Source organism: Agrobacterium leguminum, assembly GCF_015704895.1.
Lineage (GTDB): Bacteria > Pseudomonadota > Alphaproteobacteria > Rhizobiales > Rhizobiaceae > Agrobacterium > Agrobacterium leguminum.
Genome location: NZ_JADQWB010000008.1, coordinates 1 through 115,343, shown reverse-complemented (window position 1 = coordinate 115,343; position 115,343 = coordinate 1). Strand labels below are relative to the sequence as shown.

Here is a 115,343-nt window from a genome sequence, read left to right as displayed (position 1 = left end):
CGCAATGTAAGGGCGGTTTTCCCGCTCTGTCAAACCCGGCGGCGATTTAAGCTGTGAGAAGATCGAGGTTGTGGCACGAGAGCGGCTCCGGTGCGGCCTCCGTGGTCAGATAGGTCTGGCCGAGCGTCATGGCCGTGCCGGAATCGGAATCCATCACGATCATATGCACGAAGAGCGTCATGTCGGCGGTGATCTCCTGCGGATTGCCGGCGTGGAACATCTGATGCTCCATCCAGGACGGCGAGAAGCGCGCGCCCAGCGAATAACCGCAGGAGTTCAGCCGGTGGCGGGTCAATCCGCGTTCATCCATCACGCGGGCATGGACGTCGAAAACATCGCCGAAGGTCTTGCCCGGCCGCAGCACTTCCTCGATGGCGGTGAGGTTTTGCAGGCAGGCGCTGTAAAGCTCCTTCTGGCGGAAATCCTGTTCGCCGATCACCACCGTGCGCATCATGGCGGCATGGTAGTGGGCGCTAACGCCGGCCCATTCCAGCGTCAGCTGATCCTTGGCGTCGAGCCTGCGGCGGCCGGCCTTGTAACGGCACAGCAGCGCATCCGCGCCGGAACCGACGATGAATTCATTGGCGGGGTAATCGCCGCCGCCGGCCAGAACCGCTCCCTGCATTGCCGCGAGAATTGCGGCCTCGTCCGCGCCGGGCCTGATGAGCGGCAACGCTGCGTCCAGCGCCGCATCGGCCAATTGGCCCGCCTTGCGCGCATGGGCGATCTCGGCCGGGCTTTTGACGAGCCGCAGTGTGCTGATCAGATAGGAAGCGTCGCTCATCTGGCAAAAGCTGGCGAGCTGATTGTCCAGCAGGCGGGCGACGCGGCCGGTCATGCCGTGGGTGTCGTATTCGACGCCGATCTTTGCACCCAGCAGGTCGAGATCGCTCAGCAGGTTCTTGAGATCGAGCGTCGGGTCGGCATTGGGCCGGTCGACCCAGATCAGGATATTCTCGATGATGGAGGTATTGCGGGCCTGACGCAGATCCGCCGAGCGGGTCAGAAGCGTCATGGAGCCGTCCGATTTGACCACCAGCGTCTGGAAGAAGCAGTAGCCGAACGTGTCATAGCCGGTCAGCCAATACATGCTTTCCTGCGCGAAAAGCAGCAGGGCGTCCAGCTTCTCCTCGGCCATTTTCGCGAGCAGCCGCTCGCGGCGGGCATCGAATTCCGAAAGCTCGAAATGCAGGGCCATGTCAGTCCTCCAGAATTGCGATTGCGGAAATCTGCCGGCCATAATCGGGTTCGGCGCGGTGGGTGGTGCGGCGGTAGGAATAAAAGCGATGTTCGTCGGGATAGGTGCAGAGGCCGAGATTTTCCGCCTTCACACCGGCTTTCGTCAGCCGGTCGATGGTGAATTGCTTGAGGTCGAACAATGCGTGACCTTCCTTCTCCGTCCCGGCGAAATAATCCGCATAGGCCGGATCGATATCGGTGAAACGTGCCACATATTCCGGACCGACCTCATAATTGTTCTGGCTGATCGAAGGGCCGAGCGAGGCGGCGATGCGTTCCCGGCTGGCGCCGAGTGTCGTCATGGTCTCGATGGTGTTTTCGAGCACGCCGAACAGCGCCCCTTTCCAGCCGGCATGGGCCGCACCCACGACGCCGGCTTCCGCATCGGCAAACAGGATCGGGCCGCAATCGGCGCTCAACACGCCAAGCACGAAACCCGGTGTCGCGGTTACCATGGCGTCGGCCTGCGGGCGGCTGCCGTCATAGGTTTCATCGACCACGAGCACATCGGGGGAATGGATCTGGTGTACGGTGGCGAGGCGCTCCGCCGACAGGCCGAACCATTGCGTCACGCGCCGACGGTTTTCCTGCACCCGTTCCGGTTCGTCATGCGAGCCGAGGCCGACATTGAGGCCCTGATAAAGCCCTTCCGACACCCCGCCCTGCCGGGTGAAAAAACCGTGACGGATACGGTTTTTGCTATAGTCGGCGAGCAGGGGACTCTGGATGGGGAGCGGCAGCGTTGCGTTCTGCATGGTGCGGGAGTTCCTTGGAGAATATCGCTGTTGGCCAGTGAGGTACGGTTAAGCGAGATGTTTCCGGTTGCCGCGGCGTTGCGCGGCGTGTGTGATGCAGTGTGCCTGCTTCGTGTGTCGCGGCGATGTTGGCCCAGAGGTGATTGCGCTGTCAATCCACCGCGCGAAACGGCAGGAGATGAAGCGCGGGACTTGAAACGGCGATGACCTTGAAAAGTTCCCCCATCTTGCCGGCGCCTTCGCCGGCGAGGCGGTTGACCGCTTCGGCGATTTCCAGCGTCTGGTCCGGCGTAGCTTTGGCGGCAAGTGCGGCCGCGCGTTCCTTGAGACCGAGGCCATAGAGAAAGTCGCCCTGTCTCAGAGTGCCGTTGACGTGTACGCCGGTTGCTTCGGCTGTTTTCACGAGGCTCTCGAAATCGACATGGCTGGTGAGATCGGCTTCGCCGGGATGCGCAAGCGCCGGGTCGAAGGCATGGTTGCGCATGGCCTGCAACGTATCGCCATACCCGGCGACCAGATGGCCGTAATCGATGGCGAGCGCCGTGCCGCCATGGACGGAGAGGCGCTGGCAGATCGCGGTCATCACGGCTTCGCGGGCAGGCGAAATTTCGAATATGGCGCCAATCGGCTGCCGTTCCGGCTGCGGCGGCAGCAAAGCCGGGTCTATGCCGGCAAGCCCGGTCGAGAACACAAGTTCGTCATTGGCGTCGAGGCTGACGACCCTTTCGCGGAAACCCTGCGGCGTCTTTATGAATTGCCGGATCGGAATGGCGTCGAAAAGCTCGTTGGCGACGAGGAGCAGGAAACCTTCCGGCACATCGTCGAAACTGTCATGCCAGGTCAGCCTGTCCGCATGTGCGGCCAGCGTTTCCTTCTGGATGGCGGAAAGGCGGGGGCTGGTTTCCACCAGATGCACCTGCATCGTCTCGTAAAGCGGCGGTGCGATGCGGCGGATGACGCGCAGCATGTCCGACATCATGGTGCCGCGGCCGGGGCCGATTTCCACCAGTTGCGTTTCCATGGGAGCGCCGTGCCTCTGCCAGGCGTGGACCACGAAAACGCCGAGCATTTCGCCGAAAAGCTGGCTGACTTCAGGCGCGGTGATGAAATCGCCCGAACGGCCGAAGGGCTCGCGGCTCCTGTAATAACCGTGCTCCGGATCGGCGAGGCAAAGCGAGAAGAAGTCGGTAACGCTAAGCGGGCCGTTGAGCCGGATAAGTGATTTGATGCGTTGCGCGAGCGGTGTCGTCATGGCGGGTCATACCGTTCAGGCGCTTTTTGCCGCGCTGCGCGCCCGCAGAACCGCCCAGAGGCCGAGAGCGAACATCGGCGTGGAGAGCACCATGCCCATGGTCAGCCAGTTGCCGGCGAGATAACCGATCTGCGCGTCCGGCTCGCGGAAGAATTCCACGAAGATGCGTGACAGCGCGTAACCGCAGACGAAGATGCCGGTGACGACGCCGGGCGTCTTCAGCGCCCTGAAGGCATAGATGGCGATTGCCAGAATGATGACGAGCACGAGGCCTTCGAGGCCGGCTTCATAAAGCTGGCTCGGGTGTCGCGCGAAGGGGCCGCCGGTCGGGAAGACGACCGCCCATGGCACGTCGGCGATGCGCCCCCACAATTCGCCATTGATGAAATTGGCGATGCGTCCGAACAGCAGGCCGATGGGTGCCACGGCCGCGACGACGTCGAACATGCTCCAGACAGGAATGCCGTTCTTGCGGGCGAAGAGGATCATGGCGACGGTGGTGCCGATCAGGCCGCCATGGAACGACATGCCGCCATTCCATATCTCGATCGCCCTGATGGGATTGGCGGCGACGGCGGCGAGATCGTAAAACAGGATGTAGCCGATGCGCCCGCCGAGCACGATGCCGCCGGCTGCCCAGAGGATGAAATCGTCAAGATGCTGTGCCGAGATCGGCGACGTCTCGTTCGGCCACAGGCGATCCGTGCGGGCGAGGCGGCGGGCGTAAAACCAGCCGAGCATGATGCCCGCGACATAGGCGATGCCGTACCAGTGGATCGAGAGCGGGCCGAGGGACAGCGCCACCGGATCGATATTGGGGAAGGGCATGATGGCGATTTGGGTGGGAGCGGCTAACAATCCGTATATTCCGTCATCGTTGCGGGGTGGACAACGGAACGAGCCATTGCCTGAAGGGGCCGGGCGATGATGCTCACCGGTCTCCCTGACGCCAAGGAAAATGGCGATTGCGATGGCGGCGGTCAAGGTGATTCTTCAAGCTCCGGTTCAAGATACCGTAGGCCATGCAAGCTCTTGCGATTTTTCGATTTCGCTTGCAAGGCGGCGATGGAGTGCCTACCTGAAGGCTAGCAACAGCGGGCAAGACGATGCCCCTGAACCGACGAAGGATGAGCGCCATGAGCACGACAGGCACCAACCGTTTTCTGGATGAATTCGCCAAGCTGATGACCGATGCGGCCGGCGCGGCGCAGGGTGTACGCAAGGAAGCCGAAGCCGCCTTTCATGCGCAGGCGGATCGTTGGCTGAACAGTCTGGACGTCGTCCGGCGCGAGGAATTCGATGCCGTTCGCGAAATGGCCATCCAGGCGCGTGATGAAAACGACGCGCTGCGCGCCCGCATCGAGGCTCTGGAAGCGAAGCTTTCCGCCGCCAAAGACTGATTTTTCAACGCTTTTTCCGATGGGTCCCGGATCGCTTGCGATTCCGGGACTTTTTGTTTTCGGCCCATTCCGCCCGAAATGACTCCCGGTTGTTAAAAACGTCCCTCCGGCGCGAATTTTTTGGGGCCTGTGGACACTTCCAAAAAACGCAATCGGCAGAGTCGCTTATGTATCTCGCCTGAGGTGATGGGGGAGGAGATATCCACTGTTCAAAAAGCAAAAATGGCGGGGAAGGGGTGGCAGCAGGACTCGGCCATTATACACTGATTTTAAATGATGATTCGAAAAGACCTGGTAAGCTCCAGACAGGGTGAATGCGTAATTCTGGTGGTGTCGGGCAATCGTCTCAAATGTTTATCCCGGTTTGTATGTGCGTTTTGTGCCCGGCGTTCAAAACAGGACATTCCTACCGGCTGAGAAGGTGCCGCATGAGTCTGATAGAATTTGAAATTGAGCGTCAGTCCAATCCCGTGGACATGATCGAGATCGTCGCCGCCTCGAACGACTGGTCGTTCGAACGTTCAGGCGAAGATGAGATCGCCATGACTGTCGCCGGTCACTGGGCCGACTATCACGTCTCCTTTTCATGGATGGAAGAGTTCGAGGCGCTGCATCTTGCCTGCGCCTTCGACATCAAGGTGCCGGACCAGCGCGTCAACGAAGTCATTCGTTTGCTCTCTCAGGTCAACGGTCAGGTGCTGATGGGGCATTTCGATCTGTGGCGGCAGGAGGATGTGGTGATTTTCCGCCAGTCCCTGCTTCTGGCGGGCGGTGCCGAACCGAACAACCAGCAGGTGGAAGTGCTGCTTTCCAGCGCTCTGGAGGCCTGCGAACAATATTATCAGGCATTCCAGTTCGTCGTCTGGTCGGGGCTGGATGCGAAAAGTGCAATCGAAGCGGTCATGTTCGAGACCGTCGGAGAAGCGTAAGATGGTATATAAGGCTTCCGGGCCGCTCGTCCTGGTGGGCGCCGGCAATATGGGCGGCGCTCTGCTTTCAGGCTGGCTGAAAAAGGGTGTGGCGGGATCGCAGGTCATCGTCATCGATCCGCGCCCTTCCGACGCCATGCGGACGACGATTGCGGAAGCCGGAGCCGCTCATAGCGAAAGCGTGCCCGAGGGCGTCAAGGCCGGTATTCTTTTCGTGGCGGTGAAGCCGCAGATGATGGAAGCCGTGCTGCCCTCACTGAAACCCCTGCTGGGCCCGCATACGGTCGTCGTTTCGATTGCGGCGGGCACCACCATCGGCACGTTCGTTTCGCATTTCGGCAAGGTTGCCGCCGTGCGGGCCATGCCCAACACACCGGCCATGGTTGGGCGAGGTGTCACGGGGGCCTATGCCAACGAGCTGGTGACGCCGGAGCTTAAAACGGTGGTGGACGGGCTGCTGAAAGTCAGCGGCCCGGTCGAATGGGTGGATGCCGAAAGCGATATCGACGCGGTGACCGCGGTTTCGGGAAGCGGCCCGGCCTATGTCTTCTATCTGGTGGAATGCATGGCCGAAGCCGGCCGCAAGGCCGGTCTGCCGGCGGATGTGGCCATGCGTCTGGCGCGCGAGACTGTGGCCGGCGCCGGCGAGCTGCTGCATCAGTCCTCCGACGAGGCGGCGCGCCTGCGCCAGAATGTTACCTCGCCGGGCGGCACCACGGCTGCGGCGCTCTCCGTGCTGATGGCCGAAGATGGCATGCAGCCCCTGTTCGACAGGGCGGTCGCTGCCGCGAAAACGCGCGCCGAAGAGCTGGCGGGCTGAAAGGGCGGGCCATGAGCGGTGAAATTTCCTATGCCGATTTCGAGAAGGTCGATATCCGCGTCGGCACCATCATCGAAGCCGAGCCTTTTCCCGAGGCGCGCAAGCCTGCCTTCAAGGTGAAAATCGATTTCGGGCCGGAGATCGGCGTCAAGAAATCCTCGGCGCAGATCACGGTGCATTATACGCTGGAAAGCCTTGTCGGCCGGCAGGTTCTGGGCGTGGTGAATTTTCCGCCGCGCCAGATCGGCCCTTTCCGGTCCGAGGTCCTGACGCTCGGTTTTGCCGATGCCAATGGCGATATCGTGCTTGCCGGCGTCGAGCGGCCGGTGCCGAACGGCGAGAAAATGTGCTGATGGAATACGACGGCTCAGTGCCGGAGTGACGGAAACGGCAAGTCCGTGTCACACTTTTGGCTCCGGTGCTCTAGAGCATTTCCAGGAAAAGTGGAGCCCGGTTTTCCGTCCGGAAATGCGCCGAAACAAGGAGTTAGAGTGTTTTCGCGATTCGAAGAAAAGCGAAAAAACTCTAAGCCGGAATTTTGACGATTACCCGCAATCCACCCATCGGGCTTTCATCGAGCGTCACATCGCCGCCGTGGCTGCGGGCGATATCGCGGACGATGGAAAGGCCAAGGCCGGTGCCCGAAGCATTGAGGTTGCGCGCCTCGTCCAGCCGGAAGAACGGCTTGAACACATCCTCGCGTGAGTTCTCCGGAATGCCCGGCCCGTCATCGTCAAATGTCATGATGATGGAACGCGGCGCCTTGCGGATATCGATGTGGAGATTGCCGGCGTAGCGCCGTGCATTTTCGGCCAGATTGGCGACGAGCCGGGACAGCGCATTCGGCCGCGCGATGATCCGCTCGATATTATAAAGCTCGTAGCTGAATTTCTTGCCGTGCAACTCGAAATCATGGCCGATTTTTTCGAGAAGCGCTGGAAGCTCCAGCGTGCCGACATCCTCTTCGACATCGGTACGGGCAAAGGTCAGATAGGCCTCCAGCATCGACTGCATGTCCTCGACATCCTTGTCGAGCCCCTCGAGGTCGGGATTGTCGCCCGCGAGCGCCAGTTGCAGCTTGAAACGGGTGAGGATCGTGCGCAGGTCGTGGCTGACGCCGTTCAGCATGGCGGTACGCTGTTCCATCTGCCGCTCGATACGCTCGCGCATCAGGATGAAGGCGAGGCCGGCGCGCCGCACCTCGTCCGCACCGCGCGGGGAATAGCCGCTGATCTTCTGGCCCTTGCCGAAGTTTTCCGCCGCCTTGGCGAGCGCTTCGATGGGTTTGATCTGCCCGCGCAGGAAGAGGATGGAGATGGCGATCAGCACCAGCGATGCCCCGACCATCCAGACAAGGAAGATATGGGTGTTGGAAGCATAGGCCGAACTGCGGCGGGTGAAGACCCGCAGGGTCTTGTCTTCGAGTTGGATGCGGATTTCCACCAGTGAGCCGTTGCCATAGGTATCGATCCAGAACGGCCTGCCGATCTGTTGTGTCAGCTGATCCGCGAGAATCCTGTCGAGGATCGAAAACAGCGGCTCCGGTCTCGGGGCTGGCAGGTCTGTCTTCGGTTCGATATAGACGCTGAGATCCAGCTTGTCGCGGGCGATGCGGATGACGCGCTGATAGTCGTCTTCCTCCGGGTCCGTCTGCAGCAGCTCGATGATCGCGGCGATATCGCGCGTTACGGCGGCGGAGAGGCGTTCCGTCACGAGCTGCCAGTGGCGTTCCATGAAGACCGCCGCGACCACGGCCTGAAGCAGGATCATCGGCAGGATGATGATGAGCAGCGAACGGGTGTAGAGGCCGGTTGGCAGCCAGTGGCGCAGCCATCTGCCCGACATGCGCCAGGCCTTGGCCGCGCCGCTGTTTCTGACCGTGCTGAGAAAATCGAGGCTCGCCATGGCCGTGCGTTCGCCCTTCGTTGGGTGCTCGTCAGTCCACGCTCAGGCGGTAACCGATGCCGCGCACCGTTTGCAGATAGACAGGATTGGCAGGGTCGTCCTCGATCTTGCGGCGAAGACGGTTGATCTGCACGTCGATGGTTCTTTCGCCCACTTCCGATTCCGCTTCCACCAGCTCGTGGCGGGGAATGGTATCGCCGGCGCGCAGCGCAAAAAGCAGCATGATCTCCTGCTCGCGATCCGTCAGGCGGATCGTTTCGGGACCGCGCCGCAATTCCTTTTTGGGGATGGAGAAGCTGTAGGGGCCGAACATGATCTGTTCGATCTTGGGCGTATCGGGCGAGGTATTGCGCCGCAGGATATTGTTGATGCGCAGGACGAGCTCGCGCGGGTCGAAGGGTTTGGCGAGATAATCGTCCGCACCCGCTTCCAGTCCGGCGATGCGCGAATCCGCTTCCGAGCGGGCGGTCAGAAGGATGACCGGCACGGATTTGTCCTCGTTCAGCGAGCGGGTCAGCGAAAGCCCGTTTTCGCCCGGCATCATCACGTCGAGGATGAGCAGATCGAAACGGATGCCCACCATTTTACGCCGGGCTTCGGCGGCATCGGCCGCCACGGAGATGCGATAGCCCTTGTCGCCCAGAAAGCGCTGCAGGAGATCGCGGATGCGGGCATCGTCGTCGACGATCAGGAGATGGGCCGCATCGTCATCCGCCGGTGGACGTTTTGTCGGTGCTGTCGCCATCGTCACTCGTCCTCCACGGTGGTGGTCGTCGTCGGGCTGCGCATCTGCGCCAGGAATTTGCGCACGCAGGCGCGGGCGTCCGGCCCGAGGCCTTCCAGCGCGCGATCGATGCGGCGCGATTGCGGCTCGCTCAGCGCCAGCGCCAGTTCGCGGCCCGTCAGCGTGGGGTAAAGTCTGCGCTGGCGGCGGTCTTCCGGGCCTGCCATCTGGCGGATGTAACCGTCGTCGATCAATTGCTTCAGTACACGGGCAAGGCTCTGTTTGGTGATCTGCAGCGTATCGAGCAGATCCGCCACCGTCATGCCCGGCTGCCGGCTGACGAAATAAACCACCCGGTGATGCGCTCGTCCGTATTCCAGTTTCGACAGAATGACATCGGGATCGGAGACGAAATCGCGATAGGCGAAGAACAGCGCCTCGATCGTGTCGAAGTCGATCTTGCCGTCGTCAACCTTCGGGAGTGCCGGTGTCTGCCTGGCGGCTGCGGTTTTGAGCGATTGCGGTGGCACTGCGGTTCCTTCATATTCTGCGGCTGTCTGATCATAGGCTGACAGGCGTCGACGCGCCAATATTCTGTAAACATAGCCGAAAATGCGTCCGCTCGGGAGAATGCCGCGATCATTTTCTGTTGCGGTGGATAATATGGCGCGGGTGCGGGTGCAACTGGAATCCTGAGTGGCCTTTACCGGAAATAGAAAAGAGCGCGGAAACTCCGCGCTCTTCATCCGTCTCTTGATGTCCGCCGTGCGTTTACTGATAGACGTAAACGATCCGTCGCGTCGAAGGTTCGACCAGAACCGGCACGTCGTTCACCTGGACATAACGATATTGATAGTCCGGAATTTCAACGAGACGCGTATCCGACGGCAGCACACTACCGACGGCTATTTCGCCATCATAGGTGACGGTGTCTGCGGGATGTTCGTCAATATAGGTCATCACCGATTGCGGCGGATCGACTTCGCCGACGCGGCCGAGGTTCGGATCGCCGGGATTGGGTTCTGCCTGCACGCTTGAGGTCGTTTCATAGGTCACGACCGGCACGCTGAGTTCCGAGCGGCGCTGTTCGAGAATGACCGGCGAGCCCTCATACATGACATTCAGATAATCGGCATGGGCCCAGCCGCGCAGGCCGTTGACTTCGATCCGGCACCAGCTGCTGCCTTCCATGCAGCCATCCAGAACCGCATTGCTGCCGCGGGTGGCCAGTCCCACTTCGGGATAGTCTTCACCGGGGCCTGAGCGAACGGAAATATCCGATGCGGTGGTGGCGACCATGGCGGCGTTCGCGAAACCGGCCATCAAGGCGAAGGCGCCGCCAGCCATGAGCATTTTAAGCGTCTTGTCCATGTGTCTCACTCCTTTCAAGACTGGAGCTAGAACGTCGCAACCATCGGGGCGTTCCACATTTTTTGCCGGCAATTCCCGCCATCCGCCGAAGATTTATTGCTATCTAACTGTTTCCAATTCGATTTTTAGACTGCTTCAGTCGCCGGAAGTCGGCGTCTTTTCCGCCGCCATTGTGCCGCCACCGGTCGCGGGCTATAGGAGGCAGGAGCTTTCAGACAGGAGACGCAGGATATGGGAAAATTGCAGGCGGGCATTATTCCGGTCACGCCATTCGAGCAGAATTGCACCATCCTGTTCGATCAGGATACCAAGGAGGGCGTCGTCGTCGATCCCGGTGGGGATGTGGACGTTATTCTCCAGGTCGTGTCTGAAAATGGCATCGCGCTGAAGGAAATCTGGCTGACGCATGGGCATCTCGATCATGCCGGCGGTGCCGATGAACTGCGTGAAAAACTGTCGCTGCCGGTCATCGGGCCGCATGAGGACGACCGTCCTCTGCTCGAAAGAGTTGAGGCGCAGGCCGAAAAATACGGCATTAGCGGTCTTCGGAACGTTGCGCCCGACAAATGGCTGAAGGACGGCGACAGGGTATCCTTCGGGGATCATGTCTTCGAAGTCTATCATTGCCCGGGACATGCGCCCGGCCACGTCATATATTACAACCGCGATCAGAACTTCGCCCATGTCGGCGACGTGCTGTTTTCGGGATCGGTGGGGCGCACGGACCTGCCGGGCGGAAACCACGAGCAATTGATGGCGTCCATTCGCGACAAGCTTTTGCCGCTGGGTGACGATGTCGGTTTCATCTGCGGCCATGGCCCGGGTGGACGGCTGGGCGAGGAACGGCTCACCAACCTCTATCTCAAGGGGCTCTAAGTGCCGGCCCATTAGAGTTTTCCGCTTTTCCTGGAAATGCTCTAAGGCCTGCGGGACCGCACAAAAAAACCCGGCATTCCTGCCGGGCTTCAACTAGAAAAGAAAGCCGTTTTAGGGTCAGCCAGCAATCTGCAGATTGACTGCCTTCGGCCCCTTGCCGCGACGATCCGGTTCCGTGTCGAAGCTCACTTTCTGATTTTCTGAAAGTCCGGACAGGCCAGAAGCCTGTACGGCAGAGATGTGAACAAAGATATCAGCGCCACCATTGTCTGGCTTGATGAAGCCGAAGCCTTTGTCTGTATTGAAGAATTTTACGGTGCCAGTTTCGGCCATGCATCAGGTCCTTTTCGCTCTGCCCGCGTTCAGCTACAGGCAGCATTACAGTTTTGCCCCGCGTGGGCGTTGGCAGGCAGTTTTTGACTATTGAGAAAATGGACCTTCGCAGCGGGAAGTAATGGCGTTCTCATCCAACGTTTTTCGTCCCACCGCCCGAGGTTTATAGCGTCCCCAGTGCGCAAAATTATAGGCCTTCCCATGCTCGCAAATTGCCCGAACCGCGGTAGAGTGATGCGTTTATCGAAAATTGGCAAGCAAAAGTTTTCACGGGCTTTTTGTCAGATAAAAAACCTGCGGTAGAATAACATCGCGCAATCGCATATTTTTTCCGCAGAAGCGACAGTTGATGAAATAATTGCCGTTTGCCGCAGGGATTTCACGGCAAAATTTGAATGCCCTATCTGGATTTATGGCTGAACGAGAAAAATAAGTTCTTTTTGCGTCAGGCCGCTCCAGCCATGGATTTTTGCCGTTTACGCGTCAATTCCGGCACCAGTTCCACGATCAGGATCGCGATGAATATGATCAGGCAGCCGATATAGCCGGCGCTTGAAATGGTTTCCTTCAGGAACACCGAAGCCAGCAAAGCGCCGAAAAGCGCTTCTGAAGACAGGAATATCGCGGCCTGCGGGGCGGTGGTGTAACGCTGGCCGATGACCTGCAGCACGAAGGCGAGGCCGGAGGAGACGAGGCCGACATAGAGGATTTCCGCCAGCGACGCCTCGATGGAGGCCATGCTGATCGGTTCGAACACGACACCGATCATGCAACTAAGAAGGGAGCAAACAGCGAACTGGGTGCAGGAAAGCGCCAGCGGCCTTCCGCTTTCGGAGACGAAGCGTCCGGCCAGCGTGATCTGGATCGCCCAGAAGAAGGCGCAGATGATGCTGAGAATATCGCCCGTGGTCAGCGCCTCGAATGCGCCGCCGGAGAGCAGGAATATGCCGCCCAGCATCATGAGCGCGCATGGCCAGACGATCCAGTGGGGATGACGCCGGTAAAGCACGACGGCGATCACGGGTACGAAGATGACGTAAAGCCCGGTCAGGAAGCTGGAATTGGTGACGGTCGTGGTCAGGAGCCCGACCTGCTGGGTGGTGGCGCCGCCGAACAGGGCCAGACCCACGAGGATGAAGCTGCCGATTTCGCGCCGGCGCGGCGGCGATTTCAGCGATCGTGTTTCCATGAGTGCGAAGGGCAGCACGGCGATGGCGGCGATGGCGAAACGGAGGCCGACGAACCAGAACGGGCCGATAGAGGCCATGGCGGAGGATTGCGCGACGAAGCCGCCTCCCCAGATTGCTGCGGCGAGCAGAAGCAGCATATTGGCCTGAATACGCGTCATTGTTGGCACCAGCACGGCAGGGCCGGAAGATCATTCAGTCGCGGCCGTGGCAATTCGGGGATTTTTGAAATATCGATCCGCGATGCGGATGACTGTTTCCGGGTGCTTTAGCAGCAACCTGCCGATGCCGCAAGTCGAGGGAAGGGCCGCTTATTTGTAGCGGCGGGCCTCGTCCTTCAGGCTGCGCCGGGTGAGCATCAGGCCGCCAATGCCGAGGCCGATGAAGGCCGCGGCCGAAAGGACGATGAGCAGGATGTGGGGACCCGCTTTCGTCGTCGCCGCCACCTGCGGAATGGCGGATGTATGCAGCGTATCGACCGCCTGGGCAGCCGCATTGGCCGAGGTTGCGATGCCGGCGGCCATGGTGACGATGACGAGAAAAGCCGCAACGGCCATCCAGAGGGAAAACAGCGTTCTCTGCGCCCTTAACCTTTCAACGGAAGTCCGATCGTTGGTAAACATGGCTGTCGCCTCTTGTCCCTGTTCTTAAAGGATAAAAGAGGCTTCGAAATGGACGGCTTGGAGACCGAATTCTGGCGTTCCGCGGCATTTATTGCGGCAATATTGTGGCAAAGCCGGTTAGGAGAGCCGTTTGGCCGGATTTGGCGTCAGAGGCCGCGTTTTCCGAAGGTCCGGGTCTGGCGAAGCGGGTGCGGATCGGCGGGGCGTTCTTCCCGGAAAAATGCCGGTGGCGCAGGGCCTCTTTCCGCCCTTGACGGGGCGAAATATTCACTGCCGAGTTCCGGGAAACGTGTGTCGAAACTGGTCGGGGCGAGTTCTGGCTTTGCCAGCACATAACCCTGCATCAACAGGACGCCGAGTTCCTCGCACAGATCGACCTGCCATGCGGCTTCCAGTCCTTCGAAGACCGGCTCTATGCCATCGGCGCGAAACTGGCTGACGATGACGCGCAGAAGGGCAGCACCCGCCGAATTCTGCATGAAATCGCGCACCCAGCCGGCTTCGAATTTCACATAGTCCGGCTTGATGAGCTTCACCCGGTCGATGTCGGAATCGCCGGCGCCATAGTCATCGAGCGCCACGCGAAAGCCGATATCATGCATGTGGTAGGCGAAGTCAGCGACCATCTGCGTGTCGGAGGCTTTTTTCTCGGAGATTTCGCAGACGATGCGATCCGCCGTCATGCCGGCCTCGTGGGCAGCAAGACGCATGCGCTCCACTTCCTGGCGCATCTTGGCCGGGGTCTGGAACAGGCCCGGATGGAAGTTGACGAAGATGCGGGCGCGGGACCGGTTGAGCCTGCCGGTGTTGAGAATGTGGATCGTGCGCAGGATGCTGTCGATATTTTCGATATCTTCCGGCGCGACCAGCGAGAAGAATTCGCCCGGCGTCACCGGCTCGCCATTGCGATGAGGACGCACCAGACCCTCGAAGGAATCGATGTCGAGAATACCGCTCGCCGTGCGGCGGAAAATGGGCTGCAGGGCCGATTTCAGGTTGAAGGTGCTATAGGCCGTGGACCATGTGCCATCGACCTCGCGGACAAGACTGGAAAAGATGCTTTTGAGCGCCATTTTTCAACCAGCTATAGAGACACGACCTCTAGGCTCGCGAATGTAGCGTATCAAGCGTTACTTCCGGGTTAAGGAAGGTTTAAATTCTGCGATGCAGCACATAAGCCGGCTTTTGACCTTGAAAGAAGGCCTGTATTTCGACATAGAAAATGCCGCAGATGACAAGTTTTCCAACCTCTGCTGATGTCAACCCCAATAGGACCGATTAAAAATGGCCTTCCTTGCCGACATTCTCTCCCGCGTAAAGCCATCCGCCACCATCGCCGTTACCCAGAAAGCCCGTGAGCTGAAAGCGAAGGGCCGCGATGTGATCAGCCTTGGCGCCGGCGAGCCGGATTTCGATACGCCCGAAAATATCAAGGAAGCGGCCATCGACGCCATCAAGCGCGGCGAAACGAAATACACGCCGGTTTCGGGTATTCCGGAACTGCGTAAGGCGATTGCCGACAAGTTCAAGCGTGAAAACGGGCTGGACTACAAGCCGGAGCAAACGATTGTCGGCACGGGCGGCAAGCAGATCCTCTTCAACGCCTTCATGGCCACACTGAACCCGGGCGATGAAGTCGTCATTCCGGCGCCCTACTGGGTCAGCTATCCGGAAATGGTGGCGATCTGCGGCGGTACGCCGGTTTTCGTCGACGCCACGCTGGAAGACAATTTCAAGCTGAAGCCGGAAGCGCTGGAAAAGGCGATCACGCCGAAGACCAAGTGGTTCGTGTTCAACTCGCCGTCCAACCCGTCGGGCGCCGCGTATTCGCATGACGAGCTGAAGGCGCTGACCGATGTGCTGGTCAAGCATCCGCATGTCTGGGTGCTGACGGACGACATGTATGAGCACCTGACCTATGGCGATTTCAAATTCGTCACGCCGGTCGAAGTCGAGCCTTCGCTCTATGACCGCACGCTGACGATGAACGGCGTCTCCAAGGCCTATGCCATGACCGGCTGGCGTATCGGTTACGCTGCTGGCCCGCTGCCGCTGATCAAGGCCATGGACATGATCCAGGGCCAGCAGACCTCGGGCGCAAGCTCGATTGCGCAATGGGCCGCTGTCGAAGCCTTGAACGGCACGCAGGATTTCATTCCGGCCAACAAGAAAATCTTCGAAGGCCGTCGCGATCTCGTCGTTTCCATGCTCAACCAGGCCAAGGGCATCAGCTGCCCGGCTCCGGAAGGCGCATTCTACGTTTATCCTTCCTGCGCCGGCCTGATCGGCAAGACCGCGCCGTCGGGCAAGGTCATCGAGACGGATACGGATTTCGTTTCCGAGCTTCTGGAAGCCGAAGGCGTCGCCGTCGTGCAGGGATCGGCTTTCGGCCTCGGCCCGAACTTCCGCATTTCCTACGCCACGTCGGAAGCGCTGCTGGAAGAGGCCTGCAAGCGCATCCAGCGCTTCTGCGCCGATTGCCGCTGATCGGTTGCGATCTCAAATGAAGAAGCCCGGCAGCGATGCCGGGCTTTTTTCGTTTTGGTCAAAGCCCCTGAAACAGCAGCATGATGAAGGTGGCGAAGAGAATGAAATGCGTCATTCCTTCAATCGCGTTGGTTTCGCCGTCATTGAGATTGATGGCGGCGGCGATGAGGGTGATGAAGACCATGACGGTCTGAACCGGCGTCATCGCCATGATGAAAGGCTGGCCGGTATAGAGCGCGATACCCTCCATGACGGGCACGGTGAGGATGACCGTCGACAGCGATGCGCCCATGGCGATATTGACCACGGCCTGCATGCGATTGCGCAGGGCGGAGCGGAGCGCGGTGAGGATTTCCGGCGATGCCGAGATGGTCGCCACCACCACCGCCATCAGCGCCGGCGGCGCGCTGGTGCCCTCGAGACTTTCGCTTAAGAAGGCCGACATGAATTCAGCCAGCACACCGATCAGCACCACGCCAGCGATGATGAGGCCGATGGAGAGCGGTACGCTGCCTTCGTCCTCCTCTTTCGCATGGCCGTCCGATGCCTGGCCGGCCGGATGCGCCTTGCGGGGATAGGCATAGCTGAAGAAATAGCTGTGCGGGCCGACCTGCATTTTGAGGAACAGGGCATAAAGCGCGATCATCGCGACGATGGTGAAGGCGGAGTAGACATGCCAGCTTTCATTGGGGATGAATTCCGGCACGATCATCGAAATACCCATGGCGGTGAGGATCATCACGCCATAGGTCTTGCCGGAATCGTCATTATAGGGCTGCTCGCCGTGGCGAAGACCGCCGAGCAACGCCGCGAGACCGAGAATGCCGTTGATGTCGATCATCACGGCGGAATAGATCGTATCCCGCACCAGAGTGGGCGAACTGGATTCGCTCATGATGATGGCGAGGATCAGCACTTCCACCGCGACGGCCGACAGCGTCAGGATCATGGTGCCGTAAGGGTCGCCGACCTTGGTGGCGAGGATTTCGGCGTGATGGGCAACCCGCATCGAGACGAGGACGATGAGCCCGATCAGCGCGACTGCGGCGATAAGCGCCGCCGTTTTTCCGGCTTCGAATATTGCATGTTCGGCCAGATAGGCGGTGATTGCCGCCGGTATCGCCAGCAGCAGCATGCGCTCCTGTTTCAGAATAGAACCCGCCATCGATTTCCCTTCCCCCTGATCGGCTCAGGCTGTGACGTATCGTCCCCCAGATCAAGCAGGATTTGCGCTTGAATGCTTTTGGTAGGATAGTGGTGTTGCAGGACATGCTGCTCATGCCGCGGTGTCCCATCGGGTGCAATGCTTGAAACGCGGTTGTGGTTGCCATGTCGCCTACCGAGACAGGAGGACCATGCATGACCAAAGTGGTATATGAAATTGTCGAACATGACGGAGGCTTCGCTTACCGCATGAACGGCGCTTATTCCGAAACATTCCCTTCTTATGCGGATGCAGTCGAGGCTGCGCGCATCGTTGCCGCCGAACAGCAGGTGGGGGGCGATGACGAGGAAATCAGCTATCAGGATGAGAGCGGCCACTGGCATGAAGAATACAGCCAGGGCGGCGACCGGCCGGAAGCCGAGGTGGTCGACAAGACGACGCAGCAGGCCAGACCGTTTTGATCAGCGATCCGTGGATTTCCAGCAAAGCCGGGATCACTTTGCGTATTCCGCCGGTCTCTTTCAGGCAATTGCGGATGCCGGCCTGCGTGGCATCGATGCGGGATCGGCATTAGCGCCGTTTCGGCGGGGCGCCCGGATCGGTTTCTTTAAGATGACCCTTGAGGCCTTCGACGAGGGCGCTGAACACGGCACGACATCGCGGCGAGGTCTTGAGATTTTCATGCATCGCGACCCAGGTGTGGAGCGGAATGTCGATTTTCGGAAGAACCTGAACGAGCCGGGGGTCCTTGCGCGCCAGGCCGATCTGACAGACGCCGATGCCTGCGCTGGCGCGGATCATGGCAAGCTGGGCGAGATTGCTGTCTGCGCGGATTTCAAAGGAAATTTCCTCAATATCGGGTATGTCCGGATCGAGCGAGCGCATCCGCTGGATGGCCGCCCGGATGAAAGGCGTCTTGCGGTCGAAACCGACCATCCGGTGGTGGTTCAGATCTTCCATGCTCTTCGGGGTGCCGGCTCTTGCCAGATAGTCGCGCGTCGCATGAAATCCCAGACGGAAATTGCCGATATAACGCATGACGATTGCATCCTGCTGCGGTTCGGTCATGCGAATGGCGATATCCGCCTCGCGCCTTAAAAGGTCTTCCAGCGTATCGGAGAGCGAAAGCTCGATTTCAAGCCGCGGGTGAACCTCCTGCATGGCCGTGATGATCGGCGGCAGCATTTCCACGCCGATGATATCAGATGCGCTGATGCGCACCGTGCCTTCGATCTTGCCGACTTCGCCAGAGGCCGCGCGCATCAGGGCGGCGGTCGTCGCCGCGAGATTTTCCGCATAGGGGCGGAGCGCAAGCGCTGCTTCCGTCGGCATCAACCCGTGCGGCGAGCGGATGAACAGCGGAAAGCCGACGGCCTCTTCCAGCGCGCCGATGTGACGTCCCGCCGTCGGCTGGGTGATGCCAAGCTCACGGGCGGCGGCGGACAGCGAACCGTCGCTCAGCACGCTGAGGAAGGTGCGATAGAAATCCCAGCTGATGTCACGGTTTCTCGTCATAAGATTTTGTATAGCTGCTCCACTCATTTCGATAATTTCGTATATCGCGGAACGGGACGATACTCCAGCCCACAACAAGGAGTACGGCAATGATATATGAAAACAACGCAAATACAGCGCGGAATGAACGGCCTCTGGCCCTGATTTTGGGGGTGAATGGCGGTGTCGGCAGTCAGGTCTCCAAAATGCTGCAACAACGGGGATGGCGGGTAAGGGCGATGACGCGCCAGCGGACGTCAACGGGCGCCACGGACGGCGTCGAACGTGTGGCCGGGGACGCCATGAACCGGCAGGATGTGATGGATGCGGCAAAAGGCGTGAGCCTCATCGTCCATGCGGTCAATCCTCCCGGATATCGCAACTGGGAAAGCCAGGTGCTGCCGATGCTCGACAATACCATCGCCGCCGCCGAGGCCTGCGGGGCGAGGATCGTCTTTCCGGGCAGCGTCTATAATTTCGGCCCGGACGCCTTTCCGCTTCTGACGGAAGACAGCCCGCAAAAGCCGTTCACCCGCAAGGGCGCATTGCGTGTGGAGATGGAGCGGCGGCTGAAAATGGCGTCGATGCGCGGCGTGCCGGTGCTGATCGTCCGCGCCGGGGATTTCTTTGGGCCGGACGCGAGAAACAACTGGTTTTCGCAGATGCTGGTGAAGCCCGGAAAGCCGGTCCGGAGTGTCCAGAATCCCGCCGCGCCCTATGCCGGGCATCAATGGGCCTATCTGCCGGATGTCGCCGAGACCATTGGCCGGCTGCTGGACCGCGCAGGCGAGCTTCCGGCTTTCGCCGTCTATCACATGGAAGGTTTCTGGGATTTCGACGGGCTGCAACTGGTTGAAGCCATCGAGCGGGTTGTCGGGCATCCGGTCAAGAGGCGACAGCTATCCTGGTCGGGCATCAAACTGGCCGCTCCCTTTGTTCCCCTGTTCCGCGAAGTGCTGGAAATGCAATATCTCTGGCATATGCCGATCCGGATGAGCAATCGCAGGCTGACGGATTTCCTCGGAACGGAACCCAGAACACCGATCGACATCGCGGTAGCGACGACGCTTGCGAGCCTCGGCTGCCTTGAACAGAGGCCGCAGCCGTCGAGCCTTCCGCATCCGGCCGATGCCGGGGGCAGGGTGTGATGGCCACGGTTGCGAATGGGATGTCGGCCCGGCGTCGCGTGTTTGCCGTGATTTCGGCAAGCGTGCCGGTGCTGATCTTCGCGCAGGTGCTGCTGGCCGGGCTGTCGATCTATTACGATGGATCGCTGCTTTCGCTGCACAAGGGGCTCGGCTTTCTGATCGCCGTTCCGATCCTGTCGCTGGCGGTTCTCGCTTCTCTATATGGCGATCTGCGGCCGACCCTTGCCCGCACGCTGGTCCTGCTTGGTCTTTACTGTCTTCAGGTGGCCCTGATGAGCATCGGCCGGGAAACGGGCAATGGCTTTCTGCAGGCGCTGCATGTGCCCAACGCCTTCGTCATGGGTGCGTTTTCCGATTTTGCCGCGCGGCAGGCGCGAAGCCTGCGCTGAAAGAAAACGCCGCACCGCTTTCGGGCAGTGCGGCGTCTTTGCTTTATCCCTTATCAGGCAAGCGCCGGATAGTCGGTGTAACCTTCGGCTCCGCCGCCATAGAAGGTCGGCTGGTTCGGCTCGTTGAGCGGCGCGTCGTTTTTCAGGCGGCGGACCAGATCCGGATTGGCGATGAAGGCCTTGCCGAAAGCCACTGCGTCGACTTTACCGCTTTCAACCGCCTCGATGGCGCTCTCACGGTCGTAGCCATTATTGGCGATCCACAGACCCTTCCCGCCGGCATTGCGATAAGCGGCCTTGAAGGCGGCATAGTCGAAAGGCTTGTCGCCCTGCTTGAAATCGCGCGGGCCGCCGGTTGCGCCTTCAACGACATGGATGAAGGCGAGATTGCGCTTGCCGAGCTGTTCCGCCACGTAGTTATAAAGCGGCTGCGGATCGGCTTCGAAAATGTCGTTGGCGGGCGTGACGGGCGAGAGGCGGATGCCGGTGCGGCCTGCGCCGATCTCTTCCGCCACCGCATCGACAACTTCGAGCAGGAAGCGGGCGCGGTTTTCGATAGAGCCGCCATAATCATCCGTGCGCTGGTTGGTGCTGGATTTCAGGAACTGCTCGATCAGGTAGCCATTGGCGGCATGGATTTCGACGCCGTCGAAACCGGCCTCCAGTGCTGCGCGGGCGCCGCTGCGGTAATCCTCGAGGATGAGGCCGATATCGTCGATGGTGAGCGCACGGGGCTCGGAGGTTTCGGCAAAAGCGCCGGTGCCGTCATCATTGATGATATAGGTCTTCGACTTGGCCGGAATGGCGGAAGGCGCGACCGGCTGGCCGCCATGCGGCTGCAGCGAGGTGTGGGAAATGCGGCCCACATGCCAGATCTGCGCGACGATCTTGCCACCGGCCGAATGCACGCCATCGGTGACCTGTTTCCAGCCTGCGATCGCTTCCCGCTTGTAGAGGCCGGGAACGTCAGCGTAACCCTGACCCTGCTGGGAAATCGGCGTGCCTTCGGTGACGATCAGCCCGGCCGTGGCGCGCTGCTCGTAATAGGTGGCGTTGAGATTGTTGGGAATGGCGCCCGGCGAACGGTTGCGGGTGAGGGGGGCCATGACGATACGGTTGGCGAGTGCGATATCGCCGGCCTGTGCCGGTTCGAAAAGACTGGTCATGCGACTTCACTTTCTGGTCGGTTGGCGAAATTGCGCGGGGGACGCGCTGTCTTTCTGTCTGGGTGCCGGAATGAAAACCGCCTTGCGGTTTCCGGTCCGACACCCCGAGGCTCAAAGCTTGGGAGGCTCAGAGATTGGCTTGCAGATAATTGCGGAAGGCGTCGATGGTTTCCTCGTTGCGTTCGAAAAACACCCATTGCCCGACCTTTTTCGACCTTATCAGGCCGGCTGCCTGCAACACCGCCAGATGCGACGAGACGGTGGATTGCGACAGGCCGCTGATCTGAAACTGGTTGGCGCATACACCCATGCTGAGGGGATGCTCCTGGCAGAAGTGACTTTCCGGAGACTTCAGCCATTCCAGGAATTTCAGCCTTGCGGGGTGCGAAAGGGCTTTGAGGATTTCCTCCGGGTTCATCGGTGTTTCTTCAATATCTGGCATGTCCGATATTTATATCGGTCATTGTCGATATACAAGTCACGTCTCTGTGAGGATCAAGAGGGCGGGCAGGCATTTCAAAAAAAGAAGGCCGCTGGATATCTCCGCGGCCTGATAAGTTTGAAGGTCAAAACCTCCAGAGGGGAACAGCTGTCGCGTGCCTTGGGCGAGCGTGACAGCTGACTAAAATATGGGTGTGGGAATAATGCAAAACAAGGTTGCATCATGCGATATTTCGCCAATTCGGAGAAAATTCTTGCGGGTAAAAAAAGAGGGCCGCCGGATGGATCCAGGGCCCTTTAAGTGTGAAGGTCAAAAACCTCCAGAGGGGAACAGCTGATGCGGTGGAACTGGGAGGAAAAGCCACCGTGTGCATCAGCTGAGAGCGATATGGTGCTTTTTTGTGCACGAAACAACTCTTTTTTGTGCAGGTCAGGCATGCGCACCACGCAGCCCTCGATATTTCCGGTATATTTTATGTGCAATGCTCCCGGGCGGCGCAGGTGCGCCGCTCGGGTGTTGCGCCATATAAGTTATTGAAATTTAAAGACTATAACCAAACGCCGATTATTTTAACGTCAGAAGTTCCAGTTACGCGCCTTTGCGACGATGAAGTCGCGGAAGGCTTTCAACTTTGCAGCGTTTTTCATCTCATCGGGATAGCAGAAATAGGTATCGAAGGACGGAATATCTGCGGCGAGCGATAGCTGGATAAGGCCCGGATCGCGGCCGACGATATAATCCGGCAAGCAGGCGATGCCGATTCCCAGCAGGCAGGCGCGCTTGATCGAGGTCTGGCTGTTGATCTGCAGATGCGGCGTGCGCGTATTGTCGGAGGACCGCCCAGCATTCTCCAGCCAGTTGACGTCCAGCAGATAGTTGGGCGCCGGTTCGCCGAAGGAAATGATGCGGTGATTGTCGAGATCCTCGATCGACTGCGGCTCACCATGGCGGTTGATATAGGACGGCGCGGCATAGACGTGCATGTGCACCGTGAACAGCTTGCGCTGAATGAGGTCCGACTGCTGCGGCTGGCGCAGGCGGATGGCGCAATCGGCGTGACGCATGTTCACGTCCAGCTCCTCATTGTCGAGGATGAGCTGGATCGACATTTCCGGATAGAGCTGCAGGAATTCCTGCACCTTGTCCGTCAGCCAGCCCTGGCCGAGACCGACGGTGGTCGTCACGCGCAGCTTGCCGCTCGGCTTCTCCGTCGTTTCGGTGAGCTGCATCTTGACGGTTTCGAGCTTCAGCAGCACGTCATGGGCGGTGCGATACAGCAACTCGCCCTGTTCCGTGAGGATGAGGCCGCGAGCGTGGCGATGGAACAGCTTGACGCCGACATCCTGCTCGAGCGCGCTGACCTGACGGCTGATGGCCGACTGGGACAAATGCAGCTTGTCGGCAGCGTGGGTGAAAGACCCCGCTTCGGCAGCCGCATGAAAAATGCGCAGTTTATCCCAGTCCAATGGCATTGCCATGCCTACCCTGCCTTTCGGTTATTCCGCTGCGACAGCAAGCGGTTGATGCGCGGTGAGATAACGTTCCGCTTCCAGCGCGGCCATGCAGCCCATGCCGGCTGCGGTGATCGCCTGACGGTAAATGTCGTCGGTGACGTCGCCAGCCGCGAAGATGCCTTCCACGTCGGTCGCCGTGGAATCGGGGGCGGTCCACATGTAGCCGTTGTCTTTCAGCTTCACCTTGCCCTTGAACAGCTCGACCGCCGGCGCATGGCCGATGGCGACGAAGACGCCGTCGATGGGGAATTCGCTGATCGCACCGGTCTTGGTGTCGCGCAGTTTCACGCCGGAAACGGAAGGCGGCATTGGCGGCTTTGCGGGCGCACCGGTAATTTCGGCGATTTCCGTGTTCCAGAGAATCTTGACGTTTTCCTTGGCGAACAGCCGTTCCTGCAGGATTTTTTCCGAGCGGAAGCTATCGCGGCGGTGAACGACGGTGACCGACTTGGCGATATGGGCGAGGTACAGCGCTTCTTCCACGGCGGAGTTGCCGCCGCCGACCACGATCACATCCTTGTTGCGATAGAAGAAACCGTCGCAGGTGGCGCAGGCGGAAACGCCGAAGCCCTGGAAATGCTGCTCGCTCTCAATGCCGAGCCACTTGGCCTTGGCGCCGGTGGCGATGATCAGCGTATCGGCGGTCCAGACCTGACCGGAATCGGTCTTGACCACGAAAGGCCGTACATTGGTTTCAACTTCGGTGACGAGGTCGCTGACGATTTCCGCGCCCACATGCGTCGCCTGCTTCAGCATCTGGTCCATCAGCCACGGACCCTGGATCGGATCGGCAAAGCCCGGATAGTTCTCGACATCGGTGGTGATCATCAACTGGCCGCCCTGTTCCATGCCGGCGATCAGCACGGGTTTCAGCATTGCGCGGGCCGCGTAGATCGCCGCGGTATAACCGGCGGGACCGGAGCCGATGATCAATACCTTCGTGTGGCGGGCAGACATGGAAGCGTTCCTTTCAATAACGGGGCCTTTCCCTGGCAGCGCCTTTCGGCACCGGGCCTAGGAGCCGCATGACCGCGGACAGGCCTCAACCCCTTCGTTGCCCGGTATTTAAGGTTGTCTAGTGTCTTTATTCAAGGGCAGCCTTGCGTTACCAACAAGGCAGTTGTGGATGTGCGCGCAATTTTGTGACCAGGCGGTGGCATAATGTTGCGAATCCCGCGCCGAATAGTAGAAGGAAGTTCCACAGCTTAACGAGGTACTCCTCCGTGACCAGCGTCGAACTCGATGCCATCGATCTGAAAATCCTGCGCGAATTGCAGCGCGACGGGCGCATGACCAATGTGGAACTGGCCGAAAGGGTCGGTATTTCCGCGCCGCCCTGCCTCCGGCGCGTCCGCAAGCTGGAAGAGGCGGGTGTGATCGAGGGTTATCACGCCATGTTGAACGCGCCGAAGCTCGGTTTCGATCTCGTCGCCTTCTGCATGGTCGGCCTCAAGCGCCAGTCGGACAGCAATCTGAAGGCCTTTGCGGCGGCAACCGCCGGCTGGTCGCTGGTGCGTCAGGCCTGGATGGTATCGGGCGAAAGCGATTTCCTGCTGCACTGCGTGGCGAAGAACCTGACCGAGTTTCAGGATTTCGTCATCGAGGTTCTGACGGCGGACGAAAATGTCGATACGGTGCGCACCATGCTCACCATCCGGCAGGTCAAGCGCGTCGGTCTGGTGGAAATCTGAGCGGCAGGCTTCGTTCCTGCCTTAAGACGCGTTACCCGCGCCGCAAAGCCTCATAGACTTCGCCGAGCCTCGTGGCCTCTTTCTCAAGCGGAAATGTGCTGCGTACATGCGAAAGCCCGGCCTTTGCATGGCTCTCGGCCAGAGCTGGGTCGGCAAGATAGGTCCTTATCGCATCCCTGAGTGATGCATAGTCACCCGCCTCGACGACAGCGCCGGTTTCGCCCTTGACGATCATTTCCTCATAGGCGCCGGCGGTGCTGGTGACGACGGCCGTTTCCGATGCCATGGCCTCGAGCGGCGTCAAGCCGAAACCTTCGTTGCGCGATGGGGCGACATAGAGCGTCAGCCGCCGGTACCACGGCTTGATGTCATCCACCTCACCCTGAAACACGATGCGGTCCGATAGGCCGGCGGCCTTGACATCGGCCTCGAGTGCCTCGGCAAAAGCCTTGTGTTCCGCCGTTACCCGGCCGGAAACAATGGCCGTCCATTGCGGATGGGCGGGCAAAAGCTCGATCATGGCGCGCACGAAGAGATCGGTGCCCTTCTGGTGGCGCACCCGTCCAAAGCAGCCGATGAGATATTGTCCCGGCAGGCCGGTTGCCGCGATTGTGTCTTCCGGGCCGGTTGCCGGATGGAACAGGTCGGTATCGACGCCATGCATGACAACGCGATGGGGTACTTCCAGAAACGAGCCGGAGCGGGTGCTGGTCGCGACCACGGCATCCATCTTCGAAATCAGAAACCGTGTATAGGCGGAATGTCGCCTCTGTGCGGCCGAGGTGAACAGTAGCTTCACCTTCATGCGCAGCACGTCACGCATGAAAAGACCCGGCAACATTTCGAGGTTGCGCCGGGCATGCCAGATGCGCGGGCCGCCCCGCGGGCCGTTTTGCCAGAGCCGCCACAGATCGCGGAAGCGCACATGCGGCAGATGCGGCGGCAAACCCGGTCCAATGACGGCCACCTTCTGTCCCAGCCGGTTCTGCACCGGAATGAGCTGAACGATGGTGGAGGTGACGCCGGAGAGCCTGCGTTTGAAATTCGGCGCAAGCACCTGCACATCTTTCAGACTGACGTGGGACAAGATGGGCTTCCGTCTTTGCGGCTAATTCGGGGGATTGAAGACGTCAAGAAAAGCAATGCGCCCGCATGGGGCGCATTGCATGTGAGGGCATCAGCCCCACTGAACCGCGAGAATCTCGTAGCCCTTGGCGCCGCCAGGCGCGTTGACTTCGATGCTGTCGCCGACTTCCTTGCCGATGAGCGCGCGGGCGATGGGCGAGGAGATGGAGATGCGACCGGCCTTCACATCGGCTTCCTGGTCGCCGACGATCTGATAGGTCTTTTCCTCGTCGCTATCCTCGTCCACCAGCTTGACGGTGGCGCCGAACTTGATCTTCGAGCCCGACATCTTGGAGAGATCGATGACTTCCGCGCGTGCGGTCAGGTCTTCGAGTTCGGTGATGCGGCCTTCATTGTGGCTCTGTGCTTCCTTGGCAGCATGGTACTCGGCGTTTTCCGAAAGGTCGCCATGGGCGCGCGCTTCCGCAATCGCCTCGATGATACGGGGGCGTTCCTCCTGCTGGCGCCAGCGCAGCTCCTCCTGCAGCTTGACGAATCCACCCTGAGTCATCGGTACTTTTTCTACCATTTTTTTATCCTTCGCAGTCCTGTCGCTTTACTTGCAGACACAAAAAGAAACAGGTTCCGGAGGGGAACTCCGGAACCATGCCAAAATCATAACTGAGCCGACTATATCAGAAGACGACAGCGAAATGCCAGCAAATTTGAGGTGCGAATATTTCCTCATGTAATCAATGTCTTACCATATTTCATTGACATTCGTCTATGGAACATATAGTGAACATACTCATGAAGAAGTCGATCAGGCAACGGCTGGCCATTCTCTCCGACGCGGCGAAATACGATGCCTCCTGCGCATCGAGCGGCACGACAAAACGCAACTCCGCAGCATCGGGCGGTCTGGGCTCCACGGAAGGGTCGGGCATCTGCCATGCCTATGCGCCGGACGGGCGCTGCATTTCGCTTTTGAAAATCCTGCTCACCAACTTCTGCATCTATGATTGCGCCTATTGCATCAACCGTTCCTCCAGCAATGTCGAGCGGGCGCGGTTCACGCCGGAAGAGGTGGTTTGGCTGACGCTGGAGTTTTACCGGCGCAACTATATCGAGGGGCTGTTTTTGTCCTCCGGCATCATCCGTTCCTCCGATCATACGATGGAGGAGATGGTGCGCGTGGCGCGGGAGTTGCGGGTTACCCATGGTTTTCGTGGGTATATCCACCTGAAATCCATTCCCGAAGCATCGCCCAGGCTCATCGAGGAGGCAGGGCTCTATGCGGATCGTCTCTCGATCAATATCGAATTGCCGACCGATAGCGGCATTGGCCGTTTCGCGCCGGAAAAGCAGCCCGTCAATATTCGCCGCTCCATGGCCGATATCCGCCTGAAGATCGAGGAGGCCGGGGAGCCGACCGTCCGGACACGCAAGACCAGGCGCTTTGCGCCCGCCGGGCAGAGCACGCAGATGATCGTGGGGGCGGATGGCGCTGACGATAGCACCATTCTCTCCACCAGCGCCCGGCTTTATGGCAGCTACGGTTTGCGGCGCGTCTATTATTCGGCCTTCAGCCCCATTCCTGATTCGTCGAAAAACCTGCCGCTCATCAAGCCGCCGCTGATGCGGGAACACCGGCTTTATCAGGCCGACTGGCTGTACCGCTTTTATGGCTTCGATATCAGCGAGATAACGGCGATCGGGGGCGATGGCATGCTCGATCTCGACATCGACCCGAAACTCGCCTGGGCGCTGAAACATCGCGACCGTTTCCCGGTGGACGTCAATGCGGCGGATCGGGAAATGCTGCTGCGTGTGCCCGGTTTCGGCACCAAGACGGTGGCCTCCGTTCTCTCGTCACGGCGGTTCCGGCGGCTGCGGCTAGAGGACATCGCGCGTTTCGGCGTTTCCCTGAAAAAGGTAAAGGCTTTCATCGTTGCCGAGGGCTGGACGCCGGGCAAGCTGACCGAGCGGCCGGATTTGCGGGCGATGTTTGCGCCGCAGCCCGAACAATTATCGCTGTTGTGATGTACGGTCCGGTGCTGGAAGGGCGGGGCGATTTCGGCGAGTGGCGCGATGCCGCGCGTGCGGCCCTTGCCGCCGATATTCGGCCGGAGACGATTGACTGGCGGTTGCGGGATGACGGGGCAGGGCTGCTGGATTTCGCCGGCGAGCCATTGCCGACGGTCGATGCCGGCAATGGGCAGGTTTCCGTTCCGGCCTCGTTCGTGGCGCTGGCGCAGGCTGTCATCTGCCACGGCGATCCCGGCCGGTTTGCGTTGCTTTACCGGTTGTTGTGGCGGCTGAAGCGGGACCGAGCCCTGTTGCAGTTCAAGTCCGATCCGGATGTTGCAGAGGCCCGCTTGCTCGAGAAATCGGTGCGCCGGGATTGTCACAAGATGACGGCCTTCGTCCGTTTCAAGGAGTTGCCCTTGCCGCAGGGGCAGGGCGGGCGACGGCGGTTCGTGGCCTGGTTCGAGCCGGATCATTTCATCGTCGAGCGAACGGCAGCGTTTTTCCAGCGACGGTTTACCGATATGGACTGGTTGATCACCACACCGAAAGGGTCCGCCCGATGGGATGGAAGCGAGCTGCAAACCTCACGGGAGGCGGCGGCGAAGCCTGATCTGACGGACGAGACGGATGAACTCTGGCGGACCTATTATGCCAATATATTCAATCCGGCGCGCCTCAAGATCAAAGCCATGACGGCGGAGATGCCGAAGAAATACTGGAAGAACCTGCCGGAAGCCGATCTCATTCCCGACCTCATCCTCGGCGCGGAGGCGCGGGTACTGGAGATGGCCGCCAGGGCGGCAAGCCAGCCGCAGCCCTTTCACCATCGCCTGCAGGCTGCGGCCGCTGCACGGGAGATGCCGCAACCCGTGCCGGACGGCACGCTCGCGTCGCTGGCGCGCGAGGCCGGCCGTTGCACCCGCTGCCCCCTGCATTGCAGCGCCACGCAAACGGTTTTCGGTGCGGGGCCGGAGGATGCGGAAATCATGATCGTTGGCGAACAGCCGGGCGATCATGAAGATCTGGCCGGAAAGCCTTTTGTCGGCCCGGCCGGCCAGCTTTTCGACCGGACTCTTGCCGATGTCGGTATCGAGCGTAAAAAGCTCTACATCACCAATGCCGTCAAGCACTTCAAATATGAAACGCGCGGCAAACGGCGCATCCATCAGCGCCCGAATGCGGGCGAAGTGGAGCAATGCCGCTGGTGGCTCAATCAGGAAATCGCGCTTATTCGGCCGAAGCTGATCGTTGCCATGGGCGCAACGGCGCTTTATGCGCTGACCGGCGGCAAGGAAAAGCTCTCGGAGATTCGGAGCCGTCCCCTGCCGATGGAGGAAGGCCGAACGCTTTTTGTCACCGTGCACCCGTCCTATCTCCTACGCCTTGCCGATGGGCAGGTGAAAGAGGCGGAAACGATGCGGTTCAAGAAGGATATTAGTTTTATTAGAATATTCGAATAAATTTCCATTTACGCGCTGGAGATTTATTCAATATTCGAGCCGTAACTTGCAGTAGTATCATTTACTGATTATTTATCTGTTATTTTTATTGAAATTTTATACTTAATATTATAATTAAGTTCTCTGAATTTATTTACCGTATGGACAAATCATGTTGGGTGAACTCGACCTTGCGACAGTCATACTGATGCAAAAGTGTTCTTACATCGTTGGGCTTTTGAGTTTTATCTATCTGAAAATGACCAATCGCGGCTTGCGCGGTCCCGTCCCCCTTGCGGCGGGTTTCGCCTCGATGGCGATTGGCTCCACGCTTGCCGGTTACGGCGAATGGGGAATATTGTCGCCGGCCCTGTGGCGGCTCGGCAGTGTCGTTTTCGGTATTGTGGGTTACGCGCTGATCTGGCTCGGCTTGAAGGCGTTGAGCGATGGGCGTTCCGTCGACCGACGGACCGTATCCATTGTCTGCCTCATTTCCGTACTGGCGATGGTGGTCGCGCAGCAGGTGGCGGACAATAATGCGTATCGCGCGGCGCTCTTCAACGGCTGCGCATCGCTGGCCTATCTCGCCGGGGCATCGGTGCTTTTCGCCAGATGGCGCAGAGAGCCGCTGCTTTCCCGCCTGGCGCTGGGTGGCATCACCGGCGTCTCCGGTCTCATTTCGCTATCGGTGGTGAAAAGCGTGCTTTTCCCCGATTTTGCCACCATCGATCTGGTCAATGCGTTCTTCTTCATCATCATGCTGAACTTCGCCATTGCCCTGTTCGTGATGATGCTCGTGGCCGAGCGGTCAGAACGCAAACTGCTGGTTCTTGCGAATACCGACCCGCTGACGGGCGTTAAGAACCGGCGTTTCTTCTTCCAGACCATGCCTGCGACGCCGGATCCCGCCGATGCGGCCATGTTGCTGGATATCGATCACTTCAAGTCGATCAACGACCGTTTTGGCCACGCCGTTGGCGATAGCGTGCTGCAGGAAGTGGCAAAGCGTATCGGCGGCAGCATCCGCGGCGGGGACGTGCTGGCGCGTTACGGCGGAGAGGAATTCATCATCTACCTGCCGGGCGCCGGCGTTCGCAAGGCCTGCATGATCGGCGAACGCATTCGCGATGCGATTGCAGTAACCGAGGTCGATTGCGGCGGTCTGCGTGTCGGCGTCACCATCAGCATCGGCGTTGCCGCCACTGGCGAGATGCGCTGCGATCTCCAGACGCTTGCGGAAATGGCTGATCGCGCACTTTACCGCGCGAAAATGGAAGGGCGCAATTGCGTTCGGGAGGCGCAGGCGGCATAGGCGGTGCTTCGGGCCGTCGATCTTTCCGCAGGGCCCACCGCATCTTCGTGTCGTGTAGCGTCGTTGTTGCCCTTCGGTCTAAAAGGGCGGCTTGTCTGCTTCATCCGCCGTGGCGCGGCGGGACAGGGCCTCTTCAGAAGAACCTCGATCTGGGCATTGACGCTGCGCAATTCGCCGCTCGCGGTGTGCCGGATCATGTTCAATATTGCGGGTTCGATCCGCAGCGGAAAAGCCACCCGCTCCGGTCCCGGTGGACGTCCAGCCATGGTCAGTCCCTCAAGGCAGTGCTTTGGCGTATTGGGGCCAGGCGTTCCCATCGCCGGGACCCTATGGCGGGGCGCTTCAGCATCTTCATGGAGCGTTTGACCGGAGCTTTGGCAACGGCGCGGCGAATGGCTGCGGGCGATCCGTCATTGAGCAATAGGGACATCATGGGCCTCGTTCGAACCTGATGTTTTGATACCGGCAATGAATTGCAGCAGGATTACGCAATGCAAAACGCCGCGGGCATGGTGACCCGCGGCGTTTTGTTTTCATTCAGCGTTGGAACCTGCGGTTCGCGCAGCTTACTGGAAGTAGCTCTGCAGCGGCTTCACTTCCAGATTGCCGGCCTTCAGTGCCTTGATGGCAAGCGCTGCCGCTTCCGCGCCGGCCATCGTCGTGTAGTAAGGCACCTTCTGCATCAGCGTCGCGCGGCGCAGCGACTTCGAGTCAGAAATCGCCTTGTTGCTGTCGGTGGTGTTGATGACGAGCTGGACCTGACGGTTGCGGATGGCGTCTTCGATATGCGGACGGCCTTCCTGCACCTTGTTGATCTTTTCGGCGTTGATGCCCTTTTCGGCGAGGAAACGCTGGGTGCCGCCGGTGGCCAGTACCTTGAAGCCGCTTTCCACGAGAATGCGGATGGCGGGCAGAACGCCTTCCTTGTCCTCGTCACGCACCGAGACGAAGACCGCGCCGGAGCGGGGCAGATCGACGCCAGCGCCGAGCTGGCTCTTGGCGAAGGCCAGCGCGAAATCGGTATCGAGGCCGATGACTTCGCCGGTCGAGCGCATTTCCGGTCCGAGCAGGATGTCGACGCCGGGGAAGCGGGCGAAGGGGAAGACGGCTTCCTTGACGGCGATGTGCTTCAGGTTGCGCGGATCGGGCTTTTCGCCGTAAGCGGCAATCGCGGGATCGAGCTTCTCGCCGGCCATGACGCGGGCGGCGATCTTGGCGATCGGCGCACCGATGGTCTTCGCCACGAAAGGCACGGTGCGCGAGGCGCGCGGATTGACTTCGAGAACGTAGATCGTGCCGTCCTTGATGGCATATTGCACGTTCATCAGGCCGCCGACATTGAGCGCCTTGGCAAGCGCCGTCGTCTGGCGTTCCAGCTCGTCGACGATCTCTTTCGACAGAGAACGGACCGGCAGCGAGCAGGCCGAGTCGCCCGAATGGATGCCGGCTTCTTCGATGTGCTCCATGATGCCCGAGACGAAGACGCTTTCGCCGTCGCACAGCGCATCGACGTCCACTTCGACGGCGTTGGTCAGGTAGCTGTCGAACAGCAGCGGGTTCTTGCCGAGCAGGGTGTTGATCTGGCCGGTCTTGTCGTTCGGGTAACGCTGCTTGATGTCCTCGGGTACGAGGCCCGGAACCGTGTCGAGCAGATAGGTCTGGAGCTGGCCTTCCGAATGGATAATCTGCATGGCGCGGCCACCCAGAACGTAGGAGGGACGAACGACCAGCGGGAAACCGATTTCGGAAGCGACGAGGCGAGCCTGCTCGACCGAATAGGCGATGCCGTTGTTCGGCTGGGCGAGATCGAGCTTCATCAGCAGCTTCTGGAAGCGGTCGCGGTCTTCTGCAAGGTCGATCATGTCAGGCGCGGTGCCGAGGATCGGGATACCGTTCTTTTCCAGCGCTTCGGCCAGCTTCAGCGGGGTCTGGCCGCCAAACTGCACGATGACGCCGACCAGTTCGCCCTTTTCCTGTTCGGCACGCATGATCTCGATCACGTCTTCGGCCGTCAGCGGCTCGAAATAGAGGCGGTCGGAGGTGTCGTAGTCGGTGGAAACGGTTTCCGGGTTGCAGTTGATCATGATTGCTTCGAAGCCGGCATCCTTCAGCGCGAAGGCGGCATGGCAGCAGCAATAATCGAACTCGATGCCCTGGCCGATGCGGTTCGGACCGCCGCCGAGGATGACGACCTTCTTGCGGTCGGAAACCTGCGCTTCCGAGCGGGCTGCGCCGACGAAGGGAATTTCATAGGTCGAATACATGTAAGCGGTCGGCGACGCGAATTCGGCCGCGCAGGTGTCGATGCGCTTGAAGACCGGGCGAACGTTCAGGCTGTTGCGCAGCTCGGCCACTTCCTTCGGGCGCTTGGACGTCAGGCTGGCGAGGCGGGCGTCGGAGAAGCCCATGGCTTTGAGCATGCGCAGGTTTTCGGCATCCTGCGGCAGGCCGTGCTCGCGGATGCGGGCTTCCATGTCGACGATGGCCTTGAACTGGGCGATGAACCACGGATCGATCTTCGAGTTCTCGTGGACTTCCTCTTCGCTCATGCCCATGCGCAGCGCCTGGGCGACCATGCGCAGGCGGTCCGGCGTCGGCGTGCCGATGGCGGCGCGGATGGCGTTCTTGGAGCCTTCGCCTTCCTCATAGCCGGGGATTTCGATTTCATCGAGACCGGTGAGGCCGGTTTCCATGCCGCGCAGCGCTTTCTGCAGCGATTCCGCGAAGGTGCGGCCGATGGCCATGACTTCGCCGACCGACTTCATGGCGGTGGTGAGGATCGGCGAAGCGCCGGGGAATTTCTCGAAGGCAAAACGCGGGATCTTGGTGACGACGTAGTCGATGGAAGGTTCGAACGAAGCAGGTGTCGCGCCGCCGGTGATGTCGTTCTCAAGCTCATCCAGCGTGTAGCCGATGGCGAGCTTGGCGGCGATCTTGGCGATGGGGAAGCCGGTCGCCTTGGAGGCGAGGGCGGAGGAGCGCGAGACGCGCGGGTTCATTTCGATGACGACGAGGCGGCCGTCCTTCGGGTTGACGGCGAACTGCACGTTCGAGCCGCCGGTTTCGACGCCGATCTCGCGCAGCACCGCAATCGAGGCGTTGCGCATGATCTGGTATTCCTTGTCGGTCAGCGTCAGCGCCGGCGCGACGGTGATGGAATCGCCGGTGTGAACGCCCATCGGATCGATGTTTTCGATGGAGCAGATGATGATGCAATTGTCCGCCTTATCGCGGACGACTTCCATCTCATATTCCTTCCAGCCGAGAACCGATTCTTCGACCAGAACTTCCGTCGTCGGCGAGGCGTCGAGACCACCGGATACGATGTCGAAGAATTCCGAGCGGTTATAGGCAATGCCGCCGCCGGTGCCGCCGAGCGTGAAGGAGGGGCGGATGATGGCCGGCAGGCCGACATGATCGATTGCCTGCGCGGCGATTGCCATGGCATGGGCCATGTAACGCTGCTTGCGGTCGGTTTCGCCGAGGTTCCACTGGTTTTCGAGATCGTCCAGCGCCTTGTCGAGATCGGGGCCGGAAAGCTTGCCCTTCAGCTCGGTGCGCGCTGCCTCGTGCTTCTTGCGGTCGGCATCCTTGATTTCGGTGGCGTTGGCCAGCATGGAGCGCGGAGTTTCAAGGCCGATGCGGGCCATGGCTTCGCGGAAGAGGGCTCGGTCTTCGGCCATGTCGATGGCTTCCGGCTTCGCGCCGATCATTTCCACATTGTAACGGTCGAGAACGCCCATGCGCTTGAGAGAGAGCGCGGTGTTGAGCGCGGTCTGGCCGCCCATGGTCGGCAGAAGGGCATCCGGACGCTCCTTGGCGATGATCTTCGCCACGACTTCCGGCGTAATCGGCTCGACGTAAGTGGCGTCGGCAAGGCCCGGATCGGTCATGATCGTCGCCGGGTTGGAGTTGACCAGAATGACCCGGTAACCCTCTTCCTTCAGCGCCTTGCAGGCCTGTGTGCCGGAATAGTCGAATTCACATGCCTGGCCGATGACGATCGGTCCCGCGCCGATGATGAGGATGGACTTGATATCTTGGCGCTTCGGCATGGCTCTCTCGTTCCGCTTTTCGGTTGCGCAAAACACCGGCCAGGGTGAAGGATCACCGGCCGGGGGGCGCAATTCAAATGTTTTCAGGCTAGAAGCGGCTTATAGGCAAATGTTTTTGAGAACGGAACCCCATAAATTCCGGAATCGACAGAAACTCTTAACCGGCAGGGGCGTGTGCGGTGAAACGGGCCTGGACCGCTGCACTATAGGAGCGGCTGACGGGGATTTCCGTGCCGTCTCTTGTGATGAGATGCAGACGACCGGCCTGTTTGCGCAGCGAGACGGCGTCGGCATCGGCAATCCAGTGCGACCGGTGCACCTGCAAGCCTTCCGTCTGGCCGATTTCTTTCAGCGCATCGGAAAAACGCAGCAGAACGAGCTGATGCCCGCGCGTGGTGACGATTTCAGTATAGTGGTCCTGCACCGACAGTCGCAGCAATTCTCCGCGCTTTTGCGGCGGTAGCCGCTCCAGCAGCGGTACGATGCCCTTTACCTCGCGTCTGGTATCTTCGCCCGTGTCCGTAGCGGCATTGGCCGCTGTTTCGAGCGACTGGCAGGCGGTGAGATAACTTAGCAGGCAGAAGATGGCGCAGAGAGGCAGAGACGACAGGCTGCTTTGCAGAAAGGGGCCGAAACCCATTTCCTTGCCTGAAAAGACCCGGTTCGTGATGGTGAGCAGCAGCCCGATCGGCTGGGCGGCCGTCAGCGAGCCGATCATCATGCGCGTCAGCATATTTTCGATGCTGCCGGCAAGGATGCTGTTGGCGATGATGGAAAAGGATATGGCGAATGTCCAGGCGCTGGCCTGTATGATTGTCCAGTAAAGCAGCCGGTCGGCGAAGCTCATGGTTTCGCTCGTTCCGAAAGGTCCGGTCACGATGAAGATCGCCAGCACGGCGAGAAACGTCAGCCACAGCCTGCGCGATTGCAGGATGGCGTGCATTTCACGAAGCGTGGATTGCAGATATGGGTGATCCACGAAGTTTTCCTGCGGTTGGCGTCAATCCGTTTTTCCTGAGGGCATGTTTTGCCCAAATTGCCGGTGATTTCAACCGAGCCGAAACAGCACCCATGTCATTCCAGCCTTTGTTAGACGCACCGCTTGCCGTGCAGTTCCATGTCGCCACTGTCGTGCCTGCGGCCATTCTCGGCGCCTTCATCTTCCTGCGCCCCAAGGGAACTGCCATCCACCGGCTGTTCGGCAAGATCTGGGTGATGCTGATGGTCACGACGTCCGTTTCGACGTTCTTCATCCATGAATTGAGGATGTTTTACGGTTTCAGCCCGATCCACCTGCTTTCCGCCTTCACGATATATGGCTGTCTGCAATCGATCTATTTCGCGCGCCGCGGCGATATCAGACGCCATATGCGGATCATGCAGAGCGTTTATCTCGGCGGCATCGTGATTGCCGGGGGCTTCACCTTCGTTCCGGGACGCATCATGCATGAGGTTGCTTTTGGTGATGGCAGAGCCGGATTTGTGGCCTTTTCCGCCGGCGCTCTCCTGTTTGTCTTCCTGTTTCTGACCGTGTTGAAACAAAGACGCAGAGCCGCATGAAAGACTCCGTTTACTGCCTCTGCTTCCTTCCGGAACAAGATGTATTATAGTGCCGTTATAAGGCAGCTTGTTAAGGCGATATCCGCCGGGAGAATAGCATGGAATGGAGAGGGCGCCGCCAGTCGGACAATATCGAGGACCGGCGCGGCATGTCGGCGGGATCGGGGCCGTCGGGCAACGATCCTTTTTCCCGTGGCGGAATGCGTGTGCCTATCGGGCGGCGCGGCGGCGGTATCGGTATTGGCGGCATTCTTATCATCCTGCTGATAAGCTGGGTGCTTGGCATCAACCCGCTGACGCTGCTTTCGGGCGGCGATATTTCACTGGATGGCGGCGGTACGACGCAGCAATCCGGCGGTCAGCAGGCGGGCACGCGTCCGCAAGGCCAGTCGTCGGACGAGACGACGGCTTTCGTGCGCACCGTGCTGGCCGAGACGGAAGATACGTGGAGCGGCATTTTCCAGTCGGCCGGTGAGACCTATCAGAAGCCGACGCTGGTTCTGTTCTCCGGTCAGGTGTCTTCCGCCTGCGGTTATGCTTCCGCCGCCAGCGGCCCGTTCTATTGCCCGGGCGACCGCAAGGTCTATCTCGACACCAGCTTCTTCAAGGAACTGGACCAGCGTTTCGGCGCGGCCGGCGATTTCGCGCAGGCTTATGTGATTGCGCATGAGGTGGGCCACCACATCCAGAACCTGACCGGCGTTCTGCCGGAGTTCAACCGCCGCCGCCAGTCGATGAGCCAGGTGGATGCCAACAAGATGTCGGTGCGCGTCGAGCTTCAGGCGGATTGTTATGCCGGCATCTGGGGCAAGTTCACCGAGCAGAAGGGTATTCTCGAAACCGGCGACCTTGAGGAAGCGCTGAACGCCGCTCACCAGATCGGCGACGATACGCTGCAGAAGCAGACCCAGGGCTATGTGGTGCCTGACAGTTTCAACCACGGCACCTCGGCACAGCGCGCGGAATGGTTCAAGCGCGGTTTCCAGAGCGGCCGTGTCGAAGATTGCGATACGTTCTCGGCGAATATCTGAGAACCGGACAGGAGAGGGGGCTTTTCAGCCCCCTTTTCATTTAGCGCATCAAAAGCGCCACGGCATACATGCCGAGGGCGAAAACGGTATGGGCCACAAGGTTGAGAAAGCGGACCTTGTTCGGGTTGGGGGTCTTCGACGCCGCCCAGCCAATGCCGAGCCCCGGCTGCAACAGGAACCAGCCCGCGCCGACCGTTATGATGCCGACGATCCATGGCTCAATGAAGGAGGGATCGGCAAACCACGCGGCCGGAACCACCAGCGCGAGAACGATGCCATAAATAATGCCGACGGCGTAATGTGAAATCCAGCCGAGCGCCAGTTCATGTTCATAGGGTTCAGCCGTGGCGATGCTGTCGTGAAATATCGTACCTTTCGGCACATGCCAGAACCAGCGGCCGACCGGCGCCCAGTTTGGCGCGGACTGGCCGAAGAACCGGTGCAGCACGATTGCCCATATATCCATAAACACGGTGCCGCCAATGCCCATGGCAATGCCGCGCCAAATCAGTTCCAGCATAGATCCCTCCGCATATCATGATCGATCAAGCTCTAGCGGATCACGCCGGTGGCGGGAACCGACTATTGTGGGAGCTGGACAAGAAAAATGGCCGGATCGCTCCGGCCATTTCTGTTTTTGCCATCATGCAGCGCGCCCATACTCCGCCTGCCGCCGGGTGGCCGTGGCGAGCTGGAACTGTGCGAGCAACTCGTTGAGCGCCGCCGCTTCCGAGGCGAGCCCGTGGCTTGCGGCCGTCTGTTCCTCGACCATGGCGGCATTCTGCTGCGTGCCCTGATCGATGGTGTTGATGGCTGTGTTGATTTCCTGAAGGCCAGTCGACTGTTCGCGCGACGACGTCACGATGGCGTCGATGTGGCGATTGATCTCCTGTACTTCGCGGACGATGGTTTCCAGCGCCTTGCCGGCATTGCCGACGAGATCGACGCCGGACTGCACCTGCGATGTCGAGGCGTTGATCAGCGTCTTGATCTCCTTCGCCGCATTGGCAGAGCGCTGGGCAAGCTCGCGCACTTCCTGGGCGACGACGGCAAAACCCTTGCCGGCCTCACCGGCGCGGGCGGCTTCCACACCGGCATTCAGCGCCAGAAGGTTGGTCTGGAAGGCGATCTCGTCGATCACGCCGATGATGTTGCTGATCTCGGACGACGATTTTTCGATGCCTTCCATGGCGCGAACCGCATCTTCGACGATGACGCCGGACTGTTCGGCATTGTTGCGGGCGCGGTCGACCAGACGGCCCACTTCTTCCGCACGGCGGGCGGAATCCTTGACCGTCGTGGTGATTTCCTCAAGCGCCGCCGCGGTCTCTTCCACGGAGGCCGCCTGCTGCTCGGTGCGCCGTGCGAGATCGTCGGCGGACTGGCGGATTTCGCCGGCGCCGGCGTCGATGGCGCGAGCGTTCTGGCCGACGGTGCTGAGCGCTGCGTTCAGCTTGGTGACGGAATTATTGAAATCATCGCGCAGACGGTCGATGCGGGTCACGAAAGGTGTGTCGATGCGGTAGTTGAGGTCGCCATCGGAAAGATGCGCCAGTCCCCGGGCAAGCGAATCGACCGCGAACTGGATGTCGGCGGCGTCCTTTGCCGCCAGTCTTTCGCGCTCGCTGCGCTCCCGTTCGGAAAGCGTGCGGTTTTCTTCGGCATCGCCTTCGAGACGCAGGCGTTCCATGGCGTTCGACCGGAACACGGCGACGGCCGCGGCCATGGAGCCGATCTGGTCGGTGCGCTCCTGACCGGGAATGGCGACCTCGAGATTGCCGGATGCGAGGCCTTCCATGGCCGAGGTCATCTGCGTCACCGGGCGAACGATGAAGCGGGACAGCACGGTGGCCAAAAGACCGATCATGATCGCGGCGGCGAGAATTGTGGCGATGGTCGCCGCCAGGCGGAACTGGCCAATGGCGCCATAGGCAACATCGGAATCAACGACAAAGCCGAGATACCAGTCGACCGAGGGCAGGCCGGCGACCGGAATGAAGCTGGTGATCTTACCCTTGCCGTCGATTTCCGTCTGCGAAATCGCCGAGGAAATGGCCGGCGTATTGACCTTGAACAGATCGGCCAGCGGCTTGTCGACGAATTTCGGATCGGGGTGAATAAGGATCTTGCCGTCCTTGCTGACGAGAAACGCATATCCATCCGTGCCGGCATCCACCGACTTGATCATGTTGACCAGCGAATTGAGCGAGAAGTCACTGCCCGTCACACCGGCCAGCTTGCCATCGATGGAGACGGGAATGGCGGCGGTGATGATGAGCCCTCCGGTCGATGCGTCGTTATAGGGTTCGGTCAGAACCGTCTTGCCGGCCTTGACCGCATCCAGATACCACGGGCGCTTGCGCGGGTCATATCCTTCCGGCAGCGGCGTTTTGGGGAAGGTGGTGAAGCTTCCCGTTTCGGCATTGCCGAAATAGGTCGACATGAACTGCGCGGTCAAAACGTCGTTTTCCAGAAACCGCAGCTTCGCCTCTTCATCCGGAAGCTTGGCAAGCGTCTTTGCCACTGTTTCCGTCAGCATGATGCGGCCGTTCAGCCAGTTGGCGATGCTTTGCGCGGCCTGCTTGCCGGAAGAATCGATGTTTTCCGCCACCGCTTCCGTCGTGACGCGATGCTGAAGGCTGTCGATGTAGAAGGAAAAACCGGCAAAGGCGGCGACGACAAGCGAAGACGCCGCAAAGAGGATGCGTGTCATGAGGTTGGTTTTTTTGGGCAAGCTACACGTCCTTGGAACAGGATGTACCGTTCGGCTCATCTTGTGAAATGGTGGGAAAGACATGCCAGAAAGGCGGGAATATTCTGCATCATGCAGCTTGTGATTTAAAAGAACTACGCGATGTTCTAATGAATAAAGCGGAATGGTAAAATTCAGCTAAATTTATCTTATGTCATGTCGTTTGCGCCGAGGCCGGAGCGGCGCCGTTTGTTTGCGTAAATTTTGATCACTCATCCGCAAAGGTTGCGTGCAGGAAGGGAATATTTTATTCATCACCATGCTGCCGTTGCGCAATTCGCGGGCAACGGCCAAAGTTCAGGTGAATTACAATGTCTTCGTCGGTTGTTGCAGAAACCGTTCCGTCCGGATCGGGGTCGTGGTTTTCGCATTTTCAGGCTACGCTTGCGCTGGGAATTCCGCTCATCGGTGCGCAGCTCGCGCAGCTTGGCATCCATACAACGGATATGGTCATCGTCGGACAGCTTGGCGCTGAAAAGCTGGCGGCCATGGTGCTGGCCGGGCAGTTCTTCTTCGTCGTCTTCATTTTCGGCTCCGGCTTTTCCGTGGCTGTGGTGCCGATGGTGGCGCAGGCCTACGGGCAGGGGGATGCGACGGCGGCCCGTCGCTCGCTGCGCATGGGCATGTGGGTGGCGATCGCCTATTGGCTGCTCGCCCTGCCGATCTTCTTTAATGCCGAGCGCATTCTCATTTCTCTTGGGCAGAACCCCAATGTGGCGGCGTTGACCGGCCACTATCTCGCCATCGCCAAGTTCGGCCTTTTGCCGGCGCTGCTGTTTTATGTCCTGCGCGGGCTCGTCAGCGCCATCGGGCGCGCCGGCATCATTCTTTATGTCACCATCATCATGCTGGTGATGAACGGTGTGCTTGCCTATGCGCTGGTGTTCGGCCATTTCGGATTGCCGGTCATGGGCATGAACGGTGCTGCCGTCGTTGCCGTCATCGTCAATGCCTTCAGCTTCATCTTCATCGTCGCCTATGTGCAGACGCGGGAGGAAACCAGGAAATACGAGCTGTTCGTGCGTTTCTGGCGGCCGGACTGGCATGCGCTCTTCGAAGTGCTGCGCCTCGGCCTGCCGATCAGCATCACCATCCTTGCCGAAGTGACGCTGTTCGCCGCCGCTTCGATCCTGATGGGGCAGATTGGCACCGTGCAGCTTGCGGCGCACGGCATCGCCCTGCAGCTCGCCTCCATCGCTTTCATGATTCCGCTCGGCCTGTCGCAGGCGGCGACCGTGCGGGTGGGCATCGCCCGCGGTCAAGGAGACTTCAAGAACCTCATCCGCGCTTCCATCATGGTCTATGCGATTGCCTGCGGTATTGCCATTTGCGGCGGCATCCTGTTTGCGGCCGTGCCGGAATTTCTGGCGAAATGGTTCCTGGATGCGAAATTGCCCGAGGCGGCGGAAGTGCTTGCCTATGCCAGCAGCCTGGTGGTGATCGCCGGCATCTTCCAGCTTGTCGACGGCATTCAGGCCGTGACGGCGGGCCTGCTGCGCGGATTGAAGGATGCGCGCATTCCGGCGATGCTGGCGCTGATTTCCTATTGGCCGATCGGGCTGGCGCTTGCCTGGACCATGGCCTTTCCGCTCGGCTTTGGCGGGCGCGGCGTCTGGTTCGGTTTCGTGATCGGCCTTTCGACGGCGGCCGTTCTGCTCACCGTCCGCTTCGTCCTTCTGGTGAAGCGTGAAATGCAAACGGCCCGCTGAAAAGCGGGCCGCATAATCTTTCCTGATTTTACGAGGTATCAGCGCTCGGCGAGCGCTGCCTCGCCTTGTCTTTCGCGCAGCAGGTTGACGAAGCGGCGGAAGAGATAGTGGCTGTCCTGCGGGCCGGGCGATGCTTCCGGGTGGTGCTGGACCGAGAAGACCGGCTTGCCGACGATGCGCAGGCCGCAATTGGTGCCATCGAACAGCGAGATATGGGTCTCTTCGACGCCTTCGGGCAGCGACTTGGTGTCGACTGCAAAGCCGTGGTTCATGGAGACGATTTCAACCTTGCCGGTGGTGAAGTCCTTGACCGGGTGGTTGGCGCCGTGGTGGCCCTGGTGCATCTTTTCGGTCTTTGCGCCGACGGCGAGACCGAGCATCTGGTGGCCGAGGCAGATGCCGAAGATCGGCAGCTCGCTCTTGATGAGGTTCTGGATGACCGGCACGGCATATTCGCCCGTGGCGGCCGGGTCTCCCGGACCGTTGGAGAGGAACACGCCATCCGGCTTCAGCGCCAGAATGTCTTCGGCCGACGTCTGGGCCGGAACGACCGTGACCTTGCAATCCAGACCGGCAAAGAGGCGCAGGATGTTGCGCTTGACGCCGAAATCGACGCAGACGACGTGGTATTTGGCATCGGCTTCGCCGAGCGTGCCGTAGCCCTTGTTCCACACCCACGGCGTTTCCGTCCAGGTGGAGGACTGGCCGGAGGTGGCTTCGATGGCGAGATCGAGACCGACGAGGCCGCTCCAGGCCTTGGCTTCCGCCTTCAGCGCTTCGATGTCGAAGACGCCGTTCGGGTCATGGGCGATGACCGCGTTCGGCGCGCCGTTTTCGCGGATCCATGCGGTGAGCGCGCGGGTGTCGATGCCGCAAAGGCCGATGACGCCGCGGGCCTTCAGCCAGGTATCGAGATGCTTGGCGGCGCGGAAGTTCGACGGATCAGTGATATCGGCCTTGAAGATGACGCCGACGGCGCCGCGGCGGGCGGCGGGCGTCAGGTCTTCGATGTCTTCCTCATTGGTGCCGACATTGCCGATATGCGGGAAGGTGAAGGTGACGATCTGGCCGAGATAGGAAGGATCGGTCAGGATTTCCTCGTAACCCGTCAGCGCCGTGTTGAAGCAGACTTCGGCCTGAACCTTGCCGGTTGCGCCGATGCCCGTTCCTTCAATCACCGTGCCATCGGCAAGAACAAGCATTGCGGTCGGTTTGCGGGTAGTCCAGGGCGCTGTCTCGGTCATCTCGTTCCGTTTCTGCCGCTTCGCACCCCGCCTCTTGAAAGGCAGGGGGTAAGGGGCCATTTTTGTCGCAGGCTTCGTGACATAAAGGGGCGCGCGATAAAGCTCGCGTTCCGACCCTTCGTTAAAATCTCGTGCAGGTGCCGGAAAATAACGAAAGCAGCCCAAGCGGTCAACCGCAGGGCCAAGATTTACGTGGAATTAAACCACCGTATTTTCAAGGTCTTATGCATTTGATTTGCTTGAGCGTGTCTGCTCGTTTATGTCGTTTCGCAAAATGAGGTGGAAAGTTTCCGTATCGAGAAGCTGCGGAATGCGCTTTCCCAAGGAGAAGAAAAATGATGCGCGACACGTTCGCAAACGCTTTGAAGGACGCATTGAAGGCTCGTGATGCACGCCGCACCTCGACCGTGCGCCTCATCCAGACCGCCATCAAGGATCGCGATATCGCCAATCGCGGCGTGGGCAAAGACCCCGTCAGCGATGAGGACATCATGCAGATCCTGACCAAGATGGTGAAGCAGCGGGAAGAATCCGCCAATATCTATGAAGGCGCCGGCCGCCCCGAGCTTGCCGCTCAGGAGCGCGAGGAAATCGTCATCATCAAGGAATTCATGCCGGAAGAAATCCCGGCCGAGAAGGTGCGCGAACTCTGCCAGGCCGTCATCACTGAGACCGGCGCGTCCGGCCTGCGAGACATGGGCAAGTGCATGAATGCGCTGAAGGAGCGTTATCCCGGCCAGATCGACTTCGCCAAGGCTTCCGGCGTCGTCAAGGATTTGCTGAAGTAAGTTCGGGCATCCTTAAAAAGTAAAGGCAGGGCAGATGTGGGCTGCCCTGCCTTTTTTCTGTCGACGAAAACGCATTCCGGCGGATCAAAATGCGGTCCTTCACAGGCTTTTTTCGGGGGACGTGCCTGCGGGCGTCGGCAGATTATACGGAGGTCAATTGCTGCCTTCGCTGATGTTTTTACATCGCCGCCGCGGCCGGCTCAAATTACAAAAACATAATTTTTGGTGATGCTGCGGTGCCATAAATTTGCCCGAAGCTGGCGCAATGGCGATGTGATTTCGCCGTCGTGGCCTGTGAATATCGGGTATTCCTGTTCTTTAAGTTTTGTGCTGGCCTCTTTCCGCGCTTATATGAAAGACTGGCCTCGAATAGGTAACCCATGCGCTTTTCCAACTCTTTCCTTGATGAGATACGCGACCGCGTGCACATCTCCGATGTGATCGGCCGACGTGTGTCCTGGGACAAGAAGAAGACCAACACGTCGCGCGGGGATTATTGGGCCTGCTGCCCGTTCCATGGCGAAAAAAGCCCGAGCTTCCATTGCGAGGACCGCAAGGGGCGGTATCATTGTTTCGGTTGCGGCGTTTCGGGCGATCACTTCCGCTTTCTGACCGAGCTTGAGGGCCTGAGTTTTCCGGAGGCCGTGCAGCAGATTGCCGATATGGCTGGCATTTCGATGCCGCAGCCCGATCCGCAGGCGGAAAAGCGCGAGCGCGAGCGCACCTCGCTTCAGGACGTCATGGAAATGGCGACACTGTTCTTTCAGGACCAGTTACAGACCGCACTCGGTGCGCGGGCGCGGGCTTACCTGCGCGATCGCGGGTTGACCGGGCGCACCATCGAGACTTTCCGGCTGGGTTATGCGCCCGATAGCCGCAATGCGCTGAAAGAGCATCTGGCGAGCAAGGGCGTGACGAAGGAACAGATGGAGGCCTGCGGGCTGGTGGTGCATGAGAATGTGCCGGTCTCCTACGACCGCTTCCGAGACCGCATCATGTTTCCGATCCTGTCTTCGCGGGAAAAGGTGATCGCTTTCGGCGGCCGCGCCATGGCCGCGGATGCGGTGGCGAAATATCTGAACTCCAACGAAACAGAGCTCTTTCACAAGGGCAATGTTCTCTACAATTTCGCTCGCGCCCGGCGCGCCTCGCAGGCGGCAGGCGGTTCGGTCATCGCCGTCGAAGGTTATATGGATGTTATCGCGCTCTATCAGGCGGGTGTGGAAAATGCCGTCGCCCCGCTCGGTACGGCGCTGACCGAAAGCCAGCTCGATCTCCTCTGGAAAATGTCGCCACAGCCGGTTCTCTGCTTCGATGGCGATGGCGCGGGCATTCGCGCCGCCAACCGTGCGGCCGATCTCGCTTTGCCGCATATCAAGCCGGATCGTTCCGTCAGCTTTGCGCTTCTGCCCGATGGCAAGGATCCGGACGATCTCGTGCGGCTGGAGGGGCGTGCGCCTTTTGACCGGGTGCTGTCTGAAGCCAAGCCGTTGGCCGCGATGATCTGGAGCCGCGAGACCTCCGGCGTCACTTTCGATACGCCGGAAAAACGCGCGCAGCTTGAAAGCCGGTTGCGGCAGATTGTGGCCGTTATCGGCGACGAGACGGTGCGCCGTTTTTACCAGCAGGATATGCGCGACAGGCTGAACGGGTTTTTCCAGCCACGTTTTCAGCAAAGCGGGGCTCAGAACGGCAATTTCCGCCGCAACGGCGCGCAGCCCGCGGGACGCGGCTTCCAGCGCAATGCGCCGGGGCGGGGCGGGGCGATGGCCGCGCCGGCCAGCAGTATTTCAGACCGGCTGGCGCAATCGGGTCTCGTCAGGGGTTACCAGACCAAGCCTTCGCTCCGGGAAAGCGTTCTTGCCATCACCATCGTCAACCATCCCGAATTGCTGCTCGAGGAATATGACGAGATCGCCGCCATCGACTACGAGAACCGCGATCTGCAGCGCCTGTGGTCGACGGTGCTGACCTATGCGGCGGAAAGTGCGGCGGAGATTTCGCGGGCAGGGCTGATCGAGCGCCTGTCGCAGCAGGGTTTCGAGGTGCTTTTGAAGGCCATGGATCAGCAGGTGCGCAATGCCCGCCTGTGGACGGCGACGGAGCAGGCGGCGATGGAGGATGCGCGCGAGGGTTACGTGCAGGCGCTTTCCCTGCATAAGAGGACGAAATCCCTGCTCTGGCAGAAAAAGGAACTGGAGCGGGAAATCGCCGAGGCGACGGATGACGCACGCGGTACATTGCTGGTGCGGGCGCTGGCCGAAGTGCAGCTTGAAATCGGCCGTATGGAAAATCAGGAGGCGATCATCGATGGTTTCGGGGTCATGTCCGGCCGGGTGAAGGGGCCGGCCGTCGGCCATGGCTGAGGGCGGTCGGCAGAATTGAAAGGTGTTTGGGGTTGCCTTTTGCGGCAGGCGTCCTAAATAGGGGATAGTCTGGTGATAACCCGCAAAATGCGGCTCTTTTTAAGAATTTCCTTGGCTGTCTCGCCCTCAAAGGCTTGACGGGGCGGGAAATAGCGGGAATCACCATTTCAGGAAAAGTAAGGTGGAATGAGCCTTGGCGGATAGAAATTGCATGAGCAAGCATTTCCGGGTGCACTGTCTTTGCATTCTGCCTGAGGCTGCCGTGGTTAATCGGCAATTAAAGATCACTCCGTTAGGTGTCTGACAGTGATTCGCGGCAATGCGCCGGATGCTCAAGGGGCGGACGGCGATGCGGCGGAACAGGTGTTAGCGTCAGGGAAAGCGACGAGATAGATGGCAACCAAAGTCAAAGAAAACGAAGAAGCAGAAAACGAACGCGACGGTGCGACGGACGGCCCGCTTCTCGACCTTTCGGATGACGCGGTCAAGAAAATGATCAAGGCCGCCAAGAAGCGCGGCTATGTGACGATGGACGAGCTGAATTCCGTCCTGCCGTCTGAAGAGGTGACCTCCGAGCAGATCGAGGACACGATGGCGATGTTGTCCGACATGGGCATCAACGTGATCGAGGACGAGGACGCCGAGGAAGCCGCCAGCAGCGACGACGACAGCGATTCCGATAGCGACGATTCCGAAGGTGGGGAACTTGCCCCTTCCAGCGGCACCGCGCTTGCGACCGCCAAGAAGAAAGAACCGACCGACCGTACCGACGACCCGGTGCGCATGTATCTGCGCGAAATGGGTTCCGTGGAGCTTCTGTCGCGCGAAGGCGAAATCGCCATCGCCAAGCGCATCGAGGCCGGCCGCGAAACAATGATTTCCGGCCTTTGCGAAAGCCCGCTGACGTTCCAGGCGCTGATCATCTGGCGCGACGAGCTCAACGAAGGCACGACGCTGCTGCGCGAGATCATCGATCTCGAAACCACCTATTCCGGTCCGGAAGCCAAGGCTGCTCCCCAGTTCCAGAGCCCGGAAAAGATCGAAGCGGACCGCAAGGCCGCCGAAGAGAAGGAAAAGACCCGCAAGCTGCGCGCGCCGACCGGCGACGAGGATGTGACGGATGTTGGCGGCGATGGCCTGCCGCCGGAAGAGGAAGAAGAGGACGACGACGAGTCCAATCTTTCGCTTGCCGCGATGGAAGCCGAACTGCGCCCGCAGGTCATGGAAACGCTCGACACCATTGCTGACACCTACAAGAAGCTGCGCAAGCTTCAGGATCAGCAGGTTGAGGCGCGTCTTGCCTGCACCGGCACCCTGTCTTCCGGTCAGGAACGCCGTTACAAGGAACTGAAGGATCAGTTGATCACGGCCGTCAAGTCGCTGTCGCTGAACCAGAACCGTATCGACAGCCTTGTCGAGCAGCTCTACGACATTTCCAAGCGCCTGATGCAGAATGAAGGCCGGCTGCTGCGCCTTGCCGAATCCTATGGCGTCAAGCGTGACAGCTTCCTTGAGCAGTATCACGGTGCGGAACTCGATCCGAACTGGATGAAGTCGATTGCCAATCTGGCCGCCCGCGGCTGGAAGGAATTCGCCCGCGAGGAAAGCAACACGATCCGGGAAATCCGTCAGGAAATCCAGAACCTCTCCACGGAAACCGGCATTTCCATCGCCGAATTCCGCCGCATCGTTTCGATGGTGCAGAAGGGCGAGCGCGAAGCGCGTATTGCCAAGAAGGAGATGGTCGAGGCCAACCTGCGTCTGGTGATCTCGATTGCGAAGAAATATACCAACCGTGGTCTGCAGTTCCTCGATCTCATTCAGGAAGGCAATATCGGCCTGATGAAGGCGGTCGACAAGTTCGAATACCGTCGCGGTTACAAGTTCTCGACCTATGCGACCTGGTGGATCAGGCAGGCGATCACCCGTTCGATCGCTGACCAGGCCCGCACGATCCGTATTCCGGTTCACATGATCGAAACGATCAACAAGATCGTTCGCACCTCGCGCCAGATGCTGCACGAGATCGGCCGCGAGCCGACCCCGGAAGAACTGGCCGAAAAGTTGGCCATGCCGCTTGAAAAGGTGCGCAAGGTTCTGAAGATCGCCAAGGAGCCGATTTCGCTCGAAACCCCCGTTGGTGACGAAGAAGATTCGCATCTCGGCGACTTCATCGAGGACAAGAACGCGCTGCTGCCTATCGACGCCGCCATTCAGGCGAACCTGCGCGAGACGACAACCCGCGTTCTGGCTTCGCTGACGCCGCGTGAAGAACGCGTTCTGCGTATGCGCTTCGGCATCGGTATGAATACGGACCATACGCTGGAAGAAGTCGGCCAGCAGTTCTCGGTCACGCGCGAACGTATCCGCCAGATCGAGGCGAAGGCGCTGCGTAAGCTGAAGCATCCGAGCCGGTCGCGAAAGCTTCGGAGCTTCCTCGACAGCTAAGCTGTTTGCTTCCTTTAAAATTGAACCCGGTCAGTCCGCACTGGCCGGGTTTTTTGTTTCCCGCACTGGCGAACTCTGCGACAAGCCTTATGTGTGAAAACAGGCATTCCGCTTTTGCTGGATAAGCCCGGGTTCGATTTGGTTCGATGAGATGCAACAGATTTCGGCAGGCAAATGGCGGAGGGGAGGATGGGCTGTGCCCGTCTCCGTGCTGCTGCATCTTGCCGTCGTCGCGCTTTTCTTTTTCGAGCTGCCGGAGCGGATAGCCGAACCGCAGGAGCCGGAGAGCATCAGCGTCGATCTGGTGTCTCCGCCCGAGGAGAAAAAGGCGGAAGAGGCCCCGCCGCCGGGTGAAGAGAAGGCGAAAGAGGAAAAGCCGCAACCCCCACCGCCGCCGCCCGCTCCTCCGGCGGAAGAGGCGAAACCTTTGCCGCCGCCGCAGGCGACGTTGCCGGCCATCGCCATGAGGCCCGAGGAAACGCAGGCGGACCCTGAGGACAAGCCGGGCAAGACGGAGGAAGCAGAAAAGACCGAGCCTTCCGAGGAGCCTGCAAGCCAGCCTGAAAAAACGGCCGAGGAAAAGCCCGCAGCTCCTGCCGCCAACAGCGATCTTCAGGCTTCCGCCGCACAGGGGGAGATCGCGGTTTCACCCGTGAAGGAAGAAGCGCAGCCCGATCAGCCGCCAGTGCCGCAGGCCAAGCCGGCTGAGGAAAAGCCGGCGGAAGTGACGGAAAAGAAGCCCGCGAAACTTCCGGCGGCCAAAAACCTCCTGTCTTCGGCCATGCTGTCGCCGGCGCAGAGACGCCAGATGTTTGGCGATCTGCCACCGCGTCGCCGCGTCGTTCAGCTTTGCAGCACCGAAGCCCTGGCCCAGATTCAGGGCGCGGGATTTGCCGCCAGAGGCATGATCCCCTATTCGGACACGGGCGGCAGGATTTCCGGTAATTCGATCGATGCTTCCGGCGGCGCGTTCAACACGGGCAATGGCTGGCATGACGTCTCGTTCCAGTGCGAAGTCGATCTGGAAAATTACACGGTGACGGAATTCCGGTTTAAAATCGGAAATGAGGTCAGCCCGGAAGACGCGAAAAAGCGGGGCTTTACGAGATTTCAGTGAGGGCGGGTTTTTTCAATCAGGAAGCTTCATTCACATAAGTCTCCTACACCCGCTCCGCATCCCCCACCAGCAGCCCAATGCCCGCCATCAGCGCATCTTCATCATAGGGCTTCCTGATCACCGGCACGGTGCCGAATTCATCCGGCACCATGCTGCCATCCGCATAACCGGTGGCGAAGAGGAAGGGGACGCCGCGGCGGTGGAGTTCCCGAGCGACGGGGATCGATGTATCGGAGCCGAGATTGATGTCGAGAATGGCGACATCCGGCACATAGGTCTTCAGCTTTTCAATGGCCATTGCCGACGAGGTTGCCGTTTCGATTGCCTTGATGCCGTTGTCTTCCAGCATGTTCTCGACATCCATGGCGATCAGCATCTGGTCTTCGACGAGTAATACTTTCAACGGCTCCTCCCGGTTATAGCGTCTGGGCTGCGGCGCGGTTTCATCTTCGGTTTGCGTGTCGGCGACTGCCGTAGCAGAGGAAACGTGACGGGAGGGCAGGAGGATTTCCGCCTCCAACCCATCAGGCAAATAGCGTATCGTGCTGCGTCCGCCGAGATCGTATGGGATGCTGCGGCTGATGAGCGCCGTGCCGAAGCCCGCGCGCGATGGCGTGGGCAGTTTGGTGGGCAGGATTTCGCGCCACTCGATCTCGCAATCGCGGTTCTCGTTGATAGTCCAGCGCACATGCAATTGCCCGCCATTTTGCGAAAGCGCGCCGTATTTGGCGGCGTTCGTCGCCAGCTCATGCAGAACAAGAGCCATGACGGAGAAAGCGCGCGAATCGAGCGTGACCTGCGGGCCGGTCAGTTTCACAACGGTTTCCGGCGAGCGATGCGGCGACAGTTCGGCATCCAGAAGATCGCGAAGCGCGCCGCCGCCTTCACCGCGAATGATCTGGTCATGGGCAAAGGACAATGCCTGAATGCGGCCCTTCAGGGCGGTCACATATTCCTGCAGGGTCTTGCCCTCCTGCGAGGGATTGCCGACCAGCGATTTGATGATGGCCAGAACATTCTTGACGCGGTGGTTGAGCTCCTCGTTCAGCATGCGCTGGCGCACTTCCGCGCGTTCCCTTTCGCCCGCCATCAGCTCGCTGTGATGGAATGCGACCTCGACCAGCGCAATCCTCGCCGCTTCCGCGATCTCCCGGTCGGCTTCCGACCAGGGTTGCGCCTGCAGGCGGACCGTCTCTTTCCAGATCGCAAAGCTCTTGCGCGGGGTAAGGCGGTCGCCCATCGGGCCGGTCTCATAGGATTTTTCCGGATTGCCGGCCCAGTTCAGGTTTTGCACGATCTCCTTGCGGAAAAACAGCAGGTAGTCGTTTTTCACCTGCGACAGCGGGATGGCGAGCATTCCAGCTGCCGTGCCGGCATAGATTTCCGCCTCCGGTATGGCCTGCGACAGCGCATGCGTCGCCCAGACCTTGCCTTCCGACGCCGAGGCGACGAAGCGCGCCAGCCTTGGAATGGCGTCATGCGGCGGCGTTGCGCCATGGCCGTGCCAGTTGTTTCCCACCCACAGGCCGACGCCATCGCAGGGCATCAGATCGGCAAAATCCTGAAAGCTGTCGATCAGCAGTTCTTCGATGTTGGCGTGATGGGCGGCAAGCCGAAGGAAGCGGTCAAGCGCGGCGTGGGCATGGTTGACGGTATCGAGCCTGCGCTTCTGTTTAAGAACCTGCAAATGCATGGAGAAAAACTCTCCGAACATTTCAGCGGCGATCCGGACCGGCATCGTCAGCACGCGCGGGGAATAATGATGGCAGGCGATCAGGCCCCATAGCGCACCGTCGACAATTACCGAAATCGACATGGAAGCCGCAACACCCATGTTGCGAAGATATTCGCAATGGATGGGCGAGACGCTGCGCAGATGCGCAAAGGACATATCGAGAGGTTCGCCCGATGCGTCGAGCGCCGGCAGGACGGAAACCCGGGCGCCGCTCGCATCGGAGATGATGCGCAATGTGTTCTTGAGATAGAGCGCGCGGGCCTGCTGGGGTATGTCGCTGGCGGGGAAATATTGACCGAGAAAGCTTTCCAGCTCCGGCTGCTTCGCTTCCGACACGACCTTGCCGGCGCCGTCTTCCTCGAAACGGTAGATCATCACCCGGTCGTAACCGAGCGTCGCCTTTATCAGCCGCGTCGTTCTGGAGATCAGGCTTTCGACGCTGTCCGCCTCGCGGATACGGTCCACCATCTTGCGCGCGGTGCCCAGCGGCTGCGTTTCGCTGCGGGAGGGCTCGAATTCGATGATGGTGGTGGATTTGTAGCGGTGCAGGGAAATATCGAAGCTGCGGCCATCGCTCATTTCCATGGCGGGCAGCATGGCGGGGCGCGTGGTTCTGCCGGTGACGGTGAGCGCATTGCGAAGATCGTGGACGAGTTTTTTGCCGAGCACCTCCTCGGCGGTCCTGCCATTGATATCGCCTTCGACGCCCAGCAGTTCGCGGCAGTTTTCAGAATGCCGCAGCACCATGCGCATGGCGTTGTCGCAGGCGATGAGACAGCCATGCGGTTGAATATAGCCTGGGATGTGGATGGGTTCGCGGTCGCAATTGGTCAGGTCGACATGATAGTCACTGGGGGCCATGAATAAGTCTTTCGCACCCTGTGCCTGTCTTGTACGGGGAATATTGTGTTCGTCGAGGAACGGGTAAGCTTGAATAATTCATTCTGATAGTGCCAACCCTTCCCCGTTTTTTGCAACTGTGACGCCGGTTTTCCGTTCTGATCTTATAGGCCGTCGTCACGCACTTGTCGTATCCATTACGTCATCGGATACAATTTGACATGCTGAAACGTTGGCAGCGCCGATTTTGTTCCAACCCGTTGAAGGAAAAAATGTGCCGCAGAGAAAAATGATCGTCGCCACCCGCGGGCAGGGTCTTTATGAATTCACATCCGAGGCCAAGGCATTCGTCAGCCATGCCGGCGTGGAAGAAGGCCTGCTGACGATCTTCGTCCGGCACACATCCTGCTCGCTGCTTATCCAGGAAAATGCCGATCCCGATGTACGACACGATCTCACGGTGTTTTTCTCCCGTCTCGTGCCGCCCTCCGACGATCCTTCCATGCGCTGGATCATCCACACGCTCGAAGGCCCCGACGATATGCCCGCCCATATCAAATCGGCGCTCACCACGGTTTCCATCGGCGTGCCGATCAGCGACGGCAGGCTCGTGCTCGGCACCTGGCAGGGCCTTTATCTTTTCGAACACCGCGATGAGCCGCATCGGCGCGAAATCGTGCTGCATATCTCGCCGTGATATCCGGATCCGGATCGAGGCGTTCCGCGTTAACCTCCCTGAACGCCTGCTGAACATTCGGTTCTGCTGATATTCAGGCGGGCGGGTCTAGGGTCTCGTCAATCGCCGGGGGATGTTCCCCTGTCGGCAAAGCAACAAACGGAGTGAGTTCATGTTCAGCACCTTCGCAAAAGCCGGCCTGGCTGCCCTCATCGCCCTCGGTGGAATTTCCTTTACTGCGCCGGCGGCTTCCGCAGGCTCGGATGTTCAGTTCAGAGTTCAGGTTCAGGATGGCTATGGCCATCGCCCCGGCTGGGGTCGCCCGGATCGCCCCGGCCGTGGCTGCTCGCCGTGGCTTGCGGAAGAAAAAGCGAGCCGCATGGGCCTTCGCCGCGCCCGCGTCGTCGATGTATCGCCGCGCCGTGTCGTGGTTGCAGGCTTCGACCGTCGCGGCCGTGACCGCGTCGTCTTCGCCAATGAGCGCGGCTGCCCCGTCATCCGCCGCTAATATGTAATCCGCCGCTAACAGCGGCGACCTTATCGATCTGCCGATATCCCCGTACGGTAGATGGATCAAAAATGCCCCTCGCTTGTCCGGAAAGGCAGGCGAGGGGCATTTTATTTTGGGTTATGTGAATGGCTGAGCGCAAGACGGAGCAGGAGCGGCGCCGAAGCGCCGCCCGCCGTCGATCTTATTGCTCGAGAGCGAAGGTGACGTTGACCACCACGCTGTAGCTGTTCTCGCCAGAAGCGATCGGAACGCTGTCGGCTTCCTTCGCCATCGAAGCGCGCATCATGCCCGCCGGTATCGGCATCGGGCGCTGCGAGTTTTCGCTGATCTGAATGACCCGGCCAAGCTTCACGCCCGCCGCTTCCGTCAGCGTCTTCGCCTTGGCCAGCGCATCGGCAACGGCCAGCTTGCGAGCTTCGGTCACCGTCGCTTCGGGCTTGTCATTGGTGAAGGTGATGTCGCCGCCCTGGTTGATGCCGAGCTTGACGGAGGTATCGAGGATCGTGCCGAGCTTCTTCAGGTCGCGCACGCGAACGGTCAGGCCGTTGGACACCTGGTAACCGGTGATCTCGGGCGCGACATAGACGCCATCCTTGGGTTCATAGTGCTTGTAGAGCGGCTGTACCGAGAAGTTGCTGGTCTGCAGGTCGCGGTCCTCGATGGCGGCCTCTTTCAGCGCCTTCAGAACATCGGCAAGCGCCTTGGAGTTTTCGGTCAGCGCCGCAGCCGCGGTCTCCGCCTGCTTGACGACGCTGAAGGACAGGATCGCCATATCGGGGGCAATGGCCGACTGGCCTTCGCCGGAAACACTGATGGTGGCTTCGCGAGGAGTAGCCTCCTGCGCAGACACCTGGGCGGCGAGCGGCATCATGGCTGCTGCGGTCATTGCGGTGAGTGCGAAAAGGCGGGCCGTTTTTGTCTTCATGGTGTTTCCTCGTTGATTGAGTCCCTTTGAAGGGTATTGCCTTAGATTGTGTAGCTAATACGGCGGCACTGCTTTGCGAAAGCATCATTGGCTTGTCGGGCTCAAAAAATTACGTTAGAGCGTGACCCACCGGATTCGAGCCATTGCGAAACCGGTGTTTCGGACTGGTTTTTCCGAAAAGGGCCTGTAGCTCAATGGTTAGAGCCGGCGGCTCATAACCGCTTGGTTGGGGGTTCGAGTCCCTCCGGGCCCACCATTTTCTTTCAAGATCAATTGCTTGGGATTTTTTGCGGCTTTTCGCGCGCGCGCTTCTGTCACGTCTGATGCGTGATCTGCTATGCCGATGGCAAATTCTGGCTGCGGAATGAATGCATCGGTGTCGATCCGGCGTGCCGATGGGGCAAGCCGGATCGAGAAAGCTTTAATGTCAGTTGCAGACCCGCATACTTTCCGTATGCCAGCCGCCATCATAGGAATTGGGAACGCGGCGGTCTTCGAACCAGCAGCGGGGGCGGGGCGGCGGTGGCGGCTCGTAGTAGCGCGGGCCGTTATTGCTGTTGGCGATGGCGCCGCCGATGAGGCCGCCGATGACGCCTGCGGCGAGGCCGCCGGCAATCGCTGCGCCGTCATTGTGGCGGCGGTGTTCGCGGTAGGGCGGCGGGGGTGGGCCGCCGCGGTCGTAGCCACGGTCATAGCGCGGGCGATAGGGATAGTCCTGCGCGGCAGCAGTGCCATAGGATGCAAAAATGCTGCCGGTGGCGACCAGCGCGGCAATAGTGGAAAGAATTATCTTTTTCATCGGGGCTACTCCATAAGCCTGCTTCGGGAGATAGAGGCTCATTATGCCCGGATCATGGCACGGGACGGGTGAACGGCCTGTGAATATTCCATTTCTGCACAGTTCATATTCTTCTGATTTCAGAATGTAAGAATTTGAGCCGGTTCAGCCTTTCAGTGACGGAAAAGCCCGGCGGATGGCCGGGCTTTTTATCGAAATCGATTGGTCGCGATCAGAACTTCACGCCGAGACCGACCTTTACAGTGTGCTGGTCGACATCGGTGTTGATGCCGAAGATGTCCTTGTCGCTATAGTCGTTGTAGCGATATTCCAGCCTGCCGAACACATTGTCGGTGAAGGCATAGTCCAGACCCGCGCCAACGGTATAACCGTTGAAGGTAGTGCTGTCCTTGCCGGCTCCGGGCGTTTCGATGAAGCCGCGTGTCGCGGTCCAGCCGGCGGTGGCATAGAGCAGGGCATGGTCGAAGGCATAACCGACGCGGCCGCGGACGGAGCCCTGCCAGTCGGTGCCGATTTCGGTGCCCGCATAGTCGTTGTCGTTCCAGTTATAATCGACATCGCCTTCGATGCCGAGGACCAGATTATTGTCGAACTGGTAATTGTAACCCACGAAGGCGCCCAGAATGCCGCCGTCGAAATTATCCGAGGCGACCGGGCCGCCCGCCGAAAAATCGCCATTCGCCCAGCCCGCGCCGCCTTGGATACCAAGATAGGGGCCAGACCAGGTGAAGACGGGCAGGGTTTCCTGCGCGACCGGAGGTGCGGGCGTTTCGTAGACGGCATCCGCGGCCATTGCGGTGCTGGCCGACAGGGCCAGGAGTGACGTTACGATCAGCGTTTTCATCGTTTTTCTCCCTGAGCTGACTGACATCCATAGCATAGATTAGCTGCTTTTAATATGGGTCGGGGTTCGGCGGTTCCAAGAGGCGCTCGTGTCCTCCCGGCTTTACTGGCCGTCTTGCCCCGGATCGCGGCTTTTTATCGCCCCGCCATGCTGTTCTGATGCGGCGAACGTCTTTGGCCGTGTTTGGTTCCCTTCGCCGTTTCGTCAAAAGTCCGGCAGGGCGGCTGGCCGACGTCACGCTTGGTTGTCTTGACAGCGCAGGGCGCGACCATAGAGTTGTGGTAGACTATGGCGGTGCCGATGCTTTTCGCCGCATCGCCGGCGGCATAAGCTGCGGTTGAGACTACACCGTTGCGACTTCCCGGTGAGAGGGCGTTGCGGGCGGAAAGGGCATGGGAGGATGAGATCGCATGAGGCTTTATTTTAGCGGAGGAGGGGCGACGTGATTGTCGGAGCCGTTCTCAGCGCCATTCTTCTTCTCACCCTCATAGCATTTCCGCGGCATCTCAAATCCGTCGTCATCTGCCTGTTGTTGATCTGGACGGCCACCGCCGCCTTTGTGATTTATGACTGGTGGCGCGGCAACCAGCGGCTCGACCATATCGTCGCCAGCGCCGGATTCGATGCGGCCTGCCCGGATGCGGCATTGCCGATCCGCGTCAGCTTTCGCAACGACAATAATGTCGCCGTACAGCGGCTGACCTATACGCTCGAAGGGTTCGAACCGGCCTTCCGTGCCTCCGTTTCCTTCGATCCCTATCAGGTGAGCGAAAGACGGATCGAGGCCGGGGAGACTTTCTCGGCCTGCCGGGCGTTCCGGATGCGCAACAATGAAAGGGTGGAGCCGCAACGGCTGGAATGGCGCGTCACCGTCATTTCCGCGGAATTCGACTGAGCGGTTCGTGTGGCTGTCGGTTATCACGGCATTTTGAAAATTTTCGCGCCGGTGAGCGGCGGCCGGAAAATCCCTGCATCACAGCGGTTTCAGGCGGATGGGTGCATTGCCATCGTCCGTAACGGAACCGGCTGGGGCAGTCGCCGACTTGTTTTCGTCCATTTGCGATGCCATTTCCCCCTCCATTCGATGAATGTCGCGGGTTGATGTTTTGCGTATTGTTCTGAAGTTTCTGAAAATAACCGCCATCGGCCTTGTCGCCCTGCCGGTTCTGGCGGGTGCGCATATGGGCATCGGCCAGCTCACCGGAAATTTTCACGAAGTCATTCCCGGAGAGCTTTATCGTTCGGCCCAGCCGAGCGGCAAGGACATCGCAGCCTATGCCAAGGCTTATGGCATCAAGACGATCATCAACCTGCGCGATGAAAAGCGTGAAGGCTGGTACGATGCCGAAAGTCTAGCGGCCAAGAACAACGGCATCCGGCTTGTCGATTATCCGCTGAGTTCAAGCGAAAAGGTCTCGGTGGAAGATTCGGAAACGCTGGCGGCCGTGCTGCGCAATGCGGAAAAACCTGTTCTCATCCATTGCGAACATGGCGCGAACCGCACCGGGCTCGCCTCCGCCATCTATGTGGCCGCCGTGGCCGGCAAGAGCGAGGCGGCCGCAGAATTTCAGCTTTCGCCCTATTACGGGCATGTGCCGATCCCCGGTATCGGGCGCTATGAAATGTACCAGTCCTGGGACGATTTCGAGGAAACCATCGGGTTTTGAGATGCCGCCAGACATCGTCACCCCGGACTTGATCCGGGGTCCAGTGCGATCAAGTCATTGATCGCAGAGGACTCTTTCACGGCGCAGACGCGCCGTGGCTGGATGCCGGCTCAAGGCCGGCATGACGGACGGTTGCGCAGCGCGCCTCAATAATCCCCGCCGCTTTCCCTGATCACCTTCGTCAGGCTTCCCGTCGCCGGGAAAAGCGGGATGAGGCAGGCCTGAAGCGCGTGGTAGATATCGCCCTTGCCGGGGAACAGCGTGTGGGCGGGAACCAGATCTTCCGTCAATTCCTCGTGCCAGCCGCCATTGTCATGGTCGATGAAATTGTTGGCGATGGTGCTCCAGATGCGGCGATAGCTGTCTTCATAGAAGTTGTCCGCCGGCAGGTTCTCGTTGAGGAAGTGGGCAGCGCCCGCCGCCTCGGACATGGGCCACCACAGCTTTGACCGCTTGTCGGGATTGTCGTTCCAGTCGAGCGTATAAAAGAAGCCGCCCTTTTCCCGGTCCCAGCCGAGCGCCATGGATTGCACGAACAGCGATTTCGCGGCCACCGGCATCCAGTCGTGGCGGCGCTCCCCCAGCACCCATAATTGCAGGATGAGGCGCGCCCATTCCAGCCAGTGGCCGGGGGTGGAGCCGGAGGGGCGGAACATTTCGTTGCCGCGATACTCCTTGTCGAGCGTCCAGTTCTCGTCGAAATGCTCCGGCACGCGGAAATCCAGCTCGCCGGCGCGGCGGCGAATGACGAGATCGGCGATGCGCTCCGCCTTGCTGAGATAACTATTGTCGCCGGTGACCTCATAGGCGGCCATCAGCGCTTCGGTCAGATGCATGTTGGAGTTCTGGCCGCGGTAATTCTCGATAGGCGACCAGTCGCGATGGAATTCCTCGGCGATGGCGCCGTGTTTTTCTTCCCAGAAGCGGGTTTCCAGAACCTCGGTAATATCGGCCAGCATCTTGTCGGCCAGCGGGTGGCCGACGGTCTTGGCGGAAGAGGCAGCCAGAAGCACGAAGGCATGGCCATAACCCTGTTTGGTGGCGTCCACAGGGCCAGCATCGTTCACCTGCCAGAAATAACCGCCATGCTCGCCATCGCGGTGCCTGTTCCAGAGATAGGTCATGCCGTGGTCGACGATATCGCCGCAGCCCGGGCGGCCAAGCAGGTGGCCGATGGAGAAGCAATGTACCATACGGGCGGATGCGTGAATGCCGCGCACGGGGTCGTTTGGCTGCAGCGGCGCGCCCGTGGCATCGAGATCGAAGAAGCCGCCGGCGGGATTGACGGCACGATACTGGAAGAAATCGAAAAGTCCCTCGGCCTGTTTTACCAGCCATTGGCGATGCCAGGGCAGGGTGTTCCAGTTGCGGCTGTTGTGATCGTCCTCGGGCATTCTCGTCCTCCATGCGGTTTGCTGCTTCGGCTTATATCCTTGCCGTATAAACCTGTCATCTGTCAGCGATATTTCGTAACGTGCTGCAACTGCGCAAAGCCATGCCTGTCCCTTGAAGATATATTGACATAAACATATCTTTATGTGACTTGACGGCTTGCGATCTTGCAAATCGAAATGAGGAGTGTGCCCGTGTTTGACGATCTGTTCGGCCCTGAAGGGGCAAAGCGTGACGGCGCGGAAATTTTCAAGGCGTTGCGCGATGCCGCCAGCGAACGCATCCTCATTCTCGACGGCGCCATGGGCACGCAGATCCAGGGGCTGGGTTTTGACGAAGACCATTTTCGTGGCGATCGTTTTATCGGCTGTGCCTGTCATCAGAAGGGCAATAACGACCTTCTGATCCTGACCCAGCCGGACGCTATCGAAGACATCCACTATCGCTACGCCATGGCGGGTGCGGATATTCTCGAAACCAACACGTTTTCGTCCACACGCATCGCGCAGGCCGATTACGAGATGGAAAACGCCGTCTACGACCTCAACCGCGAGGGCGCAGCGATTGTCCGCCGCGCCGCCCAGCGTGCCGAGCGGGAAGATGGCCGCCGCCGTTTCGTGGCCGGCGCCATCGGCCCGACCAACCGCACGGCCTCCATTTCACCTGACGTCAACAATCCCGGTTACCGCGCCGTCAGCTTCGACGATCTGCGCATCGCCTATGGCGAGCAGATTGATGGCCTTATCGACGGCGGTGCAGATATCATTCTGATCGAGACGATCTTCGATACGCTGAACGCCAAGGCGGCGATCTTCGCCTGCGAGGAGCGTTTCGAGGCCAAGGGCATCCGCCTGCCGGTGATGATCTCCGGCACGATTACCGACCTTTCCGGCCGCACGCTTTCCGGCCAGACGCCCTCAGCGTTCTGGAATTCGGTGCGCCATGCCAACCCCTTCACCATCGGCCTGAACTGCGCATTGGGTGCCGACGCCATGCGTCCGCATCTGCAGGAATTGTCTGACGTGGCCGATACCTTCGTCTGCGCCTATCCGAATGCCGGCCTGCCAAACGAATTCGGCCAATATGACGAAACGCCCGAAATGATGGCGCGTCAGGTGGAAGGCTTCGTTCGCGACGGCCTCGTCAACATCGTCGGCGGCTGCTGCGGTTCGACGCCGGAGCACATCCGGGCGATTGCGGAGGCTGTCAAAGGTTACAAGCCGCGCGAAATTCCCGAGCACAAGCCCTTCATGTCGCTTTCGGGCCTCGAGCCTTTCGTGCTGACCAAGGACATTCCTTTCGTCAATGTCGGCGAACGCACCAACGTCACCGGCTCGGCCCGCTTCCGCAAGCTCATCACCGCCGGCGATTACACGGCGGCTCTGGCTGTCGCCCGCGACCAGGTGGAAAACGGTGCGCAGATCATCGACATCAACATGGATGAGGGCCTGATCGATTCCGAAAAGGCGATGGTGGAGTTCCTGAACCTCATCGCCGCCGAGCCGGATATCGCCCGCGTGCCTGTGATGATCGACTCATCCAAGTTCGAGATCATCGAGGCCGGCCTGAAATGCGTTCAGGGCAAGTCGATCGTCAATTCGATTTCGCTGAAGGAAGGCGAGGAGAAGTTTCTCCAGCAGGCGCGGCTCGTCCATAATTACGGTGCGGCAGTCGTGGTCATGGCCTTCGATGAGGTCGGGCAGGCCGATACTTACGAGCGCAAGGTCGAGATTTGCTCGCGTGCCTACAAGCTCTTGACCGAGAAGGCGGGCCTGTCGCCGGAAGACATCATCTTCGACCCCAACGTCTTTGCCGTTGCGACGGGTATCGAGGAACACAATAATTACGGCGTGGATTTCATTCAGGCCACCAGAACCATCCGCGAAACCATGCCGCTGACGCATATTTCCGGCGGTGTTTCCAACCTGTCCTTCTCCTTCCGCGGCAATGAGCCGGTGCGTGAGGCGATGCATGCCGTGTTCCTTTACCACGCCATTCAGGTCGGCATGGATATGGGCATCGTCAATGCCGGGCAGCTTGCGGTTTACGACAATATCGATCCGGAACTGCGTGAGGCCTGCGAGGACGTGGTGCTGAACCGCCGCGACGACGCGACCGAGCGTTTGCTTGAAGTGGCGGAGCGTTTCCGTGGCACGGGTGCAAAGGATACGAAGGTTCAGGACCTTTCCTGGCGCGAACTGCCCGTCGAGAAGCGGCTGGAGCATGCGCTGGTCAACGGCATTACCGACTATATCGAGGCCGATACGGAAGAGGCGCGCCAGAAGGCGGAGCGCCCGTTGCACGTCATCGAAGGGCCGCTGATGGCGGGCATGAATGTGGTCGGCGATCTCTTCGGCTCGGGTAAGATGTTCCTGCCGCAGGTGGTGAAATCCGCCCGCGTGATGAAGCAGGCGGTTGCCGTGCTGCTTCCTTACATGGAAGAGGAAAAGCGCCTGAATGGCGGGGCCGAGCGCAGTGCCGCCGGCAAGGTGCTGATGGCCACCGTGAAGGGCGATGTGCACGATATCGGCAAGAACATTGTCGGTGTCGTTCTCGCCTGCAACAATTACGAGATCATCGATCTCGGCGTCATGGTGCCGACGACGAAAATCCTCGAGACGGCGATTGCCGAAAAGGTGGATGTGATCGGCCTTTCCGGCCTCATTACGCCTTCGCTGGATGAGATGGTGCATGTGGCGGCTGAAATGGAGCGGCAGGGTTTCGACATTCCGCTGCTGATCGGCGGCGCGACGACCAGCCGTGTGCATACGGCGGTGAAAATCCACCCGCGTTACGAGGCGGGACAGGCAATTTATGTGACCGACGCTTCGCGTGCGGTGGGTGTTGTGTCGGCGCTTCTCTCGGCTGAACAGAAGCCCGCTTATATCGACGGCATCCGCAGCGAATATGCCAAGGTGGCGGAGGCGCACGCCCGTAACGAACGCGAAAAGCAGCGTCTGCCGCTGTCCCGCGCCCGCGAGAATGCGCACAAGATCGACTGGTCGAGCTATAGCGCCGTCAAGCCGCAATTCTTCGGCACCAGGGTGTTCGAAACCTATGATCTTGAAGAGCTTTCCCGTTACATCGACTGGACGCCGTTCTTCCAGACCTGGGAATTGAAGGGCCGTTTCCCGGCGATCCTCGATGACGAAAAGCAGGGTGAGGCGGCGCGGCAGCTTTACAGCGATGCGCAGGCGATGCTGAAGAAGATCATCGAGGAAAACTGGTTCCGTCCGCGGGCGGTGATCGGCTTCTGGCCGGCCAACGCCGTGGGCGACGATATCAGGCTGTTTACGGATGAAAGCCGTCAGGAAGAGCTTGCGACCTTCTTTACGCTGCGCCAGCAGCTTTCCAAGCGCGATGGTCGCCCCAATGTGGCGCTGTCCGATTTCGTCGCGCCTGTCGATAGCGGCGTTGCCGATTATGTCGGCGGTTTCGTGGTGACGGCGGGTATCGAGGAAGTGGCGATTGCCGAGCGCTTCGAGCGGGCCAATGACGATTATTCGTCCATCCTCGTCAAGGCGCTGGCCGACCGTTTCGCGGAAGCCTTTGCAGAGCGCATGCATGAGCGGGTGCGCAAGGAATTCTGGGGTTATGCGCCGCAGGAAAACTTCAACGGCGATGAGCTGATTGGCGAGGCCTATGCTGGCATTCGCCCGGCACCCGGCTATCCGGCCCAGCCCGATCATACCGAAAAGAAGACGCTGTTCGCCCTGCTCGACGCCACCAATGCGGCGGGCGTGGAACTGACGGAAAGCTATGCCATGTGGCCGGGCTCCTCCGTCTCCGGCATCTATATCGGCCATCCCGAGAGCTATTATTTCGGTGTCGCCAAGGTGGAGCGCGATCAGGTTCTCGATTATGCGCGCCGTAAGGACATGCCGGTGGAAGAGGTGGAGCGCTGGCTCGGTCCTGTCCTCAACTACGTGCCGACGAACGGCGCGGAGGAAATCGACAGCGCGGCGTGAGGTTTTGGCCGATCAACAGCAACAATATGTCGCAACTAAAAAGCGCGGGTCATTCCCGCGTTTTTTGCATTTTTGTCTGCTTATGACCTTAGAGGATAGACAAGGAGCGCCAGAAATTACTCTGAGGAACGCAAGCCGATTTGGGTGACTCCAGCAATCGCTCTGGATTCGCAACAAGGTCGAAGCGCAGTCGACGCGGAGACCAATTATATACTTTCACACCACCCCTTTGAGTTACGATTAGAAGCCCGTGGAAATACCAGTTGTGGTAATCTCTATATCCCGACAAAGTTGTGTAAAAAGCGAGGCCCCTCAGTTCGGCAAATGATCTTAGCGGCGCATCGTCATTCTCGGTATGCGCTGCAATACAGAAGGCTTGCTGACCGGCGAGATATTGCGCCTGCGCGGCAGCGGCAACCCCGGCGACCAAGGACCAAAGCCCTGCGGCCGCAGCAATGATCAAGAACAGCCAGCCGCATTTAGAGGATGGTTGCGTCGAACTGCGCGCCGTAAACAAAATTGATGCCGGGACTGCAAGGCTTAGCGTGAAACCGTGAAACAAAACCATGTAGGTGCCTCCGCCCGAAAGCGACGCAGCGAAAAGACTGAGCAGCATACCTGCGCTTCCGGCGAGCATCGCCAAAGCGACAGCCAGATACCTATGCATTCTCCACGGGAAAAAAATTAGAAATAGGACGGTAAAAAACGGTATAAAAGGCGCTGCTGTAATAGATGTAGATATTATGAAATAATTTATTTCGCCTTTCTCTAAAAAATAAAGTGAATAAAATAACGTTCTAAATTGATTAAAGCCCAATGCGATCAAAATAGTAAGGAAAATCGCTGTTCGTTGATGATTCAATTTATGCTCTAGATAATATTTAATTCTTTAAAATAAATCATAAGATAATCTTTATATGATTTACACGATCGCAGATAGGTCTTCGCATTTATTTTTTTTAAAGCACAGCTTGCTGGAGTAATTGGCTGGACTGGTTATCGTTGCGCTCAGACTCCGGCATGCATAGTTGATTGTTGTAGCTCGTTGTCCCTCGGCGCGAGGCCGAGGGCGGTATTCATATTCATTGTTTTTATGACCTCAACGCCGCCAGCTCCTCGATACCGACATGGCTCTCGACCTCGCTGCCACGCAGATAGAGATAGAGGCCGATCGCGAAGGCGAGGACGGCGATGAAGACAAGATACCAGGCATGGGCCATGGGGTTGACGGCGAGCGCCGTGGTCACGCCAATCGGCGTCAGCCCGCCGAAGACGGCATAGGAGACGTTATAGGCGAAGGAGAGGCCGGAGAAGCGCACCGAGGCCGGGAAGGCGCGGACCATGACATAGGGCACCGCACCCGCCATGCCGACCGACAGGCCCATGACGCCGTAGAGCAAAAACATGGTTTGAAGCGATGTACCGGCATAGCTGTAGAAGGTGAAGGTGGCGATGCCGAAGAAGATGCTGGCCCCCATGAAGAAGATGCCGGAGCCGATGCGGTCGATCAGCGCGCCGGCGATGATGACGCCGAAGATCAAGAACAGCGTGCCGAAGCTGGTGCCGGCCAGCGCCTGTGTCGGGGTATAACCGTAAAGCTTCTGCAGGAAGGTGGCCGTCATCAGCGTCGTGACGACGATGGCGGCCGAGAGAACCCAGGTCAGCAGGGCGGAAATGATCACGCCACGCATATGGTGCTTTAGCACCAGCCCGAGCGGCAGCTTGTCCGTCAGCGATTTCGACTTCTTCATCTCCATGAAGATCGGCGTTTCTTCCAGCCAGCGGCGCAGATAAACGGCGATGAGGCCGAAAATGCCGCCGAGCAGGAAGGGAATGCGCCAGGCGTAACCGGCCACGTCCTCCGGTGTGAAAAGCGAGTTGATGGCGAAGGCGATCAGCGATCCCAGCATGATGCCGAAGGAAAGGCCCGATGTGAGGAAGCCGCAGGCGAGGCCAACGCGGCGGAAGGGCACATGTTCGGCAACGAAGGTCCATGCGCCCGGCACTTCACCACCGATGGCCGCGCCCTGCAGCATGCGCAGGATGATGAGCAGGATGGGGGCGGCCACGCCGATGGTGGCATAGGTTGGCATCAGCGCCATTCCCAGCGTGGAGAGCGCCATCAGCAGGATGGAGAAGGCGAAAACCCGCTTGCGGCCATAACGGTCGCCATAATGCGCCAGCACGATGCCGCCCAGCGGCCGCACCAGATAACCCGCGGCAAAGATGCCGAAGGTCTGGATCATCACCAGCCAGTCCGGCATTTCCGGCGGGAAGAACAGATGGCCTATGACGGTGGCGAAAAATACGAAAATGATGAAATCGTAAAATTCCAGCGCGCCGCCGAGGGCCGAAAGGCCAAGAGTTCTGTAATCCTGACCGTTGAGGGGCCGGGCTGCCGCCGGTGTGGTGGTGGGAGACATGAGGCTGCTTCTTTTCTAAATTACGTATTACTTATGGGCATGCGGCAAGCGCGGCGCGATTTCAAGCCTTATCGACGCTCAATCGCTCAGGTATTTCGAGGGACGATCAAGAAAGCGGCGCAGGAAACTGATGTTTTCCAGCTCGTCATAAAGGCGCTCGGTAATGCCGTCCGCGTCGAAATGATAAATGGTCGCCTCGGGAATGGCCAAAAGCACCGGCGAATGGGTGGCGATGATCAATTGCCCGCCGCTATCGGCGGCGTCACGGATAAGGGCTGCCAGTTCGAGCTGCTTTTGCGGCGAAAGCGGGCTTTCCGGTTCGTCGAGAAAATAGAGGCCGGCGCCATGCAGCCGCTGTTGCATAATATCGAGAAATCCTTCGCCATGCGAACGCCGGTCGATGACATTGTTCCTGACGATCCTGCGAAACGTATCCGGGGTTTCTTCCGGAAAGTCTTCACCCTTCTTGAGTGCCTTTTCCCGCTCCCAGCGAAAATCGTCCAGCGCATCCTCGTTCTGCCGGCGGATATAACCAAGCACGTCTTCCGCGCGCATGAACATGCGGATTTTCGGATATTTCTTGCGGGCGAAATAGAAGGACTTCGCTACGGTCTCGGCATGCTGAAGGTAAAGATCGCCGGCAACCTGGCCGTGATTGCCGATGGCATAGGCCGTCATTCCCGCTGCCAGCCCTTCCAGCAGCGTCGATTTGCCAGAGCCGTTATTGCCGGCAAAAAAGGTGATTGGCGTCTTGAATTCGAGGCGTTCCAGATGGCGCAGCGCCGGAACGGAGAAGGGATATCCTTTCTCTCCATCCGGGGTTTCCTTCATGGTTACGCTATCGAGAAACAGCATGTCGCGTTCCTTGTATCTGTTCCGTCATGTTCGCCGACGTTGCGCTCTGTCGCATCATCGCGGCGCTATGCTCAAAGCAATTGCGTGTGATTGCGGCTTAACGTGAGGCGCTGTTCGCGCCAATGGTTTGCAGCGTCGGCGGAGATACGTCATGCCGCATCGTTCGAAGTTCATTTTATTATAAATTAGCGCAGTTAATTCTTGTAATAAATCGATAAATATTAGATATATGCAATATATATCTTAAATTTAAGATGTTATCCTAAGTATAAACTTCAAATTAATTCAGTAATGCCAGTTGTCGTCATTCTCGTTGTTGTTGGAGAGAGTGAATGAAGCATATTGCGCTTTTTTCGGTCGGGTTTCTATTTTCCGCGATATTCGTGAGCGAAGCTGAGGCGCGGAAGTCCCGGTTTTTTGCCATCCCCGGATTCGGCGGCGGCGAGACAATCGATCTCGTTTACGATCTGCCGGATAACGAGCCTTTTCTTCGCGACGGGGAAGCATTCGACATTGGTTATCTCAACAGCGGGGATCGGAGCGGTTATGTGCTGTATCGTGGCGAGCGGTACAGCAGGCTCAGCGATGCGGATATCGCCAGGCTGAAGGCGACGCTTGGTTTTGATCCGACGACAAAAGACCGCATGGAGCGGGCGGCGAGGGGCAGCGACGCGCCCTGGAACCTCGTGATTATCATAGCGGTCACAATTGCTGGTATCTTTGTGCTTGTTCACAAGGGCATGCAGCTAGTGCGATGGATTTCGCGACTGGCGACGATATCCGCAGTTGCGGGAAGTAAGCGGCAGGAGGAGGAGGACACCCCCGACCCGCTGGAGGTCCGCAAGAAACAGCTGGTAAACCGTCAATGGAGCGATAGCCAGACGGATCACGCGGCGCGTATCCCGGCAGCATCGCCGGCCCATGCGTCTGCCCGAGGAACCACTGCGGTCCGGACATTCGGACGCAGGAGCGCCTGAGCGGTGCGAAATCCCTAAACCTCAGACGGTCTCGGGAGCCTGCATTACTCGAACCGGTCGATGATGCTGATGCCGCTTTCCCTGAAGCTGTCCATGGCGGGCAGGGCGGTTGCGGCCTCGGAAAGCGTGATGTGGCGGCCGATCAGCTTTTCCGGCGCGAGCCTGCCGCTTTCGATCATCGCCAGCATGTCCTGGTAACGCCAGGCCTGCATGCCGTGGCTGCCGTAAATCTCCAGTTCATGTGCGATCACACGGGCCATGGGAATGGCGGGCATGGCGTGATCGGCCAGCATCAGCCCAACCTGCACATGGCGGCCGCGCCGGCGAAGGTTGCTGATGGAGTTGCAGCAGGTCTGCGGGTGACCGAGCGCATCGACAGAGACATGTGCACCGCCGCCCGTCACCTCGCGAACCGCCTCGGCAACATCGGCAACCGCGCGGCTGTTGATGGTGGCGTTTGCTCCGAGCTGCCGCGCAAGTTCGAGCTTGTCTTCGGCAATGTCGATGGCGACGACCTGCGCGCCGAGGCCAGCGCCGATCATGATGGCGGAGAGGCCGACGCCGCCGCAGCCATGCACCGCCAGCCATTCGCCGCCCTTCAGGCGTCCCTGATCGGTCACGGCCCGGAAGGAGGTGGCGAAACGGCAGCCGAGGCCGGCGGCGGTGGCGTAACTCATCGTCTCAGGCAGATGCACGAGGTTCTGATCGGCATAGTCGATGGCGACATATTCGGCGAAGGAACCCCAATGGGTGAAGCCGGGCTGGAACTGCGCTTCGCAGACCTGCTGGTTGCCGGAACGGCACTCATGGCAATGGCCGCAGCCGGAGACGAAGGGCACGGTGACGCGGTCGCCGGTCTTGAAGCGGGTGACGTTTTTGCCGACAGCGGCGATCACGCCTGCGAATTCGTGGCCGGGAACATGCGGCAGGCGGATATCCGGGTCATGCCCCATCCAGCCGTGCCAGTCGCTGCGGCAGAGGCCGGTCGCCTTTACCTCGATGACCACGCCGCCATCGGTCGGTTCCGGGTCGGGCAGGGACGCAACAACCGGGGTTTCGCCGAACAGTTCGTAGAAAAGCGCGCGCATCATGGCCTCACATGGTTGGTATGCAGGTTCGAAGTCATACCTGCTCTACCATGTCCCGCAAATGGGCGAAGCGGTTTTGCGTCTGGAAAAGCGCTTCAGTCCTTGATGACCATCAGGTCGCCGGCTGCGAATTTCAACGTCACCTGCTCACCGACGGCGGGCGGTGCTGTGCCGGGATCGTTGAACATGTCGAAAGACAGGGTCGAGCCGCCGAGATCGAGACGGGTGCGGATAACGGAGCCGAGGAACTGGCTGGAGGTGACGAGGCCGGAAATGGCGACATCGCCTTTCGCATCGGCCCCGAGCGCACCTGCTTCCGGGCGCAGGGCAAGGGTGATTTTTTCGCCGTTTGCCGCATTGACCGGCTTGTGCAGGGTGATCTGCTGCTCTCCGACACGGATGGTGTTGGATGAGGAATCGACCACGGTGGCGTCGATCAGGTTCAGGGTGCCGACGAAAGAGGCGACGAAGCGGGTCGCGGGCTTGTTGTAGATATCGAAGGGGGAGCCGATCTGGTCGGCGCGACCGCCATTCATGACGACGATGCGGTCAGAGATCGACAGGGCCTCTTCCTGATCGTGGGTCACGAAAATGGTGGTGATGCCGAGTTTCTGCTGAATCTGGCGGATTTCTTCGCGTAGCGACACGCGAATCTTGGCATCAAGCGCGGAGAGCGGTTCGTCCAGCAAAAGTACTTCCGGCTTCGGCGCGAGCGCGCGGGCAAGCGCCACGCGCTGCTGCTGGCCGCCCGACATCTGGTAGGGGTAACGGTCCGCCAGATGCTCCAGATGGATAAGCTGGAGCATTTCCTTCACGCGGGCGTCGATCTCGGCTTTCGGCTTGCCGGCGACTTTGAGCCCGAAGGCGACGTTTTCATAGACATTCATGTTGGGGAACAGCGCATAGGCCTGAAACACCATGCCGATATTGCGCTGGTTGGGCCGCAGCGCCGTCTGGTCCTTGCCATTGATGACGATCGATCCGCCGCTCGGGGTCTCGAAGCCGGCGATCATGCGCAGCACGGTGGTCTTGCCGCAGCCCGATGGCCCGAGGAAGGAGACGAACTCGCCCTTTTCGATGGCCATGTTGAAATCATGCACGACCTGCACGGAGCCGAAGGATTTCTTGATGTTGCTAAGTGTCAAAAAGCTCATGAAATATTGTCCTCAGGCCTTGGGAGGCGCGCCCTTCTGGTAGCGTGAAACGAGTTGGATCAGACCCAGGCAACCCCAGGTGATGCCGAAGGAAATCACGGCAAGTGCGGCCGGTTCATAGGCGCGGTTGGCGCCGAGCAGCTGCATGTAGGGGCCGAAGGCCGGGCGGTTCAAAAGGGCCGCCATGGTGAATTCACCGATAACGATGGCGAAGGTCAAAAACGCACCTGACAGCACGGCGACCAGAACGTTGGGGAGGATGATGCGCGACAGGATGGTCGTCCAGCCTGCGCCGAGACTCTGGGCGGCTTCCGTCAGCGTCGCCACGTCGATGGTTCTGAGACCGGTATCGACGGCGCGGTACATGTAGGGCAAGGCCAGCGTGGCATAACCGAACATCAAAAGCAGGTTGGTACCGAAGCTCGTGCCGGTCAGCGGCAGCCAGCTCGAGGTGTTGTAAAGCCGGATATAACCGAAGACGATGACGATGGCCGGGATGACCAGCGGCAAAAGCGTGATGAATTCGATATAGGGGCGCAGGCCCGGCAGTTTCAGGCGCACCCAATAGGCGGTGGGCACCACCAGCAGAACCCCGAAAACGATGGTGAACAGCGCCATAACCACCGAATAGCTGAAGGTTTCCTGAAAGCGCGGATCGCTGAGCACCCTGGCATAAGCGTCGAAGGAATATTCGCCGCGCCGCATTTTCAGCGAGAAGTTGGTCATGCCGATCAGCGGCAGCGCGAAATAGAGCAGGCCGAAGATCAGCGCGCCCCAAGCGAAGAAACGCTTCATTTCAGCCACCTTTCGCTGCGGGCGCGCAGCCAGATGTAAAGTGCATTGGCAAGGCCGGTGACGACGATCATGCCGAAGGCAAGGGCGTAACCGAGATGCGGGTTACCGAGAACGTCGCCGCGAATCTGCGCGAAAAGCAGGATCGGCACGATGTTGAGCGAGGAGCCGGTGAGCGCAATTGCGGTCGCCACCGCGCCGAAGGCGTTGGCGAAGAGCAGCGACATGGTGCCGAGCAGCGACGGCAGCAGGATGGGGAAGGCCACCATGCGCCAATATTGCAGGCCGGTTGCGCCGAGAATTTCCGCCGCCTCGCGCCATTCGCGTTTCAGCCCGTCCAGCGCCGGCGTGATGATGAGGATCATCAGCGGTATCTGGAAGAACAGATAGGTGACGGTCAGGCCCCAGAAGGACAGGATGTTGAAACCGAGCAGCCTCAGATCGATGCCGATCTGCGTCTTCAGGAAGACGGTGAGAAGGCCGACCGGGCCAAGCGTGGCGATGAAGGCGAAGGCGAGCGGCACGCCGGCGAATTGCGAGGCGACGCCGGAAAAGGTCAGAAGCGGTCCACGAATGCGCTGCGGCAATCCGCCCAGTACCACGGCGGCGGCGACGGCAAAGCCGATCAGGCAGCCCAGCGCCGCCGAAGCGAGGCTGATCTTGATCGAAATCCAGTAGGCCGCGAGAATGGAAGAGGTGAAAAGCCCGGCGATATTTTCCAGCGTGAAGCTGCCATCGGCATGCTGGAATGCGCCGATGACGATCTTCATCGTCGGCATAATCAGAAACAGTAAAACAAAAACAGCAAAAGGTACGACGCCAATCCAGTGCAGCGGCAGTTTCCTGCCCGCGTCGGATGGTCCGCCGGTGTTGGTTGATGGCATCCTTGTCCCCAAACGCCGTTTTCAAACGGTCTGTATATAAAGGTCTACATCATAAAAGAAGCACCCCGGCTTTTTGATCGGCCGGGGTGCATTTTCAACAGTTTACTTCACATTCGCGCCGACGACGCTGTCCCAGCCACCGGTGACGGCAGCCTTGTTGGCGTCGACTTCCTCGAGCGTCGGGAAGATCGCCTTTTCATAGGCTGCTGCCGGCGGCAGGCTGTCGATCAGTTCCTGCGGAACCTTGCCGGCCTTGACCATGGCGTTGAAGCGGATCGGGTGGCAATAGCCCTTCAGCCAGCCGAGCTGACCGTCGTCGGAGTAGAGGTGTTCCATCCACAGCTTGGCAGCGTTCGGATGCGGAGCGTAAGCGGAAATGCCCTGAACGTAAACGCCGGCCAGAACGCCCTTCTCAGGAACGATGACTTCCGTCGGCGGGTTGTCGTTCAGCGTCTTCTTCCAGGAAAGGGCGTTATAGTCCCAGGCGACGATGATCGGGGTCGCGCCCTGCGCCAGCGTGCCGGCCTTGCCGATAACCGGCAGGAAGTTGCCAGCCTTGTTGAGATCGGCGAAATATTTCAGGCCAGCTTCACCGGCTTCCTTGCCGGACTTCGCGCCAGTGGCAAGACCGGCGGCGAGAACGCCGAGGATGGCCTGGTTGGAAGCGCGCGGATCGCCCGCGAGCGCCACCTGACCGGAATATTCCGGCTTCAGCAGGTCGGCCCAGTCCTTCGGTGCGTTGTTGACGAGGTCCTTGTTCACGAAGAAGGACATCACGCCGTAATAGTCGCCGTACCAGTAACCTTCCGGATCCTTGACGTTGTCGGGAATTTCGTCCCAGGTGGAGACCTTGTAGGGCTGCAGCAGGCCTTCGGCCTTCATCTGCGGGCCGAAAGCGAGGCCGACGTCGACGACGTCAGGCGCCTGCGGACCCTTATTGTCCTTGTTGGCCTTTACCGCTTCGACTTCGTCGGCGGAGCCGGCGTCGGGGTTCAGTTCGTTGACGGTGATTTCCGGATATTTCGCCTTGAAGGCGGCAATCACGTCGCCGTAACCGCACCAGTCGTGCGGCAGCGCGACGGTGGTCAGCATGCCTTCCTTCTTGGCGGCGGCGATCAGCTCGGCGCTCGGTTCAGCGGCGGCAATTGCGGTGGAGGCGATGACCAGTGCAGTGGTCGTAGCGAGCAGTCGGCGGCAGTGAGAGATCACTTTTTTCTCCTCTTCGTGTTCTCATATTGCGGACGCTGATACGGATTCTCGATGAAGCTAATGTGACGGCTGGATTGCAATTTATTTATCCGGATTCCGTCACTTTACGCCCGTTTTCCGCCATCACCCGGCTTTTTGCCTGCAATTGCGGGAGATTCCCCTCATGATCCGTGGTGGCCAGATACGTTCCCCAGCTTGGTTTCTTATCCTGTTTTATCGTGCTGGTAGCGATGACAGGTATCCAATCAGCGTGCGGCATCCGCGTCAAGCAAGTTGCCCGGCTATATAGTTTCATGTTCTGTCCGGCCTGCGGAACAGCCGCGTCTGTTCGAACAGGCCTTCCAGTGCATTCATGCGTTCCCTGGTTTCATCCCAGGTGCCGTTCTGCACCGCTTCGATCAGCGCTTCGACCACGAACAGCGTGACGACCGAGGAATCCCATGCCGAGGGAGCTTCGATCCTGACGCGGAAAGTGTGCAGCGCGTGGCGCGCCACCGGCGATGTCCATTGATCGGTGAAGAGAATGATCTGCACGCCGTTTGCCTTGGCCACTTCGGCCAGCGTCGTCATGTCGTGCTCGTAACGGCGGATATCGAAGATAACCAGTATGTCGCCGGCGCTCATGTTCAGCATATATTGCGGCCAGGCGCTGGAATTCGACGACATCAGCGTCGTCTTCGGCCGGATCACCTGCATATGTGTGAAGAAATATTCGGCAATCGCGCCGGTGATGCGTCCGCCGACGAAATAGATGCTGCGCTTGCGGTCGGAAAGGAGTGCCGCGGCATTGTCGAAGACGGCGGTGTCGAGATCGCTCAGCGTATCGCGCAGATTGCCGGTGATGGCGTCGGCGAAGCGATTGAGAATGTGCAGGCCGGGCGCGTTGGTTGCCCAGCGGTCATGTTTGGCGATGGGGCCGGAGATCGTCGCTTCCAGTTCCTGGTGCAGATGCGCCTGAAATTCCGGATAGCCCTTGTAGCCGAGCTTCTGCACCATGCGCGCCACCGTCGGCGTCGAAACGCCGGCATTTTCCGCAATGGTCGTGATGCTGCCGAGGCCGGAGACGGGGTAGTTGCCGAGCAGGCTCTCCGCCAGCCGTTTTTCCGAACGGGTCAGTGCGTCGTAATGGGCATGGATGACATCCGACACGGTCGCCGTCGTGCTGCGCAAATTTTTCCCCTTCCGGTCTTCTGCCGGTGCATGGCTAAAATAAACATCTGTGCCAGCTATCGAGTCAATGGGAAAATGAAGAGAAAATTTCAAAATTCCATTTGACACTCGCAATAATGTGAAGAATTCTTTTCGGCGTTGACGGAGCGACGGGGTTTCCGGGCGGGGTTCGTGCATGACGGTGCGGTCACGGTTTTTCACAGAAGCGGAAGGGCAGGCCGTCGGCATCGAGAATGCTGCGGCGAAGGGCGATGTCCTTCTCGTCTGCGAACATGCCTCCGCCACCATTCCGCAGAAATTCGGCACATTGGGTCTTTCGCCGGAGGTGCTTTCGAGCCATGCGGCCTGGGATCCGGGCGCTCTGGCCGTTGCCCGGCTGCTTTCGGAAAAGCTTGACGCCACGCTCGTCTATCAGCGGTTTTCGCGTCTCGTCTATGATTGCAACCGGCCGCCCGAATCGCCTTCCGCCATGCCGGTGAAAAGCGAGATTTACGATATTCCCGGCAATTTCGATCTCAGCGAAGCGGAGCGGTTCGCCCGCACCTCAGCACTTTATGTGCCGTTTCATGACCGGGTGAGCGAGATCATCGCCGCGCGGCAGGCGGATGGCCGTAACGTGGTGGTGGTGACCATCCACAGTTTCACGCCGGTTTATCACGGCCGGTTCCGAAAGGTTGAGATCGGCATCCTGCACGATACCGACAGCCGCCTCGCGGATGCGATGCTGGCGGGCGCCGAAGGTGCCTCGCTCACGGTCAATCGCAACGATCCCTATGGCCCGGAAGACGGCGTGACGCATACGCTGCGGCTGCATGCGCTGCCGGACGGGCTTTTGAATGTCATGATCGAGATCCGCAACGATCTCATCACCAATGAAGGAGAGCAGGCGGCAATCGCCGGTTTTCTTTACGAGCTTATGGGGAAGGCGCTCTCATCGATCGATGAGTGAGGGAGCTATGGCCGGCCGATGGTGAAAACACCGGGGTCGGCTGCCAGATGAGACTGCCGACATTCAAGGAAAGCCGGAAAGGCATGAGGCGGCAAGGGAACAGCAAGTGCGTGCGGCACAACGCGGAAACCTTCCGCAGGTGCTGAAAACTGGGGCACAATCGGCCAATAACGGCTGACTGGCTTGTTTTTTTCTTATTCAGGAGAGAAGGGCATGGACAGTTCATCGTCAGGCGTCAGCTACAAGAAGGCTGATGCATCCTATTTCGAAAAACGCGGACTATCCCGTTATGCGGGCGTGTGGTCGCTCTGGTCGCTCGGCGTCGGCGCGGTCATTTCCGGGCATTTTTCCGGATGGAATTTCGGCTTTTCCACCGGCGGCTGGGGCGGCATGCTGGTGGCGGGCATCATCATCGCCATCATGTATCTCGGGCTGACATTTTCGATTGCGGAAATGAGCCCGGCCTTGCCGCATACCGGTGCGGCCTATTCCTTTGCCCGCACGGCCATGGGGCCATGGGGCGGCTTCATCACCGGGCTTTGCGAGAATGTGGAATATGTGCTGACGCCGGCGGTCGTCGTCACCTTCATCACGGCCTATGTGAACTCCATTCTCGGACTCGATCCCGCCTATTCACCCTTCGTGTGGATAGCGTTTTATGCGATATTCCTTGCGCTCAATGTCTTCGGGCTTGAGCTTTCCTTCAAGGTGACGCTGGTTATCACGCTGATTTCGCTTGCCGTTCTGGTGTTCTTCTGGATCAGCGCCATTCCCAACATCGATTTTTCGCGTTTCGCGCTCAATATCGGTGTCGGCCCTGACGGCAAGGCGGTGGAGCTGCCGGAGGGCGGCGGTTCCTTCTTCCCCTTCGGGTTCTCGGGCGTTCTCGCCACGCTGCCTTTCGCGGTCTGGCTGTTCCTCGCCATCGAGCAACTGCCGCTGGCGGCGGAAGAATCAGTCGATCCCAAGCGTGACATGCCGAAGGGCATCATCCTCGGCATGGTGACGCTGATGGTTTCGGCCTTCATGATCGTATTGCTCAACCCATCCCTGCCGGGCGTCGGCGCCTTCCATCTCAGCTCCTCGCTTGAGCCGCTGCTGGATGGTTTCAAGGCGATCTATGGCGATGGCGGCGTGGTGGTGCTGGGTCTCGTCGCGCTTACCGGCCTGATCGCCAGCTTCCATACGATCCTCTACGCGCAGGGCCGGCAGATCTATTCGCTGTCGCGTGCGGGTTACTTCCCGACCGTGCTGTCGATCACCCATTCCAAGTACCGCACGCCATACGTTGCCAACATCACCGGCGCGATTGTCGGCTTGGCGGTCATGCTCGTCATCTGGTTCGCGCTGGGTGCGGAACAGGGCGGCAGCATCATCGGCAGCGTGCTTTTGAACATGGCCGTCTTCGGTGCGATGTTCTCCTACATCATGCAGGCGATTTCCTTCATCCTGCTCCGAAAGAACCTGCCGCATATCGAGCGGCCGTTCCGCTCGCCCTTCGGCATTCCGGGCGCGGTGCTGACGGTCATCATCGCCATCGTGACATTGCTTTACCAGATCCAGGATCCGAACTTCACCAAGGGCGTGCTCTGGGTGGCGGTCTGGTTTGCCGTGGCGATTGCCTACTTCGCCTTTGTCGGACGCCACCGCCTCATCCTGTCGCCGGAAGAGGAATTCGCGCTGGAGCACAAGCAGGCTGCGGTTGCCGCAGCGGCTGCAAAGGCCTGATGTTCAAACAAACGGGCGGCCGCATCCCGGCCGCCCGGCCACGACAATAAAGGGAACGGACAAAATGACGAGCTACACATTCGACGCGCTTAAAATGGATGTCGCCGAGGGGCGCATCGACACGGTTCTGGCCTGCCTTGTCGACATGCAGGGGCGTCTGATGGGCAAACGGTTTCAGGCGGAATTTTTCGTTGAAAGTGCCTTTGAGGAAACCCATAGCTGCAACTATGTGCTTGCCACCGACATGGAGATGGAAACCGTTCCCGGCTACAAATCCTCCAGTTGGGAAAAGGGCTATGGCGACTATGTGTTGAAGCCCGATCTTTCGACGCTGCGGCGTGTGCCGTGGCTGGAAGGCACGGCGCTGGTGTTGTGCGATGTGCTCGATCATCACACCCATGAAGAAGTGCCGCATTCGCCGCGGGCGCTCCTGAAAAAGCAGGTGGCGCGGCTGGAGGCCATGGGGCTGAAGGCCTATATGGCGACCGAACTGGAATTTTTCCTGTTCGACCAGACTTTCGATGCGGCGCGCGCCAACGGCTACAAGGGGTTGAACCTCGCCAGTGGCTACAATGAGGATTACCATATCTTCCAGACGACCAAGGAAGAGGATGTCATGCGGGCGCTGCGCAAGGGCCTGCAGGGCGCCGGCATTCCGGTCGAAAACTCCAAGGGCGAAGCATCCGCAGGTCAGGCGGAAATCAACGTGCGTTATGCCGATGCGCTGACCATGGCCGACCGGCACGCCATCATCAAGAACGCCACCAAGGAGATCGCCTGGTCCAAGGGCAAAGCGGTGACGTTCCTCGCCAAGTGGAATTACAACGCCGCCGGCAGTTCCTCGCATATTCACCAGTCGCTGTGGAGCGCCGACGGCAAGACGCCTGCTTTCCTCGACAAGGACGCCAAACACGGCATGTCGGAACTGATGCGGCATTATGTTGCCGGGCTTCTCGCCCATGCCAGCGAGATCACCTATTTCCTCGCGCCCTATATCAATTCCTACAAGCGGTTCATGGCTGGCACCTTTGCGCCGACCAAGGCGATCTGGAGCCTAGACAACCGCACGGCCGGATATCGTCTCTGCGGCGAAGGCACCAAGGGTATCCGCATCGAATGCCGCGTCGGCGGCTCGGACCTCAATCCCTATCTCGCCATGGCGGCTTTGCTTGCGGCGGGCATTGACGGCATCGAAAATAAACTCGAACTTGAGCCCGCTTTTGTCGGCGATGCCTATGGCGGCAAGGACGTGCGCGAGATACCCAAGACCCTGCGTGACGCCACGGCCTTTCTGGATGGATCGAAAATGCTGCGCAACGCCTTTGGCGACGATGTGATCGATCACTATGTCCATGCCGGACGATGGGAGCAGGAAGAATACGACCGCCGCGTGACCGACTGGGAAGTGGCGCGCGGTTTCGAACGAGCCTAATCATTACGGGAAAATATCATGACCATGATCCAGAATATCTCGCCCATCGACGGCTCGGTTTATGCCGAGCGGGAGGCGATGTCGCTGGAGGCGGCGCGCGCCGCCGTTTCGAAAGCGCGCAAGGCGCAAAAGGACTGGGCGCGGCGTCCGCTTGAGGACCGCGTTCAGCTGGTGCTGAAGGGCGTCGCCCGCCTCAATGAAATGGTGGCGGAGGTGGTGCCGGAACTGGCGCACATGATGGGCCGTCCGGTGCGTTACGGCGGCGAGTTCAAAGGCTTCAACGAGCGCTCCAACTATGTCGCCTCCATCGCCGCCGATGCGCTGGCGCCGCTCGTCATCGAGGAAAGCGGCAATTTCGAACGCCGCATCGAGCGCGAGGCGCATGGCGTGGTCTTCGTCATCGCGCCGTGGAACTATCCCTACATGACGGCGATCAACACTGTCGCGCCCGCTTTGATGGCCGGCAATACGGTGGTCATCAAACATGCGGCGCAGACGCTGCTGGTGGGCGAGCGCATGGTGCGGGCTTTCGTCGAGGCCGGTGTGCCTGACGATGTCTTCATCAATGTTTTCCTCGACCATGGCACGACCTCGGCACTGATTTCCGAGGGCCTGTTCAATTTCGTCAATTTCACCGGTTCGGTGGAAGGCGGTCGCGCCATCGAGCGCGCCGCGGCTGGCACCTTCACCGGCCTCGGGCTTGAACTCGGCGGCAAGGATCCTGGCTACGTGATGGAGGATGCCGATCTCGACGCCGCCGTCGATACGCTGATGGATGGCGCGACCTATAATTCCGGGCAATGCTGCTGCGGCATCGAGCGCATCTACGTCAATGAAAACCTCTATGACGCTTTTGTCGAGAAGTCCGTGGCGTGGGTGTCCAACTACAAGCTCGGCAATCCGCTGGAGCAGGAAACGACGCTCGGGCCGATGGCCAACAAGCGCTTCGCAAAGGTGGTGCGCGCGCAGGTCGCCGATGCGGTTGCCAAGGGCGCCAAGGCGCTGGTCGATCAGAAGCTTTTCCCGGCCGATGACGGCGAGAGTGCTTATGTCGCACCGCAGATCCTCGTCAATGTCGATCATTCGATGGAATTCATGACCGAAGAAACCTTCGGCCCGGCCGTCGGCATCATGAAGGTCAAGAACGACGATGAAGCCATCGCGCTGATGAATGACAGCAAATACGGCCTCACCGCTTCGCTCTGGACGCAGGATGCGACACGAGCTGCGAGGATCGGCCGCGAAATCGAGACCGGAACCGTGTTCATGAACCGTGCCGATTATCTCGACCCCGCCCTTTGCTGGACCGGCGTGAAGGAAACCGGTCGTGGCGGCTCGCTCTCCGTTCTCGGGTTCCAGAACCTGACCCGCCCGAAATCCTACCATCTGAAGAAAGTCACGAAATGAATATCGTCGCCAACTGGAGCTATCCCACCGCCGTCAAGCTTGGCCGTGGCCGGATCAAGGAACTGGCGGAAGCCTGCAAGACGCTCGGCATCAAGAAGCCGCTGCTCGTGACGGATCGTGGCCTTGCCAATATGGCGATCACCGCGCATGCGCTCGATGTGCTGGAAGAGGCGGGTCTCGGCCGGGCGATCTTCGCCGAGGTCGATCCGAACCCCAACGAAATCAACATGGAAGCCGGTGTGAAAGCCTATCGCGATGGCGGCCATGACGGTGTCGTGGCCTTCGGCGGCGGCTCTGGCCTTGATCTCGGCAAGACCATCGCCTTCATGGCCGGGCAGACGCGCCCGGTCTGGGATTTCGAGGATATCGGCGACTGGTGGACACGGGCGGATGCCGCCAAGATCGCGCCCATCGTCGCCGTGCCGACGACGGCGGGCACCGGTTCGGAAGTCGGCCGCGCCAGCGTCATCACCAATTCGCAGACCCATGTGAAGAAGATCATCTTCCATCCGAAGCTCTTGCCCGGCGTCGTCATCTGCGATCCGGAACTGACGGTCGGCATGCCGAAGGTCATCACGGCGGGCACGGGCATGGATGCCTTTGCCCATTGCCTCGAGGCCTATTCGTCGCCCTTCTATCACCCGATGAGCGCCGGCGTGGCGTTGGAGGGCTTACGTCTCGTCAAGGAATTCCTGCCGCGCGCCTATAAGGATGGCACGGATATCGAGGCGCGCACCAATATGATGGCGGCGGCGGCGATGGGGGCGGTTGCCTTCCAGAAGGGTCTCGGCGCCATTCACTCGCTCTCGCATCCGATCGGCGCGGTCTACAACACCCATCACGGCATGACCAATGCCGTCGTTATGCCGGCGGTGCTGCGCTTCAATCGCCCCGCCATCGAAGACAAGATTGCCCGCGCGGCCGCCTATCTCGGTATCTCCGGCGGTTTCGACGGCTTCTATAATTATGTGCTGGAGCTTCGCAGGGAACTCGGCGTGCCGGAAAACCTGACCGCCATGGGCATCAAGCCGGATCGCATCGACGAACTGGCGGCGGAGGCGATCAAGGATCCGAGCTGCGGCGGTAATCCGGTGCCGATGACGCTGGAGAATACGAAGAAGTTGTTCGAGGACTGCTTTTAAGGAGCGACCTTTATTCGTCAGGTTTGTGAGAGGTTGAGAGGGTGCCGCTTGTTTCTTCTCGCCGCCGGGGAGAAGGTCGCGGCAGCGGGATGAGGGGGCAAGCTCTCGGTCTCTCGCTGACGTTGCCCCCTCATCCGACCCTTCGGGCCACCTTCTCCCCGGCGGGGAGAAGAAACGAGTGGCAACGTCGTGCCCTGCACGGGGAGCGAGCCACGTACGATCTCTAATCCATGAAGCCCGCGACGACCCGGTCGCGGGCTTTTCGTTGCGCGGCATAACCGTTCTTAGTCTTTTCTTAATCATGTTCGTTAAGGTTATGGAAAGCACCATGATCGGCTCGGTGCGTGAATGAGCATGAAATGGCTCTGATCAATCGGGGATATCATGCCTGTCATTACTTTTGCCAACACCAAGGGCGGTGCCGGAAAAACCACTGCTGTGCTGCTTCTGGCAACCGAACTCGCCCGCAGCGGCCACCGTGTGACGGTTCTGGATGCCGATCCGCAATTGTGGATTTCCCGCTGGCACGACTTGTCCGGCGAGATCGAAAATCTCTCGGTGATTTCGCATGTGACGATGGCTTCGCTTGAAGGCCATATTCGCGAGAATAAAACCAATACCGACTGTTTCATCATCGACCTGCCGGGCGCGAAAAGCCCGCTTCTGACCATGGCGCTCGGTATTTCCGATCACGTGCTGATCCCGGTGCAGGGCTCTGCCATGGATGCGCGCGGTGCTGCCGAGGTTCTGGATCACATCGAATTCCTGAACCGCAAAATGGGCAAGGCCATCGCCCATTCGATCGTGCTGACGCGGGTGAATGCCATGGTGGCGACGCGCTCGCTGCTGCTGGTCAAAATGCTGCTGGCGGAAAAGAACGTCTCGGTGCTCAATACGCCGATTGTAGAGAGAGCGGCCTATCGCGATATTTTCGACTATGGCGGTACGCTTCTCTGTCTCGACAAGGACAAGGTCAGCAATATCGACAAGGCGGTGGAGAACGCGAAAGCCTTCGCCACCGAAGTCGTCGGCCTGCTGCCGAAACGTCTTTTGCGGCTCGGCACGCAACCTGCGCGCCTTTTCACCCGCAAGGCTGCCTGAAAGCCGGAGCTGCCGCCAGGGCAGGGACCGGCTCCGTCCGCGCGCTCGTTAAGGCGCATAGCCGCGCAGCCTGTTGTAACGTGCGACCTGCTCCTTGGTCAGCAGCTTTGCCGTTTCGAGATGAGCGGCAAGGTGGATGTATCTCAGTCTGGCGCGGCTTTCTTCAATACGGTCGAGTTGCGCTCGCAGTTGATCCGCATCGATTGAGCCATTACGGAAGCCTGCATCCAGTGCCGCTTCGCCGGCGATCATTTGCCTGCCTTCTGTCGCAGCATCTTTCCGCATGGTTTGAAACAGCTGTTGGACGGCGGCGGCCTGCTCGGTCGTCAGCGCCAGTTCGGTCGCCATCTTGCTGACATGTGAGGGACCCGGCATACCGTTGAGATCGGCGGCTTTCGCAAAGCCCCATCCGCCTCCCTGTTCCAGTTCGGCAATATCTTCAGCCGACAGGCTCTTGATGGTTCGGCTCTGCTGGCCCGCATAGGGCGATTGGTGGAGATGCTGCTCTTCCCCGGCGGCTGAGAGGGGGAGAAGAGCGGTGAGGAAGACAAGAACCGTGGTTTTCATGGGGCTACTCGGATTGTTGCGATCCCCTGAGCTTGTCAGCCGACCCGTTTGCCGGACATGATAGAAATCATGTCGAGTTCGATTTTTGACCAGCTTCGCCCGAAGGCGTCCGTGTCCAGATCCTTTGAAAAAGGCGAATACCTTTTTCATCAAGGCGATTCCATTCACGTGCTGGCGCTGGTGGTCGAGGGTTATGTCCATCTGATGCGGTTTCAGGAGGATGGACATAGTGCCGTGTTGCAACGGGCGGGGCCGATGACGGTTCTTGCCGAAGCCTCGGTGTTTTCGGAGAAATATCACTGCGACGCCATCGCTATGACGGCCGGACGTGCCTTGTTCGTGCCTATCGGCACGCTGCGGCAATTGCTGGAACGCGAACCCGCATTCGCACTCGAATGGATAAATCATATCTCCGGCGAGCTAAAAAAGGTCAGGACGCGGGCGGAAATATTGGCGCTGCGCTCGGTTGGCGCGCGGCTCGATGCCTGGATCACCGTCAATGAAGGTCTGCTTCCGCCCAAGGGGCAATGGAAGAGCCTCGCTGCTGAAATAGGCGTTTCTCCCGAGGCGTTGTATCGGGAAATAGCCAGGCGCGCGGCTTCATCGCGCTAGTTCGCACAGAGGATAAAATTATTCGCTTGATTTGGAAATGATCGTTTCCTATATTCCGGCCATGAGCAATATCAACCAGACCCATTCACCGGAACAGCGCCATCGCGGCAGGCCGCGCGAGTTTGACGTCGACCGTGCGCTCGATGGGGCGATCCGCGTTTTTTCGCGACGCGGTTATCACGCCACTTCCGTCGGTGATCTTACCGACGCGATGGAACTGGCGCAGGGCAGTCTTTACAAGGCTTTCAAGGACAAGAAAGCCATCTTCATCGCCACGATGGAACGCTACAGGATCGTGCAGACCGAGCGTTTCGAGGCGGCGGTGGCCGGTTTCGATACCGGTTATGAGCGCGTTAGGGCAGGCCTGATGTTCTATGCGGAACGGTCGCATGGCGGTGTCGGTTCCGATGGATGTCTGGTGGTTGGTGCTGCTGCCGATCTGGCGGCGCTGGATGACGATATTGCAATCGTGGTCGAGCGGGCGGTGAAGGCGAGGGAGAGAATTGTCGCCCGCCTCGTTGCCGAAGGGCAGAAGGATGGTTCCGTGCGTTCGAAGGCCGATCCCGACGATCTCGCCCGGGCGATGCTGTGCATGATGTACGGCATGCGCGTGGTGGGAAAGACGGGGCGCAGCCTCAAAGACATGGTGGCCGTGGTGGATATCGCCATGAAGCTTGTCGAGTGATTTTGTGACTATTTAGGAAACGATTGTTTCCATATTGGAGAAAATGATGACGACGCGTGTAATTGAAGGGGATGATGTCGAGGCAACATCCATTTCCCCGGCCTTGACGTTTCTCTTGGCGACAGCCTGCGGACTGATTGCCGCCAATCTTTATTATGGCCAGCCGCTTGCCGGCATCATTGGGGCGGAACTCGGTCTTTCTGCCGGCGCGACGGGGCTGATCGTGACCCTGACCCAGATCGGTTACGGTATCGGTCTGCTGTTTGTCGTGCCGCTTGGCGATCTCGTTGAAAACCGCAAGCTGGTGGTCAGCGCTGTCGCTATGGCGGTGCTTTCCCTTGTGGCGGCGGCATTCGCGCCGCATGCGGCCCCGTTTCTGATTGCGGCCTTTCTGGTCGGCGTCAGTTCCGTGGCGGTGCAGGTCATCGTTCCCTATGCCGCCCATATGGCGCCGCACGCCATTCGCGGCCGGGTGGTCGGCAATGTCATGAGCGGGCTGATGGCCGGCATCATGTTGGCGCGGCCGGTTTCCAGCCTTTTGTCGGAAGTGGTCTCCTGGCGGGGTGTGTTTCTGACCTCGGCGGCCGTCATGGCGCTTCTTGCCGTGGTGCTTTTCCGGCTTCTGCCCGTCCGTATGCCTGATGCGCGGCTGAGCTATGGGGCCTTGATGGCTTCGATGGGCCGGCTGGCGCTGCACACGCCGATCCTGCGGCGGCGGGCGATCTATCACGCCTTCCTGTTTGCGGCTTTCAGCCTGTTCTGGACCACGACGCCGCTTTATCTGAGCGGACCGCATTTCAATCTGAGCCAGGGTGAGATCGCGCTCTTCGCGCTCGCCGGTGCGGCCGGCACCGTGGCCGCGCCGATTGCCGGGCGGATGGCGGATCGTGGCTGGACGCGTGCGGCCACCTTTTTTGCCCTGGTGGCGGTGGCGCTCTCCTTCGCCGTCACGCATCTTGCACCGGAAGGCTCGCATCTCGCGCTCGCCATTCTGGTCGTCGCAGCCATCGTTCTGGATTTCGGCGTCACCACCAATCTGGTGCTTGGCCAGCGTGCCATCTTCACGCTCGGAGCGGAATTCCGCAGCCGCCTGAACGGTATCTATATGGCGACGTTCTTCATGGGCGGCGCAATCGGTTCCGCCGTTGGCGGCTGGGCCTATGCCGTCGGCGAATGGCAAGCCGCCTCGTGGATCGGCTTCGCCTTGCCGGTGGCAGCCCTGCTTTATTTCCTCACGGAAAAACGCGACTGAAAAGCCTTTAGATGAAAAAAGCCCGGCGGACCAAACCGCCGGGCTTTTTCTTTTTTCTTTCGGTCGATCCTATTCCGCGAATTCGACCACCACGCCGGGGCGGACCATTTTCGCCAGTTCGGTCGCATCCCAGTTGGTCAGGCGGATACAGCCGTGGCTGTTGGTCTTGCCGATCTTCGAGGGTTCCGGCGTGCCGTGAATGCCGTAGGTCGGCTTCGACAGCGCAATCCAGACCGTACCGACCGGGCCGTTCGGACCCGGTGGGATCTGCAGGATCTTGTCGTTCTGGCCCTGCTTGAAGTTGATCTTCGGATTATAGGTGTAGCCGGGATTGAGCGCGATACGCTCCACCGTGTGCGTGCCGCTCGGCGAGGGCGTGTCCGTGGAACCGATGGTGGCGGGATAGGCGGCGATCAGATTGCCGTCCTGACCATAGGCGAAGACCTGTTTGATGCCCTTATGCGCGACGATACGGGCGACCTGTCCCTTTTTCGTCTCGCCCGGATTGACGACCTTGATGATGGTGCCGGGCACGGAAAAATCGATGCCGGGGTTGAGTTCCTTCAGATAGTTCTCATCCATGTGGAAGCGTTCGGCGAGCGCTTCCGAAGTCGAGGTGAAGGAGAGGGCAGGCAGCTGCGACTTCTCGGCATAGTCGTCCGGGATGGAGGCGACATAGGGACCGGCGGCGTCGGCGGCGGTGATGGTATAGTCGACGATCGGCATACCGCCGGAAGCGCGCAGACGCTCCAGAATGTCATCGGAATTGTTGGGGTCGAGCTTTTCGCCGGTCATGTCCTGCCAGGCGGCAATCGCCTTGTTGACATTGTCGCCCATCTTGCCGTCGATAACGCCGGGCGAGATGCCTTCACGGTCGAGGAATGTCTGGAGCGCAACGATTTCTTGGCGCGAGCGATTGACCGGCGTTGTCACCGGTGTATGACGCTCGATCAGGTGGTCCGGCTGCGGAACGGCGGCGGTGGTGCTTTCGCCCGGCATCGGCTGGCCGAGCGGGCCGCTTTCAACCGCACCGGGTGCGGGAACGGAGCCGGTGTAGAAATTCTCGTCGGAACCGTCGCCGCGATATTCGCGGTAATCGCGCACGCTGCCATTGTCCTGATAGCCGTAGTCGCGTTGCGGCTCACGATATTGGCCGCCGGGAGCAGGCGGATAATAGGTGGTGTCGCGCTGGCGCGCCTGCTGCCGCTGCTGGTAGCCGGAGGGCATTTCGGTGGCGAGGAGATTGCCGTACTGGTCGTAAAACACCGTGCGTCCCATGGAATCGCGGCTGATGACGATATCGCCGCGCTCCGGCATAAAGTCGAGCACGCGACCGTCCGGGGTCACCAGCATCGTCTGCTGATCGCCATAACGCTGCTGCGCGCCAGCCTGTAGCGGGGCGATAGCTGCCGCCAGCGCGACTGTCAGACCCAGAGCTGCGTTAAGAAACTGTTTCACGATTCTGCTATCCCTTGCTTGTTCACCGATAAACACACCGCAATCTTGACCCTATTGTGAAAAAGGTGAATTCGCGGTTAATGCAATCTTAATTTCCGTCACGGTTAGTAGCGTTTCCGTGAAGCATGCGTTTTTAGGGTCACAGGGAGGTTATCTTGCGTTCGTTTCAGGCTGGCAGATCGCCACGCATTTTCCTCGATGAAACCTCCGTTTTCGATATCGGCGCCTGCGTCGTCGATGGCATCGACATCGCGCCCGGCCGCGCTATTCCCGACGATGGCGATGCACGCATCGACCACTCGCTGGAAGGCTTTCTGTTCACCTGCGGCCCCGACCATATCCGCCATCCCGAGCCGATCCATGGCGACGGCGAAGGGCGTCGATATCCGCTGCATGGATCCTTTTCCTCCCATCCCGCGACGATCATCGCGTTCGACGTTCACGAGTCCAATGCATTGGCGCGCGTCGAGGTTCCCGTGAAGCTTGCCGATGGCGGCACTGCGCTTCTGGAACGGACATGGCGTATCGACGGAGAAAGCGGCGAAGTCAGCCTCGATGACCGGATCGTCAACACGTCCGAGCGGCCCATCCCGGTGTTCCTGATGTATCACATGAATATCGGCGCGCGTCTCTTCGACGATGCCGTGCGGCTTGAAGGCGGGATGTTGGAAGGCGGCGGCCACAGCTGGCGTTTCGGCGAAGAGCCGGGCACCGTTTTCTGCGTTCCCGCCGGTGATGACGAGTGGGCGTCGCTCGCGCTCGGACCGATTGCGGCCATCGGCGGGAAGACGCTGACCGTGCGTTTTCGCACGGAAACGCTGCCCTATCTGCAGATGTGGCGCAACCAGCAGGCGCCGGCCAATGTGCTCGGCATCGAGCCGGTATCGCATCGCTGGGTGGGGCGCGGCGAGCTTGAGGCGGCCGGCGAGTTCAATATTCTCCAGCCGGGCGAAAGCCGTTCCTTCGGCCTGCGCTTTTCCATCCTCTGAACTGTAGCGAATGACGGTGCGCCATCATTGACGCACGGGGTTTGACCGCTTACATCGGATGCGGATTTCAAGGGTGACAGCCAGCGGCGCGGACGCCGGTTTCAGCGGAGGCATGACATGGATATCAGGCGCATAGACGACGAATATTCGGTAACGGGACAGATCAGCGTCGCCGATCTCGATGAGATCAAGGCGCTCGGCTTCAAGTCGATCGTCTGCCACCGCCCTGACGGCGAAGAAGACGGCCAGCCGCTTTTCGCCGATATTGCCGAGCGTGCCGAACAGCTTGGCCTTACCATCATGCATGTGCCGGTTGGCCGTTATGGCGTCGATGCCGATGCCGTTACCGGCATGGTGGATGCACTGGACGAATTGCAGCGCCCGATGCTCGGCTATTGCCGTTCCGGCGCGCGCTCGACGGCGATTTACGAAAAGACCCATCACCTGCGCGGCTGATTTTCCGCGCATCGTTCTATTTTAAATGCCAATCAACAGGAGTTTTCCATGACCATCAAGCGTATCGAGCCGGGCAAGCGCATGAGCGGCGCCGTCGTTCACGGCAACACCGTTTATCTGGCCGGCCAGGTTGGCGAAGGCACGAGCGTTACGGAGCAGAGCAAGTCCGCTCTCGCTGAAGTCGACCGCCTGCTGGCCGCTGCCGGTTCGGACAAGTCGAAGATCCTGCAGACGATCATCTATCTCTCCGACATGTCCACCTTCGGCGAAATGAACGCCGTCTGGGAAGGCTGGATCGACCCGGCAAACCCGCCGGCCCGCGCCACCAGCGGCGCACCATTGGCAACGCCGGATTACAAGGTTGAGTTCATCGTGACCGCTGCTCTCTGAGCATCCGTCTGAGTTTTTAAGAAGAGGCCGGGTCGCGGAAAGCGGCCCGGCCTTTTTTGATGGGAAATTCGAAACGTTCGTTTCGTCATCCTCGGGCTTCTCCCGAGGATCCAATCACCTATCGCAAATTGATAGGCAGCAGATGCTCGGGACAGGCCCGAGCATGACGGAGGAGAGGGGATTGTCCCAGGTTTGTGAATCGCTTGGGCACGTCACTTCAAAAGCTAAGCAAGCGCCTTCCCAAATTGCTTCAACGTCGTCACCCGCTCCGCAAACCACAGCCTGGCCAGATCGCTCGCCGATGCGAGATCGATGCCATCCGGGTCGATGGAGGTTATCGTCCAGCGGCCAGTCTTTGCGCCGGCCAGAACGGCGAGCCGGGCCGCTTCGCCCTTGATGGCGTTGAGGCGGATGGCTTCGCTTTCCGCCGCCGCCATCAGTTCGTCTGCGCCTGACAGATCGGTGCGCAGATCGGCCGGGGTGATGTTGCTGGCATTGCGGGCCGGGCCGCCATTGATCTGCACACCTTCCGTCCGCAGCCGGTAAAGCCGCGTGTCGGGAAGGGAGAGATAAAGTTTCGCTTTGGGGTAGCGGGCAATGTAGCGCGCGATGGCGAGCGGCACTTCATCCGGACCGATTTGTTCCGCCGTGCCCACCAGCGTCAGCCGCGGCAGCGTCAGCGCGTCACCCTTGCCGAAGGGGGCGAGCGTCAGCGAGATGCGCGCGTCTGTCTCCATGTTGCGGGCATGCAGCGTCAGCCCGGCCGCGAAGAAGAAGGGCGTGCCGTCCGGCTCGATGCCGATATTGGTGGCGGTCGTATAGGGATAGCCGCTGACGGGATCGAGGGTTGCAAGCGCCGCCGTGCGGGAAGTGTGCAGGACATCGCGGGCCACGCGCACGGCCTCGAAAGGCGCGCCGGCCGAGGGCTCGATCTTTGCGCCGCGCGGGGTGATGACGGGAGGGGCTGCATCCGGCATGTCGTTTCCTGATCCAAAGGGCTGCTGAAAGAAGTGTGAGACCCCTCCTTCGTCATGCTCGGGCCTGTCCCGAGCATCTGCAACCGATGAACTTTACGATACGTGATTGGATCCTCGGGACAGGCCAGAGGATGACGTCGTGCGAGCGTCAGGATTTACACCATGCCGGAGCCGTGTCCATGCGTCATATCAGCTTCCGGTCCTGATCTGCGTCAGGGTACGCGTTGGCGTGATCGCTTCCGCATCCAGCTTTACCTCGATGATGGCCGGCTTGCCGCTGGCCCGCGCCCGTTCGAAGGCGGCGGCGAAGTCTTGCGTTCTTTCCACCGTTTCGCCGTGGCCGCCATAGGCTTTGGCAAAGGCGTTGAAATCCGGATTGACGAGGTCGGTGCCGCTGACACGGCCGGGATATTCCCGCTCCTGATGCATGCGGATCGTGCCGTAGGTGCCGTTATTGACCAGTACGGTGATGATCGGCAGGCCGTACCGCACGGCGGTGATGAATTCCTGCCCATGCATCATGAAACAGCCGTCACCGGCAAAGCAGACCACCTCGCGTTCCGGGAACAGATGCTTGGCCGCGACCGCCGCCGGCAGGCCGTAACCCATCGAGCCTGATGTCGGGGCCGATTGCGTATTGTAGCGACGGAAGCGGTGGAAGCGATGGACCCAGGTGGCATAGTTGCCCGCGCCATTGGTGAAGATCGCATCCTCGGGCACATTGGCCTCGATCCAGTCCATAATCGGACCCATCTGCACAGCGCCGGGGCCGGTCTTCGGCGGGGTGGACCAGGTGAGATAGGCCGCATGCATGGCGGCAGTGCGATCCGCCCATACATTTGCGGAAAGCGTAAGCGAGGAGAGGGCGGCAACGAAGTCATCCGGTGCAGCGCAGATCGCCAGATCCGGTCGATAGACGCGGCCAAGCTCTTCGGCTTCCGGATAAATATGGACGAGTTTCTGCGACGGGTAGGGGATGTCCAGCAGCGTATAGCCGGAAGACGGCATTTCGGAGAGGCGGCCACCGAGCAGCACCACGAGATCGGCCTCCTTGATCTCCTTGGCCAGCGCCGGGTTGATGCCGATGCCGACATCGCCCGCATAGGAGGGGCTGAGGTGATCGAACAGCATCTGGCGGCGGAAGGAACAGCCGACAGGCAGCTTGTTGTTTTCCGCAAAAGCCTTGAAGCCTGCGACGCTTTCCTCGGACCAGCGCGTGCCGCCGATGATGAAGACCGGGCGCTTCGCCTCGCCCAGCATTTTTGCGAAGGCGGCCATCTGTGACGGGCCGGGATGCGCTTCGACAGGGGTATAGGGTTTTGCCTTGGGCGCTTCGACCTCTTCCACCAGCATGTCTTCGGGCAGCGTCAGCACCACCGGGCCGGGGCGGCCGGAGGTGGCGACGGCAAAGGCGCGGGTGACGAATTCGGGAATGCGGCGGGCATCGTCGATCTCGCCCACCCATTTGGCGAATTCGGTGAAGGCGCGGCGATATTCCACTTCCTGAAACGCCTCGCGCTCACGCGCTTCGCGCTGCACCTGGCCGATGAAGAGGATCATCGGAATGGAATCCTGCCTTGCGATATGCAGGCCCGCCGAGGCGTTGGTGGCGCCCGGTCCGCGAGTTACCATGCAGATGCCGGGTTCGCCGGTCAGCCGACCCCAGGTGTCGGCCATCATGGCGGCGCCGCCTTCCTGGCGGCAGACCACGGTTTCGATGCCGCTTTCATAAAGCGCATCCAGCACGGCGAGATAGCTTTCGCCCGGAACGCAGGAAACGCGGGAGACGCCATTGGCCTTCAGCGCGTCGACGATCAATTGCCCGCCTGTTCTTTTCATGGCGTCGTGGTCCTTTCGATGTTTTCCAGTTCGGCCAGCACCTGCGCCTGATGTTCGCCGAGCTTGGGGCTCGGGCGTTCATAGCGCAGCGGCGTTTGCGACATGATAATGGGTGTGCGGACACCAGGGATGACGGTGCCGTCTTCCGCCTCCAGATCAACGCGGAGGCCGCGCGCCTTCACCTGCGGATCGGCGAACATTTCCTCGATGGAATTGATCGGCCCGGCCGGAACGGCGTTCTTTTCGCAGGCGGTCAGAAGATCGCGCTTCTGCCATTTCAGCGTTTCGGTGGAAACGATCTGCCGGACTTCCGCTTTGTGGGCCACGCGGGCCTTGTTCGTCGCATAACGTTCGTCATCGGCAATCGCGCCGATGCCGAGAATGGCGCAGAGGCGGCGGAACTGGCCGTCATTGCCGACCGCGAGGATGAGGAAACCGTCGGCCGTCGGCACCACCTCATAGGGGGAAATATTCGGATGGGCGTTGCCGAGCCGAACGGGAGGCTTGCCGGAAATCAGGTAATTCATGTTCTGGTTGGCGAGCACTGCCGATTGCACATCGAGAAGCGCCATGTCGATATGCTGGCCTTCGCCGGTGCGGATGGCGTGGATCAACGCCGCCTGAATGGCCGACACGGAATAGATGCCGGTGAAAATATCGGCAACCGCTACGCCCGCCTTCATCGGCTGGCCGTCCGCTTCGCCCGTTATCGACATGAAGCCGGACATGCCCTGAACGATATAGTCGTATCCGGCGAGATCGGCATAAGGCCCGGTCTGGCCGAAGCCCGTGATGGAGCAATAGATCAGCTTCGAGTTGAGCGCCTTCAGGCTCTCGTAATCGAGGCCATATTTGGCAAGCCCGCCGCGCTTGAAATTTTCGATGACGACATCGGCGGTGCGCACCAGCCGGCGCACCAGCTCACAGCCTTCCGGTGTCTTCAGATCGGCGACGATGGAGCGTTTGCCGCGATTGGTGGCGTGGTAATAGGCGGCGGAGAGGTTTTCCCCATCGTCGCTTTCGACGAAAGGCGGTCCCCATGCGCGGGTATCGTCGCCGCCCTCGGGGTTTTCGACCTTGATGACGTCGGCACCCATATCGGCCAGCATCTGCCCTGCCCAGGGACCGGCCAGAACACGCGCCAGCTCGATGACGCGAATGCCTGATAGCGGCGGTTTCCTGTTTGGCATGTCGATCATCGGTCCCCCGGTATTTTGTGTCTGCCGGTTTATAGACCGCTGCTTGCCGCGTCGCATGTGATTTTATCTCATGGACTTATTCCGTTTCGGCAAAGGCCCCTCAATCGCCGACGACGCGGCCGCACCAGGCGGCGAAATCCGCCGCGACGGGCTGCCAGCCGATTTCGTTGAGCGTCTCGTGCCGCATGCCCTTGTAGATCGTGTGCTCGACATGGCTGAAACCTGCCTCGCGGAAACGCTCCGCCAGCCAGACGATCTCTTTGCCGTCATTGGTGGCTTTGTCCTGATCGCCGCTGACGAGGAGAAGCGGCAAATTCTTGGGCAGGCGCTCGATGAGTTTCGGTGCGCGATAGGAGAGTTCGAAGACATCCTGCCACAGGGAAACGCTCGCCTCGAACTGGCAGAGCGGGTCTTCCACATAGGCGTCCACCGCCGCCCTGTCGTGGCTCAGCCAGTCGGCATGGGTGCGCCTTTCCGGCATTCGGGCATTCCACACGCGGAAGGTTGCCTTCGGCAGAATGGCGCTCGGCACATCCGAGCCTTTCAGCATTTTTTCCAGCCGCAGCAGAACCTGCGCGACACGGCCCATGAAACCGGGATTGAGATTGGAATTCCAGATGGAGAGGCCATCGAAGGCATCCGGATGGCTGACGGCGGTGTTCAGCGCCACGAGGCCGCCCATGGAATGGCCAAACAGGATCGTGGCCAGGCCGGGATGCCTTTCGCCGACCATCCGGCGCATCGCCATGACATCGGCAACGACCTTTTCCGCACCGTCCTTCCAGCCAAAACGGCCGAGAGGCGCATCCGCCGCTCTCGTGCGGCCATGGCCGCGATGGTCGTGGGCATAGACTTCGAAACCCTGCTTCGACATCACATCCGCAAGCCGGCGATAACGGCCCGCGTGGTCAACCAGCCCGTGGCAGATCATCAGCACGCCGCGCGCAGGGGCAAGAGCGGAGGGCTGGTGGCGAAAGGCGATGGATGCGCCGGAGGGGGCTTCCAGCCTCTCAATACGGCTGAAGGCCAAGTCGTCGGTCGTTTCATTCATGATCGCGGCTGTCCCTGCCATAACATCCCTTGTCATAATCATGGGGTCATAATCGTGCCAGAGGTTGCCCCAAGGTCCTATTTACCCTACATAGCGGCAAATTTCCCGATACGTACTCTTAAAAATCCGATGTGGAGCATTCGCTACAATGGCACGTCAATTCATCTATCACATGGCCGGGCTGAACAAGGCCTACGGTGCGAAGAAGGTTCTGGAGAATGTGCATCTCTCCTTCTACCCCGACGCCAAGATCGGTATCCTCGGCCCGAACGGCGCCGGTAAGTCGACTGTTCTGAAAATCATGGCCGGCCTCGACAAGGAATATACCGGCGAGGCCTGGCTGGCCGAAGGCGCGACGCTCGGTTATCTCGAGCAGGAGCCGAAGCTCGACGAAAACAAGACCGTGATGGAAAACGTCATGGAAGGCGTGGCGAGCAAGACGGCCATCGTCGACCGCTACAACGAATTGATGATGAACTATTCCGACGAAACGGCGGATGAAGGCGCGAAGCTTCAGGACATCATCGACAGCCAGAACCTGTGGGATCTGGAAAACCAGGTCGAAATGGCCATGGACGCGCTGCGTTGCCCGCCCGGCGACTCGGCCGTGACCGGTCTCTCGGGTGGTGAACGCCGCCGCGTGGCGCTCTGCCGTCTGCTGCTGTCGCAGCCGGACCTGCTGCTGCTCGACGAACCGACCAACCACCTCGACGCGGAAACCATTGCGTGGCTTGAAAAGCACCTGCGCGATTATCCCGGCGCCGTGATGATGATCACCCACGACCGCTACTTCCTCGACAACGTCACGGGCTGGATTCTCGAACTCGACCGTGGCCGCGGCATTCCTTACGAAGGCAACTATTCCGCTTACCTGCAGGCGAAAGCCAAGCGCATGCAGCAGGAAGCCCGTGAAGACGCATCGCGCCAGAAGGCCATCAGCCGCGAAAGCGAGTGGATCGCCTCCAGCCCGAAGGCACGCCAGACGAAATCCAAGGCGCGTATCAAGGCCTATGACGAGCTGGTGGAAGCAGCGGAAAACCGCCGTCCCGGCGATGCGCAGATCGTCATTCCGGTTGCCGAGCGTCTTGGCCGCGTCGTCATCGAAGCCGACAATCTGACGAAGTCCTATGGCGACCGCGTGCTGATCGAAAACCTGTCCTTCAAGCTGCCGCCCGGCGGCATCGTCGGCGTCATCGGTCCGAACGGTGCGGGTAAGTCCACGCTGTTCAAGATGATCACCGGTCAGGAAAAGCCGGATAGCGGTTCGGTGACTGTCGGTGAGACGGTTCAACTCGGTTATGTCGACCAGAGCCGCGATACGCTGGCGGGTGACAAGACCGTCTGGGAGGAAATCTCTGGCGGCAACGACATCATCAAGCTCGGCAAGTTCGAAGTGAACTCGCGCGCCTATTGCGGCGCTTTCAACTTCAAGGGCGGCGATCAGCAGCAGAAGGTCGGCAATCTCTCGGGCGGTCAGCGTAACCGCGTGCACCTTGCCAAGATGCTGAAGGCCGGCGGTAACGTGCTGCTGCTCGACGAACCGACCAACGACCTTGATACGGAAACGCTCGCCGCGCTCGAAGAAGCGCTGGAAGCCTTTGCCGGTTGCGCCGTTATCATCAGCCACGACCGCATGTTCCTCGACCGCCTGGCCACCCACATTCTCGCTTTCGAGGGTGACAGCCATGTGGAATGGTTCGAAGGCAACTTCGAAGACTACGAAAAGGACAAGGTCCGCCGCCTCGGCCCGGAAAGCATCAAGCCCGGCCGGGTGAGCTACAAGCGCCTGACGCGCTGATCCTTTTCCGGATCCCTTCAGAAAGGCCCGCCGCAAAGCGGGCCTTTTTCCGTGTAATAAGTGGACACGATCATGTCCAACGACACTTTGCGCTTGCATCGAACGCCACATCGACATAAAGATATCTTTATATCTTGATTAGCTTGCGAGGCGCGGCAGAGTGGCGTTCGGTCTGGACAAATTGGTGGATCTTCTGAAGGCGGCGGGTGAGCCGACGCGCTTTCGCTTGCTGGCGCTTTTGGCGGCCGGCGATCTGACGGTCACCGATCTTACCGAAATTCTCGGCCAGTCGCAGCCGCGCATTTCCCGTCACCTCAAGCTTTTGACGGAAGAGGGGCTGATCGAGCGTTATCAGGAAGGCGCATGGGCCTATTTCCGTTTGCGGCAGGATGGTGAGCCCGCCATTGTTGTCCGGCAGCTGCTTGGCGCCGCATCGCCCTCCGACGCCGTTCTCCAGCGCGACAGCGAGCGGCTTGCCACCGTCAAGCGGGTGCGGGCGGAGCGGGCGCAGGATTATTTCAGCCGCAACGCCTCCGCCTGGGACGAGTTGCGCCGCCTGCATGTCAGCGACGAGGCCGTGGAAGGTGCGCTCCTGAAGCTGGTGGGCACGACGCCCATCGATTCTCTTCTCGACCTCGGCACCGGCACCGGCCGCATCCTGCAGCTTCTGAGCGGCATCTATCGCCGGGCGATCGGCGTTGATGCCAGCCGTGACATGCTCTCGGTGGCGCGCGCCAATCTCGACAAGGCGGGCGTGGTCAACGCGTCCGTGCGCCATGGCGATATTCTCAACCTGCCGCTTGAAGGGCACGATTTCGATCTGATCGTCATCCATCAGGTTCTGCATTTCCTCGACCAGCCGGAGATTGCGCTTTCCGAAGCCGCGCGCATGCTGCGCCCCGGCGGGCGGCTGATCGTTATCGATCTTGCGCCGCATTCCTTCGAATATCTGCGTGACGAGCATGCGCATGTGCGGCTGGGCTTCTCGCATCCGCTGATGGAAGAGTGGCTGAAGAAGGCCGGGCTCTCTCTGGAGCGCGCCGTCGATCTTCATTCTGAAAAAGCGTCCGACGAAGCGCTGGACGTGACGATATGGGTTGCCCGAGACCAGCGGCTGCTGATGGCAGACGATGTGGTGCAAGAGGCCGTTTTATTTGCTGCCGGGAGGGCATGATATGTTGAGGTCGGAAACCGCGCGCCGTGATGGCGATATCCGGTTGTCTTTCGAGTTTTTCCCGCCCAAGAATCCCGAGATGGAAACCCAGCTCTGGGAAACGGTTGCCGAGCTGAAGAAATGGAACCCGGATTTCGTGTCCGTCACCTATGGCGCCGGCGGTTCCACCAAGGCGCCGACGCTGGATGCGGTGCGCCGCATGATCGGCGACAGTCATCTGGCGACCGCCGCGCATCTGACCTGCGTGGATGCCAGCCGTGAGGACGTGCATCAGGTCATTGAAGAGTTTCGTAATGCCGGCGTTCGTCATTTCGTGGCGCTGCGCGGCGATCCCTCCACTGGCATCGGCACAGCCTATAAACCGCATCCCGAAGGGTATGAGAACGCCGCCGCTCTGGTGAAGGGGCTGCGTGAAATTGCCGATTTCGAGATTTCCGTGTCGGCCTATCCGGAAAAGCACCCGGAAAGCGCAAGCGAAGCGGTCGATATCGATATGCTGAAGCGCAAGGCTGATAATGGCGCGACGCGGGCCCTGACGCAGTTCTTCTTCGATAATGACGTGTTCGAGCGCTATATGGAGCGGGTGACGGCGGCAGGCATCACCATTCCGGTGGTTCCGGGCATCATGCCGATCCAGAACCTCACCCAGCTCAAGCGTTTCGCCGGTCGCTGCGGCACCAGCATTCCCGGTTTTCTGGATGAGCGTTTCGAAGGTTATGACGACGATCTGGAAGGTCGTGCCCGCGTGGCCGCGGAGGTTGCCGCCGAGCAGATCGCCGATCTGCAGCGGCGTGGCGTCAATGAGTTCCATCTCTACACCATGAACCGCGCGCCGCTGGTCGATGCGGTGCTTGAAAATCTCGGGCTGGAGCGTCTGCGCCGCAGCGCAGCCTGATTTTACACAGCGGATTACCGACATGAAAAAAGCGCAGGTCCCTCAGGGCCTGCGCTTTTTAAACTCGTGTCATCTACGGTTCTTATCTGCGTTTGGTCTTCACGTCTCGTCAGATGAAAAGCATCATCGCTACGAACAAAAACGCCAAACCGACTGCCAAGGCATTGAGAGATTTTGTAAGTCCCATGGGTGCCTCCTCTTGTTGACAGGTTCGATAATATGACCGTTTTGTGGCGGTTGAAAAGCGGTTTTTGTGATGCAGTGCAGCACGTCTCCAGACGACATAAAAAAGAAATTTCTGTAGTTATCTGATAATAAAAGATTATTTTCTTATCACGCAGTGCTTCATATGTTTAAAAAAAGTAAATGACCGGGGTGTTATCCCCAGTCATCAGGTCGAGATTAACACTTTATGCCTTGATTCCGTCCGACAGATTAAGGGCCGGAAGGCGCCGTTAAGATTGCTTAAAGCGCCTGCAGAAGTGCGGTCGAAGGCCAGCCATCGGCGGGCAGTCCGAGACGCTGCTGTTCCTTCTGGATGGCGACGCGGGTGCCGGAACCGAGAATGCCATCCACCTTGCCGACATTGTGTCCGCGCGCTTCAAGCTTGGTCTGAAGCTCCTTCATGGTCGCATCGTCGAAACCGGGCTCCGGGTTGCCCTTGTTGTAGACGGGAGAGCCCATGAGGCGGGTGGCGAAATAGGCGGCCGAGGTCGTGTAGATGAACGACTGGTTCCATTCCAGATAGATGTTGAAGTTCGGATAGGTGATGAAGGTCGGTCCCTTGCGTCCCTGCGGCATGATGAGGGCAGCGGGCAGGGTGGCGAAGTTTCTGTTACCGTCGCGCGGGGTCACGCCCAGTGCGAACCAGTCACCCGCGGTCAGCGGACCGCCGAGGCCGGATTTTTCCCAGGGCAGGTTTTCCGGCAGCGAGACTTCCTGAATCCAGGGTTCGCCCTTCTTGAAGCCGAGATGCTGGATGAATTTCGCAGCCGTCAGGATCGCATCCGGGGCGCTGCTCTTGACGTTGATGTGGCCGTCGCCATCGCCGTCGACACCGAAGGCGATGATGTCCTTGGGCAGCATCTGCACCTGGCCGATTTCACCGGCCCATGCGCCGGTATTGGCGGCGGGATCGAGATCGCCGTGCTGGACCATTTCGATCAGCGCCAGAAGCTGCGGGCGGAAGAGTTCCGGGCGGCGGCAATCATGCGAGAGGGTCACCAGCGCGTTGCGGGTGTTGAAATCGCCCTGAACGGCGCCGAAATCCGTCTCCATGGCCCAGAAGGCAGCGATGACGCCGGCCGGTACACCGAATTCGTTTTCGGCGCGGGCGAAGGTGGAGGAGAGTTCCTGAAGTTTCTTGCGGCCGATATCCAGACGGGCCTGGCTGACGGTGCGCTGGGAAAATTCCAGGAAGGTCTGGCGGAAGACGCCCTGTGCACGGTCACGCGAGAGCACCTTCGGGTCGATCTGCGCGCCGGCAAGCGCCTTCTGGATCGCGTCGGCCGGAATGCCCTTGGCAAGCGCATCGGCTTTCACGCCTTCGAGGAATGCACCGAGATCGCCGCCGCAGGCAACCTGCTTGGGATCATCGGGCGCGGCCACTGGCGGTGTGGCGAGGGCGGAGCCGGTGGAAAGAAGCGACAAAGCGGCGGCAAAAACGATGCTGCGCGACCGGAACGTGGGCATGGGAATTTCCTCGATAGGTTGTTAGCCCGCTTTACCCATATGTTTGCGACAAAAAAACGGACCGAATGATCTGACGCTGCAGAACAACGCCGATTTTTCAAAAGTGTTGCTTCTTGGCCGTGTTATTTGGCGGAAGCAATCCATTTCCGCCAGTTTTTCTCCGTGCCGGCAAAGACATTGATGTCGGTCGGACCGTTCACGCCGGGCACGACGCCGGTTGCAGTATATTGCCAGAAGGCCCATTTGCGATCTTCGTAAATCTTGGCCGGATGGGCGGCGACGGAGCGGACCCAGAAATGGTAATCCTTGAACTGACCGACGAGGTTGTCGCGGTGGAAGTCCACCGAGGTATAGATGATCGGACGCTTGCCATAGTGGGCTTCGATGCGGTCGAGGAAACGCTGCATCTCGGCGCGAACGATGCCGGGCGCCGGGCGCGTCTTGCAGGTGGGCGAGGCCGGGTTCCATTCCACGTCGAGAACCGGGGGCAGGGTGACGGCTTCCTTCGGCACGTTGCGAATGAACCAGTCGGCCTGGGCGTCTGCTGTCGAACAGAAATAATAGAAGTGGTAGGGCGCGTGCAGAACATCTGCCGCCGCCGCGCTGCGCCAATGGTCGCCGAATTTCGGATCGATGCGGTCCGATCCCTCCGTCGCCTTGATGAAGACGAAGGACACGCCTGATTTGCGAACGGTCGGCCAGTCGACATCGCCATTCCATTTGGACACGTCGATGCCGTGCACCTCATGGCGGTGCGGGTTGTTCGTGCCGAAATCCTGCGGATCGGTATCGGAAAATTTCGGCCTGGAAACGGATGCGGTTTCCAGCAGGTCATAGCTGGTGGAGGTGCAGCCGCCGATCAACAGCAAAGCCGACAATAGTGCCGATAAACGCAGCCGCATTGAAACCCTGATGAAAGTGTTGCCCATCCCGCAGCCGCAAAACGGCGCGCCGTATCTCCCGATTTACGCATAACATGGTAAACAAGCGGTTATGGCAAGGGGCAAGGTGCTTTTTTGCATCTCGCAAGCCGCTGGATTTGAAGCGATTTGCGATTTTTACTGCTGAAACCTCGCCGGGCGGAGCCTTGAAGGCAACGTCGCATGCGCGCAGGCGGGTTTCGCAATCCGCCGGGAATCAGGCGTCGGCCAAGATGCGGTGGATTTTCGGCTGCTGCGCTTCGGCAACCGGAAGCGTGATGACAGCCCGCCAGGCATAACCCCGGGCGATTTCCTCGAATTCGAGATTACCGTCGAAACGGCCGGCCATATTGGCCAGAACATAGCGAAGATTGGCGCGGGGCGTGACGTGGAAACGGCTGAGCCAGGCCTGCAGAAGGGTGCGGAACCACTTCGGCAATTGTTCCTGCTGGCCGAAATCGACGATATGCAGCGAGCCACCGGGTTTCAGCGCCGTGAGCGCCTGTTCGATCGCCTTTTCCCAGTCCGGTATCATCGACAGCGCATAGGGGATCATGACGCGGTCGAAGCCGTCGGGCTGGCCGAATTCGGAGGCGCGAAAAGCAGTGGCGTCGGCCACGCGCAGAATGGGGCGTTCCGCCTTGCCGGCGAAATTCTCGGCTGCGGTCAGCAGCATTTCGGCCGAAATGTCGAGGCCGAACAGTCTCGCCTGCGGAAACTTGCGGCTGGCCAGCAGTAGGTTGCGGCCGGTGCCGCAGCCGACTTCCAACAGCGTGCCGCCCTTCGGCACATCGAGGCCGGAAATGGTCCTGTCACGGCCGAGAAGGTAATATTTGCGGGTGATATCGTAGATATGCCGCTGGTGGCGATACATGCGGTCCATCAGGCTCGCATGCGCGCTGTCTGCAAGGCCCACATTCTCGCCGATGGTTTTCATGCCATAGCCCTCTGGTAGATATGGAAACCGCCGTAGATGGCTGAGCGGTCCATGGCGTTGAGCTCATTGGAGCGCTCTTCGAGATAGACCCACTGGTTGCGGATGTCAGGCGAAAGCCGGCCTTCGATGACGCTCTTTTCGGCCGCTGTGCGGAAGATGACGCGCGCGCCCGATGCGGCGGTGCGGCTGATCTGCGACCACAATTCGTTGAGCTGCGTGTCCGTCATCCAGTCCTGCGCATCGAGGAGGATATAGCGGTCGACGGCGCTTGCCGGCTTTCTGGAGAGAAGTTCGGTATAGGTGGCGTGGTGCACCGCGACGCGGGCGGTGTTGTTGCGGATCGTCTCGTAATATTCCGGCTTGAGATAGGCGGGCAGCGCGCCCTCATGCGGTTCGGGATAACGGCGCGCAAAGGCCTGCCAGGCGAAATAATTGTCGCTGAGCGGGAAGTTGCAGGCGAGCTTTTCCAGCCGCTCCTTCAGCACGGATGCAACCGTGCCATTGGCGGAAAGGCTGGCCAGCTCGTCATATTGCCGAGGCGGAATGCCGAGGCCGAACAGCGAGCTTTTGCGCTTCGTCAGCCAGCGCACGACCGGCTTGTCGAACAGCGGCGCCACCTTGCTGTCGAAAAACTGGCGCTGTTCGTCCAGCGTCCGGGTCTTGGCCATTTCGGTGAGTTTCACGCCGTGCAGCCGGGCCATGAGATGGCCGGCGCCGATGAAGCGGCCGAGCAGGCCGGTGCGATAGATGTTCCTGTCGAAGACAGAGATGCGGCGGCGGCCGGAAAGGGTGCGCTTCGACCAGTAAGCCTTGGTCGTGGCGTCGAGATGCTCGGCGATGAAGCGGTCGTAACCGTGGCTGTTGCTGCGCGTATTGGCGCGGCCGAAGTGGCGCACCACGTCCTGATGGGCGGGCAGATGGCGGAAGGCGGCGAGCTTCAGCTTGTTCAGCGCGATGTGGTGCGGGTTGAGGTCCACGACATCGATGCTGGCCGGATTGCGGGAGAGATAGGCCAGCATGTTGCAGCCGCCCGAGCCGATGGTGACGATGCGATGACCTTCGCCAAGCTCCATCGCTTCCATGTCGATTTCCGGGTCTTCCCATATCTGCGGATAGACGAGGCCGGAAAAGAGGACGCCGAAGAAGCGCTCGGACAGACCGCTTTTGGAGAGTGCCTTGTGCTGGAGCAATGCGGACTTCAGTTTCGTGTTCTTGCTGAAGCCGGTCTTGGGTGCCGCACTCGTCATTTGTTCACCTCTCAGTCGATTGAGAGGCGTCTACAGCCGTGACACTACAATTTGATGACAGGGGCTGTGGGCAAAGGCGGGGAATAGGGGTGTCGGTGGAAAACCAGCCCGCGCCGCCCAATCAGGATGACGAAATGAAAACACCCGGCGGCTTAAGAAAAGCCGCGCGGTTGCATTCGCATAACAGAGCCGGAGGCCATCACTTGCGCAGAACGTGCAGCATGCCCTTGCGCTTGGCGTCGTAATAATAACCGCGCGCGTAAAGCCGGACTGCGTTGTCGCGGTCGTTGCCTGCCACAACCCATGCGCCGCGCAGATATTTGACGGCGTATTTGAGGTTGGTTTCGGCATCGAACAGGCCGGAGGCGGGGCCATCGAAGCCCATGGAGCGTGCCGTGGCGTGCCGGATCTGCATCAGGCCGAAATTGCCGCTGCTATAGGCACCGGGATTATACATGCTTTCGCGCCGCACCACGCGGTGAACCAGATCTTCCGGCACATCATACATGGTGGCGTATTTGGTAATAAGGCCGCTCAGCTTTTCGCGTCCGGCCGGGGCCGAATTGAGCGGCGTCGTCATCGATTCGTTCTGGCGGATGGCGGCCAGCGCAGCATTGGTCGGGCCGGCGGCATAGGCCAGAACCGTGCTGTCCGGCTTCGGCAGCGGAATGACTTTGCGTTCCGCAGTCAGCTCGGTGCCGATGGAGGGCGAACCGGGCGGCGGCGGTGCGGGCGGGAAGCTGCCCTTGACGGCAACCACCTGCGGCAGATCGGCAGCGGCATTGTGGGCAGCCGGCTTGGCCGCCACGTCAGCCGTTTCGATGGCTACGGCCGCCGGAGTGGCGCTTGTCGGTGCGAGTGCCGTGGCTGTGGTCGGCGCAGATGTCGTCACACTCGCTTGGGCGACTTCGTTCTGCTGCGGTTGCATCTGGGCGGCGATGGCTGCGGCTGCAGCAATTTCAGAAGCCGGCGGCAGCGCCACGCGTCCGCCCTTGACGGCGACGGCGGTGGGAAGTGCTGCAGGCTGGGAAGGGGTTGCGGTTTCGGCGGTCTGCACCGTTGCTGCTGCCGGGGTCGCGCCCGCTGCTGCTTCGGCCGTTGCCGGCTGCGCCGATGTCTGCGCAGGAGTGGTCGCGGGATTGACTGTTGCGATCTTCGGGCCGTTCGGCCCTTCCTTGGCGGTATATTCGACGCTGGTGCATGCGCTCAATGCCAGTGCCAGACCCACGGTGGAAGACAGAAGAAGTGCACTTCTTCCGCGGAATTTTCCCGAATTTCGCATGTTGCCGCCTTCGTTATGCCTGTCTTTCGATACCCCCGCGTCGAGCGAAGCAGGCAGTGTCCCGTCGAGCCTTCATTAACCTATTGTAAGGATAGCGGCAAGCCGGGACGTTTCTTCCCGGCTTTCGGGCGATTTTTCAGGCCGCGATGCGCCTGTATCCGGCGCTGACGGCGCGGCCGGAAATGAAGTGGGTGCGGTATTTCGGCCGGATTTTTTTATCGCCTGACATGCGGCGCACCATCGCCAGAGTAGGCCCGGCAAACAGCGCCTGCGCGGTCAGAATCACCAGCGCCAGAAGCAGGATGGCGGCCTGCGCCATGGCGAGCGTTTCAATTGCATTGCCGGAGGTGGACACGAATTGCGGCAGCAACGCCAGAAAGAAAGCGAAGTAGCGCGGGCGCAGGGCGGCAATGGCGTAACAATCGCGGAAAATGCCGCTCCAGGATTTGCCCGGCAGATTGTCATTATCGGCATTGGCCGCCTGGGCGGCAGGCGTGGCGAAGGTCCACAGGAGGAACAGCATCAGCCAGCCGATGCCGGCCCATTGCACGATTTCCACGAAGGATTGCGGCAGCCAGGCGAGCCCGGCCACCGGAATGGCGGAAATCGTCATGGCTGTGACGATGCCGAGCGCACCGCCGATGACGGAGGCGAAGACCGTCTTTTTGCCGCGAATGGCGGCATAGGAGGCGACAGAGAATACAAGGGGAGAGGGGAGTGCGAACACAACGGCACATGCTGCACAAAAAATCAGCCAGGCCTGTCCAGACATTCTCTTCCTCCTTGCCCTCCCTGTCGCCGTATTATTTTAGCCTATCGTAAAATCAGGCCGCTGTGAACGGCTGACCGACGTGTTCCATCACTTCGGTAAACCATTTTGCAGAGAGGTCGAAATGCTTTCCGCCCTTGATACGCGGAAACTCGATGGTCCGCAATTTGCCATTCTGGTCTTCGTCATGGCCGGTGACGCCGGAGACCTTGTTGAGCGCGCTTTCGACGGCGAGATCGACCATGCCCTGAATGAGGCGCAGGTCGTCGCCATTGGCGGCGGCGGAGCGGGCGAAATAGCCAGATTTCTGCACCATGGAGCGTTCCGCACCGATGAGGCTGGCGAACTGCTTCTGGAACCAGCCGCCGACATTGATGGTGTCGATCTTCACATGGCCGAAAGCGTCGCGCTTGACGGCTTCACCGGAGGCTTCGCGTTCGGCGACGATGGAATCGAGGCCGGCACCTTCGGAAACGAACAGCGTGACATAACCGTTCCTGTCCATGATTTCCTTCAGGCGCTCGGCTTCCGCCTCGATGTCGAAGGCCATTTCCGGCAGGTAGATGCCGTCGATGTTCTTCATCTGCGTGTTCATCATCAGGCCTTCGACATAGTCGTTGCCGCTGGTCTTCTGGATATAGGCGCGGGCGGTGGCGGCCGTCAGCCAGCCGCAATGGCGGCCCATGACTTCGTGGATGACGAAGGTTTTCGGCGCTGCGCTCTGCTCGTTGCTGACATTGTCGAAAAAGGACGCGCCGACTTCGGCGGCCGTCCAGGCGCCGAGCGATTGCTTGATCGGCACAACGTCGTTATCCACCGTCTTCGGCAGGCCGACAACGGTGAGATTGTAGCCGTTGGCGCCGAGATAGGCGGCAAGGTCCGCAGCCGTCGTGTTGGTGTCGTCACCGCCGATAGTGTGGAGAATGGTGATGCCGTCAGCCGCCAGCCGGTCAGCTGCGACGCGAAGCGGATTGTCGCCTTCCTTGACCAGACCGCGCTTGGCGCAATCGGCGGCATTGGTGAGCTTGACGCGGCTGTTGCCGATCGGCGAGCCGCCGTAACGGTGCAGCAGATGCGCCTTTTCCCGCATATCCCTGGTGATCTCGATACGGTCACCCAGAAGTACGCCCTGATAACCGGAGCGATAGGCCACGATGTCGATATCAGGCGCAATGTCGCTATAACGCTCGATCAGGCCGCCCACGGCCGAAGAGAGACAGGGCGCAAGGCCACCCGCGGTCAGCATTGCGACTTTCTGTTTGGCCATCATGGCTCTCCTTTTCACATATACCCAAAGACATGTCTGGCAAATGGATGCGACAGCCGCGTGTAGGTGTAAAGTGAATTTATAAAGAAAAACGCCGATTTCTCGCGGCTTTTCAGCGGCTTGAGCAAAGTGGTGGAATATAATCGTTTCAATCGGCATAGCCGGTGGCCGGCTCCCCGTCGTCTGTGGAAAACCATGGCCCCATCGTCTGCGGCTCTCTTGTTCCTGAAGCAAAACTGTCGCAAAGATGAATAAAAGTTAATGCCGCCGGCCAGCTGGACATATTGCATTCGCGGCAATATCCCGTCATGCTTGTCGCATGATGTTCGATTTCGCCTGTCTGCAAATTTCATCCCTGTGGGAACGGCTGCTCGGCGCAATCGGCGACGCGGCAGGCGGTGCGCTCGGGCGCGTGGTGGAAGCCATCCGCACCCTTTTCGAGGGCGATCCGGAGACGCGCCGCAAGGTTTCCTTTTCCGTGGCCATCATCGCGCTTTCCGCCAAGATGGCGAAGGCCGACGGTGTCGTCAACGATGCCGAGGTGCGCGCCTTCCGGCAAATCTTCGATTTTCCGGAAGAAGAAGCCAAGAACGTCGCCCGTCTTTATAATCTCGCCCGTCAGGACGTTGCCGGTTACGAGGCCTATGCGGAGCGGCTTGCCGGTCTGTGCGGTTCCGGGCACGCCAATTGCGAGATGCTGGAAAGCGTCATCGACGGCCTGTTCCACATCGCCAAGGCCGATGGGCTGATCCATGAGCGGGAACTGGCCTTCCTCGGCCGGATCGCGGAAATCTTCCGTATCACCGAAGATCACTTCGAAACGATCATGGCGCGGCATGTCCATATGGACGGGCGCGACCCCTATCGCGTGCTCGGCGTTTCGCCTTCCGACGATTTTTCCGATATTCGCCGGCGTTATCGTTCGCTGGTTGCCGAACACCATCCTGACAAGCTCATTGCACGCGGCGTTCCCATGGAATTGCATGCGGCCGCGAATGAGCGTATGGCGGCTCTCAACGCCGCCTATGCGGCCATCGAGAAAGAACGCCGCGTCGCATGAGTGAATGTCTGCCGGATTTTACCCCGGATTTCGGGGGCGCAGCCGTTGCGCCTTCGCCTAACCATGGCGAAAGGCTGGGTGTGGCCGGCCCCGATATTATTCTGCTGCATTATACCGGCATGACGACGGCCGACGGCGCGCTGTCGTGGCTCTGCAATCCGGAAAGTCAGGTTTCCAGCCATTATTTCGTCTTCGAGGACGGGCGCGTCATCCAGCTCGTGCCTGAAACCCGCCGTGCCTGGCACGCTGGTAAAAGCATCTGGGCGGGGGATGAGGACATCAATTCCCGCTCCATCGGCATCGAGATCGCCAATCAGGGCCATCCCGGCGGCCTGCCGGAATTTCCGAAGAAACAGGTGGAAGCCGTCATCGAATTGTGTCGCGATTGCGGCCAGCGCTGGTCTATCGCCCCTGAAAGGGTGCTGGCGCACTCGGATGTCGCGCCGATCCGCAAGGTCGATCCGGGTGAAAAATTCCCGTGGGACATCCTGTCGCAGCACGGTGTCGGCCATTGGGTGGAGCCTGCGCCGATCCGTGGCGGCCGTTTTTTCCAGCGCGGCGATCATGGCCAACCGGTCGAAGCGCTGCAGTCGATGCTGTCCATCTATGGTTATGGCGTTGAAATTACAGGCGCTTATTGCGAGAAAACCGAAGGCGCCGTGGCTGCCTTCCAGCGGCATTTCCGTCCCGCTCTGGTGGATGGCATCGCGGATTTCTCCACCATCGACACGTTGCATCGGCTGATCGCGAGCCTGCCGAGATTTTCGGCCGCCTGAACGCGAATTCTGGAAAATCGTTCCCGATTTTCTTGCCGTTCAAGTCGCTTTTTTTGCCGTGCCACAGTTAATCCGCATTGAGGAAGTTTAAGAACGTCACTGCATGCGGTGTCGTTCTTCAGGGGAACCTGCCGTCAATATCAATCAAGGAGACCGGACAGCGGAAGGTCGTGATCGACTTTCCGGGCGCAGATTATTTGTGTCGCTTCATTGTTTCTGTCATCCGATCTGGAGACTTTTTCTACATATGAACAGGGTTGTTGTTGCTGTCGTGGCGGGCGTTGTTATGCTCGCTTCGCAGGCGGGGATTGCTTTTGCCAAAGACGAGGACGTCAAGACCAAAACCGTGACGCTGGAGACCTTCTTCCGCAAGCCCGGTTATCCCATTCCCGAAAAGAGCCTGCCATCCTCGCTCAGGAACGACTATTCCGATCTGATCGTCAAATATGCCAAGCGTTACGGCGTTCCCACCAATCTGGCGCATGCCGTGGTTTCGGTGGAAAGCAAGTTCAATCCGAAGGCTCGCGGCAGCGCAGGCGAGGTTGGGCTGATGCAGATCAAGCCGGCGACGGCGCGGATGATGGGCTATCGCGGCACGACCAAGGCGCTCTACGATCCCGAGACCAATATTCGCTGGGGCATGCAATATCTGGCGACGGCGCATCAGCTTGGCGGCGGCCAGGTGTGCAGCACGATCCTGCGTTACAATGCAGGCCATGGCGCCACCCGGATGAACCCGGTCTCCAAGCGTTATTGCGGCAAGGTGCAGGCGCTGCTGGCCGGCTGAGGCCGCTATCGATCGTCTGCGGAATTGCGAAAAGCGATTCCGGTTCGGCCCGGCATGCTGTAGTCAGAAGCAAATCTGATACGGAGCATGGCATGCCGGATTTCAAATATATCGTTGTCGGGGCCGGGATGATGGGAGCGGCTGCGGCGCGGCATCTCTCAGTGCAAACGGATGGCGTGGCGCTGATCGGCCCGGACGAACCCGCCGATCGCAAGACCCATCAGGGTGTGTTTTCGAGCCATTACGACGAAGCGCGCATTACCCGCGGTTTTGATGGCGATCCGGTCTGGGCGGAACTGGCGCAGCGCTCCATCCGCCGTTATGCGGAGATCGAGGCCAAAAGCGGCATCCGCTTTTTCACGGAAGCGGGCTGCCTGTTTACCGGAAACGGCAAGGGGCTTGCGGGGGACTATGTCTCGCGCGCGCTTGCCTCGGCCGACCGTCTCGGTCTCGGCGTAGAGACACTCGGCACTGATGCGCTGGCTGGCCGGTTTCCGATGTTCTCCCCGCCGGCCGATCACAGCGGTTATTTCGAGGCGCAATATGCCGGCCACGTCAATCCGCGCGCCTTGGTGAAGGCGCAATGCACGATTGCCGTCGCGCAGGGCGCGCGGCTTGTGCGCCAGACGGCGGCGCATATTCGCGATACTTCCCATGGCGTCGAGGTTTCCACTCGAGAAGGGGCGGTTCATACGGCTGAAAAGGTCATCGTAGCGGCCGGCGGTTTCACCAACATGGCCGAGCTTCTGCCTTCTCCGGTCGATATGGCGGCCACGGGCCGCACCATCGTCTTTTTCGAGCTGGATGAGGCGCGGCAGGCGCTGTTCGGTGCGATGCCTTCCACCATCGTGCTGGCGGAGACCGAGGACGACATCGTCTATATCCTGCCGCCGGTGCGTTATCCCGATGGCAAGGTCTATCTGAAGATCGGCGGCGAAAGCGAAAAGGGCAGGCTTGAAACGCTCACTGACGCGGTTGACTGGTTCCATTCGGATGGCACGCCGGGTGAGGTGGAGTTTCTGAAAAAGCGGGCGCTCTCCTTGATGCCGGAGCTTGCCGGCTGCCCGGTCACTTCCGGTTCGTGTGTCGCCTCAATCACCCGCAGCGGGTATCCCTATATCGGCTATACGCAATCCTCCAATATCGCGGTTCTGACCGGCGGCAATTTCGTCTCCGCCAAGTCTTCGGACGAAATCGGCCGACTGGGCGCCATGCTGCTTTTGAACGGCCAGTTGACCGAGGATGAATTCGCCGCCGAAATGTCGCCGGTTTTCGTCTGACATTCAGGGACGAAGCAGCTACAAGGTTGCGACGGAAATGAGTGGGTGAAGAGGGCGGCATGTCGGGACATTTCAGATACATCGTCGTGGGTCGCGGCATGATGGGTGCCGCCGCCGCCCGCCATCTGGCCGAAACGGTGGATGGCGTCGCGTTGATCGGCCCCGGTGAGCCTGCCGACATCAAATCGCATCAGGGAGTCTTCGCCAGCCACTATGACGAGGCGCGGATTACCCGTACCATCGACGGCGATGCCGACTGGGCGCTGCTCGCCAACCGCTCGATAGCGCGTTACTCCGATATTGCCGCAAGAAGCGGCGTTGAATTTTATGCGCCGGTTGGCTGCCTGATGGTGGGGCCCGAACGGGGCGGCGATAATCCTTTTGTCGACGATGTCCGCAAGGCGGCGGCGCGGCTCGGGGTTTCGACGGAACTGCTCGGCGGTGAAAGCCTGAAAAGCCGCTTTCCCTATTTCTCCTTCGAGCCGGGTTGCGAGGGGGTATTCGAGAGAAACAATGCCGGATACGTCAACCCGCGTGGGCTGGTGAAGGCACAGGCTGTTCTCGCTGAAAAGGCGGGTGTCACGCTTATTGACGATATCGTCGTCTCGACTCGGGAAGAGGATGGTCGCGCACGGGTGGAGACGGCCTCGGGTGCGGTTTATACCGCAGACCGGGTGCTGGTGGCGGCCGGCGGCTTCTCGATTACGAAAGATCTGCTGCCGCAGCCGGTGGCCCTTGATGTTTATGCGCGCACCGTCGCTTTCTTCGAAGTAGATGAGGGCGATCTGGATCAATATGCGGACATGCCGTCGCTGATCTATGAGCCGCGCGACACGACGAAACATATCTATCTTCTGCCGCCGGTGCGTTATCCCGATGGCAAATTCTATCTGAAGATCGGCGGCGATCCCGACGACAAGAGGCTCGGCAGCGACCCGGAAATCCGGGAATGGTTCCGCGCCGGCGGACGCGAAAGTGTGCGTGATCATCTCTCGGAGATCGTCGGATCGCTGGTGCCTTCCATCGATCTCTCGCGTGTCTCGATGGCCGCCTGCGTCGTCTCCAAAACGCAAAGCGGTTATCCGGCCATCGGCTTCACCGCTTCGCCGAAGATTGCGGTTCTGACCGGCGGCAACGGCACGGCGGCCAAGAGTTCCGATGAGATCGGACGGCTCGGTGCTATGCTGCTGCGGGACGGAAAAATCGCCGACGGTGCCTTTGCGACGGATTTCAAGCCGGCATTTCTTTGATCTTCGCTTACGCTTTTCGGTGGCTTTCGCCTCGGAACATGGTTATGCAGCCCATGCCAGTTGGCCGGGCAGCCGCGCTTTACCAATGTCGAAAGACGGTAAGGTGAGGAAAGTCCGGGCTCCACGGAAATACGGTGCCGGATAACGTCCGGCGGGGGCGACCCCAGGGAAAGTGCCACAGAGAGCAAACCGCCATGCATCGCATGGTAAGGGTGAAAGGGTGGGGTAAGAGCCCACCGCGCTTCTGGTAACAGCGGCGGCAAGGTAAACCCCACCGGGAGCAAGACCGAATAGGGATGACACGGGGCGGGCGAAAGCCCGTTCACAGCCGGTTTCCAGGCCCGTCATCCGGGTGGGTTGCGCGAGGCGGCATGCAAATGCCGTCCCAGATGAATGGCTGCCACGTTCCGGGTCAAACCGGGGCCATACAGAACCCGGCTTACAGGCCAACTGGCGAATTTTCCTGCCTGTGTGCGATGCCTCTCTGTTAATCCGGCGCACTTGCGGTGAAGGTGCTCATTCGGGTTTAGCGATACGAATGGGACGGGTTCCGACTGGAGCGCCGGTCACGCGGTCTATGGTGACGGGATCGATTTCCGTTCCGGTCTCAGCGTCGAAAAAACGGGTTACCTCACCGCCGCCGCGATGCTTGTTTCCCCATGCGCCTATTGCAAAGAGGACCGGCAGAAAATCGCGGCCGGCTTCCGTCAACATATATTCGTAGCGTGGCGGACGATCGGAATAACGGCGTTTCACCAGTAATCCCTCTTCGGTCAGCGATGAAAGCCGCGCTGTGAGCATCGTTGGTGCGATGCCGAGGCTCTTGCGAAAATCATCGAAGCGGGTGAGGCCCGCATGGGCATCGCGCATGATCAGCATGCTCCAGGCGTCGCCGACAAGGGCGAGGCTGCGGGCGATGAGGCAGGGCTGGTTTGAGAGATTTTTCATGTCGATATCTTTTTAGTAGTGACTTTGTATCGATTTGATAGTAACTCAATGCTCATTGTTGTTCCATAACAAAATGAAAGTGGACGCAGATGAGCAAGACAGAACGCGGCATTGCCCTGGTGACGGGCGCATCCTCCGGCATCGGGCTGGTGACGGCGCGGGCGCTCCGGCGCGATGGTTACCGTGTGTTCGGCACCAGCCGAAAGCCGATGCCCGACATCGAGGATGGGATCACGATGCTGATCTGCGACGTTACCGACGATGCGTCCGTGCGGCGCGCGGTGGACGAGGTTTTGAGCCGCGCAGGAAGGATCGATCTTCTCGTCAACAATGCCGGGATCGGTTTGCTGGGCGGTGCGGAAGAATCGACGGCGGAGCAGGCGAAGGCCGTATTCGACGTCAACGTGTTCGGCGTGATGCGCGTGACAAATGCGGTTCTGCCCGTCATGAGACGGCAGCGTCGTGGCCGTATCGTCAACCTCAGTTCCATACTCGGGCTGATCCCAGCCCCCTATAATGCGCTTTACGCATCGACCAAGCACGCCATTGAAGGCTATTCGGAATCTCTTGACCATGAAGTGCGAACGCAGGGCATCCGCATCGTGCTTGTCGAGCCGGGGGTGACCCGCACCTCCTTCGAAGAAAACATCACACGGCCAGACCGGCCGCTTGCCCTCTACGATACGGTTCGGGCGGACGCCGAGAAACTGATGCGTGACGTCATCGAAAAGGGCGATGCCCCGGAGGTGGTCGCAAAAGTTGTCGTAGAGGCCGCCAATACGGCAGCGCCCAAACGACGCTATACTGCCGGAAAAGCTGCGGGGCAGGCCCGCTTCATCCGCCGCTTCCTGCCTGAGTCCTTCGTCGACAGGAGCTTTCGGAAATTCAGCAGGCTTCCCGATTGAGCTTTTATTGCCGGTGCCGGGTGCCGGCCACAGAAACGAAAGTTAGTCCGATGAAATCATTTCTGATCGATCGCTACAAGAAAGGCGGCGCATTGCGGCTCGGCGAGATCCCCGAGCCGGAGTTGCGCGTAAACGACGTTCTGGTCGAAATCCGCGCCGCCAGCGTCAACCTTCTGGACAACAAGATCAGGGACGGAGAGTTCAAGCTCATCCTGCCGTACCGCCTTCCGCTGGTGCTGGGCAACGATGTGGCGGGTGTCGTGGTCCGCGTCGGTGCCAATGTCCGCAAATTCAAGCCCGGTGACGAGGTCTATGCCCGACCGGACCAGGCACGTATCGGGACATTTGCCGAGTATATCGCCATCGATGAGGCCGATGTGGCGATGAAGCCGGACAATCTGACCATGGAAGAGGCCGCATCCATACCGCTTGTCGCCCTGACGGCATGGCAGGTGCTTGTCGAGCGGGCCAATGTGCAGAAGGGACAGAAGGTGCTGATCCATGCCGGTTCGGGCGGCGTAGGCACTATCGCGATCCAGCTTGCCAAACATCTCGGGGCATATGTGGCCACGACCACGAGTACAGGCAACATGGATCTGGTAAGAAGTCTCGGTGCGGACGTCGTGGTCGACTACAAAAAGGAAGACTTCGCTGAAGTGTTGCAGGGCTATGACGTCGTGCTGAACAGCCTCGGAAAAGACACGCTGGAAAAATCCATCGCAGTGCTGAAACCGGGCGGGAAGCTGATTTCGATTTCCGGGCCGCCCGATCCGGATTTCGCCCGGCAAAATGGCTTCGGCTGGCTGCTTCGTCAGGTCATGCGCCTGCTCAGTTTCGACATCAGGAGGAAATCGAAACGCCGGGGGATCGGTTATTCTTTCCTATTCATGACCGCGAATGGCGGGCAACTCGAAAAGATTACCGCTCTGATCGAGGCGGATCACATACGTCCGGTGATGGATCGGATATTCCCGTTCGAAAAGACCAATGAGGCATTGGACTATATCCAGACCGGTCGTGCGAAGGGCAAGGTCGTCATCGCGGTGAAATAATGTTTGCGGTCCATAGGGCCGAAAGCAATTGCCATTTGCAGTTCAATTGCCGGGCAAATATGGGGCCGATCCTCGACGTGTCGGGCGGCCCCGTGCGCTGTCATGCTTTTAGCGGGAATGCTCCCGATGAAAAATGACATCGTACTCCCGTCACCTGAGGCGCGGAGCGCCATCGTGCGCCGCCTTCCGTGCATTGTGGCTGAGACCATGGGCTGGATGAAGAGGCGCATTCGCCCGAACCGCGATCAAAAGCGGTGCGGCTGAAATCATTTCCTTGTTTCAAAACAGAAAAACGGCGGTTTCACCGCGCCTTTGTGTGCCGTGAAAATGCGTCTTTGCGGCTGAAGTAAACCATTCGTTAAACTTAACGGCTTATGAATTTCCGATGCGAAGTCGGTATCGTGCCGGCTTCTCCCATTGACGCCCATAGTGTCCCATGATATCCCAAATGCACACCACATTGGGTCGTGTTTTTGACCCGCAATCGCTGAAACGAGTGAGGAGCCTGCGAGGGGCTGCTGCAGGGCACGTCGCCCTGGCGCTTGGCGATGTGTCGTGCGTACCGGTGTCGTCTGCAAAGTGGATGGTTCGCTTTGCGGAATGCGGTTTTGGCGAGTTGAGTAATGGACCGCTTTTTATCGAACGTGACGAACAGGATCGACGCCAAGGGGCGCGTTTCGGTTCCGTCTCCGTTTCGTTCGGTGCTGGTCAGGCGCGGCATTCAGGAGCTTTATTGTCTTCAGGATTTCGCCTTTCCGGCCATCAGTGTCGGCGGTCCGGATTTGCTGGAGCGCTACGAGCGGCAGATTGCGTCGATGGATGCCTTCTCGCCCGAGGCGAACGCGATGTCGCTGCTGGTTCACGGCGGCGGCGTTTTCATGAAGCTCGACCAGGAAGGTCGATTGATGGTGACGGATTTCGTGCGGGAATTCACCGGCATATCCACCGAAGTCACCTTCGTCGGACGGGCGGATCATTTTCAGCTTTGGCAACCGAATGCGTTTTTGGCGGCGCAGGCGGAAGCAAGAGCGGGGCGCGGTTTTTCGGCTGCTCGCCCCGCCTAGGACGGGGACACGGAATGGCGGCGAATTCTGGCGGACGATCTTCTGATGCCGATGGCGGACCTCAGCGTCACATCCCGGTCCTGCTTCGCGAAGTCATTACCGCGCTGGAGCCGTCATCCGGCAAGATCATTCTCGACGGCACGTTCGGCGCCGGCGGCTACACCCAGGCCATTCTCGATCAGGGCGCCGACGTCATCGCGCTCGACCGCGATCCGACCGCGATCGTCGGCGGTCAGGCGATGGTTGCCGCCAATGGCGGCCGGTTGAGCCTCATCCAGTCGCAATTCTCCGATCTCGCGAAGCATGCCCCGCAAGGCGGGCTCGATGGCGTCGTTCTGGATATCGGGGTTTCCTCCATGCAGATCGACGAGGCCGAACGCGGTTTTTCCTTCCAGAAAAACGGCCCCCTCGATATGCGCATGTCGGGTTCCGGCGTTTCGGCGGCCGATGTCGTCAATCGTGCGAAGGTCAGCGATCTGATCCGCATCTTCGGTTTTCTCGGTGAAGAAAAGCAGCCAGGCCGCATCGCCCGCGCCATCGAGAAGAAGAGGGCGGAAGAGCCGTTCCGCACCACCCGCGATCTGGCGGGCCTCATCGAAATCGTCACGCCGCGTAAGGCCAAAGACAAGATTCATCCCGCAACGCGGGTGTTTCAGGCGCTGCGCGTTTTCGTCAATGACGAGCTGGGCGAGCTGGCGCAGGCGCTTTTTGCCGCCGAGCAGGTTTTGAAACCCGGCGGCCGGCTGGTCGTCGTCACCTTCCATTCGCTGGAAGACCGTATCGTCAAGAAATTCTTCTCCGATCGTTCGGGCAAGGCCGCCGGTTCCCGGCACCTGCCGATGGTGGAGGACAAGCCCGCCATTTTCGATAACATCGGAAAGCCGATGATCGCCGCCAGCGATGAGGAGGCGGAACTCAATCCGCGTGCCCGATCCGCCAAACTGCGGGCCGGTCTGCGCACGACCGCACCGGCGCGCGCAGTGGATTATTCGATCTTCGAGCTTCCCGATCTCGCCAGCCTTGAAAAGATGGGAGGCTGATATGCTGCGCACTTTCGATGTCATATTGATGGGTGTGATGGTCGCCGCGGCCGTCGTCACCTATTCGATCAAGCACAAGGCCGATCTGAAGCTTGAGGAGGTCCGCAAGCTGGAGGCCGAGATCAAGCTTGAGAAGGATACGATTGATCTTTTGAGGGCCGACTGGGCGCTCTTGACGCAGCCGAACCGTCTGCACCGGCTCGTGAATGCCTATCAGGATGAGCTTGGCC

The 115,343-nt window shown here is 59.8% G+C and carries 104 protein-coding genes, 1 tRNA gene and 1 other RNA gene; 53 read left to right on the top strand and 53 right to left on the bottom strand.

The annotated features are described in order from the left end of the window. Positions 1–46 precede the first annotated feature (46 nt). The 4 genes from I3J13_RS14160 to lgt form a co-directional block, all read right to left on the bottom strand. On the bottom strand, positions 47–1,198 hold the full coding sequence (locus tag I3J13_RS14160) for a M24 family metallopeptidase (protein WP_196379194.1): 1,152 nt from the start codon (positions 1,196–1,198) through the stop codon (positions 47–49). 1 nt (position 1,199) lies between these two features. After that, positions 1,200–1,994, bottom strand: a complete 795-nt coding sequence (gene pgeF, locus I3J13_RS14155) for a peptidoglycan editing factor PgeF (RefSeq protein ID WP_080851236.1) — start codon at positions 1,992–1,994, stop codon at positions 1,200–1,202. Between the two features lie 151 nt (positions 1,995–2,145). Further along, positions 2,146–3,246, bottom strand: a complete 1,101-nt coding sequence (locus I3J13_RS14150) for a class I SAM-dependent methyltransferase (protein ID WP_196379193.1) — start codon at positions 3,244–3,246, stop codon at positions 2,146–2,148. Between the two features lie 15 nt (positions 3,247–3,261). Next, a complete protein-coding gene (gene lgt / locus I3J13_RS14145; RefSeq protein WP_059757445.1) occupies positions 3,262–4,074 on the bottom strand; it encodes a prolipoprotein diacylglyceryl transferase in 813 nt (270 codons plus the stop codon). 308 nt (positions 4,075–4,382) lie between these two features. Here lgt and I3J13_RS14140 point away from each other — a divergent pair, with 308 nt between their 5' ends. The 4 genes from I3J13_RS14140 (at position 4,383) to I3J13_RS14125 (ending at position 6,748) form a co-directional block, all read left to right on the top strand. Next, positions 4,383–4,646: an accessory factor UbiK family protein gene (locus I3J13_RS14140; RefSeq protein ID WP_003522871.1), complete on the top strand. Its 264-nt coding sequence runs from the start codon at positions 4,383–4,385 to the stop codon at positions 4,644–4,646. Between the two features lie 428 nt (positions 4,647–5,074). Continuing rightward, complete coding sequence (locus I3J13_RS14135) at positions 5,075–5,575, top strand: type III secretion system chaperone family protein (protein ID WP_003522870.1); 501 nt, start codon at positions 5,075–5,077, stop codon at positions 5,573–5,575. A 1-nt stretch (position 5,576) separates the two neighbouring features. Continuing rightward, positions 5,577–6,395 (top strand): pyrroline-5-carboxylate reductase, encoded by an 819-nt coding sequence (gene proC, locus I3J13_RS14130; RefSeq protein WP_196379192.1) that lies wholly within the window; start codon positions 5,577–5,579, stop codon positions 6,393–6,395. Positions 6,396–6,406: 11 nt separating this feature from the next. Then, positions 6,407–6,748: a tRNA-binding protein gene (locus tag I3J13_RS14125; RefSeq protein ID WP_020811282.1), complete on the top strand. Its 342-nt coding sequence runs from the start codon at positions 6,407–6,409 to the stop codon at positions 6,746–6,748. Positions 6,749–6,920: 172 nt separating this feature from the next. Here the strand turns inward: I3J13_RS14125 and I3J13_RS14120 are convergent, their stop codons facing one another. From I3J13_RS14120 to I3J13_RS14105, 4 genes are all read right to left on the bottom strand, one after another. After that, positions 6,921–8,300 carry an ATP-binding protein gene (locus I3J13_RS14120; protein ID WP_196379191.1) on the bottom strand — a complete coding sequence of 460 codons (1,380 nt, stop codon included), beginning with the start codon at positions 8,298–8,300 and terminating at the stop codon, positions 6,921–6,923. 31 nt (positions 8,301–8,331) lie between these two features. Next, positions 8,332–9,045, bottom strand: a complete 714-nt coding sequence (locus I3J13_RS14115; RefSeq protein ID WP_003522866.1) for a response regulator — start codon at positions 9,043–9,045, stop codon at positions 8,332–8,334. 2 nt (positions 9,046–9,047) lie between these two features. Then, on the bottom strand, positions 9,048–9,554 hold the full coding sequence (locus tag I3J13_RS14110; protein ID WP_031234081.1) for a MarR family winged helix-turn-helix transcriptional regulator: 507 nt from the start codon (positions 9,552–9,554) through the stop codon (positions 9,048–9,050). 241 nt (positions 9,555–9,795) lie between these two features. Further along, positions 9,796–10,395, bottom strand: coding sequence for a DUF1236 domain-containing protein (locus I3J13_RS14105; RefSeq protein WP_196379190.1), 600 nt, complete (start codon positions 10,393–10,395; stop codon positions 9,796–9,798). 231 nt (positions 10,396–10,626) lie between these two features. On the opposite strand from I3J13_RS14105, the gene I3J13_RS14100 reads away from it, so the two are divergent. After that, positions 10,627–11,271 carry an MBL fold metallo-hydrolase gene (locus I3J13_RS14100; protein WP_196379189.1) on the top strand — a complete coding sequence of 215 codons (645 nt, stop codon included), beginning with the start codon at positions 10,627–10,629 and terminating at the stop codon, positions 11,269–11,271. Positions 11,272–11,388: 117 nt separating this feature from the next. On the opposite strand, the gene I3J13_RS14095 is transcribed toward I3J13_RS14100, so the two are convergent. The 4 genes from I3J13_RS14095 to I3J13_RS14080 form a co-directional block, all read right to left on the bottom strand. Beyond that, complete coding sequence (locus tag I3J13_RS14095; protein ID WP_003494703.1) at positions 11,389–11,604, bottom strand: cold-shock protein; 216 nt, start codon at positions 11,602–11,604, stop codon at positions 11,389–11,391. Between the two features lie 445 nt (positions 11,605–12,049). Next, complete coding sequence (locus I3J13_RS14090; protein WP_196379188.1) at positions 12,050–12,952, bottom strand: DMT family transporter; 903 nt, start codon at positions 12,950–12,952, stop codon at positions 12,050–12,052. A gap of 150 nt (positions 12,953–13,102) precedes the next feature. Continuing rightward, positions 13,103–13,414 (bottom strand): hypothetical protein, encoded by a 312-nt coding sequence (locus I3J13_RS14085; RefSeq protein ID WP_080816331.1) that lies wholly within the window; start codon positions 13,412–13,414, stop codon positions 13,103–13,105. A gap of 146 nt (positions 13,415–13,560) precedes the next feature. Next, a complete protein-coding gene (locus I3J13_RS14080) occupies positions 13,561–14,487 on the bottom strand; it encodes an EAL domain-containing protein (RefSeq protein WP_059757465.1) in 927 nt (308 codons plus the stop codon). Between the two features lie 211 nt (positions 14,488–14,698). Here I3J13_RS14080 and I3J13_RS14075 point away from each other — a divergent pair, with 211 nt between their 5' ends. Beyond that, on the top strand, positions 14,699–15,901 hold the full coding sequence (locus I3J13_RS14075; protein ID WP_035263659.1) for a pyridoxal phosphate-dependent aminotransferase: 1,203 nt from the start codon (positions 14,699–14,701) through the stop codon (positions 15,899–15,901). Positions 15,902–15,959: 58 nt separating this feature from the next. On the opposite strand, the gene I3J13_RS14070 is transcribed toward I3J13_RS14075, so the two are convergent. Continuing rightward, positions 15,960–17,066, bottom strand: a complete 1,107-nt coding sequence (locus I3J13_RS14070) for a calcium:cation antiporter (RefSeq protein ID WP_196379187.1) — start codon at positions 17,064–17,066, stop codon at positions 15,960–15,962. A gap of 194 nt (positions 17,067–17,260) precedes the next feature. Here I3J13_RS14070 and I3J13_RS14065 point away from each other — a divergent pair, with 194 nt between their 5' ends. Continuing rightward, positions 17,261–17,527, top strand: coding sequence for a DUF2188 domain-containing protein (locus I3J13_RS14065; RefSeq protein ID WP_003522857.1), 267 nt, complete (start codon positions 17,261–17,263; stop codon positions 17,525–17,527). Positions 17,528–17,636: 109 nt separating this feature from the next. Here the strand turns inward: I3J13_RS14065 and I3J13_RS14060 are convergent, their stop codons facing one another. Further along, positions 17,637–18,581, bottom strand: a complete 945-nt coding sequence (locus I3J13_RS14060; protein WP_003522856.1) for a LysR family transcriptional regulator — start codon at positions 18,579–18,581, stop codon at positions 17,637–17,639. Positions 18,582–18,670: 89 nt separating this feature from the next. On the opposite strand from I3J13_RS14060, the gene I3J13_RS14055 reads away from it, so the two are divergent. Then, positions 18,671–19,708 carry an NAD-dependent epimerase/dehydratase family protein gene (locus I3J13_RS14055; RefSeq protein WP_196379186.1) on the top strand — a complete coding sequence of 346 codons (1,038 nt, stop codon included), beginning with the start codon at positions 18,671–18,673 and terminating at the stop codon, positions 19,706–19,708. Then, the gene (locus I3J13_RS14050) at positions 19,708–20,097 is read left to right on the top strand and encodes a DUF6220 domain-containing protein (protein ID WP_196379185.1); all 390 of its coding nucleotides are present in this window, start codon (positions 19,708–19,710) and stop codon (positions 20,095–20,097) included. The genes I3J13_RS14055 and I3J13_RS14050 overlap by 1 nt, the downstream gene beginning before the upstream one ends. A gap of 53 nt (positions 20,098–20,150) precedes the next feature. Here the strand turns inward: I3J13_RS14050 and I3J13_RS14045 are convergent, their stop codons facing one another. The 4 genes from I3J13_RS14045 to trxB form a co-directional block, all read right to left on the bottom strand. Next, positions 20,151–21,263, bottom strand: a complete 1,113-nt coding sequence (locus tag I3J13_RS14045; protein WP_003522853.1) for an alkene reductase — start codon at positions 21,261–21,263, stop codon at positions 20,151–20,153. Positions 21,264–21,390: 127 nt separating this feature from the next. Continuing rightward, entirely contained in the window at positions 21,391–21,681 is a 291-nt protein-coding gene (locus I3J13_RS14040; protein ID WP_003522852.1) for an ArsR/SmtB family transcription factor, read from the bottom strand. A 599-nt stretch (positions 21,682–22,280) separates the two neighbouring features. Then, complete coding sequence (locus tag I3J13_RS14035) at positions 22,281–23,177, bottom strand: LysR family transcriptional regulator VtlR (protein ID WP_020011327.1); 897 nt, start codon at positions 23,175–23,177, stop codon at positions 22,281–22,283. A 24-nt stretch (positions 23,178–23,201) separates the two neighbouring features. After that, a complete protein-coding gene (gene trxB, locus I3J13_RS14030; RefSeq protein WP_020811380.1) occupies positions 23,202–24,176 on the bottom strand; it encodes a thioredoxin-disulfide reductase in 975 nt (324 codons plus the stop codon). Positions 24,177–24,442: 266 nt separating this feature from the next. Between trxB and I3J13_RS14025 the strand changes: the two genes are divergently transcribed. Next, on the top strand, positions 24,443–24,910 hold the full coding sequence (locus tag I3J13_RS14025; RefSeq protein ID WP_020811379.1) for an Lrp/AsnC family transcriptional regulator: 468 nt from the start codon (positions 24,443–24,445) through the stop codon (positions 24,908–24,910). Between the two features lie 31 nt (positions 24,911–24,941). Here the strand turns inward: I3J13_RS14025 and I3J13_RS14020 are convergent, their stop codons facing one another. Both I3J13_RS14020 and greA read right to left on the bottom strand, forming a co-directional pair. Beyond that, positions 24,942–25,997: a glycosyltransferase family 4 protein gene (locus I3J13_RS14020; protein WP_196379184.1), complete on the bottom strand. Its 1,056-nt coding sequence runs from the start codon at positions 25,995–25,997 to the stop codon at positions 24,942–24,944. 90 nt (positions 25,998–26,087) lie between these two features. Then, positions 26,088–26,564: a transcription elongation factor GreA gene (gene greA, locus I3J13_RS14015; RefSeq protein WP_003522847.1), complete on the bottom strand. Its 477-nt coding sequence runs from the start codon at positions 26,562–26,564 to the stop codon at positions 26,088–26,090. 221 nt (positions 26,565–26,785) lie between these two features. Here greA and I3J13_RS14010 point away from each other — a divergent pair, with 221 nt between their 5' ends. The 3 genes from I3J13_RS14010 to I3J13_RS14000 all read left to right on the top strand — a co-directional run bounded on the left by I3J13_RS14010 (position 26,786) and on the right by I3J13_RS14000 (position 30,757). Continuing rightward, positions 26,786–28,018, top strand: coding sequence for a putative DNA modification/repair radical SAM protein (locus tag I3J13_RS14010; protein ID WP_003522846.1), 1,233 nt, complete (start codon positions 26,786–26,788; stop codon positions 28,016–28,018). Continuing rightward, entirely contained in the window at positions 28,018–29,466 is a 1,449-nt protein-coding gene (locus tag I3J13_RS14005) for a UdgX family uracil-DNA binding protein (protein WP_196379183.1), read from the top strand. The genes I3J13_RS14010 and I3J13_RS14005 overlap by 1 nt, the downstream gene beginning before the upstream one ends. Before the next feature lie 151 nt (positions 29,467–29,617). After that, on the top strand, positions 29,618–30,757 hold the full coding sequence (locus tag I3J13_RS14000; protein ID WP_196379182.1) for a GGDEF domain-containing protein: 1,140 nt from the start codon (positions 29,618–29,620) through the stop codon (positions 30,755–30,757). 566 nt (positions 30,758–31,323) lie between these two features. Here the strand turns inward: I3J13_RS14000 and carB are convergent. Then, a complete protein-coding gene (gene carB / locus I3J13_RS13995; RefSeq protein WP_003522842.1) occupies positions 31,324–34,812 on the bottom strand; it encodes a carbamoyl-phosphate synthase large subunit in 3,489 nt (1,162 codons plus the stop codon). 157 nt (positions 34,813–34,969) lie between these two features. Next, a complete protein-coding gene (locus I3J13_RS13990; protein ID WP_196379181.1) occupies positions 34,970–35,791 on the bottom strand; it encodes a LytTR family transcriptional regulator DNA-binding domain-containing protein in 822 nt (273 codons plus the stop codon). A gap of 92 nt (positions 35,792–35,883) precedes the next feature. Here I3J13_RS13990 and I3J13_RS13985 point away from each other — a divergent pair, with 92 nt between their 5' ends. Further along, on the top strand, positions 35,884–36,372 hold the full coding sequence (locus I3J13_RS13985) for a DUF2306 domain-containing protein (RefSeq protein ID WP_020809203.1): 489 nt from the start codon (positions 35,884–35,886) through the stop codon (positions 36,370–36,372). Positions 36,373–36,470: 98 nt separating this feature from the next. After that, a complete protein-coding gene (gene ypfJ / locus I3J13_RS13980; protein ID WP_196379180.1) occupies positions 36,471–37,403 on the top strand; it encodes a KPN_02809 family neutral zinc metallopeptidase in 933 nt (310 codons plus the stop codon). Between the two features lie 40 nt (positions 37,404–37,443). Here ypfJ and I3J13_RS13975 read toward each other — a convergent pair whose 3' ends face one another. Together I3J13_RS13975 and mcpU are read right to left on the bottom strand one after the other, a co-directional pair. Then, the gene (locus tag I3J13_RS13975; RefSeq protein ID WP_196379179.1) at positions 37,444–37,923 is read right to left on the bottom strand and encodes a DUF2938 domain-containing protein; all 480 of its coding nucleotides are present in this window, start codon (positions 37,921–37,923) and stop codon (positions 37,444–37,446) included. A gap of 123 nt (positions 37,924–38,046) precedes the next feature. Continuing rightward, positions 38,047–40,137 (bottom strand): methyl-accepting chemotaxis protein McpU, encoded by a 2,091-nt coding sequence (mcpU, locus tag I3J13_RS13970; RefSeq protein ID WP_196379178.1) that lies wholly within the window; start codon positions 40,135–40,137, stop codon positions 38,047–38,049. Between the two features lie 329 nt (positions 40,138–40,466). Here mcpU and I3J13_RS13965 point away from each other — a divergent pair, with 329 nt between their 5' ends. Then, on the top strand, positions 40,467–41,864 hold the full coding sequence (locus I3J13_RS13965; RefSeq protein ID WP_196379177.1) for an MATE family efflux transporter: 1,398 nt from the start codon (positions 40,467–40,469) through the stop codon (positions 41,862–41,864). A gap of 38 nt (positions 41,865–41,902) precedes the next feature. Here I3J13_RS13965 and carA read toward each other — a convergent pair whose 3' ends face one another. Continuing rightward, complete coding sequence (carA, locus tag I3J13_RS13960) at positions 41,903–43,108, bottom strand: glutamine-hydrolyzing carbamoyl-phosphate synthase small subunit (protein WP_196379176.1); 1,206 nt, start codon at positions 43,106–43,108, stop codon at positions 41,903–41,905. A gap of 335 nt (positions 43,109–43,443) precedes the next feature. Between carA and I3J13_RS13955 the strand changes: the two genes are divergently transcribed. The 4 genes from I3J13_RS13955 (at position 43,444) to I3J13_RS13940 (ending at position 49,827) form a co-directional block, all read left to right on the top strand. Beyond that, positions 43,444–43,896, top strand: coding sequence for a GatB/YqeY domain-containing protein (locus tag I3J13_RS13955; RefSeq protein ID WP_003522833.1), 453 nt, complete (start codon positions 43,444–43,446; stop codon positions 43,894–43,896). Between the two features lie 380 nt (positions 43,897–44,276). Next, positions 44,277–46,262 (top strand): DNA primase, encoded by a 1,986-nt coding sequence (dnaG, locus tag I3J13_RS13950; RefSeq protein WP_196379175.1) that lies wholly within the window; start codon positions 44,277–44,279, stop codon positions 46,260–46,262. Positions 46,263–46,655: 393 nt separating this feature from the next. Next, entirely contained in the window at positions 46,656–48,710 is a 2,055-nt protein-coding gene (gene rpoD, locus I3J13_RS13945; protein WP_035260974.1) for an RNA polymerase sigma factor RpoD, read from the top strand. Between the two features lie 196 nt (positions 48,711–48,906). Further along, entirely contained in the window at positions 48,907–49,827 is a 921-nt protein-coding gene (locus I3J13_RS13940; protein ID WP_196379174.1) for a DUF930 domain-containing protein, read from the top strand. A gap of 43 nt (positions 49,828–49,870) precedes the next feature. On the opposite strand, the gene I3J13_RS13935 is transcribed toward I3J13_RS13940, so the two are convergent. Beyond that, the gene (locus I3J13_RS13935; protein WP_196379173.1) at positions 49,871–52,423 is read right to left on the bottom strand and encodes an HWE histidine kinase domain-containing protein; all 2,553 of its coding nucleotides are present in this window, start codon (positions 52,421–52,423) and stop codon (positions 49,871–49,873) included. Between the two features lie 253 nt (positions 52,424–52,676). On the opposite strand from I3J13_RS13935, the gene I3J13_RS13930 reads away from it, so the two are divergent. Then, positions 52,677–53,099, top strand: coding sequence for a secondary thiamine-phosphate synthase enzyme YjbQ (locus I3J13_RS13930; protein ID WP_080851283.1), 423 nt, complete (start codon positions 52,677–52,679; stop codon positions 53,097–53,099). Positions 53,100–53,250: 151 nt separating this feature from the next. After that, positions 53,251–53,586 (top strand): hypothetical protein, encoded by a 336-nt coding sequence (locus tag I3J13_RS13925; protein WP_080851285.1) that lies wholly within the window; start codon positions 53,251–53,253, stop codon positions 53,584–53,586. Positions 53,587–53,770: 184 nt separating this feature from the next. On the opposite strand, the gene I3J13_RS13920 is transcribed toward I3J13_RS13925, so the two are convergent. Next, entirely contained in the window at positions 53,771–54,514 is a 744-nt protein-coding gene (locus I3J13_RS13920) for an SIMPL domain-containing protein (protein ID WP_196379172.1), read from the bottom strand. A 180-nt stretch (positions 54,515–54,694) separates the two neighbouring features. Between I3J13_RS13920 and I3J13_RS13915 the strand changes: the two genes are divergently transcribed. Then, positions 54,695–54,770 (top strand) — tRNA-Ile (locus I3J13_RS13915). 171 nt (positions 54,771–54,941) lie between these two features. Here the strand turns inward: I3J13_RS13915 and I3J13_RS13910 are convergent. Together I3J13_RS13910 and I3J13_RS13905 are read right to left on the bottom strand one after the other, a co-directional pair. Beyond that, positions 54,942–55,313: a hypothetical protein gene (locus I3J13_RS13910; RefSeq protein ID WP_035261012.1), complete on the bottom strand. Its 372-nt coding sequence runs from the start codon at positions 55,311–55,313 to the stop codon at positions 54,942–54,944. A gap of 211 nt (positions 55,314–55,524) precedes the next feature. Beyond that, entirely contained in the window at positions 55,525–56,157 is a 633-nt protein-coding gene (locus I3J13_RS13905) for an outer membrane protein (RefSeq protein ID WP_003522825.1), read from the bottom strand. 442 nt (positions 56,158–56,599) lie between these two features. On the opposite strand from I3J13_RS13905, the gene I3J13_RS13900 reads away from it, so the two are divergent. Next, entirely contained in the window at positions 56,600–57,052 is a 453-nt protein-coding gene (locus tag I3J13_RS13900; protein WP_003522824.1) for a hypothetical protein, read from the top strand. Between the two features lie 211 nt (positions 57,053–57,263). Beyond that, positions 57,264–57,824 carry a dual specificity protein phosphatase family protein gene (locus I3J13_RS13895; RefSeq protein ID WP_059756755.1) on the top strand — a complete coding sequence of 187 codons (561 nt, stop codon included), beginning with the start codon at positions 57,264–57,266 and terminating at the stop codon, positions 57,822–57,824. Between the two features lie 146 nt (positions 57,825–57,970). On the opposite strand, the gene I3J13_RS13890 is transcribed toward I3J13_RS13895, so the two are convergent. After that, a complete protein-coding gene (locus I3J13_RS13890) occupies positions 57,971–59,218 on the bottom strand; it encodes an AGE family epimerase/isomerase (protein ID WP_196379171.1) in 1,248 nt (415 codons plus the stop codon). Positions 59,219–59,410: 192 nt separating this feature from the next. Between I3J13_RS13890 and metH the strand changes: the two genes are divergently transcribed. Beyond that, complete coding sequence (metH, locus tag I3J13_RS13885; RefSeq protein WP_196379170.1) at positions 59,411–63,184, top strand: methionine synthase; 3,774 nt, start codon at positions 59,411–59,413, stop codon at positions 63,182–63,184. A gap of 88 nt (positions 63,185–63,272) precedes the next feature. Here metH and I3J13_RS13880 read toward each other — a convergent pair whose 3' ends face one another. The 3 genes from I3J13_RS13880 to I3J13_RS13870 form a co-directional block, all read right to left on the bottom strand. Then, positions 63,273–64,046, bottom strand: coding sequence for a hypothetical protein (locus tag I3J13_RS13880; RefSeq protein WP_196379169.1), 774 nt, complete (start codon positions 64,044–64,046; stop codon positions 63,273–63,275). Positions 64,047–64,275: 229 nt separating this feature from the next. After that, complete coding sequence (locus I3J13_RS13875; RefSeq protein ID WP_196379168.1) at positions 64,276–65,607, bottom strand: MFS transporter; 1,332 nt, start codon at positions 65,605–65,607, stop codon at positions 64,276–64,278. A gap of 78 nt (positions 65,608–65,685) precedes the next feature. Further along, positions 65,686–66,462 carry an AAA family ATPase gene (locus I3J13_RS13870; protein ID WP_196379167.1) on the bottom strand — a complete coding sequence of 259 codons (777 nt, stop codon included), beginning with the start codon at positions 66,460–66,462 and terminating at the stop codon, positions 65,686–65,688. Positions 66,463–66,794: 332 nt separating this feature from the next. Here I3J13_RS13870 and I3J13_RS13865 point away from each other — a divergent pair, with 332 nt between their 5' ends. Further along, positions 66,795–67,439, top strand: a complete 645-nt coding sequence (locus I3J13_RS13865; protein ID WP_196379166.1) for a hypothetical protein — start codon at positions 66,795–66,797, stop codon at positions 67,437–67,439. A 44-nt stretch (positions 67,440–67,483) separates the two neighbouring features. Here the strand turns inward: I3J13_RS13865 and I3J13_RS13860 are convergent, their stop codons facing one another. The 6 genes from I3J13_RS13860 to I3J13_RS13835 form a co-directional block, all read right to left on the bottom strand. Beyond that, positions 67,484–68,527 carry a zinc-dependent alcohol dehydrogenase family protein gene (locus I3J13_RS13860; protein ID WP_196379247.1) on the bottom strand — a complete coding sequence of 348 codons (1,044 nt, stop codon included), beginning with the start codon at positions 68,525–68,527 and terminating at the stop codon, positions 67,484–67,486. A 95-nt stretch (positions 68,528–68,622) separates the two neighbouring features. After that, positions 68,623–69,681 carry an ABC transporter ATP-binding protein gene (locus I3J13_RS13855; RefSeq protein WP_003494792.1) on the bottom strand — a complete coding sequence of 353 codons (1,059 nt, stop codon included), beginning with the start codon at positions 69,679–69,681 and terminating at the stop codon, positions 68,623–68,625. 12 nt (positions 69,682–69,693) lie between these two features. Continuing rightward, positions 69,694–70,476, bottom strand: a complete 783-nt coding sequence (locus I3J13_RS13850; RefSeq protein WP_142779502.1) for an ABC transporter permease — start codon at positions 70,474–70,476, stop codon at positions 69,694–69,696. Then, positions 70,473–71,357, bottom strand: a complete 885-nt coding sequence (locus I3J13_RS13845) for an ABC transporter permease (RefSeq protein ID WP_059756575.1) — start codon at positions 71,355–71,357, stop codon at positions 70,473–70,475. The genes I3J13_RS13850 and I3J13_RS13845 overlap by 4 nt, the downstream gene beginning before the upstream one ends. Positions 71,358–71,459: 102 nt before the next feature. Continuing rightward, positions 71,460–72,566, bottom strand: a complete 1,107-nt coding sequence (locus I3J13_RS13840) for an ABC transporter substrate-binding protein (protein WP_142779501.1) — start codon at positions 72,564–72,566, stop codon at positions 71,460–71,462. 291 nt (positions 72,567–72,857) lie between these two features. Further along, on the bottom strand, positions 72,858–73,736 hold the full coding sequence (locus I3J13_RS13835; protein WP_003522811.1) for a MurR/RpiR family transcriptional regulator: 879 nt from the start codon (positions 73,734–73,736) through the stop codon (positions 72,858–72,860). A gap of 175 nt (positions 73,737–73,911) precedes the next feature. On the opposite strand from I3J13_RS13835, the gene I3J13_RS13830 reads away from it, so the two are divergent. The 6 genes from I3J13_RS13830 (at position 73,912) to I3J13_RS13805 (ending at position 81,495) form a co-directional block, all read left to right on the top strand. Next, entirely contained in the window at positions 73,912–74,685 is a 774-nt protein-coding gene (locus I3J13_RS13830) for an N-formylglutamate amidohydrolase (RefSeq protein WP_196379165.1), read from the top strand. Positions 74,686–74,898: 213 nt separating this feature from the next. Further along, complete coding sequence (locus tag I3J13_RS13825) at positions 74,899–76,413, top strand: amino acid permease (protein ID WP_003522809.1); 1,515 nt, start codon at positions 74,899–74,901, stop codon at positions 76,411–76,413. Positions 76,414–76,477: 64 nt separating this feature from the next. Continuing rightward, the gene (locus I3J13_RS13820; RefSeq protein ID WP_003494807.1) at positions 76,478–77,845 is read left to right on the top strand and encodes a glutamine synthetase family protein; all 1,368 of its coding nucleotides are present in this window, start codon (positions 76,478–76,480) and stop codon (positions 77,843–77,845) included. Between the two features lie 18 nt (positions 77,846–77,863). Further along, positions 77,864–79,252, top strand: coding sequence for an aldehyde dehydrogenase family protein (locus I3J13_RS13815; protein ID WP_196379164.1), 1,389 nt, complete (start codon positions 77,864–77,866; stop codon positions 79,250–79,252). Continuing rightward, the gene (locus I3J13_RS13810; protein ID WP_196379163.1) at positions 79,249–80,394 is read left to right on the top strand and encodes an iron-containing alcohol dehydrogenase; all 1,146 of its coding nucleotides are present in this window, start codon (positions 79,249–79,251) and stop codon (positions 80,392–80,394) included. Before I3J13_RS13815 ends, I3J13_RS13810 begins: the two co-directional genes overlap by 4 nt. 384 nt (positions 80,395–80,778) lie before the next feature. Next, complete coding sequence (locus I3J13_RS13805; protein WP_174057087.1) at positions 80,779–81,495, top strand: ParA family protein; 717 nt, start codon at positions 80,779–80,781, stop codon at positions 81,493–81,495. Positions 81,496–81,543: 48 nt separating this feature from the next. On the opposite strand, the gene I3J13_RS13800 is transcribed toward I3J13_RS13805, so the two are convergent. After that, complete coding sequence (locus tag I3J13_RS13800) at positions 81,544–82,062, bottom strand: Spy/CpxP family protein refolding chaperone (RefSeq protein ID WP_196379162.1); 519 nt, start codon at positions 82,060–82,062, stop codon at positions 81,544–81,546. A gap of 57 nt (positions 82,063–82,119) precedes the next feature. Between I3J13_RS13800 and I3J13_RS13795 the strand changes: the two genes are divergently transcribed. From I3J13_RS13795 to I3J13_RS13785, 3 genes are read left to right on the top strand one after another with little or no spacing between them, the layout of a single operon-like run. After that, complete coding sequence (locus tag I3J13_RS13795) at positions 82,120–82,674, top strand: Crp/Fnr family transcriptional regulator (protein ID WP_196379161.1); 555 nt, start codon at positions 82,120–82,122, stop codon at positions 82,672–82,674. A gap of 37 nt (positions 82,675–82,711) precedes the next feature. Next, positions 82,712–83,359 (top strand): TetR/AcrR family transcriptional regulator, encoded by a 648-nt coding sequence (locus I3J13_RS13790; protein ID WP_196379160.1) that lies wholly within the window; start codon positions 82,712–82,714, stop codon positions 83,357–83,359. A 46-nt stretch (positions 83,360–83,405) separates the two neighbouring features. Further along, positions 83,406–84,611 carry an MFS transporter gene (locus I3J13_RS13785; protein WP_196379159.1) on the top strand — a complete coding sequence of 402 codons (1,206 nt, stop codon included), beginning with the start codon at positions 83,406–83,408 and terminating at the stop codon, positions 84,609–84,611. 69 nt (positions 84,612–84,680) lie between these two features. On the opposite strand, the gene I3J13_RS13780 is transcribed toward I3J13_RS13785, so the two are convergent. Next, the gene (locus I3J13_RS13780; RefSeq protein ID WP_020813638.1) at positions 84,681–86,069 is read right to left on the bottom strand and encodes a L,D-transpeptidase family protein; all 1,389 of its coding nucleotides are present in this window, start codon (positions 86,067–86,069) and stop codon (positions 84,681–84,683) included. Positions 86,070–86,224: 155 nt separating this feature from the next. On the opposite strand from I3J13_RS13780, the gene I3J13_RS13775 reads away from it, so the two are divergent. The 3 genes from I3J13_RS13775 (at position 86,225) to I3J13_RS13765 (ending at position 87,904) form a co-directional block, all read left to right on the top strand. Next, the gene (locus tag I3J13_RS13775) at positions 86,225–87,058 is read left to right on the top strand and encodes an aldose 1-epimerase family protein (RefSeq protein WP_020813637.1); all 834 of its coding nucleotides are present in this window, start codon (positions 86,225–86,227) and stop codon (positions 87,056–87,058) included. A 117-nt stretch (positions 87,059–87,175) separates the two neighbouring features. After that, complete coding sequence (locus tag I3J13_RS13770; RefSeq protein WP_003494827.1) at positions 87,176–87,514, top strand: protein tyrosine phosphatase family protein; 339 nt, start codon at positions 87,176–87,178, stop codon at positions 87,512–87,514. 48 nt (positions 87,515–87,562) lie between these two features. After that, complete coding sequence (locus I3J13_RS13765) at positions 87,563–87,904, top strand: RidA family protein (RefSeq protein ID WP_003494829.1); 342 nt, start codon at positions 87,563–87,565, stop codon at positions 87,902–87,904. Positions 87,905–88,128: 224 nt separating this feature from the next. On the opposite strand, the gene I3J13_RS13760 is transcribed toward I3J13_RS13765, so the two are convergent. The 4 genes from I3J13_RS13760 to I3J13_RS13745 all read right to left on the bottom strand — a co-directional run bounded on the left by I3J13_RS13760 (position 88,129) and on the right by I3J13_RS13745 (position 92,991). After that, positions 88,129–88,881: a HugZ family pyridoxamine 5'-phosphate oxidase gene (locus I3J13_RS13760; RefSeq protein ID WP_196379158.1), complete on the bottom strand. Its 753-nt coding sequence runs from the start codon at positions 88,879–88,881 to the stop codon at positions 88,129–88,131. Between the two features lie 189 nt (positions 88,882–89,070). After that, entirely contained in the window at positions 89,071–90,720 is a 1,650-nt protein-coding gene (locus I3J13_RS13755) for a thiamine pyrophosphate-binding protein (protein WP_196379157.1), read from the bottom strand. Continuing rightward, positions 90,717–91,919, bottom strand: a complete 1,203-nt coding sequence (gene caiB / locus I3J13_RS13750) for a succinate--glutarate CoA-transferase (RefSeq protein ID WP_196379156.1) — start codon at positions 91,917–91,919, stop codon at positions 90,717–90,719. Before caiB ends, I3J13_RS13755 begins: the two co-directional genes overlap by 4 nt. A 100-nt stretch (positions 91,920–92,019) precedes the next feature. Beyond that, on the bottom strand, positions 92,020–92,991 hold the full coding sequence (locus tag I3J13_RS13745; protein WP_196379155.1) for an alpha/beta fold hydrolase: 972 nt from the start codon (positions 92,989–92,991) through the stop codon (positions 92,020–92,022). 127 nt (positions 92,992–93,118) lie between these two features. Here I3J13_RS13745 and ettA point away from each other — a divergent pair, with 127 nt between their 5' ends. The 3 genes from ettA (at position 93,119) to metF (ending at position 96,837) form a co-directional block, all read left to right on the top strand. Continuing rightward, positions 93,119–94,768, top strand: coding sequence for an energy-dependent translational throttle protein EttA (ettA, locus tag I3J13_RS13740; protein ID WP_003522791.1), 1,650 nt, complete (start codon positions 93,119–93,121; stop codon positions 94,766–94,768). A gap of 160 nt (positions 94,769–94,928) precedes the next feature. Then, positions 94,929–95,942: a metalloregulator ArsR/SmtB family transcription factor gene (locus I3J13_RS13735; RefSeq protein WP_196379154.1), complete on the top strand. Its 1,014-nt coding sequence runs from the start codon at positions 94,929–94,931 to the stop codon at positions 95,940–95,942. A gap of 1 nt (position 95,943) precedes the next feature. Then, positions 95,944–96,837: a methylenetetrahydrofolate reductase [NAD(P)H] gene (metF, locus tag I3J13_RS13730; protein ID WP_003522177.1), complete on the top strand. Its 894-nt coding sequence runs from the start codon at positions 95,944–95,946 to the stop codon at positions 96,835–96,837. A 465-nt stretch (positions 96,838–97,302) separates the two neighbouring features. On the opposite strand, the gene I3J13_RS13725 is transcribed toward metF, so the two are convergent. The 7 genes from I3J13_RS13725 to I3J13_RS13695 all read right to left on the bottom strand — a co-directional run bounded on the left by I3J13_RS13725 (position 97,303) and on the right by I3J13_RS13695 (position 104,951). Further along, on the bottom strand, positions 97,303–98,529 hold the full coding sequence (locus I3J13_RS13725) for a lytic murein transglycosylase (RefSeq protein ID WP_003522178.1): 1,227 nt from the start codon (positions 98,527–98,529) through the stop codon (positions 97,303–97,305). Between the two features lie 122 nt (positions 98,530–98,651). Beyond that, positions 98,652–99,431 carry a glycoside hydrolase family 25 protein gene (locus I3J13_RS13720; RefSeq protein ID WP_035239183.1) on the bottom strand — a complete coding sequence of 260 codons (780 nt, stop codon included), beginning with the start codon at positions 99,429–99,431 and terminating at the stop codon, positions 98,652–98,654. Between the two features lie 235 nt (positions 99,432–99,666). Beyond that, complete coding sequence (locus I3J13_RS13715) at positions 99,667–100,386, bottom strand: class I SAM-dependent methyltransferase (RefSeq protein WP_196379153.1); 720 nt, start codon at positions 100,384–100,386, stop codon at positions 99,667–99,669. Further along, on the bottom strand, positions 100,383–101,633 hold the full coding sequence (locus I3J13_RS13710) for a BtaA family protein (protein ID WP_059756626.1): 1,251 nt from the start codon (positions 101,631–101,633) through the stop codon (positions 100,383–100,385). Before I3J13_RS13710 ends, I3J13_RS13715 begins: the two co-directional genes overlap by 4 nt. 199 nt (positions 101,634–101,832) lie before the next feature. Continuing rightward, entirely contained in the window at positions 101,833–102,915 is a 1,083-nt protein-coding gene (locus I3J13_RS13705; RefSeq protein ID WP_196379152.1) for a lytic transglycosylase domain-containing protein, read from the bottom strand. Positions 102,916–103,051: 136 nt separating this feature from the next. Beyond that, complete coding sequence (locus I3J13_RS13700; RefSeq protein WP_003522183.1) at positions 103,052–103,687, bottom strand: LysE family translocator; 636 nt, start codon at positions 103,685–103,687, stop codon at positions 103,052–103,054. A gap of 52 nt (positions 103,688–103,739) precedes the next feature. After that, positions 103,740–104,951, bottom strand: a complete 1,212-nt coding sequence (locus tag I3J13_RS13695; protein ID WP_080816458.1) for a pyrophosphate--fructose-6-phosphate 1-phosphotransferase — start codon at positions 104,949–104,951, stop codon at positions 103,740–103,742. A gap of 319 nt (positions 104,952–105,270) precedes the next feature. Between I3J13_RS13695 and I3J13_RS13690 the strand changes: the two genes are divergently transcribed. From I3J13_RS13690 to rnpB, 6 genes are all read left to right on the top strand, one after another. Beyond that, entirely contained in the window at positions 105,271–106,011 is a 741-nt protein-coding gene (locus I3J13_RS13690; RefSeq protein ID WP_003522185.1) for a J domain-containing protein, read from the top strand. Then, on the top strand, positions 106,008–106,787 hold the full coding sequence (locus tag I3J13_RS13685) for an N-acetylmuramoyl-L-alanine amidase (protein ID WP_196379151.1): 780 nt from the start codon (positions 106,008–106,010) through the stop codon (positions 106,785–106,787). Before I3J13_RS13690 ends, I3J13_RS13685 begins: the two co-directional genes overlap by 4 nt. 247 nt (positions 106,788–107,034) lie before the next feature. After that, complete coding sequence (locus tag I3J13_RS13680; RefSeq protein ID WP_003522187.1) at positions 107,035–107,574, top strand: lytic transglycosylase domain-containing protein; 540 nt, start codon at positions 107,035–107,037, stop codon at positions 107,572–107,574. Positions 107,575–107,666: 92 nt separating this feature from the next. After that, positions 107,667–108,854 (top strand): FAD-dependent oxidoreductase, encoded by a 1,188-nt coding sequence (locus I3J13_RS13675; RefSeq protein ID WP_196379150.1) that lies wholly within the window; start codon positions 107,667–107,669, stop codon positions 108,852–108,854. A gap of 59 nt (positions 108,855–108,913) precedes the next feature. Next, positions 108,914–110,104: an FAD-dependent oxidoreductase gene (locus I3J13_RS13670; RefSeq protein WP_196379149.1), complete on the top strand. Its 1,191-nt coding sequence runs from the start codon at positions 108,914–108,916 to the stop codon at positions 110,102–110,104. 56 nt (positions 110,105–110,160) lie between these two features. Then, an RNA gene (gene rnpB / locus I3J13_RS13665) (RNase P RNA component class A) lies at positions 110,161–110,562 on the top strand. A 58-nt stretch (positions 110,563–110,620) separates the two neighbouring features. Here rnpB and I3J13_RS13660 read toward each other — a convergent pair. After that, complete coding sequence (locus I3J13_RS13660; RefSeq protein WP_196379148.1) at positions 110,621–111,052, bottom strand: winged helix-turn-helix transcriptional regulator; 432 nt, start codon at positions 111,050–111,052, stop codon at positions 110,621–110,623. An 89-nt stretch (positions 111,053–111,141) separates the two neighbouring features. Here I3J13_RS13660 and I3J13_RS13655 point away from each other — a divergent pair, with 89 nt between their 5' ends. The 5 genes from I3J13_RS13655 to ftsL form a co-directional block, all read left to right on the top strand. Next, positions 111,142–111,957, top strand: a complete 816-nt coding sequence (locus tag I3J13_RS13655; RefSeq protein ID WP_196379147.1) for an oxidoreductase — start codon at positions 111,142–111,144, stop codon at positions 111,955–111,957. A gap of 50 nt (positions 111,958–112,007) precedes the next feature. Continuing rightward, positions 112,008–113,009 carry an NADP-dependent oxidoreductase gene (locus I3J13_RS13650; protein ID WP_196379146.1) on the top strand — a complete coding sequence of 334 codons (1,002 nt, stop codon included), beginning with the start codon at positions 112,008–112,010 and terminating at the stop codon, positions 113,007–113,009. A 623-nt stretch (positions 113,010–113,632) separates the two neighbouring features. After that, positions 113,633–114,073 (top strand): division/cell wall cluster transcriptional repressor MraZ, encoded by a 441-nt coding sequence (mraZ, locus tag I3J13_RS13645; protein WP_003522190.1) that lies wholly within the window; start codon positions 113,633–113,635, stop codon positions 114,071–114,073. Between the two features lie 14 nt (positions 114,074–114,087). Beyond that, positions 114,088–115,113 (top strand): 16S rRNA (cytosine(1402)-N(4))-methyltransferase RsmH, encoded by a 1,026-nt coding sequence (gene rsmH, locus I3J13_RS13640; protein WP_196379145.1) that lies wholly within the window; start codon positions 114,088–114,090, stop codon positions 115,111–115,113. 1 nt (position 115,114) lies between these two features. Then, on the top strand, positions 115,115–115,343 hold a 229-nt coding region (gene ftsL, locus I3J13_RS13635), incomplete at its 3' end, for a cell division protein FtsL (protein WP_420867942.1).

Bases quoted from the DNA above. Each gene is read 5' to 3' on its own strand.
- I3J13_RS14100 (WP_196379189.1), top strand. From the start codon at position 10,627: ATGGGAAAATTGCAGGCGGGCATTATTCCGGTCACGCCATTCGAGCAG.
- I3J13_RS13755 (WP_196379157.1), bottom strand. From the start codon at position 90,720: ATGAAAAGAACAGGCGGGCAATTGATCGTCGACGCGCTGAAGGCCAAT.
- I3J13_RS14085 (WP_080816331.1), bottom strand. From the start codon at position 13,414: ATGTTTACCAACGATCGGACTTCCGTTGAAAGGTTAAGGGCGCAGAGA.
- I3J13_RS14105 (WP_196379190.1), bottom strand. From the start codon at position 10,395: ATGGACAAGACGCTTAAAATGCTCATGGCTGGCGGCGCCTTCGCCTTG.
- I3J13_RS13655 (WP_196379147.1), top strand. From the start codon at position 111,142: ATGAGCAAGACAGAACGCGGCATTGCCCTGGTGACGGGCGCATCCTCC.
- ypfJ (WP_196379180.1), top strand. From the start codon at position 36,471: ATGGAATGGAGAGGGCGCCGCCAGTCGGACAATATCGAGGACCGGCGC.
- I3J13_RS14160 (WP_196379194.1), bottom strand. From the start codon at position 1,198: ATGGCCCTGCATTTCGAGCTTTCGGAATTCGATGCCCGCCGCGAGCGG.
- I3J13_RS13920 (WP_196379172.1), bottom strand. From the start codon at position 54,514: ATGAAGACAAAAACGGCCCGCCTTTTCGCACTCACCGCAATGACCGCA.
- I3J13_RS14065 (WP_003522857.1), top strand. From the start codon at position 17,261: ATGACCAAAGTGGTATATGAAATTGTCGAACATGACGGAGGCTTCGCT.
- I3J13_RS13910 (WP_035261012.1), bottom strand. From the start codon at position 55,313: ATGAAAAAGATAATTCTTTCCACTATTGCCGCGCTGGTCGCCACCGGC.
- I3J13_RS13985 (WP_020809203.1), top strand. From the start codon at position 35,884: ATGTCATTCCAGCCTTTGTTAGACGCACCGCTTGCCGTGCAGTTCCAT.
- I3J13_RS14125 (WP_020811282.1), top strand. From the start codon at position 6,407: ATGAGCGGTGAAATTTCCTATGCCGATTTCGAGAAGGTCGATATCCGC.
- I3J13_RS13760 (WP_196379158.1), bottom strand. From the start codon at position 88,881: ATGCCGGATGCAGCCCCTCCCGTCATCACCCCGCGCGGCGCAAAGATC.
- I3J13_RS14080 (WP_059757465.1), bottom strand. From the start codon at position 14,487: ATGGCGCTCAAAAGCATCTTTTCCAGTCTTGTCCGCGAGGTCGATGGC.
- I3J13_RS14140 (WP_003522871.1), top strand. From the start codon at position 4,383: ATGAGCACGACAGGCACCAACCGTTTTCTGGATGAATTCGCCAAGCTG.
- I3J13_RS13870 (WP_196379167.1), bottom strand. From the start codon at position 66,462: ATGCTGTTTCTCGATAGCGTAACCATGAAGGAAACCCCGGATGGAGAG.
- I3J13_RS13785 (WP_196379159.1), top strand. From the start codon at position 83,406: ATGACGACGCGTGTAATTGAAGGGGATGATGTCGAGGCAACATCCATT.
- I3J13_RS13855 (WP_003494792.1), bottom strand. From the start codon at position 69,681: ATGAGCTTTTTGACACTTAGCAACATCAAGAAATCCTTCGGCTCCGTG.
- I3J13_RS14000 (WP_196379182.1), top strand. From the start codon at position 29,618: ATGTTGGGTGAACTCGACCTTGCGACAGTCATACTGATGCAAAAGTGT.
- I3J13_RS13765 (WP_003494829.1), top strand. From the start codon at position 87,563: ATGACCATCAAGCGTATCGAGCCGGGCAAGCGCATGAGCGGCGCCGTC.
- I3J13_RS13685 (WP_196379151.1), top strand. From the start codon at position 106,008: ATGAGTGAATGTCTGCCGGATTTTACCCCGGATTTCGGGGGCGCAGCC.
- I3J13_RS13770 (WP_003494827.1), top strand. From the start codon at position 87,176: ATGGATATCAGGCGCATAGACGACGAATATTCGGTAACGGGACAGATC.
- trxB (WP_020811380.1), bottom strand. From the start codon at position 24,176: ATGTCTGCCCGCCACACGAAGGTATTGATCATCGGCTCCGGTCCCGCC.
- I3J13_RS13850 (WP_142779502.1), bottom strand. From the start codon at position 70,476: ATGAAGCGTTTCTTCGCTTGGGGCGCGCTGATCTTCGGCCTGCTCTAT.
- I3J13_RS13695 (WP_080816458.1), bottom strand. From the start codon at position 104,951: ATGGCCAAACAGAAAGTCGCAATGCTGACCGCGGGTGGCCTTGCGCCC.
- I3J13_RS14115 (WP_003522866.1), bottom strand. From the start codon at position 9,045: ATGGCGACAGCACCGACAAAACGTCCACCGGCGGATGACGATGCGGCC.
- I3J13_RS14090 (WP_196379188.1), bottom strand. From the start codon at position 12,952: ATGACGCGTATTCAGGCCAATATGCTGCTTCTGCTCGCCGCAGCAATC.
- I3J13_RS13815 (WP_196379164.1), top strand. From the start codon at position 77,864: ATGACCATGATCCAGAATATCTCGCCCATCGACGGCTCGGTTTATGCC.
- I3J13_RS13675 (WP_196379150.1), top strand. From the start codon at position 107,667: ATGCCGGATTTCAAATATATCGTTGTCGGGGCCGGGATGATGGGAGCG.
- I3J13_RS14010 (WP_003522846.1), top strand. From the start codon at position 26,786: ATGAAGAAGTCGATCAGGCAACGGCTGGCCATTCTCTCCGACGCGGCG.
- I3J13_RS14040 (WP_003522852.1), bottom strand. From the start codon at position 21,681: ATGAACCCGGAGGAAATCCTCAAAGCCCTTTCGCACCCCGCAAGGCTG.
- I3J13_RS13825 (WP_003522809.1), top strand. From the start codon at position 74,899: ATGGACAGTTCATCGTCAGGCGTCAGCTACAAGAAGGCTGATGCATCC.
- carA (WP_196379176.1), bottom strand. From the start codon at position 43,108: ATGACCGAGACAGCGCCCTGGACTACCCGCAAACCGACCGCAATGCTT.
- I3J13_RS13820 (WP_003494807.1), top strand. From the start codon at position 76,478: ATGACGAGCTACACATTCGACGCGCTTAAAATGGATGTCGCCGAGGGG.
- I3J13_RS13805 (WP_174057087.1), top strand. From the start codon at position 80,779: ATGCCTGTCATTACTTTTGCCAACACCAAGGGCGGTGCCGGAAAAACC.
- I3J13_RS13705 (WP_196379152.1), bottom strand. From the start codon at position 102,915: ATGCGAAATTCGGGAAAATTCCGCGGAAGAAGTGCACTTCTTCTGTCT.
- I3J13_RS14035 (WP_020011327.1), bottom strand. From the start codon at position 23,177: ATGCCATTGGACTGGGATAAACTGCGCATTTTTCATGCGGCTGCCGAA.
- I3J13_RS14060 (WP_003522856.1), bottom strand. From the start codon at position 18,581: ATGACGAGAAACCGTGACATCAGCTGGGATTTCTATCGCACCTTCCTC.
- greA (WP_003522847.1), bottom strand. From the start codon at position 26,564: ATGGTAGAAAAAGTACCGATGACTCAGGGTGGATTCGTCAAGCTGCAG.
- I3J13_RS13710 (WP_059756626.1), bottom strand. From the start codon at position 101,633: ATGACGAGTGCGGCACCCAAGACCGGCTTCAGCAAGAACACGAAACTG.
- I3J13_RS13795 (WP_196379161.1), top strand. From the start codon at position 82,120: ATGATAGAAATCATGTCGAGTTCGATTTTTGACCAGCTTCGCCCGAAG.
- I3J13_RS13935 (WP_196379173.1), bottom strand. From the start codon at position 52,423: ATGGCCCCCAGTGACTATCATGTCGACCTGACCAATTGCGACCGCGAA.
- I3J13_RS13670 (WP_196379149.1), top strand. From the start codon at position 108,914: ATGTCGGGACATTTCAGATACATCGTCGTGGGTCGCGGCATGATGGGT.
- I3J13_RS14095 (WP_003494703.1), bottom strand. From the start codon at position 11,604: ATGGCCGAAACTGGCACCGTAAAATTCTTCAATACAGACAAAGGCTTC.
- I3J13_RS13800 (WP_196379162.1), bottom strand. From the start codon at position 82,062: ATGAAAACCACGGTTCTTGTCTTCCTCACCGCTCTTCTCCCCCTCTCA.
- ettA (WP_003522791.1), top strand. From the start codon at position 93,119: ATGGCACGTCAATTCATCTATCACATGGCCGGGCTGAACAAGGCCTAC.
- metF (WP_003522177.1), top strand. From the start codon at position 95,944: ATGTTGAGGTCGGAAACCGCGCGCCGTGATGGCGATATCCGGTTGTCT.
- I3J13_RS13660 (WP_196379148.1), bottom strand. From the start codon at position 111,052: ATGAAAAATCTCTCAAACCAGCCCTGCCTCATCGCCCGCAGCCTCGCC.
- I3J13_RS13865 (WP_196379166.1), top strand. From the start codon at position 66,795: ATGAAGCATATTGCGCTTTTTTCGGTCGGGTTTCTATTTTCCGCGATA.
- I3J13_RS14070 (WP_196379187.1), bottom strand. From the start codon at position 17,066: ATGGCGGGTTCTATTCTGAAACAGGAGCGCATGCTGCTGCTGGCGATA.
- rpoD (WP_035260974.1), top strand. From the start codon at position 46,656: ATGGCAACCAAAGTCAAAGAAAACGAAGAAGCAGAAAACGAACGCGAC.
- dnaG (WP_196379175.1), top strand. From the start codon at position 44,277: ATGCGCTTTTCCAACTCTTTCCTTGATGAGATACGCGACCGCGTGCAC.
- I3J13_RS13955 (WP_003522833.1), top strand. From the start codon at position 43,444: ATGATGCGCGACACGTTCGCAAACGCTTTGAAGGACGCATTGAAGGCT.
- I3J13_RS13725 (WP_003522178.1), bottom strand. From the start codon at position 98,529: ATGCCCACGTTCCGGTCGCGCAGCATCGTTTTTGCCGCCGCTTTGTCG.
- I3J13_RS14075 (WP_035263659.1), top strand. From the start codon at position 14,699: ATGGCCTTCCTTGCCGACATTCTCTCCCGCGTAAAGCCATCCGCCACC.
- I3J13_RS14005 (WP_196379183.1), top strand. From the start codon at position 28,018: ATGTACGGTCCGGTGCTGGAAGGGCGGGGCGATTTCGGCGAGTGGCGC.
- rsmH (WP_196379145.1), top strand. From the start codon at position 114,088: ATGGCGGCGAATTCTGGCGGACGATCTTCTGATGCCGATGGCGGACCT.
- I3J13_RS14150 (WP_196379193.1), bottom strand. From the start codon at position 3,246: ATGACGACACCGCTCGCGCAACGCATCAAATCACTTATCCGGCTCAAC.
- I3J13_RS13860 (WP_196379247.1), bottom strand. From the start codon at position 68,527: ATGCGCGCGCTTTTCTACGAACTGTTCGGCGAAACCCCGGTTGTTGCG.
- I3J13_RS14050 (WP_196379185.1), top strand. From the start codon at position 19,708: ATGGCCACGGTTGCGAATGGGATGTCGGCCCGGCGTCGCGTGTTTGCC.
- mraZ (WP_003522190.1), top strand. From the start codon at position 113,633: ATGGACCGCTTTTTATCGAACGTGACGAACAGGATCGACGCCAAGGGG.
- I3J13_RS14135 (WP_003522870.1), top strand. From the start codon at position 5,075: ATGAGTCTGATAGAATTTGAAATTGAGCGTCAGTCCAATCCCGTGGAC.
- pgeF (WP_080851236.1), bottom strand. From the start codon at position 1,994: ATGCAGAACGCAACGCTGCCGCTCCCCATCCAGAGTCCCCTGCTCGCC.
- I3J13_RS14055 (WP_196379186.1), top strand. From the start codon at position 18,671: ATGATATATGAAAACAACGCAAATACAGCGCGGAATGAACGGCCTCTG.
- I3J13_RS13690 (WP_003522185.1), top strand. From the start codon at position 105,271: ATGATGTTCGATTTCGCCTGTCTGCAAATTTCATCCCTGTGGGAACGG.
- I3J13_RS13790 (WP_196379160.1), top strand. From the start codon at position 82,712: ATGATCGTTTCCTATATTCCGGCCATGAGCAATATCAACCAGACCCAT.
- I3J13_RS13745 (WP_196379155.1), bottom strand. From the start codon at position 92,991: ATGGCAGGGACAGCCGCGATCATGAATGAAACGACCGACGACTTGGCC.
- I3J13_RS14120 (WP_196379191.1), bottom strand. From the start codon at position 8,300: ATGGCGAGCCTCGATTTTCTCAGCACGGTCAGAAACAGCGGCGCGGCC.
- I3J13_RS13650 (WP_196379146.1), top strand. From the start codon at position 112,008: ATGAAATCATTTCTGATCGATCGCTACAAGAAAGGCGGCGCATTGCGG.
- proC (WP_196379192.1), top strand. From the start codon at position 5,577: ATGGTATATAAGGCTTCCGGGCCGCTCGTCCTGGTGGGCGCCGGCAAT.
- I3J13_RS13810 (WP_196379163.1), top strand. From the start codon at position 79,249: ATGAATATCGTCGCCAACTGGAGCTATCCCACCGCCGTCAAGCTTGGC.
- I3J13_RS13680 (WP_003522187.1), top strand. From the start codon at position 107,035: ATGAACAGGGTTGTTGTTGCTGTCGTGGCGGGCGTTGTTATGCTCGCT.
- I3J13_RS14045 (WP_003522853.1), bottom strand. From the start codon at position 21,263: ATGACCAGTCTTTTCGAACCGGCACAGGCCGGCGATATCGCACTCGCC.
- I3J13_RS13845 (WP_059756575.1), bottom strand. From the start codon at position 71,357: ATGCCATCAACCAACACCGGCGGACCATCCGACGCGGGCAGGAAACTG.
- I3J13_RS13975 (WP_196379179.1), bottom strand. From the start codon at position 37,923: ATGCTGGAACTGATTTGGCGCGGCATTGCCATGGGCATTGGCGGCACC.
- I3J13_RS13965 (WP_196379177.1), top strand. From the start codon at position 40,467: ATGTCTTCGTCGGTTGTTGCAGAAACCGTTCCGTCCGGATCGGGGTCG.
- I3J13_RS13925 (WP_080851285.1), top strand. From the start codon at position 53,251: ATGTTCAGCACCTTCGCAAAAGCCGGCCTGGCTGCCCTCATCGCCCTC.
- I3J13_RS13875 (WP_196379168.1), bottom strand. From the start codon at position 65,607: ATGTCTCCCACCACCACACCGGCGGCAGCCCGGCCCCTCAACGGTCAG.
- I3J13_RS13720 (WP_035239183.1), bottom strand. From the start codon at position 99,431: ATGCGGCTGCGTTTATCGGCACTATTGTCGGCTTTGCTGTTGATCGGC.
- I3J13_RS13700 (WP_003522183.1), bottom strand. From the start codon at position 103,687: ATGTCTGGACAGGCCTGGCTGATTTTTTGTGCAGCATGTGCCGTTGTG.
- lgt (WP_059757445.1), bottom strand. From the start codon at position 4,074: ATGCCCTTCCCCAATATCGATCCGGTGGCGCTGTCCCTCGGCCCGCTC.
- I3J13_RS13715 (WP_196379153.1), bottom strand. From the start codon at position 100,386: ATGAAAACCATCGGCGAGAATGTGGGCCTTGCAGACAGCGCGCATGCG.
- carB (WP_003522842.1), bottom strand. From the start codon at position 34,812: ATGCCGAAGCGCCAAGATATCAAGTCCATCCTCATCATCGGCGCGGGA.
- caiB (WP_196379156.1), bottom strand. From the start codon at position 91,919: ATGATCGACATGCCAAACAGGAAACCGCCGCTATCAGGCATTCGCGTC.
- I3J13_RS13830 (WP_196379165.1), top strand. From the start codon at position 73,912: ATGACGGTGCGGTCACGGTTTTTCACAGAAGCGGAAGGGCAGGCCGTC.
- I3J13_RS13905 (WP_003522825.1), bottom strand. From the start codon at position 56,157: ATGAAAACGCTGATCGTAACGTCACTCCTGGCCCTGTCGGCCAGCACC.
- I3J13_RS13890 (WP_196379171.1), bottom strand. From the start codon at position 59,218: ATGCCCGAGGACGATCACAACAGCCGCAACTGGAACACCCTGCCCTGG.